The sequence below is a fragment of the Butyrivibrio hungatei NK4A153 genome, from assembly GCF_000424465.1.
Lineage (GTDB): Bacteria > Bacillota > Clostridia > Lachnospirales > Lachnospiraceae > Butyrivibrio > Butyrivibrio hungatei_A.
Window position 1 is genome coordinate 115,344 of the sequence record NZ_AUJY01000002.1, and the last position, 115,343, is coordinate 230,686.

Consider the following 115,343-nt stretch of genomic DNA (forward strand, 5'->3'; position numbering starts at 1 on the left):
GGGGTAAACAGGCAGGCGTCGATATTAAGCGGAATGACTGCAATTCTTCGCGATATCTCAAAGAAGGAGAATATTGAGGATGTTTCCGACAAGGATACGGTGATTGTTCATGATGCAGCAAGACCTTTTCTTGATGTGAAACTTTTAAATGACTGCTATGGAGCAATTTCAGGTCATGACGGTGTTATGCCTGTTATTTCCATGAAGGATACTGTCTATCTTAGTGAGAACGGTAAGACGGTATCAAAGCTTCTTGACAGGCATAAAGTATATGCAGGCCAGGCGCCTGAGCTTTTTAAATATAAAAAATACTATGAGGCAAATGTGATTCTTTTGCCCGATAAGATCTTTTCCATAAATGGTGCGACGGAACCGGCGATCATTGCGGGAATGGATATTGCGATGATTAACGGAAACGAAGCAAATTTCAAAGTGACAACAGCGTCAGATCTTGACAGGTTTAAGCAGCTTAAGGAGGAAAAGCAGTAATGTCGAAGGCATGGGTACTGCATGACATAGGAGATATAAGGTATGAGGAGGTGGAGATATCTTCTCCCGGCGATAACGAAGTTCTTGTTAAAGTCATGGCCGTTGGAATATGTGGATCGGACGTGCCGCGTGTCTATGAGACCGGGGCGCACAAGATGCCGCTTATTCCGGGGCATGAGTTTTCGGGAGTTGTCGTAAAGACAGGTGCGAATGTTTCTCCTGAGCTTAAAGGAATGCGGACTGCCGTTTCGCCTAAGATTCCATGCAGGAAATGCGAGATGTGCGTGAAGGGAGAGACGGATCTGTGCCTTAACTATGACTATACCGGTTCAAGACGCGACGGTGCCTTTGCGGAATATGTGTGTGTTCCTGTGGATAACCTTATAGAGCTTGTGGATAACATCTCTTTTGAAGAGGGAGCTATGATAGAACCGCTCGCCGTTGCTGCCAATGCGGTGAGAACGGGCTGCGCCGGAATTGATCCTTCAGATTGCGAAGTTAAGATCGCGGTTTGCGGAATGGGAACAATAGGGCTCATGGTTGTTATGCTTTTGATGGATATGGGATTTTCGAATCTCTATGTTATCGGAAACAAGGACAGTCACAGGGAGAAGGCGCTTGATCTTGGAATCGCTTCGGAGCATTACTGCGATGTCAGAACTTCAGACCCTGTCGCATGGCTTAAAGAGAAGACAAGCGGAGTTTCTGTTTATTTTGAGTGCGTCGGAAGTAACGAAAGTATCAGATACGGACTTGAAGCGGGAGCGCCGAAATCCAGACAGGTTCTGGTCGGTAACCCAAGGGGTGATATGTCTTTTTCCAGAAATACTTATTGGGAAATCTTGAGAAAGCAGATGCGTCTTATGGGAATATGGAATTCTTCATATAGAAAAGATGCGGCTGAATGTGGTGTGGATGTAGCACAGATTGACGATTGGCATTATGTGCTTAGCAGATTGGAAGCAGGCGGAATCAAGCCTTCTAAGCTTATTACGCACAGACTTTCGTTGGAAGAGCTTGATAAAGGGCTTGACATTATGCGCAATAAGACGGAAGATTATTGCAAGATTATGATCTATCCAAGTGGATTATAAATGAAAAAATTTGGAAGGAGCGAACGAATGTCCTGGAAAACAGTTAATATTCAATTGATGAATGGATGCATTTTTGCTGTTTACGGGGATAGTGCGCTCTTTTTTAGGTGAATTTGCAAAGTTTGAAAGGCTTTAACTGCAAAATTAGAACGTGTTATCTCCGTATTCTTTTTACTTACCAAAAAAGATGAGGAGATTTTTTTAATTAATAGGAAATTTCGCCTTGACGGCGAAATCTTGAATTAAAAGGCCCGGCAAGACCGGGCCACGCAAAGTAGAGGTAAGTTGGTATAATTACCAATCTACCTCATCAAAAAATTCATCATCTTCATGCATAAAGTAATCCATGTCGAGAAGGTCTTCATCATCCATCTCGCGGATTTCGTTCGCCGACATGCCTTCCGGCGGATTTTGGATGTATTTCTCTCTAAGCTTTGCAATTAGTTCTTTATCGACCATAACTGTTCCTCCTTGCATGATTTTATCATGTGCAGAAACATGGGGAAACACTGTTTGGTTTTGAAGATGGAGCTCTGCTTTTGGGACGGCATTTTCCCTTTGCCTCTTTGTATAAGTCTTCAAGAGAAATATGTTTATGATTAAAGTACAAATCAAGGAATTTCATGGTACTACTGCACTTTGAACATTTGATTGGATCATAGCCAAATGCTGAAAGAATACTTGAGCGCCATTGTAAGAAAGATTTGAAGAATGGCTGTTTGGTGGGGGGAATAAGACGGTAGAGCTTTTTATCTGATTCTCGATGTCGACCATACACGCCGTAGTAGCGTATCATCTTAAAGTCTTTTTCAGGTATGTGCTGGATAAGGCGTTTGATGAAGTCTATTGCAGGAAGTGTTTCGGTGACAAGGACTTCGTCCTCATGCCTGTTGTAGTGGAAAGTAATAGTATCATGCGCTTTATCATAGGAATCAATTCTTGATAGGCCGATTGCAGGGCGCCCAAGGTATCGACCTATATATTTAGCCACTTTGTTCTTGTCAGCGAGAGTGGGTTTTGCATATATATAGAATCCATCTTTTTGATTTTTGTATGAGAGAGCTTTTTCTTTTTTGAACAATGCTTTTTTCGCGGAGTCAGTAATAAGAGCTTCCATAAGATTAAGAAGAGCGGTTTGAAAAGCATGGCGCATGTATTGAAAACTGAAGTAATTGACTTTACGCCAAAATCCGGTGTCACCTACACCACCTTCAGATATAAGGCAGTGGATATGAGGATTCCATTCCAATGGACGTCCAAATGTGTGAAGAACCAGAATGTAACCGGGAGTGAAGTTCTGACTTTTGTTGGTTTTGTAGAACATCCGACGAATAACGCTGCTGGCGGCGTCAAAAAGACAGTTGAGAAGATTACGGTCTTCGAGAAAGTAATGGCGTAATTCTTTTGATATAGTAAAAACGCAGTGTCGGTGCTGGCAGTTTATGAGTTTGAAAGACATGGCCAGAGCACGTTTTTGCGAATACATGGAACCACAGGTAGGACAGAATCTTGAATGACAACGAAAGGGAATGAACTTGAGATTACCACAATCGTGGCAGCCATACATGGCGCCACCATAGGCAGGATCGCCACAATTGAGCATCTTATCGATGTTTTCCATTTCCGTTTTGCGGGGATGGAGAGTATATTGAATTTCTTCATAATGATCTCGGAACAGATCTTGCAGTATGTTTCGTTTCATAAAAATCATTATGAATGAATTGAGGCAAAAAACAACCCCAACCCCTCATGAGTGAGGGGCAGGGGAGTTGAAGTGCCATAGGCACTTTTTTATGAATAAATTTAGTATAAAGACAGCAAAAAGACAGATAGGGAAATTGTATTTATTAGACAGTGTGGGAAGTCTCATGATTGCCGGAGCGTCGTGGGTTGCGCTTCTTGCGGCGAGAGGATTTACGACTGCGGAAATCGGCTTGTTCGAGAGTATATTTCATGTTGCAAGTATGATCTTCGAAGTTCCGTCGGGGGCTGTGGCAGATGTGTTCGGAAGGAAGAAGACGATGATCGCGAGCAGCGTAGTGTCTGTACTGGCGGCTCTCATGATGATCTTTTCAAATTCATTTTTATTTATTGCTGTTGCGATGGTTGTGAGTGCGCTCAGTTATAATCTTGCGTCGGGAACCAGAGAAGCACTTGCTTATGACTCGCTGAAAGAGGCGGGGATTGAGGGCGAGTACGATAAGTTTGCATCTAACGATCTTGTCATATATCAGGTCACAAGCTCGCTTGCAAAGATTCTTGCGGGAGCGGCGCTGGCGCTTGGATATAGAAAAGCGTACGCGGTGGATGTTATTGTGGGATTGATCGCGATCGGAATTGCGGCGTCTCTGCGGGAGGTTCGAACTGAACTTAGTGAAGAGAAGAGCGTTAAGAAACGCTTTGCGGAAGTTGCAAGAGAGAGCTTTCTTTTTCTTAAGAATAATTCGAGAGTCAGGCTTATTATTATCTTTAATGCGGCTATAGGAGCGGTTTCGATACTTGTTCTTTTCTTCCTGCAGGCAAGACTTCCCGAGATGGGAATTTCAAATGTGTTTCTTGGTCCGGCACTTTTTGCCATGGGCCTTGGCGCCGCTGTGGGAGCGAAGACTGTCGAGTACATAAAGCCTTCGCGATACAGATATATTGGAGTTATAAGCTTGTTGTGTGTTTGTTTTGCATTCGCAATGGCATTTTCCGGAAACATTATTTTAGCCGTTATTGGTGGATTTGTCGGTGCTTTCGGAGACAATTATATTGAAGTGCGAACCGACGTCATGATCAACAATATGATTCCCTCCGAACAGCGCGCAACACTCATGTCCGTGAACTCCTTCATGTTCTCTGTGGTCATGATAATCCTGTCGCCGATATTCGGAGCGTTGTTTATGCTGTAAGTGAAATGCTTCAATGCATTACAGATTCAATTTCAGCAAAGCGGTTCTCTTGGCTCGGTGTCGTGTATATTTGAATAGACGATACCGCTGTGCACGGTGGGCTCAACGCCTCCGTCTTTGAAGAGGTCGCTTATATTTACAAATTCATAACCCTGCGCAAGAAGCTCAGGGATAACAATGTCGAGGGCTTTGACGGTTTCAACGTTTCCTGTGTAATCATGCATAAGGATGATCGAGCCGTCACAGGCCTGAGACAATATCTTTTCAGCACGCTCTTTGGCAAGAATGCTGTCTTCCCAGTCTTCGCCGTGAATTCCGCATATAAACGGAAGATCTATGCAGTCGTACATGGTCCGGCTCACATCTATGAACGGAGGTCTGAAAAAACGCGGCTTATATCCGGCAATTCTCTCAATTTCCTTGTCGGTATATTCAAGCTCTGAGCGTACTTCGTCTGCCGTAAATGTCTGCATGTGAGAATGCGTCTTTGAGTGATTGCAGATCTCGCAACCGTGCGCGATGCACTCTCTGACAATCTTTTCCGATTCATCGGTTATGTTGTCCGCAATCAGGAAAAAAGATGCGACAACATTATACTTCTTGAGCTTTTCAAGAACCTGTGGCGTTGTGACGGTGCTCGGGCCGTCATCAAAAGTTAATGCTATTTTTTTACCCATAATTTCTAATCCCCATTTGTAATCGTTGTAAATTTGTAAAAGTAACTAATATCTAATATACCACACTAAAAAAAAGATCTTTAAATAATTAGTGTGAGCTAGATTCTATGCATGTAGGCAGCATGTGTGGGGCATAATGAGAAAAATAATGTAAAGCGCGCTTGACATTAATGCGTTCGAGTGATATTTTGAAAATGTAAAGTGAACTTTACGTAGGTACCATTTTTTTTCAAGAATTATTCTGTGAAAGGAGGATTCTTTTGAAAAATCGAATAGAAGAAATCAGAAACGAAAAGAATCTTCGTCAGGAAGAACTAGCCAAAGCAATGGGGGTCTCCCGCCAGACTATCAGTTCTCTTGAGAACGGAAGATATAACCCTTCGATAATGTTGGCGCATAAGCTTGCCAAGTTCTTTGAGATGACGATTGAAGAAATATTTATTTTTGAGGAGGATGAATGATATGTATATGAATAAATTTAAATTTGCATTGAGTATTTTCTGGATAGTTCTTGGAGGTGTTCTTATAATCCTCTCTGCTTTAGATATAATTGACGGCACGATGTATGCATGTATGGGCGGAGCCCTTATCGCAGTAGGTGCGCTCTTGGTTTTCAGATGGACAAAGTACGAAAAAGACGCTGCATACCGCGAAAAAATCGATGTAGAAATTGGGGACGAGCGCAATAAATACATAAGCATGCTCAGCTGGTCTTATACCGGATACGCCGCAATCATTATTGCAGCAGTCGGATCAATCATCGCATTCATACTTAAACAAGATGAGCTCAACCGCTATCTATCCTGTACATTTGCTTTCATGATGATAATCAGATATATCACATATTTCATTGCAACAAAGAAAAACTGATTTTGTCGGAAGACGTGCAAATAGACAAAAAAATGAGTAGAATAGTATTAGCAGAAACCACAGCCTGTGTTACGGCAAAAACACGGGATTATCAGTTTGGTAACTAATAGCAGCAGTATCTTAAACAGGGTAGGAGACGGATTATTATGATTACGAACGATAAGGGACTGGTAGGATTTAAACACAAGATCATGGAAGAAGTCTGCAGACTTGCGTGGAACGATGAACTCGACGAGGAGCACAAAGAGCAGCTTGTTTATAAGCTTGCACCGGGGCCAAAGCCTGTATACAGGTGCTGCGTGTACAAAGAGCGTGAGATTGTGCGCCAGAGAATACGTCTTGCTTGCGGTCTTAGCACAACATACAATGAGGGATCAAAAAATATCGTGCAGGTAATTGACCCGGCATGTGACGAGTGTCCTATTCATGCTTTTTCCGTAACTGATAATTGCCGTTTTTGTATGGGAAAAGCCTGTCTTAACTCATGTAAATTTGATGCGATACATCCCGGAGATGTCAGGATGCACATCGATTCCGCTAAGTGTAAAGAGTGCGGAATGTGCGCAGGTGCCTGCCCGTACGGGGCTATCGTTCATCTCGAGCGCCCATGCCACAAGGCTTGCCCTGTCGGCGCTATCACTTATGATGAGAATGGCTATTGCAAGATTGACGAGAGCAAGTGCATTCAGTGCGGTCATTGTATCCACAGCTGTCCGTTCGGAGCAATCGGCTCCAAGACATTCCTTGTTCAGATAATAGAAGCAATTAAGTCGGGAAAAGAAGTCATAGCAATGTGTGCACCCGCTACCGAAGGGCAGTTTGGCGAAGACATCTCTATGGCTGCCGTTAAAAATGCGCTGATAAAACTTGGCTTTGCAGATATGGTTGAGGTTGGCCTCGGAGGCGATATGACAGCCGCTTATGAGTCAAAAGAGTGGGCCGAAGCCTATGCAGAGGGCAAAAAAATGACGACTTCATGCTGTCCTGCGTTTATCAACATGCTGAAAAAACACTTCCCTGAGCAGTTTGAAAACAACATGTCATCAACCGTTTCGCCTATGTGTGCGATTTCAAGGTATCTCAAGGCAACACGTCCGGGATGCGTCACAGTATTTGTCGGACCTTGCATTGCCAAGAAGTCTGAGGCAATTGATGAGAGCGTTCCGGATAATGCAGATTATGTAGTAACCTACGGAGAGCTGCGCGCTCTTATGAGGTCAAAAGATATAGATTTCGAGCCTGTAACAGATGAATATCAGGAATCTTCCATCTGGGGCAAACGTTTTGCGACAAGCGGAGGCGTTGCCAATGCGGTTATTGAGTGCATGAAAGAGAGAGGCGAAGACGTAAGTAATATCAAGCTTCACCGCGTTGCCGGTGGCAATGAGTGTAAAAAAGCTCTCTTACTTCTTAAAGCGGGACGACTTCCCGAGGACTTCATCGAAGGAATGGTATGTCCCGGAGGCTGTGTAGGTGGCCCGTCAAAACACAAGACGGAAGTCGAGATTACAAAGGCAAGAGAATCGCTTCTTTCAAAAGCTGATGACAGAAAAGTATTAGATAATCTCAAGAAATATCCTATGGATAAATTTTCGATGCATAGAGACGGCAAAAAAATAGACCTTCCGGATTAACGGAAGGCCTGTTTATTCAGCAGGTTTATTCAGCGGTGGCTTGTGAGTCTGTGTCATTTTTTATGACAAGTTTGTCAATATTGAGTGCGCTTGACGAAAATACAGTCTTAACGATCCACACAAGAAGCACGAATACAAGCAAAGGAATCACGCATGCCGTTACGATCATTACTGCGAGTGATTCAAGCATGTTCTTTAAGAAATTTGAAACCTTGTCGATCGTGTCGGTGGTTATCGTACTGAGTTCGCTAAGGAGCCCTGAATCGGATTCGCCTTCAAGATTGAGGTCGCTGTATTCTTCAATCGTGGACTCAACCTTTGCTGACTGAGTCTGATAAACTTTGTCGGAAAGCCAGATGCTTGAAGGAACAAGAAGGAATATGACGATTCCAACGATTCCGATTCTTGCGGCCATGTCCGACAAGCTCTTTTTCTTAAGTAATATAGCTCCGCTTAAAAGCAGGCACGCAGCCGGAATAAGCACGGAAAATGAAACATAACCGGTCAGCGTTATCATGAACTTCTCAAGGTACAGAGCACTAAGTATCAAGAGAAAATATGAAGCGAGATCTGCGAGCTGCTCTGAAATGGGTGTACACAGATCGCCCGGAAGGAGTGACAAAGTTGCGGATGCCGCAGCGGCTCCTCCTGAGAGCTTCATGACTGTCGCAATCTTTGCGTCGGTCTGCTCGATTGAATGCTTGTGATTTGCGGGATTAGCCGCTGTAGGAGCAATCTTTGTAAGCGATATAACTGCGATGAGAAGCAGTATTACTATTGTTGTTATCTTTTTTAAATTCATCCGTTTCATCCCCTTTATTTTATTTCAATCTGGTACTTTGATGCCTCGGGTAAGCTGTTTACAAAGTTTTCTATGATGGTCTTTGCCTGTGCATCGGACTTTTCGAGAATCCCGTTTGCCAGCGCTTTTTCTTTTGCGGCAGCTTCGAATTTGGCGAGCGAAGTGTTGTAATCCTCAAGCTTTAAAGGGTTCCACAAAGAGTCTTTTTCCGAATAGATCTTAAAGGTATCTTTGTCGATGTTTACGGAAAAAATCTCAGAGTCGGGAATGTCGATCGTGATAGTCTTGGCGTCGTCATCCTTGCTGATTGCTATCTTCTCGAAGTCGACTCCTGCTGTGACAGCACCGTCATAACTGTATAAAAACTCGGACGAAGAAGTGATGAACTTCATTATTGTTTTTTCTTTGGTATATTTTTCAACCTGAGTGAAGTAATATTCCTGCGTTATGAGAGTTCCCATGTTCGCAATTCCTTCGCGGATCGTCTCGGTATTCACCGTTACGATGACCTTGGCGGGGCTCTTTTTTACAGTGCTTTCCGTTGCGGCTATATCAGCGAGACTTGGCTCGGAGTTAGCGTTTTTCTTGTAATCGGTCAAAAGAACCAGCATAGCGATCACGGCAACCAGGATAACAGCTATGTATAGGTAGTTTTTATTTTTTTTGAAAAAATCCATACGTAAACCTCCGTTATATTGCATCTTCAGCCGATGCGCAGAAAAGTCATGCAAGAAAAAGCATGCGGGCATCTGTTCGCAAAGAGCGGCCAAAAAGAAAATATGCAATTCAATTTTATCATTTAGTGACCAAAAGATACAGTGACAGCAAAATTGTCAGTATTGGGTATAAGGTAATGTGCTTGTGGCTCATCAAAGTTTGAGTTAAAATGATGCGGTTGGAAATTTGAGGTTACCCGGTAAGTGATTGGTAGCTTTGCAAAAATATATGAATATGATAGGAAAAAAGGGAAGTTAAGTAAAATGAGTGCTTTTATAGTAATGCAGCAAATGGGGATGATAGTCATTCTTGTTTCTGTCGGAATTTATCTTTATAAGAAAGGTGTCGTAGACAATACGGTTTCAAAGCAGCTGTCGGTGATTGTCATGGATATATGCAATCCCGCGCTAATACTGGCGTCGATTCTTACGGGAAATGTCGATATAAGTCATCAGGTTCTTTTGGAAGCGGTTATCCTCGGCGTTTTATTTTATGCATTTCTTATGATATTCGGAGCTCTTTTTCCCGCGATACTCGGAGTTGTTAGGGAAAAAAGAAGATTTTACAATCTCATGGTTGTTTATACAAATGTAGGGTTCATCGGAATTCCCGTTGCTAAGGCAATACTTCCGGACAAAGCCATCATCTACGTTATCGTATGCAATATCATGTACAGCCTTCTCTTTTACACCCATGGAATCTCTGTCCTCAGCAATGGAAAAGAGAAGATGAGCTTGAAAAAAGCTATGAGCCCGGGAACTATAATGGCGCTCCTTAGCCTTGTTGTGTGCTGGTTTAAGATTACACCGCCGCCGATCGTGACAAACAGCGTAAGTTATATCGGCAATGCGACGGTCTTTTTGTCTATGACGCTTCTTGGTGTTTCCATAGCAAGATCCGGAGTCAAAAGCGGGTTCAAGGATCTCAGAATCTGGGGATATATTGCTATCAGGATGGTACTTCTCCCTGTGGCTATGTTCTACATATTGAGAGCAATCGGATGTGACGATGTGGCAGTACTTGGATTTTGTCTGATGGCAACAATGCCTGTCGGAAATCTTCCTCTTATTCAGTCTGAAAAGATCGGGGAGGATACGCGGATACTCTCAGGAGCCATCACGGTTACAACAATTGTTTCGATGGTGACGATAACAGTTCTTATGATTCTTTTCACAGGCGCATTGGATATCAGTGCATCATATTGAAATTATCAGGGCGGTTAACATAAAAATGAATAATTTCAAAAATATGATAAGCTGCTAAGGCAGTAAAAATTTAGAAAAAGTTAATGACTTTACGATAAAACATGGAATATTTTTACGTTCAAAAATGTTATGATTATTGTATATTCAGTTACAACATGATACATGCTCTTTCTTTGTAATAAGGAGGCCCGTAGATGAAAAAGATCAACGACTTGAAGATCTATATCAAAATGAGCCTTGTAATAGGTCTTGTGATCATGATTGGACTCGGAAGTATATATGGCATAATAAATTCACGAACCAGATCTATTATGAGAAAACAGACTGAGATAAGGTTATCGGAGATTACCGAAAGCCGCTCGGTTGTTATCGAGAAATATTTCTCGGATCTGCAGAATTATGTCGTGAATTTTGCAAAACTTCCGGCTGTAGTTTCGTATATGCAAAATACAAGTGATAAAACTGCAGCGAACAATGTTCAGGAAACTCTTTTGAGCTACACATCCACAAGATCGGATATTGAGAGTATGTATCTTGCTGATGATGCTACGCTTGTCTACGCACATACTGATCCTTCATTTATAGGTCAGGTCGCAAATGCAGAGATGGCGGGCTTTACGGCAAATATCGAAAGCGCAGGAGGAGCGATGTGCGCAGGAATCGTTCTTTCTCCGGCGAGTAACAGTAATGTTGCGATAGTATTTGCAAATGTACATGATGCATCAGGTAAGCCCATAGGATTCGTCGGAGGTGCTACCTACGTTGATGAGCTTCAGAACACGATCACGGGAATGAGCACGCAGGGACTTGACGGAGCTCAGATGTATCTTATCGGAAGCAGTGATATTACTGCGGCAACATATATTTTTGCTCCCGATCCGGCAATGCTTGGAGCACCTGTTGAAGATGAAGCACAGGTTCAGGCTCTTCAGCAGATGGCGGATGTTCCGACAAGCTTTTTTACATATCGTGATAAGACATTGGGACGCTCTATACTGTCATATCGCAATATTCCGAGCGTGGCTGCTACATTCATTGTTACTGATTCGGAAAAAGACTTTTTGAAGGATATCAATTCCCTCAGTAATTTCATTCTTTTCCTTGTAATACTTGTATTCTGCGTTTCGCTTGTAGGAGTTGTTCTGATCTCAAAGGCTATATCAAAGGATATTGAGGGTGTAACGGAGGTAATCACAGATCTCGGAACACTTGATATTACCAAGACTCAGGCACTTGAAAAATACAAAGGAAGAAATGACGAAGTAGGACTTATCGCGGATGCCACCAAGAAACTTTCGAGCGCGGTTGAAAGGACGATCAAATCGCTTCGCCGGCATTCCGGAGATCTTCAGAACGGTTCGGGAAAGCTTCGTGAGAATTCTGAATCAACGCTTGAATCCATCGGACAGGTGGATATCGCGGTTCACGATATTGCCCAGAGTGCGACAGAGCAGTCTGATGAAACAAAGAATGCAACCGATTCTGTAAAAGAAATCGGAGTTATGGTTGAAGAGACCAAAGAAAAGACAATGCAGCTTAAAGAAGCTTCGCAGTCCATGCAGGATTCTTCCAAGAAAGCGGGAGAGATTCTCAAAGAGCTTGGTGAAGTCAATGAAAAGACAAAGACTGCGGTTGATGCGATGTATGAGCAGACTGCACAGACAAGTCATTCAGCAGACCAGATCTCGAAAGCTTCCGAACTTATTGCATCTATCGCTACCCAGACCAATCTTTTGTCCCTTAATGCTTCTATAGAGGCTGCAAGAGCAGGAGATGCCGGAAGAGGATTTGCGGTTGTTGCAGGCGAGATTGGATCCCTTGCTTCACAGACTGCCGATACGACCAAGGAGATTAATGACATTATCCAGCAGCTGATCGATAATTCAAAGAGATCGATAGAAGCTATGGATGAAGTTAAGAAGATAATAGATATGCAGAACGAGTATGTTCAGCAGACGAAAGAAATCTTTGGTTCCGTTGAGGGCGAGATTGCCAATAACCTTGACAGTATCGATGAGATTTCTTCGACGGTACAGAGGCTTGATGATGTCCGCAGCAGCGTTGTAAATGTAGTAGAATCTCTTTCAACCATTGCTGAGACAAATGCGGCAACGACGCAGGAAACAAGCGCATCGACATCTGTTGTAAGCAATATGATGGAAGAAGTATCGACTATCGCTACGCAGATTTCGGATATTGCTGCCGGAGTTAAGAAGGATATAGATGTATTCAAGATTTCCGAATGACATTATGAAAAAGATAATATAGAATAGTAATGAGCGGTGACCAAAGAGGTTGTTACCGCTCATTATTATATGGTAGGAGATTCCTACCATACTTTGAAATTACGGTCACTTATCTACGTGCTAACCAAAATTAAAAGCCATGTGTCCAATCCATAGGGTAGTAGTTTGGCAGGGACACAGATAAGATTTGTGAAAAGAAATGGTTTATCTGTGATTTTATGGCATGATATGTGTTGAAACACAGATAATGTTTCATGGGTGGCAAAATTTATCTGTGAGATAATGGCGATTTACAAGCAAAAAGGCGAAATTTCACAGATAACTGAAGCATAAATTACTTTTTTATCTGTGGTCGTAAGTTTGATGTGTGACTAAAATGCGAATTTCCCATGTATTTAGTCACTTATTTCATAGGAAGAGGAGGATCACATAATGAAAGTATTACTTATAAACGGTAGCAGAAGAAGCAAAGGATGCACATTTACGGCATTATCGGAGATTGAAAAAGAGCTCAATAAAAGAGACATTGAGACAGAAATCTATAATGCAGGATATAAAGTTTTTAAGGGAGAAGTAGATCTTGCTGTTCAGGAAGCAACAGAGATAATCAAGGGCGTTGACGGAATCGTCATCGGTTCACCTGTTTATTATGCAAGTCCTACAGGCGAGATTCTTATGTTCCTCGACAGATTGTTCTGGTCAGCGGAAGATTATCTCAGATTTAAGCCCGCAGCAACAATCGCATCTGCAAGAAGAGCGGGAACTACCGCAACACTCGATGTTCTCAACAAATATCCTCTTTATGCGCAGATGCCTCTTGTTGCATCAAGATACTGGAACATGGTTCACGGCGGAAAGCCCGAAGATGTTCTTCGCGATTCAGAAGGTCTTCAGATCATGCGTACCCTCGGAAAAAATATGGCGTGGGTACTTAAGAGTATCGAAGCAGGCAAAAATGCAGGCGTTGAGCAGCCTATTGCCGAAGATAAGGTGTTTACGAACTTTATCAGATAAGAGGTTGCGGTGCTTAGAGCAAGCAGCGTGCATGCTGTAGTTTGATGGTGGTCTTTTGCTCGGATAGGTCATAACATAAAAATTCAGCGCGTGCAAAAATAAGTGAGAAGATGACAACAAGTTTAGACTGAGGAAAAGATAATGAAGAACAATGAAAAAACAAATGTAATGAGAGTTTTGGATGGCAAGAAGATTGCCTACGAGAGCCATTCTTATGAGCCCGACCAGTCGCTTACAGGCGCTGAGATTGCGGGAATACTTGGTGAAGATCCTTCAAGAGTTTTTAAGACTCTTGTAACAAGAGGAAAGACCGAGCAGTATTATGTCTTCGTAGTTCCCGTCGAAGCAGAACTTGACCTCAAGAAAGCCGCAAAGGCAGCAGGCGAAAAGTCAGTCGAGATGATCAAGCAGAAAGAGCTCCTTCCGCTCACAGGATACATCCACGGCGGATGTTCGCCCATCGGCATGAAGAAAGCCTTCCCGACTTTTATACACCAAACCGCGCAGGACGGTGAAAAGATATTTGTAAGCGCAGGGAAGGTTGGATGCCAGATTGAACTTGCACCTGACGATCTTATGTCTGTGGTCCGTTGTACACTTGCGGATATTACGGCTTAGCCTGAAGTAAAAGAAGGGTGATGTGTTGAAAAAAGTTTTATAAGTCACGGAGGAGATTTAGAAATGAAGTTTGGACCGATAATTAGGAAAGACAAATTGGGGCGTGAGGTTGTTCTTAGAAATGCGGAGGCATCCGATGGCGAGGCGCTGATTGAATATATGAAGGTGACAACGGCGGAGACACCGTTTCTTATAAGAGAGCCTGAGGAAGTAACACTTACACCGGAGCAGGAAGAGAGCTTCTTGCAGTCCAAGATAGAAGATGATAAAGAGCTTATGCTCGTTGCAACAATTGACGGCAAGCATATCGGAAACTGTTCACTTATGAGGATGGGAAATTATAAGAGATACAGCCACAGATGTGATATTGCGATTGCGCTTTATAAGGAGTATTGCGGAGCGGGCATAGGAAAGATCATGCTTGAGACAATTCTTGATGTGGCAAAAAAGTGTGGTTATGAGCAGGCGGAACTTGAAGTTATCGCAACCAATGAGGGCGCAATAGCTCTTTATGAGAAACTTGGATTCAAGGAATACGGCCGTTTCCCTGACAATATGAAATATTCCGATGGGACTTATGCCGATGCACTTTGGATGATGAAAAAATTAAATGATTAAACAATTGTGATGAAATGGAAAGAACGCAGTTTTTTGAAGCGGCTATTGCAGTTTTTTTGTGTGCGCTTAATCCGGATTATCATGCATTTCAAGTGTGTTGCATCACGCTACAAGCCTGTTTGTAATAGTGGGTCTGATTGTATGAGTCTATTTTGCGTACGCAGTTAGGCTCTTTTTTTATTTGATAGGAATTCCTATCAAATAAAAAAACGCTCCGATAAGGATGCGACCGATGCGCAGAAGTATTATGCAAGCTAAAGCTTGCGCGCATCGGCGCGCAAAGAGTTGCAAAGCAACTCTTTGTTATTGGATTTAATATAAAAAAAGTATCTGGAATGCTAAAGTCGATAGCATAGTCTGCCGATATATACAGAAAGCAGTAAGTTTAATATTTTTGCTATGGATAGCATCTTTTTCAACGTTCAAAGGAATGGCTGAAGAAGATGCTTTTTATTTTGCCAGAAGGGGGTGATACTGAGACGAAGTTATGCGTAACTGTTGACCGTGCACTTATCCACTCGGTCCTTTCAGGAGAGTGGAGCGACTGTGAATGACTGAAGAGTCGCAGAAAGGAACATATATGTCAAATATGATTACTACCGGAAGTTATTGTTTTAGACAGAGCACATTTGTACAGAGTTCTTATCGTAGCGCAGATCAAAGTCTCGGAGAAGCGGATTTTTTGAGTGCTCTATCCGAGAGTGGCGAACAGAAATCAGATGATGCAACTTGTACTAAAAAGCAGAACGTTTCTGTTCAGAGAGAGTTTACCCGCATTATTTCAGCAAGTGAATTGAAGACAAATTTTATTGATATGAGGCCTGTAATTCCGCAAGAATCCGTTGATGAATGTAAGCCGGCGGAAGTAAGTGATAACGCCGACAAACCAAGAGAACACGTAACTCCGCTACGTGGTATAGGCTCTATTCCTGTGGGAAACAATACAAGCCATATGGTGATGGCTTCCGAAGTGACAAGGGAAGGCTGCGGCAATCCGATTGTGAGAGTGCATATGGGCGGGCGTGACATCGACGTAAATATCTCGGAAGTCGATCCAAAGAATGCCACCATTATCGAGATGTTCGCATATTGCCAGTACGCAGATGCACATGGCACAGGAACCGGTAGTACCTTTGGAAGTTTCAACGCACTTAAGGGAGTCACGGATCCTCTGGGTGGAAAAGAGTATTCCTCGATGGAGGAGGCCATAAATAAAAAGAGCAATTGGGAAAGCACTATCTCCTCTTCAAGTACAACTCTCACCAAAAAGATGACCGGCGAAGTACTCGATGCCTCCGTCCTTATAAAGATGCTCAAGGAGACAGCTCTTTTACTCGCGACCAAAGGAAAAAATAAAGGGCTGTCAGACCTTACCGATGAGCAGTGGAATAAACTCCTTGGCGACACTGACAGGGCAATAGAAGCTTAAGGGTAAGGACATAGAGAAAATGTGCATTGTACATTTTATGAGAGAACTTTACAGAGAAAGAGTGTATTGAATATTTTATGAGAGAGGTTCACAGAGAGTACAGGTGCATAAGGCTGTATCTCATGTTATTTAGAAGGTTTTGTTATATTTAAGAGTAAAAGTAAGGACTTTTCGTTATGTTTTTGTTTCATCTGTTTGTGGCTATTTATGGAGCGAAAAACGAAAAGTCTTTATTTTTTTGCCTTGAATATCAACGGAGACACCACACTAGAGTTGAATACACCCAATATGTCGCTTTATTACCTGTCAAAATTGGCATTTGTTACGCTGCGTCAAGGAATTGAGGCAAGGAATTGAGGAATTAAGCTGAAATACATGACTCAAAATGAGGGAATAATGATTCTGCTGGCATGGAATCTGATGATCGATTTGTATACATAGAAATAAGTGAAAGTGGGAATGGCTCTACGGGTATAGAATCCGGAAAATGATTTGCTACACGTAGAAAAGAGCAGATGCGTGATAGGATTTACGGACATAGAATCTGAAAATTGATATATACACGTAGAAGTAAGCGAATTTCGGACCGATTATACGGGCATAGAATCCCTGAAATCGACTCATACACGTAGAAATGAGCAAATGTGAGAATGACTTTACGGGTATAAACAATGTAATTGAATCTGAGTAACGTAGGAGAGCTGCCTATTTCAAGAGAGTCTGCGGAAATATAAGCCACTATAATTGATGAAGGAAGATAGCTTGTTATACTGCGATCAAGGAGTTCTTCGTGTGGAGCAAATACAATTTATGACGGTACTTTTTTTGGAAAGAATATCCCTGGAGAGGGCGTTTTTGCAGGGGGTGAGGGATGGCAATATAGGAGTTCAGGATGTTGCGAATCAGTGATGAAGTAGCGATCATAAGAAGTGTCAAATAATTTGAAGAATAGTTATACAAAATACAATTTTTGTAGTATTATTATGAAAAATAAGAAATAAAGAAAGAACGCTTTGCGTATAGGTGATGAAATGCGAATGAGATAATTTGGCTTTAGTGAACACAGTTTTTTGGAAAGTTGCTTTACGGCAGTTCTTTTTGTGCACGCTTTATCCGGATTATCATGCATTTCAAGTGTGTTGCATCACGCTACAAGTCTATTTGTAATAGTGGGTCTGATTGTATGAGTCTATTTTGCGTACGCAGTTAGGCTCTTTTTTTATTTGATAGGAATTCCTATCAAATAAAAAAACGCTCCGCTAAGGATGCGACCGATGCGCAGCTCGCGGAATGCCTTTTCGATTGAGGCAGAGATTAAAAAATATTAGGGAAAAGAGAAATGAACTTTATGATAATTCATCCGATTTCTCCCGTATATGACAAGAACTCAGAAATTCTTATACTTGGGAGCTTTCCGTCTGTGAAATCAAGAGAAGAGGGCTTTTTCTACGGCCATAAACAGAATCGTTTTTGGAAGGTAGTTGCGGCTGTCTTTGGAGAAGGGACGCCTGAAACGATAGAAGAGAAAAGAGAGTTTCTACTTCGCAATCATATAGCGGTATGGGACGTGATACATTCATGTGAGATTGAGGGCTCTTCAGACTCGAGCATTAGGAATGTGACGGTGAATGACCTTAATGAGATATTGAAAGTAGCGGACATAAGAGATATTTACGTCAACGGAAAGACGGCGCAAAAGTATTACAAGAAATATACGGAGAAACTTGTTGGAAGAGAGGCAATCTGCCTTCCGTCGACCAGTCCTGCAAATGCAGCATGGAATCAGGAGAGGCTTGTTGCTGAATGGAGAAAAATAAGAAAAACAACGGGGAGATAAACGTGAGAAAATACCTATACATATTAAAGACACAGATAATAAAGAGTATGACCTATGAGTTTAGTGTATATGGAAATATTATCATGCAGACGATCATCATGATAACATCGGCATATTTCTGGAAAGCGTTGTATAAAGACCGCGGAAGTGTCGGCGGAGTCGATGCCGAAAGCATGCTGACATATATAATCGTATCGTCGATGCTGTCGGTTTTGCTGATCACGAATGTGGAAAAAAGAATTGAGATGAGCGTGATGAAAGGAACGGTTGCAACGGATATGATGAGACCCGTCAATATTTTCGGAATGTACTTTGCGGAAGACCTGGGAGGAGTCTTTGCACTTGTGTTTCAGAATATGCTTCCGATTCTGATCATTGGGACACTTCTGATAAAAGTTCCTGTGATGGCGGATGTAAGCGCACTTCCGCTTTTTGTGATCGCGGTTTTGGAATCGTTTATGATCAACTGGCTCATCGCTGCTTTGTTTGGGATGATAGCATTTAAAACGGGTAGCATCGATGCGCTTATTCAGGTGAAAAAACATCTCGTAAGGTTGCTGTCGGGAAGCATTATACCGATATGGTTCTTTCCTGCGGGAGTATCAAAGGTGGTTTCTTCGCTTCCCTTTGTGTATATCTACCAGCTTCCGCTTAGTATCTACATTGGAAAAGGTGAAAGAGCAGAGTATATCGCAGGCATGCAGATTCAGTTTTTGTGGCTTGTAGCGCTTGCGGCTTTTTTCTTTTTCATCCGGAAAAAAGTGACGCGAAAAGTCATGGTACAAGGCGGTTAAATGAGGAAGATCACGTTCGCATCGGTATTTGTACGTGGGAAATGCTTTATTTTAGAAGACAACATGGAGGAGGCAGTATGAAAAAAGCTTTTGACGAACTGGGGCACTATATCGACGTTACTTGGCATGTTATCAAGATGGCAATGATGACGATAATTGAATATCCCTCAAACATAGCGGGATGGCTGATATCTAACCCGCTTCAGTTCATTATGGGATTTGCGATCATTAAATTTGTAGTTGAATCTTTTGGAGAGATAAACGGCTGGAACTATGGACAACTTGCTTTTCTGTACGGAATCTCCGTCATATCCCATGCACTTTCGATGATCTTTTTTGTACAAGGCTGGTTCATGGGCTATTACGTTATCTACGGCGATTTTGACAGATATCTTACAAGACCGCTTGGGGTATTGTATCAGTTCTTTTTTACAAATATAAATGTGTTTGGCGTTACGGACCTGATTCCGGGAATTCTTGTATTTATCTATGGTTGTGCGAAATGTGAGATTAAGATCACGTTACTCTTTTGCATACAGGTTATCGTCATGCTGATAGGCGCAACGCTGATCAGAGGCGGATTGTACATCTTTCTCGGAAGCACATCTTTTTATACAAGAAGTGTGGTTGATTTTGGGCAGTACACACAGGAAATCATGGATAAGACGACCATGTATCCGATATCGATGTATCCGGAAAGCATGCAGTTTATCCTGACATATCTTATCCCGATCGGATGGGTGTCCTTTTATCCGGTGTCGTCGCTGCTTGGGATTTCAAGCGGAATTTGCGACGGACTGATCGTTCCTTTTGTTACATTACTTATTGGGCTTGTGATGATGCTGATTTCAGGAGCTTTTTTCACAAGGGGACTAAAAAAATACGAAAGTGCAGGTAACTGATCATGATAAAAGTTGAAAATTTGAGTAAGGATTATTTACTAAAGAAAAAAGAACCGGGACTTTCCGGAGCGTTGAAAGGACTTATAAAAACTGAGTACAAGACCATACATGCGGTTGACAATCTTTCTTTTAACATAGGAGAGGGAGAGATTGTCGGTTTCATCGGCCCCAACGGCGCGGGCAAGAGTACTACGATCAAGATGATGTCAGGTATTCTTACACCGACGAAGGGAAGCGTTTATATCGGCGGCGAAGATATTACCAAGCACAGAAAAGAAGTTGTGAAAAACATCGGTGTTGTTTTCGGGCAGAGATCGCAGCTTAATTGGGATCTTCGCCTCGGGGAGAGTTTTGAGCTTCTTAAGCATATTTATCGGATCGACCAAGCAGATTACGATAAGACGCTGGATGTTATGGATTCTATTCTTGGGATAAAAGAGCTTGTGGATAAGCCTGTGCGCCAGATGTCCCTCGGACAGCGCGTGAAGGGCGACCTAGTTGCGGCAATGCTCCACTCTCCGAAAGTTCTTTTCCTTGATGAGCCGACAATAGGGCTTGACGTATCTTCCAAGTTTGCGCTTCGCACATTTATAAAAGAAATCAATAAGATCAAAAAGACAACAATTATACTTACAACGCACGATCTGGGCGACATTCAGGAACTTTGCGAGCGACTGATAATCATTAACCACGGCGTTATGATGGAGGACGGGAACCTTTCGCAGATCATCGACAGAATCGCGCCGTACAAGACACTTGTTGTTGAGTATTATGATGAAGAAGCGCCGTCGCATGAGCGCTGCGAGCTTGTTGAGCATACCGACAATATCGCCAAGTACAAATTTATGAAAAAGGAAACGACGGCAGCAGAGATCATCGCTGACCTCTCAAAACAGAAGAATATCAAGGATGTTTCCATAGAGGAAGCGGGGATTGATGATATTATTAAGATTGCGTATGGAACGTAATGAAAATTGTTTTGCCCCAAAATGCATAAAACTATAGAGCAATGAGTGACCGATTTTACGGGTATAGAATCCGGAAATTGATATATACACGTAGAAGTAAGCGAATTCCGGACCAATTATACGGGCATAGAATCCGGAAATTGATATATTGCACGTAGAAGTAAGCAAATTCCGGACCAATTATACGGGCATAGAATCCGGAAATTGATATATTGCACGTAGAAGTAAGCAAATTCCGGACCAATTATACGGGCATAGAATCCGGAAATTGATATATTGCACGTAGAAGTAAGCAAATTCCGGACCGATTATACGGGCATAGAATCCGAAAATTGATATATACACGTAGAAGTAAGCGAAATCCGAACCGATTATACGGGCATAGAATCCGAAAATTGATATATACACGTAGAAGTAAGTGAAATCCGAACCGATTATACGGGCATAAATTTTGTAATCGAATCTGAGTAACTTGCATCGACTCAATCCTCCGCCTTATACTTGAATTATTTCACTTCGTAATTGTTCAAAAGTCATCTTGCCAAGACACTAGATTGTGAAATAAATATTTTACCAAAATCTAAAATATTATGGTATAACTTAAATATAATAATGATATAGGTGATAAAAGTTATTATGCAATTCTTAATCGTTTAATGTTTTTAGAGGAGGTAAAAGGAGGTTGCTTAGATTAACTGAAGTAGAAAACGGCAGGATCAGAGGTGTTGCGGGAGATGATCCGCGTGTAACGGTATTTAAGGGAGTACCTTATGCGGCACCGCCTGTCGGAATTAATAGATGGAAGGCACCAAAGCCTTGCAATGACTGGGATGGAATATATGAGGCGAACCAGTTTGCACCAATTCCTTATCAGGACACACCGGGGTTAGGTACTGATATTTATTGCAGAGAATGGCATGTCGATCCTGAAATACCGATGAGTGAAGACTGCCTTTATCTTAATATTTGGACCCCTGCGAAAAGCAAGGATGAAAAGCTTCCCGTACTTGTGTGGTACTACGGAGGCTCTTTCCAGTGGGGGTATACGGCAGAGATGGAGCTTGACGGAGAGGCACTGGCAAAAAGGGGTATTGTCGTTGTCTCTGTAGCATACAGACTTGGCTGTTTTGGAAATCTTGCGCATAAGGAACTTACTGAGGAATCACCCGATGCGCCCGGTAATTTCAGTCTTCTCGATCAGAAGGCGGGACTTCACTGGGTATATAGAAATATTGCGGCATTTGGCGGAGATCCGGATAATATCAAGATCGCCGGCCAGTCTGCAGGCGGAGCGTCGGTAATGAATCAGCTTGTTTGCGAAGACAACAGCAAGATAATAAAAGGCGCCGTTATATTTAGCGGAATTATAAAGCTTGATAAACCCGAGGATAAGCTCTTTACACCAAAGCCGCTTTCAGAGGCGGAAGAACTTGGCGCAAAGTTTATGGAGACGCTTGGCGTGGATGGAATTGAGGGAGCAAGAAGACTTAATTCAAAAACTATTCTTGAGGGTTATAATAAATATCTTTTGAATAATCCAATGATGGTTCCGATAATGGATGGAGTGTTCTGCAAGCAGAATACCACAGATGCCTTTGTAGAAGGAAAGTATCCCGATGTACCGGTTCTTACGGGAAATACAACGGATGAATTTATAGAAGACAATATAAACATGGTCGAGAAATCTGTAAAAGAGGTTTTGGCCGGAGCTAAGAAAAATAACCCCGACAGAGATTTCTATTACTACAGATTCTGTCCCGATATTCCGGGAGACGGTGCAGGAGATGAGGCATATCCGGGATGTTTTCACTCTGTTGATCTGTGGTTTTTCTTTGAGACTCTGGGAAAGAGCCACAGAGCTTATGAGGGAAGACATTACGATCTTGCGGCGCAGATGTGCGATTATTTTGCTAACTTTGTTAAGACAGGCAATCCTAACGGAACAGGTAAGGGTGGAAAAGAGCTCCCGACCTGGGGAACATACACTTCCGAAAATCCAAACGAGATGGAATTCACATCCCGCGGAGCAGTTCCTAAGAAGGAAGGCGGCATAAGGCAGAACACAAGGCGGCAGGGAATCAATCCCTATCTTCCGAACTGGGAGTACATTCCCGATGGCGAGCCCTATGTGTTCGGAGACAGAGTATATGTATACGGATCGCATGATATATACGGCGGCGAGACATTCTGCCTCGGCGATTACGTTTGCTGGTCAGCACCTGTAGATGACCTTGGAAACTGGAAGTATGAGGGCGTAATTTTCAAAAAGACACAGGATCCTCTCAATCCCGACGGACACATGTGCCTCTATGCGCCTGATGTTACGGTTGGTCCCGACGGTAGATATTATCTTTACTATGTGCTTGATAAGGTGAGCGTTGTTTCTGTTGCGGTAAGTGACAGACCTGCAGGCCCTTACGAGTTCTACGGGTATGTTCACTATGAAGACGGAGTTAAGCTCGGTGACAAAGAGGGCGATGAGCCTCAGTTCGATCCCGGAGTCATGACGGAAGGCGATGAAGTCTACATGTACACGGGCTTTTGCGGGCAGGGCGATAAGTCAAGGAGCGGAGCGATGTTTACAGTCCTTGATAAGGATATGCTTACGGTCAAAAAAGCTCCGAAGATAATCGCACCCGGCTCTGAATACAGCAAGGGAACATCCTTTGAAGGACATGCATTCTTTGAGGCTTCATCTATAAGAAAGCGCGGAGATATTTATTACTTTGTATATTCATCCGAAGTTATGCACGAGCTTTGCTATGCTACATCAAAGAGCCCCGAAGGACCTTTTGAGTACGGCGGAGTTATCGTAAGTAACTGCGATATGCACATTGATACATACAAGAAAGCGGATGAGCCGACAGCTTACGGCGCCAACAACCACGGAAGTATAATCGAGATTGGCGACGACTGGTACATCTTCTATCACAGACATACCAACGGAACGTGGTTTAGCAGACAGGGATGCGCGGAAAAAATCTCTTTTGCCCACGACGGAAGTATTCCTCAGGCTGAGATTACATCATGCGGTCTGAACGGCGGACCTCTTTCCGACAAGGGAGAATATCCCGCATACATTGCCTGCAACATCTTTACAAAAGAGCACAAGATGTATGTTGAGCCGGGCGCTCCCAGAGTTGTTCAGGTCGGTGGCGACGAATCATACGGAGAAAGTTATATCAAAGATATTGTTGACGGAACGACAATCGGTTTCAAGTACTTTGACTTCGAAAAGCTTACGGGACTTAGAATTAAGACAAGAGCTTACTTCAACGGAGACTTTGAGATCCTCACAGATCTAGACGGTGAGCCTCTTGGTAAGATTCATGCTATAGGCTCCAATATCTGGACTGCCGATGAATGCAGATTCGGTGCGGTTTCCGGAACGCATGCATTGTATCTTAGATATACAGGTACAGGAAACAGTAGTCTCTTGTCGATAGAGTTCTTGCATGATTGATATAGGAATAGTTTTATATTTACGGTGTAGCATAATTATGTTACACCGTATTTGTATAAAGGAGGTGTTGTTATGAGTGCTGAATTATACGATCAATTTGCAGCGAATAATCGTATTGATCAGGCAATAACCGAAGCAGAGGCTGAGTTTGAATTAACAGGTGAGGCGATAGACGCAAAGACAGCTTTTGATGAATTGGAGAAGAAGTATTTGGGATAAGTATCAAGTCAATGTGTATAAAAGGATATATAGAGATATTGATGGAATCTATTTGGCAGTTACAACTGCCAAAATGGAAATTCATCTATGGAGGAGTAAGCAATATGACAGAATTATTTTCTAAACCCGCTGCAGGAGGAATAATAGAAAGAATTATTGACGGAGAAGTATTTATCCTTCTGCAAGAGAGATATAAAGGTAATGATCGTGAAAATGGATTGGTAGAAATTCCCGCAGGTAAAATCAGAGAATTTGAGAATATTTATGATTGCCTGAGAAGGGAAATATCTGAAGAGACCGGTCTTGAGGTCACATATATTCAAGGAGAAGAAGAGTCAGTAATAGTTGAAAATAATGGTTATAAAGTCTTAAACTATACACCTTTTTCATGTTCCCAGAATGTTGAAGGGGACTACCCGATAATGGTTCAAGTCTTCATTTGCAGAGCCAGCGGAAAAGAGGTAGAAGAAACTAATGAATCGAGAAATCTTAGGTGGGTTTCACTGAATGATCTGAGGGATATGTTGAGAGATGAAGAGTCTTTCTATCCTATGCATGTTTCAACTCTAAAGAAGTATATCAAATCAAAAGATATGGAATAAAGAACATTGTCAGTGCTTTTCGAAGCTCGTTTTTTATGTTTACTAACCTTTTCATAGACAGCCCGGCCACAAGGTAACTGTTTAGAAATGCGCTGCTTTCGGACGAGCAAGATAATTTTCAAATTTTATCAAAAACGGGAATGCCGACTTCTCTGAGCAACGTCGAAAGGAGGCATTCCCGTTTTTGGTAAAATTATGAAAATTACTGCGCAGACGTACGCAACGCATTTCTAAACAGTTACCTTGTGGCCGCGCGTACGGAAAGGCAACACACTAATTGCACAGATCGCTCAGTTTCTTGCCGAAAAAGAAGTTGCGTTCAAGTTCGTAGAATTCTGTCCACATGGATATGGTGTTACACTTGCAGGCACGTGTGCATTCGGGAGCTCCTGTTTCGAGACAGGCTACGGGCGCAATCGTGCCTTCCATAAGTTCTATTATTTCTCCGACACTGTATTCTTCGGGACTTCTTAAGAGTTTGTAGCCGCCGTGCTTTCCGCTGGCGCCTTCGATAAGACCGCCTTTTACAAGTTCTTTTGCAATAATCTCAAGATACTTCTTGGAGATGTCCTGCCTTGTGGCGATATCCTTGAGAGGGATGTATTCATTTTCTGTGTGCTGCGCAAGATCGATCATAACGCGCAGGGCATAGCGTCCTTTGGTAGTAAACATGTGAACCTCCTATTTATACTGACATTGTACCCCATATTAATGAGATATAACAAAAACTTATTAGTGGCATGCTGATTTAGTTATCATAAAACCTATTGACGTAATAGGTAAATAGGAATAACATTAACACAACATAACACACACGATAAATAAATGCAAATGAAGGAGATAGATTATGAGTAATTACAGATTTGAAACATTACAGTTACACGTTGGACAGGAACAGCCTGATCCCGCTACAGACGCAAGAGCGGTTCCGATTTATCAGACTACATCATATGTATTTAGAAACAGCCAGCACGCTGCTGACAGATTTGGACTTGCTGATGCAGGTAACATCTACGGAAGACTTACAAATTCCACACAGGATGTATTTGAAAAAAGAATCGCAGCTTTGGAAGGCGGAAGCGCAGCACTTGCAGTTGCATCCGGCGCAGCAGCAATAACATATACAATCCAGGCACTTGCAGCTAACGGAGGACACATCGTAGCACAGAAGACAATCTATGGTGGAAGTTACAACCTCCTTGCACATACACTTCCTCAGTACGGAGTAAGAACAACATTTGTTGACGCACATAACCTTGCAGAGATCGAGGGTGCGATCGAGGAAGATACAAGAGCAATCTACCTTGAGACACTTGGAAATCCCAACAGTGATATTCCTGATATCGACGCAGTTGCAGAGATAGCACACAAGCACGGACTTCCTCTTGTTATCGACAATACATTCGGAACACCTTACCTTATCAGACCTATCGAGCACGGTGCTGACATTGTTGTACATTCAGCAACAAAGTTCATCGGTGGTCACGGAACAACTCTTGGCGGTGTGATCGTTGAGTCAGGTAAGTTCGATTGGAAAAAGAGCGGCAAGTATCCTAACATCGCAGCTCCCAATCCCAGCTACCACGGCGTATCATTCTATGATGCCGTAGGACCTGCTGCATTCGTTACATTTATAAGAGCTATCCTTCTCAGAGATACAGGAGCAACAATTTCTCCGTTCAACGCATTCCTGCTTCTTCAGGGACTTGAGACACTTTCACTTCGTCTCGAGAGACATGCGGAGAACACCAAAAAGGTAGTTGAGTTCCTTTCAAAGCATCCTCAGGTTGAGAAGGTTAACCATCCTTCACTTGCAGATCATCCCAATCACGCTCTCTATGAGAAGTACTTCCCCAATGGCGGAGCTTCAATCTTCACATTTGAGATCAAGGGCGGAAAAGAGGCTGCTTGGAAGTTTATCGATAACCTTGAGATTTTCTCACTTCTTGCAAACGTTGCCGATGTAAAGAGCCTTGTTATCCATCCCGCAACAACAACTCATTCTCAGCTTAACGATGATGAGCTCAAGGATCAGGGAATCTCACAGAGCACAATCAGACTCTCAATAGGTACAGAGCATATCGATGATATCATCGAGGACCTTGAGAAAGGATTTGCTGCTGCAAAGTAATATAGAACACGCGCGAAATTTGCGGCACGAAGTGCCTTCCTATGCAAATTTCTGTGCATACGAAGCTTCTTCATAACAAACTTAATAAATATATAGTGCCCATTCGCACAGATAAAACAAGTGATAACAAGAGCTCATTTGCCCAAGTTATCACTTATTTTTGTGTCATGTTTTTTATTTCTTTTTCACAAGTTTCTTTATTATCTCGATATAGCTCTGAGTCAGCGGCGATACCCCCACAGAATTTTTGAGGATATATCCGACTTCCATGTAATCATCAACTTTAAGCGGGCGCGCGACTATATTTGCTCCGTTCAGATTTTCATTGATCACACCGCTACAGATTGTGTAGCCGTTTAGCCCTATCAGCAGGTTAAAAAGAGTCGCTCTGTCGCAGACAACAAGATCTTTGTCGGAGTCCTGAGTACTGAGTATCTCTTCTGAGAAGTAAAAAGAGTTGTGCGTTCCCTGCTCGTAAGATAGCCTTGGGTAAGGTTTTAAATCATCAAGCGTAAGACTTTTTTTCTTGGCAAGAGGAGAGTTCTTTCCGATGAACACATGAGGCTTTGCCTTGAATAACGGAGTAAAAGACAAGTCATTATCGCGAAGCTCCTTTTTTATGACCGTCTCGTTAAATTTATTCATATACAACACGCCAATCTCGCTTCTAAGGCGCGCGACGTCCTCGATGATGTCGTAGGTCTGGGTTTCCCTCATGTGAAACTCATACTTTTCACCGCCGTGTTTTTTTAACAGCTCGACAAATGCTTCAACGACAAAAGAGTAGTGCTGGGAAGAGATGTAGAACTTTGTCTTTCCGACAGGCTTTCCCGTGTATCGTTCTTCGATAAGATTTGCCTGTTCAAGGAGCTGGCGTGCATAGCCAAGAAACTCGGTTCCTTCGGTGGTTATACTGATTCCCCTCTTTGTTCTGTTGAAGATTGTTATTTTATATTCTTTTTCAATTTCCTGAATAGCGCTGGTAAGACTTGGCTGGGCGATAAAGAGCTTTTTGGCAGCTTCTGTGATGTTGCCTGTTTCAGCCACGGTTACCACGTAATTTAATTGTTTTAGTGTCATGAAGTAAGTATATCATCTATTATAGGTTAAATCTATGATATAAGGTATAAAAAACATATTTTACCTATGGATAAAAACTGGTTATACTTCTATTTACCACAGTGAAACAGGCGCAGTGTGCCGAAGAACAAGAGATAAAGAACAATGCTTATTGGCGTTGCATAAATACACATTTATAAGAGAGGAAAGCGTATGAGAACAGCGGTTATCGGATACCCAAGAGTGGGAAAAGACAGAGAACTTAAATTTGCATCTGAGAAATACTTTAAGAATGAAATAGACGAAAAAGAGCTCAAAACTACAGCACTAAAATTAAGAAAAGAGAACTTGGAGCTTCAGAAAGCAAGCGGAATAGATTTTATTTCTGTAAACGATTTTTCTTTTTATGACAATATGCTTGATGTTGCTGTGCTTTTCAATATCATACCGGACAGATACAGAGAGCTCGGACTTTCTGATATAGATACTTTTTTTGCCATGGCCAGGGGCTATCAGGGAGAAAAGGGAAACGTCAAAGCATTTGCAATGAAGAAGTGGTTTAACACAAACTATCACTACCTTGTTCCTGAGATTGACGACAACACGCAGATCAAGCTCGTCGGAACAAAGCCTTTTGACGAGTTCAAGGAGGCATCTGAGTATGCAGATAATCTTAAGGTCAGCATTATCGGACCTTTTACATTTTTGAAGCTTGCAAGATTTACAGGAAAAAAGAACATTTCAGATTTTGAGCAGGTTCTTGCAAAAGAGTATGTGACATATCTTTCAAAGCTTGGAGAGATCGGCGCAAAGTGGGCTGAGTTTGACGAGCCTTATCTTGTGAGAGATCTTTCGCTTGATGACATTAAGCTTTTCGAGAGACTGTATCGTAGTATTCTTGCCGGAAAGGGAAACACCAAGGTTCTTCTTCAGACATACTTCGGAGATGTGCGAGATATTTACAACTTACTTACACAGCTTGATTTTGATGCGGTTGGTCTGGATTTCATTGAGGGGAAAGAATCTCTTGAGCTTGTCAAAAAGAACGGCTTCCCTGCAGATAAGCTCCTTTTTGCGGGAGTGGTTAACGGCAAAAATATCTGGAAGAATAATTACGGTAAGTCTCTTGAAATAATAAGAAAGCTTCAAGGTGTTACAGGTGCGGACAACATTGTTGTAAATACATCCTGTTCGCTTCTTCATGTGCCGTACACACTTGAGAGTGAGCACAAGATTTCCGATGAGTACAAGAAGCATTTCGCGTTCGCAAAAGAGAAATTGTCAGAGCTTAAGGATATAGCGGAGCTTGCGGATGAGAAGGATGTAAAGAAGGTATCAGCCTCTGTAAAGTTTGCGGCAAACGCAGAGCTTTTTAAGAACAGAGTTGATAGCGTAGATGAGGCGGTAAGAGAGAGAGTTTCAAATATAAAAGAGAGCGACTACGAGAGAAGTCCTGAGTTTAATGAGAGAGAAAAGATTCAAAAAGATAAATTGGGACTCCCTCTTTTCCCCACAACTACAATAGGTTCGTTCCCTCAGACTACGGATGTAAGAAGGAACAGACAGGACTACAGAAAAGGAAATATCAGCAAAGAACAGTATGTTGCCTTTAACAAAGAGAAGATTAAAAAGTGCATAGAGTTTCAGGAGGAGATAGGGCTCGACGTACTTGTTCACGGTGAATACGAAAGAAATGACATGGTCGAGTATTTTGGAGAACACCTCTCGGGATATGTGTTCACTGAGAAGGCGTGGGTTCAGTCCTACGGTACAAGATGCGTTAAGCCTCCGATCATCTGGGGCGACGTATCAAGAAAGAGCCCTATTACCGTAGAATGGTCAAAATACGCAAAGAGCTGCTCAAATAAGCCTATGAAGGGAATGCTCACAGGACCTGTTACTATCCTTAACTGGTCTTTCCCGAGAGAAGACATTTCCATTAAGGAGAGCATTTTGCAGCTTGCGCTTGCGATAAGAGATGAGGTTCTTGACCTTGAAAAGGCGGGAATTGAGATCATCCAGATCGATGAGGCGGCGCTCAGGGAAAAGCTCCCTCTTAGAAAGTCAGACTGGTACAGCGAGTATCTTGATTTTGCGATTCCCGCATTCAGACTTGTGCACAGCGGGGTAAAGCCGGAAACACAGATTCACACTCATATGTGCTACAGCGAGTTTACGGATATCATTCCTGTGATCGATGCTATGGATGCGGACGTTATTACTTTTGAGGCTTCAAGATCCGATCTTCAGATTCTTGATTCGTTAAAGGCAAATAACTTCAAGACGGAAGTAGGTCCCGGTGTCTATGACATTCACAGTCCCCGTGTTCCTTCCGTTCAGGAGATTGTGGATGCACTTGGTAAGATGCGTGGCAGGATCGATGACAGCAAGCTCTGGGTAAATCCCGACTGCGGACTTAAGACAAGGGGAATTCCCGAGACCAAAGAGAGCCTTATAAATCTTGTTAAGGCAGCAAAGACAGTGAGAGGATAAGTAAGAAGTTGAAAGTATCGGATTTATATAAAGAAGGCAGAAAAACTCTTTCATTTGAGATTTTTCCTCCGAAAAAAGATAAGGTGCTTGAGGCGATAGATGAGACACTTGATGTTCTCTGTGAACTTAAACCGGATTTTATAAGCGTGACTTTCGGAGCGGGCGGAAGCGTAGGTTCAAACAATACGATTGAGATTGCAAAGAAGATAAAGCATAAATATGGCGTTGAACCTGTGGTTCATTTAACGAGTCTTCACTATGACAAGAATGAGATTGATGAGTTTGCGGCGGCTCTTAAGAATGAAGGGATTGAAAACATCCTTGCACTTAGAGGCGACAGAAATGCGAATATTCCAGAGAAAGATGATTTTCATTATGCTTCGGATGTAATTTCATATATGAAGGATAAGTATGATTTTTGTGTACTCGGCGCATGCTATCCCGAAATGCATCCGGAGACTGCAACTGAAGAGGATGAGCTTAAGAATCTCAAGACTAAGGTGGACAGCGGAGCGGAGGTGCTTCTTTCGCAGCTCTTTTTCGACAATGACAAGTTCATGAACTTCAGGGAAAAGAGTAAGGCTAAGGGCATAGAGGTTCCGATGATCCCGGGAGTTATGCCTGTTATCAACGCCGCACAGATAAAGAGAATGCTCACGATGTGCAACGCTACTTTCCCCGAGAGATTTAAGAAGATCACGGAAAGGTACGAGAACAACAAGGAAGCTCTTTTTGATGCGGGAATGTCATATGCGCTCAGTCAGATCATAGACCTTCTTGTGAGTGACATCGACGGAATACATCTGTATACGATGAACAATCCCGTAGTGGCAAGGAGAATCTGCGAAGGTATTAAGAATATAGTATGATGCAGGCGCCAATAAACAATTAGTGAATTAAAAAAATAGTTCGGATAGCAGATATAGAGTCGCTGTCCGAACTTTTGTTTATTGGATTGCGAAAAATCTAAGTTGTATTATAATATGATTGCATTCGGGTAAAAATATGGCCGATGTAATCAGGTTTTTTATAACAGAAATGAGGGATGAAAAGTGGACAGTTTAGAAATTTTGCGTAATCTTGCGATCATAGTTATTGCGGCTAAGTTTTGCGGACTTGGAGCAAGGAAACTCAAGGCGCCTCAGGTGGCGGGAGAGATTATTGCGGGCCTTATCATAGGACCTACAATACTTAATATCGTATCTGAGAGTGATTTCTTTTCACAGATGGCGGAAATCGGCGTTATTCTTCTTATGTTCAGTGCCGGACTTGAGACTAATATCGATAATCTCAAAAAGTCAGGTATAAAAGCTACAATACTTGCGTGCGCGGGAGTTGGAATTCCGCTTGCTTTCGGAACTGTTCTTTATATGTGCTTCTACGGATTTGCGGCTCCGGGAAGTGTCGAGTTTATGAGAGCTCTTTTCATCGGAACAATTCTTACGGCAACTTCTGTAAGTATAACCGTTCAGGCACTCAGAGAGCTTGGAAAGATCTCAACTGAGGTAGGAACTACAATAATGAGTGCTGCGATAATAGATGACGTTATCGGTATCGTTGTGCTTACAGCCGTTATCGGTATGAAAGATCCAAGTGCAAATATCGGAATGGTGTGCGTTAAGACTGTTCTTTTCTTTGCGTTCTCTTTGGTTGTGGGAATTATTATCTTTAAGATAATGCAGAAGCTTGATACAAAGTGGCGTCATACAAGACGTATTCCCATTATGGGACTTGCGCTCGCTCTTGTATTTTCCTATATTGCGGATAAGTATTTTGGAGTTGCGGACATCACAGGTGCATTTGTTGCGGGAATTATCTTAAGCTCGCTTGATGATTCCGAGTATATCGACAGAAAAATGGATATAAACTCATATATGATATTCGGACCTGTTTTCTTTGCAAGTGTAGGACTTCAGACTAATTTAAGATCCGTTGATACAACGGTTATTGTATTTTCTCTTGCATTTGTTATAGTCGGCCTTCTCGGTAAGATAGTGGGTTGCGGACTTATGGCCAAAGTCCTTGGATATAACGGCTCCGACAGTCTTAAGATCGGTGTCGGAATGATGACAAGAGGAGAGGTTGCGCTTATCGTTGCGCAAAGAGGACTTAAGGCGGGGATCATCGACAGCAGGTATTTTACTGCGGTAATCCTGCTTATCGTTATCAGTTCTATATTGACGCCTGTTATTTTGAAAGCAATCTATGCTCATGATGACAAGAAGGCAGCAGCGTAAAAAAGTTTTCAGATATTTTTTGATATATATAATATATCGCTGATGATTGAATTAAATAATATGTGTAATTGAATAAACAGTATAGTGAATTCAGAAAGATTGAACTTACTGTGAACAATGTTTGAACTTGTGCACGTCCCTCTTTTAAGGACGTGCACTTTAGTTTATAATAACTTTATAGCAAATTTATTTTTACAAAATAGTAGTAATATTTTTTTTATTTTTTTTCTTGGGAAGTATAGGATTATGGCACATAATGTAAAGAGGATATGTCTGAATTGCGGAAGGACATTTGTGGCACGTAACGGTAATTGGGCTTTTTGCTCGGTCGGTTGTAAGAGACTATATAACAATCACATTAGTTTCAGATGCAAAGAATGTAGGAATGCTTCATGCAAAGTACGAAACAATTCACTTGTAAATTCGCCGCCGGACTGCGAATATTTGAACAATCCGGAAAGGCTTGATACTGTAAGATCGGCACCCTGGTAAAACGGGGTGCTTTTTTGTTCTTTTCTGTATCTTATGATATACTTTCGCCTATATTATTAGTTCGGAGGAAAGACAAATGGCATGTTCTTACAACGTGATATTTGATATGGACGGAGTTATATTTGATTCCGAGAGAGCCTGCCTTTCATGCTGGTATGAGCTTGGGGAAAGATTCGGGCTCGGAGATGTGGAGCCTGTCTTTAAGAGGTGCATAGGTACCAATAACGCACAGACACACGATATTGTTGAGAATGCATATGCGGACAAGTTAGGAGCGGGCATAGCGGATAAGCTGCTTGCGGAGAGCTCAAAACTGTTCCATGAGAAATTCGACGGTGGAAGGCTTCCCGTTAAGAATGGAGTAAAAGAGATACTGGAATATCTTAAAGATAAAGGCGTTAAGGTAGGTGTTGCTTCATCCACAAGGAAAGCGCTTGTCATAAGCGAACTTACAGATGCGGGATTCATAGGCTATTTCGATATGGTTGTCGGAGGAGATGCCGTAAAGATAAGTAAACCTAATCCTGAGATATATACAATCGCATGCAGAGAACTCGGAGTGAATCCAAGTGAGACCTTTGCGATAGAAGATTCCTATAACGGGATAAGAGCAGCAGAGGCAGCAGGAATGCGCCCCATAATGGTACCGGATATAATTGGCCCCGATGATGAGATGCGTGATCTTTCGGAAGTGGTATGTGATGACCTTAGCGCGGTTGTCCGTTTTTTTGAAAAGTTATAATGTAAGAGGAGTTTGAATTATGAAGAAAAAATTATTATTAATCACAATGGCAATTTCAATTGTAATGACAGCATGTGGCTCTGAAAATTTAGAAACTACAGACAATGCTGATTCAAATAGTATAGAAATCACTGATGATGATGGTTCTGATGCTGACATGGAATTATCGGAGGATGCTGTTGCAGATGGCTCCGAGGATATTACGGGTGATGGTGATGATGAAAATGCAAACGAAAGCACTATAGGTGATCTTTCGAGTGAGATTAAGGCAAAAGTAGAAGGTATTCAAGCTTCAGGTTGTACGCTTCAGGAGGAGTTAGAACAAGTTGAGTCACTTGAAGCTGCATATACAGATATTGCGGCTGAAACGCAGATGGAGATGAACATGGTGGCTTCTTATGGTACTGAGGTTTGGGATGCTGAGCTTAATGGTCTTTGGAAGAGAATGAGCAATGAACTTGATGCCACAACAAAAGAAAAGGTACTGAAAGAACAACGTGAATGGAATGAGATAAAAGAAAAGGCAGCTAAGGGAATGACTACAATGTATGAAGGCGGATCGATTCAGCCGATGATTTACGCACAAGAACTTGCAAATATTAACAAAAACAGATGCTACGTGTTAGCATCCATTTATGCAAAGAAATTAGGTCAGAGCGTTAAGATCCCTGCTCGTAAAGAATATGGGGCTTATATAGACAATCAGGGTACAGGTGATGCTTACAGTGAGCTTTATATTTACGAAGGACAGGAGTCCGGTTCAGCATTTGCCGATATTGGAATTTACAAACTTACAACTTTTCACGGTGATGTTACTAAAACTTCGGATGGTTATGATTTTGAAGATCAAGAAGGTCGCGTGAAAGGTAAGATTACATATAGCAATGAGGGAGCATGTTTCGAAGTGACAGAAAGTGCAGACGGTCCTGCAAATGTTGGGGATAAATATGAATTCCCTTGGGCATTTTAAAATGATGAGTTGGAAGAGGAAGAATCTGCTGAATGAGATGCAGCAAAATAAATACTAAGAAAAGAGTTTGTTGTAATGAGTAAAAAGAATTTAATGGTAATATTCCCGGGAATGGGTTACAACTCATCAAGGCCTATTCTCTACTATACGAGGAAACTGGCGCAAAAGTACGGTTATGAGATACGCGAAGTAAGTTTTGAACTTCCCGAGAAAGCATCTGCTGTAAAGGGAAATCCGGAAAAGATGCTTGAGGCGTTTAACATCGCTCTTTCACAGGCAAAAGAGCAGCTTAAGGATATTGAATATTCTGCATATGACAGAATTATTTTTGCGGGAAAGAGTATCGGAACAGCGATAGCGGCCGAGTATGACAGGCAGGAGAATGTGAATGCCGAGCATATTGTCTTTACACCGGTGGCACAGACCTTTAAATATCTTAGAAAAGAATGCGGAGTTGTTGTTCACGGAACGAGCGATCCGTGGTGCGATACGCCATTTGCAGATGAGAAGTGCAAAGAACTTGGTATTGATTGCATAAAAATTGCCAACGCCAATCATTCACTTGAAACTGATTCAGTGCAGACTGACATTGGCAATTTAGCATGTATAATGAAAAACGTGGAGGATTTCATAAACACTTAATTAGATAGATTTTTTCAAAATAGGTTTTTTCATAATTGATTTAATAACTTTTGGGCATTTTCACTGCCGTGCTTTGCGGCGTAGGATGCCCATTTTTTTGCTTTTTCCGGATTGGGTTCTCCGAAATCTCCTTTAAAATAACCTTCTGCAATTGCTTCTGCTGCTTCTATACTTCCGCGGCCGGCTTTATCTATAAGATCCAAAAGTTTCTGTTTTTTATCCATATAAAAATTGTCCTTTCATTAGCATTGATGCGTTATATATTAGCAACTTCCGTATCGGTAAGCAAGTGCTTCGGATTTTCATGGTGCGGCCTTTGAGTGGTTATTGGTATTTTTGTAGCGTATCATCTCTACAGTCTGGCTATCGGTCTCAAAATCAAATATCAGATCGAATGAAGGAAAATGATATTCAAAAGAATAGGAAGGGTCGTTTGAGTCCGTGGCGTCCGGAAATCCGTATGCATCAAGCACATCTTGCTCTGAATTTCCAAGACCGACATTTTTGGATGTCTTTATATCGGGGTTGTAGATGTAGAGAAGTACTGAAGCCTCCTTTCCGTCGATAATTGCTGTATCGAACTGTATTTTTGCGGTAGAAAAGACGTAATTTTTATATTCATCATCTATACAAGAAAGTTTTGGGTCGTAATCACCTAGTTCTGCAAGAACTGCCTCTGCATCATTTAAAACTGATAAGTCTTTTCCATTGTATTTAACCAAAGAATCGGGATTCTTTGATGAAGTATTTTTTTCGGATGAAATCTGTAGTACATTGTCTGTTTTTGCATCATCATCTTCTGCCTTTGCATCTGAGCTATCTATATTAACATTTGTTTTTGAGACCTCGTTGCTTTGGGGATCAGCGTCATTGGATTCTTTTCCGCTGCATCCTATAAGTATGAGTATCAGCACAGATGTAATAGCGGCGATACTTTTTCTGTTCATATCGTGTCTCCTAAAATAAGCATCGAGTGTATTATTGGTTCTAATACACTTATACTACTAGGATAGTCTTGGGTCAATAGAATGTTACGGAAAAGTTAAAAAAGTCCTAGAAGGAAAGAAAAATGCTAAAAGTTATCGTTTATATGATATACTTTACGAGAGTAAAGGAGGCATTATTTATGAGCATAAGAATAGGAATTTTAGGATATGGAAATCTCGGAAAAGGAGTTGAACTTGCAGTTAAGGCAGCTCCCGATATGGAACTCGTGGCAGTGTTCACAAGAAGAGATCCCAAGACACTTCAGATTAAAACACAGGGCGTTCCTGTTGTTTCTACAAATGATATAGAGAGCTGGAAAGATAAAGTTGACGTTATGATCCTTTGCGGAGGAAGTGCAACAGATCTTCCCGTGCAGACTCCTCAGTATGCAAAGATGTTCAACGTTGTTGATAGTTTTGATACACATGCAAGAATTCCCGAGCATTTTGCAAACGTTGATGCTGCCGCAAAAGAGTCAGGAAAAGTTGCCGTTATTTCATGCGGATGGGATCCCGGAATGTTCTCTCTTGCAAGAGTTTATTCAAATGCGATCCTTCCCGAAGGAAATGATTACACATTCTGGGGCAAGGGTGTTTCTCAGGGACATTCGGATGCTATCCGTCGCGTAAAAGGCGTTAAGAATGCAAAACAGTATACAATCCCTGTTGAGAGCGCACTTGAGGCAGTAAGAAGCGGTCAGAATCCTAAGCTTACAACACGTCAGAAGCATACAAGAGAATGCTTTGTTGTACTTGAAGAGGGGGCTGACGCAGCAGCTGTAGAAAAAGAGATCAAGGAAATGCCCAACTACTTTGCTGATTATGACACAACAGTTCACTTCATCAGTGAAGAGGAACTTTTAAAGAATCACAGCGGAATGGCTCACGGCGGATTCGTATTCAGAAGCGGCAAGACAGGTGCAGACAAAGAGCACAACCATGTTATTGAGTACAGCTTAAAGCTTGATTCAAACCCTGAATTTACAACCAGCGTTCTTACAGCGGTTGCACGTGCTGCTTTCCGTATGTACAATGAAGGACAGAAGGGATGCAAGACTATGCTTGATATTGCTCCTTCTTATTTATCAGATAAGAGCGGTGAGGAGCTTAGAGCACACTTACTGTAAGACAGATTGTTTACTTTGCACAGAAAGACATAAGGTATGGTAGGAATTAAGGACATAGCTAGAGAAGCCGGAGTATCCATAGCAACTGTCTCAAATGTTCTGCATGGTAAGCGGAACATGAGTGATAAGACAAGGGAGAAGATTCTTGCAATTGCCAAGGAACTGGGCTACGAACTGCCAAAAATCCGAATAAAGGAAAAAAGTAGCGAAAACAAAACTATAGTAGTTAATTTCAGTGACTTCGATACCAATTTTTATCTGAATATACTCCATGGTATAAGCGATTATGCATATTCCAAGGATTATGACATTATGGTGTGCACAAGCAGAAATGCCGAAAAATATATGTCCGATGCGTACTCCGCGGGATGCATCAACATCGATTACAGATGTGAGGATTCCATGCTGATAAAGGCAGCGGAGAACAACTATCCGATAATAGTTCTTGATAGGGAGATAAATCATTCGGGAATAAAGAGCGTGATAGTAAATAACTATGATGCAGAAAAAGAGATGGTTGAGACACTTATCAAGTCGGGATATGAGCGCTTTGCTTATTTATCCGGTATGGATACGGATGATAACAAGGAGAGATACCGTGCATTTCGTGATGCTCTTTCGGCCTACGGGATAACTTTTCACAGAAGAGATTATTACGAGGGAAACTGGAGGGAAAAGAGCGGAACGCAGGCGGCAAGATTGTTGATGCTTTCGGAGCACATGCCACAGGTTCTTGTGTGTGCAAACGATATGATGGCTATTGGCGCTATGAGAAAGTTTAAGGAAGCGGGACTGCGCGTTCCTGAAGACATAGCGGTCTGTGGCTTTGACGATGCTTTTGTTTCCAAGTACATGGGACTTACTACCGTAGAGGTTCCGAATTACGAGAGAGGTTTCCTTGCAGCCCAGTCTCTTGTTGAGCTTATTGAAGGGACGGGAAGCTACGAATCTCTCAAGATCGGTGCGAGGATAAAGTGGAGGAATTCCGCTTTAGTTAAAACAAGTTAAATCAATAATGTTTTACTAAAAAAGAGGTGGATTTTACTAAAATCGCCTCTTTTTATATTGATTTTACATAATAATACAAGGTTCAAACTGACAATACCTCTAAAAAACAGATGGGGTATTGTCTTTTTTTAGTAAAAAATAGGATTATGTAGTTAAGAAGATAACCTTTTTACCTTATTTAAGGGGAGTTATGGGAAAGGAGTAGTAATTAACTATGAGGAATAACAGATTGTTTGCAGCACTTTTGGCAACGGCTATGCTTGCAGGTTCCGTACTTACCGGTTGTGGAGCATCGTCTTCACAGGCAGCAGGTGGAGATTCTGCCGGCGGTGCAGGAACAAAAAGTGCCGGCGCAGGGGGTAAATTTACAATTTTCCAGTCAAAGACTGAGATTATGGATCAGCTTAATCAGCTTGCCAAAGATTACAAGGATGAAACCGGTGTTGAGATCGAGGTATGGGAGACAAGTGGTGACAACTACTACAAGGATCTTAAAACAGGTATTTCTACAGAGTCAGGCCCTGTACTGTTTTCACTTGCACCCGGTTCTGAGTCTGTTGAGATGAAAGATTATCTCGAAGATGTAAGCGACCTCTCTTTTATGAGCAAGATAAGCGATAATCTCAAAGATTCTGTAGACGGAAAAGTTGTGGGGGTTCCTTATACGATCGAGGGATTTGGACTTGTATATGACGGCAATCTTGTAGATACATCAAAGATAGGTTCAACCGACGCACTTATTGATTTTCTTAAAGAAGCAAAGGGTAAGGGAATAAACGGACTTGGACTTTCACAGGAAGATTATTTCCTTATAGCACATATATTGAATACACCGTTTGCGGTTCAGGACGATCCTGATGCATACCTTCAGCAGGTATTAAACGGCGAAGTAAAAATGAAAGACAACGATGCATTCAAAGAGTTTGCAAAACTTATGGAAGCAATCCGTGAGAATTGCACAAACCCTGTAGATGTTACATACGACAACAACTGCGGTGATTTCGCAACAGGTAAGGCTGCAATGATTCACCAGGGTAACTGGGCATACGGAATGTTCAAAGATTACGATGTGGATTTTGACATGGGTATCGCTCCCGTGCCGATCAAGGGCAATAAGAAAGTAGCAGTTTCTGTTCCCGCAGCGTGGTACATCAATGTTGATGCTTCGGATGAAGAGAAGACTATGGCAAAAGATTTTCTTGAGTGGCTTTACACAAGCGATAAAGGAACAGATTATCTTATGAATCAGTTTGGGTTCGTTCCTGTTGTAGACGGAATGACTTCAGACAAACTCGATCCTCTTTCAAAGTCAATCTCAGAGGCATCAAAGGACAGCATTCCGTGGGTGATGAGCAACTGGCCTGCAGGAATCATTACAACAAGTCTTTCACCTATCACACAGGAATTCTTTACAAATCCTTCAATGACGGGTGAGGAACTTATCGACAAGCTTAACGAAGCATTTGTAAATGCAAAATAAGGTTTTTAACGGTATGAGGGTGCTGTAACAGCATATGTTGCAGCACCTATTATGGAGATAAAGGTATGAAGATTAAAAAAAGATGGTACGCATTGTTTACGGCGCCGCTTATGTTCACATTCTTTGTGGTTGTGATCATTCCGTTTTTTATAGGAATCGGATATTCATTTGTGGAATGGGACGGATTTGCCAAACACGCCGCAAACTTTGTAGGGATGAGTAACTATAAAGCGGTATTCGGAGACAGACAGTTTATAAACGCAGCAGCAAGGACAACGATTTTTACAGTCATAAGTGTAATAACCGTAAATGTCCTGGGATTGTTTTTTGCCCTTCTCGTAACTACGGGGCTCAAGGTAAAGAACTTTGCCAGAACCATGCTTTTTTTACCATATCTTATCGGTGGACTTATCTTGGGATATATCTGGAAGAGCGTGTTCAGTGAGTTCTTCCTTAGCGTGGGTTTTGGTAACTGGCTTACGGATTCAACAAAATCAATAATCGCGATGATCGTTGTAACAACATGGCAGCTTGCAGGTTACGTGATGATCGTGTACATAACGGGAATCATGGCAATTCCGGATGATGTTATGGAGGCTGCGGCAATTGACGGAGCGAACTATTTTCAGACTCTGTTCTCAATCAAGTTCCCGCTTCTTATGCCGTCATTTACGATATGCCTGTTCCTTGCCCTTTCAAACTGTTTCAAGATCTACGATGTCAACGTATCTCTTACGGGCGAAGGAGCAAATTTCCAGTCTGAGATGTTCTCGCTTAATATCTACAACGAGATTTTCAGTCTCAGTAATTTCGGATACGGTCAGGCTAAGGCAATTATCTTTTTCCTGATCATTGCGATAGTTACCTTTGTTCAGGTATCGATAACAAAGAAAAGGGAGGTGGCAATGTAAATGGCTAAAAGTGTAAAAAAGATTATTCCGAACGTACTTGTTGCACTTATGTGTTTACTGTACCTGTTCCCGATTTATCTGATACTTACGAATTCATTTAAGAGCAGAGCCGAGATGTACAAAAACATGGTGGCGCTTCCGGGGAAGTTCTCGTTTAAGTACTATACTTCCGCAATCGGAAAGATGAATTTCACAATATCTTTGTTTAATTCGATCGTCATTACGATTGTTTCGATAACTATCATTGTTGTTTTGTCTGCGATGACTGCATGGATGTTTGTGAGAAGTGCAAACAAGCTGAGTATAGCACTTTTCTCAATTCTTGTGGCAACTATGCTGATTCCCTTCCAGACTATAATGATGCCTCTTATGCAGGAGATGAACAAGATTAGTAAGGTTACAGGCCTTCAGATGACAGACTCCGTCGGCGGACTGATATTTATGTATATCGGTTTTGGCGCAGGAATGGGCGTATTTCTTTATCACGGTTTTATATCGTCGATTCCCGTATCTTTGGAAGAGGCGGCAATTATTGACGGATGCAGCGTTTGGACATTGTTCTGGAGGATTGTTTTCCCGATTCTCAAACCTACTACGATGACACTTATTATTCTTGATGTTATCTGGATATGGAATGATTATCTTTTGCCTTCGCTTACTCTTAAGTCTACGGCAAACAGAACAATACCGATCTCAACTGCAAAGTTTTTCGGGCAGTATACGATCAGCTGGAATGAAGCTATGGCGGCTCTTGTTATAACAATTATTCCTGTTGCGATTTTCTATCTTGCGGCACAGAAATATATTGTAAAAGGCGTGGCAGCAGGAGCTGTAAAGGGATAAAAAGCAGGGAAAAGTATATGAAGCGTATCATTACAAGACAGGAAAATTTTGAGGAAAAAGAAGTCAATCTTCATGAGGCTCTTTTTTCCAATGCAAACGGATATATAGGCGTGAGGGGTAATGTCGAAGAAGGTGTTCCTTGTGGCTGGAATACCATGCGCGGAACGTACATAAACGGTGTGTACGAGATTATCCCGATGAAACAGGCAGAGAGTCTGTGCAACCTTATAGAGAAGAAACAGACGATGCTAAATGTTGCAGACACTCAGACAATATGCCTTATAGCGGACGGTGACAGGTTCGACTTAACTACAGGAAAAGTACGTACGAACGAGAGAATCCTTGATATGGAGCAGGGCGTCACGAGGCGCCATGTAATCTGGATTTCCCCTGACGGAAAAGAAATAGAACTTTCGGTTACAAGGATGACATCATTTCTGATTCCTTCTCTTTTCACAATTGAGTACAACGTGAAGGCGTTAAATTTTGACGGGGAAATAGAGATAGAGTCATATCATATTGCGGATGTAAGGAACTACTCAAACCCTGACGATCCGAGGCTTGCCGATGACAGCGGAGCACTTCTTAATGTTGAGGTTGTGAAGTGGCGCGAGGATATGAGCGTTGCGGTAAGCACGACAGATGTCAGCGGAATAACAGTGGCGTCAGCAGTTTCGCACAGGTTAAGGCTTCCCGGCAAAGCGGAGATTAGTTACGGCAAAGAAGAGGGAAGGACTCTTTACCATGTTAAGGCTGAAGTTAAGCAGGGAGAGGAACTTTCGCTTATAAAATATTCAACGTTCTCGGATTCTGTCCGCGAAGACGATCCTGAGGAGTTTGCAAGGGAAACTCTTAAGGAAGCAATGAGAGGAAATCTTGCGGATATTTATGAGAGGCAAAAAGAGTATGTCACAGAGTTCTTTGACAATTCTGAAATGGAAATTGACGGAGATGAAGAGCTTGGACAGGCCGTAAATTTCAATATGTATGAGCTTTTTCAGTCGGCGACGCGTGACAAACATTGCAGTATAGCGGCGAAGGGGCTTTCGGGTGAAGGCTACGAAGGTCATTATTTCTGGGATACAGAGATGTATGTAGCACCTTTTTTCATACTGACCAATCCTGAACTTGCCAAAAATATATTGCAGTATAGGTACGGAATTCTTGATAAAGCAAGGGAAAATGCGGCTCTTTTGGGACATAAGAAGGGAGCTCTTTATCCCTGGAGAACGATCACGGGAGAAGAGTGCTCGGGATATTTTCCGTCAGGAACCGCTGCGTATCACATTAACGGTGCGATAGCTTATACGATCGTGCAGTATTATCTCACGACTGGAGACCTTGATTTCATGCTTGATCAGGGCGAAGAGATGCTTCTTGAGACGGCAAGGCTCTGGCTTGATGTCGGAAATTATGACAGACAGGGGCGCTTTGTGATCAATGAAGTGACGGGGCCCGATGAATATACGTGTATGACTGACAACAATTATTACACCAATTGTTGCGCGGCTTACAACATGAGTATGGCGGTTTCTTTTGCCGAGAAGCACGCGTCAAGTAAGAGGTTAAAAGAGCTTCTTAATAAACTCGGTGTGACAACCAAGGAGCTTAAGGAGATAAAGGCAGCAGCGGAAAAGATGTACTTTCCTTATGATGAGGAACTTGGCATTAATCCTCAGGATGATTCATTTTTGCAAAAGCCTGTGTGGGATCTTAAGAACACGCCTAAAGAGGAATTTCCGTTACTTCTTCACTATCATCCTCTTCATTTGTACAGATATCAGGTCTGCAAGCAGGCTGACACCGTACTTTCTTACTTTCTGTTTGAGGATAGGCAGCCTAAGGAGGTTATGAAAAAGAGCTTTGAATATTATGAGAAGATCACGACTCATGATTCTTCTCTTTCAACTTGTGTGTTCAGTATTGTTGCGTCAAGACTTGGCATGCACAAAAAAGCTGTGGATTATTTCGGAGACTCGATAAAACTCGATCTGTTGAATACGCACAACAACTCCGGAGACGGCGTTCATACGGCAAATATGGGCGGAAGCTACATGGCGATAGTAAACGGCTTTGCGGGGCTACGGATAAACGCGGAAGGGATTTCGGTCGATCCGTTCTTGCCGACGGGCTGGAAGAAGTACAGCTTCAAGATTAAGTACAGAAAGAGCCTTTTGAAATTTACCGTCACCAAGAGCGGAGCAGTCTGCGAAGTATTAAGGGGAGAAAAGATCGAGGTAAAAGGCGTAAAAGAAATGAGGTATGAAAAATGAAAGCAGTAATCTTTGACCTTGACGGAGTAATCTGTTTTACCGATAAGCTCCACTACAAGGCGTGGAAAACCGTTGCCGATGAGCAGGGGATATATTTTGATGAGAAGATAAATGACAGATTACGCGGAGTCAGCAGAATGGCTTCGCTTGATATTATCTTGGAGAAGGCAGGCAGAACGTATTCTGCTATTGAAAAAGAAAAAATTGCAGAAGAGAAGAATAATATCTATGTGTCACTTCTTGATACCATGAGTGAAAAAGATCTTGATGTCTCGGTCAAGAATGCGCTTGATACATTAAGGTCGAGAGGGACGCTTCTTGCAATAGGTTCAAGCAGTAAGAATACCAAGAAAATACTTGAGAAGCTTGGGCTTAAAGACTATTTTGACGCTGTTTCCGACGGAACAAATATAACAAAATCAAAGCCCGATCCGGAAGTCTTTTTAAAGGCGGCAGAGATGCTCGGAGTAGAACCTTCGGATGCGATAGTTGTGGAAGACGCTCTTTCGGGCATAGATGCGGCACTTGCGGGAGGTTTTAAATGTATCGGAATAGGTGAGGCATCAACTCATCCACAGGTGACTTATCCGATTAAGGATATGACCGAACTTCCTGATGTAGTGCTGTGTGATACGGCCTGTTTATCGGGTTGAAGTGAAATATAGATTAATCTAATGTAGAAGAATTGTAATGTTTTTTTATGGTGACTAATATTGAGAAGATTCAGCCGGTTGCTGAATCTTTTTATATGTATTGCATTAGATGCGATATATTTTGTATATGTATTGAATACCCTAAAGGTTAATGATAAAGTAATTAATGCGACAAAAATATTAAAAATGCATTATCATACTGCTCATGGGGGTATAAAAACATGAAGAAAAGATTATTATCTACAGGTGCGATGGCCATCACTGCTTTAGTGACAGTTCCGTTAGTTTATTGTTTCGGTTCTTATTTCGTAGATAAAACCGACAAAAACACTGATGACCTTGAAGTGGTATCAGAGTATTCGGATTCTGTTAAAATGGAGTCATCATATTGTGGAGGATTTGATTGGTGGAATTTCCAGCCACCGGTAAAGCCGGAATGTACACCGAAGCCTGAGTGCACACCTAAACCGGAATGTACACCGAAGCCTGAGTGCACACCTAAGCCGGAATGTACACCAAAGCCTGAGTGTACGCCTAAGCCGGAATGTACACCGAAGCCTGAGTGCACACCAAAGCCTGAGTGCACACCCACACCAGTTTGTACGCCCACACCTACACCGGAGCCTACACCCGCACCGGTATGCGAGCCTACACCTGCACCTACACCAGCTCCTGCGCCGGTTTGTGAACCTACACCAGCGCCTGCACCGGAGCCAACACCTGAACCTGAACATCATGAAGACAATGATAATCATGATAATGATTCAGATTCTACACCGGAGCCTACACCCGCACCGGTTGTAACACCACAGCCACAGCCTCAGCCTGTCAATGACACACCCGAGGTTAAGGGCGCTTCAAAGCCTAATGTGAAGGGTGCATATAAGCCTAATATGAAAGGTGCATATAAACCAAACGTATCTACATCAAAGTAATACAAAGTATTTTTTAGCATTTTAATATTTAATGAACCCTGTCCGATTTTCGGGCAGGGTTTTTCGATTCTTATGAATCATGTTGAGACAATGTACCGGGCTGGTTAGTTTTACTTACGCAAGTGCATTCTTGATGTCGGCGATAAGATCTTCTTTATCTTCAAGACCGCAAGACATACGTACGAGACCTGCAGGGATTCCTGCTGCTTCAAGCTGCTCGTCTGTGAGCTGTCTGTGTGTTGAGGTTGCGGGATTGAGGCAACAAGTGCGTGCATCGGCAACGTGAGTCTCGATAGCTGCAAGTTTAAGTTTTTTCATGAAGCTCTCAGCAGCGGCTCTTCCGCCTTTGAGCTCGAATGATACGACACCGCATCCGCCGTTTGGAAGATATTTCTTTGCGAGTTCGTAGTACTTGTCAGTTTCAAGTCCGGGATAGCTTACTTTTTCTACCTGAGGCTGCTCCTGAAGGAATTTTGCAACAGCAAGTCCGTTCTCTACGTGCTTAGGCATACGAACGTGAAGTGATTCAAGTCCGAGGTTAAGAATGAATGCATTCTGAGGTGACTGGATGCAACCAAAGTCACGCATGAGTTGTGCTGTACACTTTGTTATGAAAGCACCTTCCTGTCCGAATTTCTCAGCATATACAATTCCGTGATATGAATCATCGGGCTGTGTAAGTCCGGGGAATTTGTCGGCATGAGCCATCCAGTCGAACTTACCTGAATCAACGATAGCACCACCAACGGCTGCTCCGTGTCCATCCATATATTTTGTTGTTGAATGAGTTACGATATCTGCACCCCACTCAATGGGTCTGCAATTAACAGGAGTCGGGAATGTATTGTCTACAACAAGAGGAACACCGTGTCTGTGTGCTGCGTTTGCAAATTTCTCAATATCAAGAACGGTAAGAGCGGGGTTAGCGATTGTTTCGCCAAATACGGCTCTTGTGTTGTCCTTAAATGCTGCATCAAGTTCTTCATCGCTTGCATCGGGAGATACGAAAGTAACTTCGATTCCCATTTTAGCCATAGTCACGGCGATGAGATTAAATGTTCCGCCGTAGATGGAAGATGAGGCAACAATGTGACTTCCACATTCACATATATTAAATAACGCAAAGAAGTTAGCGGCCTGGCCTGAAGATGTGAGCATTGCGGCACATCCGCCTTCAAGAGCTGCGATTTTTGCCGCAACATGGTCATTTGTGGGGTTCTGGAGTCTTGTATAGAAGTAGCCCGAAGCTTCAAGGTCAAAGAGCTTACCCATGTCCTCACTTGTATCATATTTAAAGGTTGTAGACTGAATAATAGGTATCTGACGGGGCTCTCCGTTGCCCGGGGTATAGCCTGCCTGTACGCATCTGGTTCCGATCTTTTGCTGGTCCATAATATCCTCCTGAAAATGTTCAAAATAAAATCACCATATATATTACCACAATAAAGTCGTGTTTGCGATTAAACCACATGAAACCAGTTTGTAAATTATGTGAAAATATCTTTAAAATTGAAGCAACCATGCGATTATGGTACCATATTATTGTACGAAGCCAGTGTACATGCGGTTTTTTAAGTGTGCTGTCTTGTTGGGATTTAGAATTTTTATTGATTTATCATTAAAAATCAACAAGACAGCACACAAGGGGACAAATTCACGATTTCAGATTTGACAGGGATACGAATATGATTAAAAGAGTTTTACCATTAGTAATAGTACTTTCATTATGCCTGACCGGATGCGGCAGGATCAGCCTTGTTTCAGAAAGAAAAGCACCTGAAAAGCCGAAAAGACTTATTGTTTTGGTAAAAGAGCGTGACAATTCAAAAGCTTCTGAGGCTGAGTCAACAATCGTTGCAGAGTACGACGATTCTGAAGATTCTGAAGAATAATAATAAGGACATTTCATTCTTTTTTCAAAGTCTGTACAGACGATTAGAGAAGAATGAAATGTCCTTACTTTTTATATTATTTCATTTTATTTTTTGTACATAGGAATAGTCTTAAGCTTGTGAAGGTTTATGTTGTGGAGACGGTCAATCTTTTCTCTGACTGCGTCGTCTTCGCAAACTCCCGTAATTATGTATTTATCAAGAGTATCATAAGTAAATCCAAGCTTGTCTTCATCAGAGAGTCCGCATAATCCGTCCGAAGGAGTCTTGTGAATGAGTTCCTTTGGAAGTCCCAATGCATCTCCGATCATGCGCATTTCTGATACAAGAAAATCTGAGCAGGGGCTGAAATCACCTGCGGCATCACCGTACTTTGTTGAATATCCGACGTAGTCCTCAGACTTATTGCATGTATTTGCAACGCGGCCACCGTTTGGAAGTGACTGTGCGATAGCATACAGTGTTGTCATACGGATTCTCGGAGGTGTGTTGATGTTTGCATCATTTGACAGGGTTATTCCGGCTTCTTCGAGAGCTTTTTTCTCTCCGTCGACAGCGGGAGCGATGTTTACCGTGTATGTCTTGATATCGAGAAGCTCGGCGATTTTACGGGAATCGGCGATATCTTTCTGTTCACCGTTTGGCATCATAACGCCTACAACTCTGTCTTTGCCGAGGGCTTTAACAAGGAGTGCGGCAACGATTGTAGAGTCTTTACCGCCTGAGAGGCCGATAACGGCACTTGCGGTCTTTCCGTTTTTGTCAAACCATTCGCATATCCATTTTGTGATCTTTTCAATCTGTTCGTTCGGATCTATCTTAACTAAGTTTTCCATAATTCATACCTTCTCGTGAGTCATTCTCCAGTCGATACATCTCTGAAGATAATCAACATAATCGGGGTTCTTGCACATTCCTTTACCTTCAACGTCAGAGATCTTTGCAACATCCTGTCCGTTACATGCGGTTGTCTTCATAACGATGTTGAGCGCGGGAACCTTTGTGTCGTTTGCGATGTATGTTCCGATGCCGAAAGCAACTTTTGCTTTTCCTTTGAAGTGAGCGTTGATGTCGTTTGCACGCTTGAAATCAAGGCTGTCACTGAACAGGAGAGTCTTTGTTGCAGGATCGATTCCGAGACTCTTGTAGTGATTTATCATCTTTTCACCCCATTCGATCGGGTCTCCGCTGTCGTGACGAACACCTGAGAAAAGAGTTGAATAAGTTAGCTGGAAGTCGCGAAGGAAGCAGTCTGTTGTGATCGCATCGGTAAGAGCTGTTCCGTTGAGGATTCCGTATTCTTTTACCCAGTAGTCGAGAGCATACCAGTTGGAGTATGCGGGATTGTGTTTGTGATTGCCCTGGCCTACGCACATGATCCACTCGTGAGCCATTGTTCCTACGGGATTTACGTCGAGTTTTTTTGCTAAAAAGACATTTGAAGAACCGACAAATATTGAATTGCCGAGTTTGGAATCTTTAAGCTTTTTAACAGCAAGCTCCTGTGCTTCGGCTGAAAGTCTTCTTCTTAATCCGAATTCGCTGAAAGCGCCGATATTGTATGTGTTATCCGAAAGAAGCTTAATCTTTTCATCAAGTTTCTCTTCGAAAGAAGCCATGAGCTCCTTGTAATCATAAGCCATTCTGAAATAAACTTCGTTTACGATGGCAAGAGTTGGAATCTCGTACATGGATGTGTTAAGCCATGTGCCGTTTGTTTCGATGGTAAGTCCGCATTCTGCATCGGTGCCTATTGTGAAGTCTTCATATCTGGGGTGCCAGAGACGAAGGAAGTCTACGTAAGATTTTTTTATCCATGTGACTTTGGAAAGGTAATTGAGTTCGTCTTCCTTGAATGTGAGATTACAGTAAGCAAGAATCTGATTCTTGACCTCATCCACCATCTCCTTGGTGAATTTTACATCCTTGTTCCTACACTTGAATGTCCATGTTGTAGTGTAGTCAGGGAAGTTGTGATAAATTGCCTGGCCCATTGAAAACTTGTAAAGGTCTGTTTCCAGAAGGCTTTGAATAATATTTTCCATAATTGGCTCCTTTTTTGTATTCTAATACATTATTTGAGTTTTCCCGCTGATCTTAGGTATTCGAGAAAAACGCTGTTTATTTCGCTTTCATGTACGTTTGGATTGTTTCTTATCTCTGTTCCGGAGGTCTTTATCACCTGCCTGTCAACAAGAGTAAAAGTGTGATTGGGATATATTTCTCCCAATTTGTCGACGTATGAAGGCTCGCCCGTATACCAGGTAAAGTGTGCGCTGTCAGGACTTATGCCTGCATTGGTAAAAAGTTCGTCGCCCCAGAGCACCCAGTTTTCATGGGTAAAAGTTCCGTCGAGACCGAGTTTTTTGTCATCAATCTTAATTACAATGACGCGGTCTTTCTCATTTTCATACATCTTTTCAACAAGGCGTATTCTTGTCTCGAAGTCGATAAAGTCGCGGCCTCTGTCAGTCTGATAACCGCAGACGGCGAGAATGATCTTGTCATTTTCATCAAGAGCTCTTTTTATCAGGGACTCGTGCCCTTTGTGCATCGGTATGAAACATCCGAACACAATTCCAATATTTATCATTTCATTTCCTCTTGGTATTTCGTTTTGGGTATTATATCACTTTTTTGTCAGGATTCAAAAGAAAGGTAAAAAGTATGTTAATATGTACATAGTTTATTTGATTTAGACTGGCTGAAGGAGAATATGCATGAGTTCGAAAGACAGAGTGCTGGATTTTTTGGAAAAAAATAAAGAGGATTTTATCTCGGGAGAATTCATGGCGGAGAGCCTCGGACTGTCCAGAACCGCTGTGTGGAAGGCAATAAAGGAGCTTAGAAATCAGGGATACGTGATTGAGGCGTCCAGCAAAAAAGGATATATTCTGGGAACATCGAACGATATAATCTCTGAGTCGGGGATTATTGCTGAGCTTTCGGCATATTCTGAAAAAGTTCCTATAGGGAAAAAAGAAAAGATTTATAGCACGATCGTTTCATCACACGGCATGATACATATACATGAAACGCTTGATTCAACCAACAGAACCGCAAAGGAGCTGGCGATAGCGGGAGCGCCTGGCGGAACGGTGGTCATTGCCAAGAGTCAGACCTTGGGAAAAGGAAGGAGAGAGCACGAGTTCTTTTCTCCCGAGGGCGGAATTTATATGAGTATCATTCTGACTCCCGAAATGCTTCCAAGTCTTGAACCCGACGTTATTACAGCGCTTGCGGGTGTTTCTGTTTGCAAAGCGGTGCAGGATTTATGCGGGATTATGGCGAAGATAAAGCCTGTGAACGATCTATTCGTCGATGGTAAAAAAATCTGCGGAATCCTTACAGAGTCGGGAGCCGAGTTTGATACGGGAACGGTGCAGTGGATCGTTATCGGGATCGGTATAAACTTTGATTCCGATATGAGTCAATTTCCAAAAGACTTGCAAAGCATAGCGGGAGCGCTTTTTGAGCCCGGAAAATCTACGGTGACAAAGAACGGGCTCATCGCGAGGATTATTTATAATCTGTTTGCGCTTGCGAACGCGAATACGGATGAAATCAAGATGGAGTTTAACAACAGACTGATTGAAAATCATATGACTTTTTAGAAGCGTTTTGTTCAAAAAAGTCATGATGCAAGGATTTTAGATGTATACAATCAAAAAAAATCTATGTTTTATTCTGCGATTTCATATCCGAGCGCGCGGATGTTCTCAAGGTCTTTTTCCAAAGAGACACCCTTTACGGTCAGCATGTCCCCTGAGATTGTGGCATTGGAGCCTGATCTGAAAAATGATATTCCCGCATCTTCAATTATGTCTCTTCCTGCCGCAAAGCGGATCTCGGAGTGTGGAAGGATGAATTTGAAGACGGCTATGATTCTTCTTAGTTCATCTTCGGACAGATAAGGATAGGATTCCAGCGGAGTTCCTTTGATGGGCTTTAACATGTTGATAGGCACGGATTCGGGATTTACTTCTCTTAAAGCAAGTGCCATGTCAATCCTGTCTTCCCAGCTTTCTCCGACGCCGAAGATTCCTCCGCTGCAAAGTTCAAGTCCTGCTTCATGGACAAGTTTCATTACTTTTATTTTTTCATCGGTAGTATGCGTAGTACATAACTTTCCAAAGTATGAGGGGCTTGTTTCAATATTGTTATGCACGCGTTTAACGCCGGCTTTCTTTAATTCTTCCAAATCTTCTTTTGATAAAAGCCCCAGAGATACGCAGGGGATAAGGTTTGTCTCCGATACTATTCCTCTTACGTTTTCACATATTTGCGCAAGTTCTTCACGGCTTACTTTTCTTCCCGATGAAACCTGGCAGTAGTGTGTTATTCCGGTTTTGTTACGCTTCTTTGCGTCAGCGACAACGTAATCTGTATTCCTGACTTTATATTCGGGGATATCTGCATTTGAACAGCTCGACTGAGCGCAGAATTTACAGTTCTCTGGACAACGTCCGCCTTTTACACTCATGATGGCGCACATATCAAAATTGTTTCCGTTATTCTTTTTTCTTATCTCATCTGCGGCAGAAGCGAGTTCTTCGAGGTTTGCGTCTACAAGAAAAAGAGCTTCTTCTTTTGTAATACTTTTATCGTTTAATACTTTCTCTTTTAATTCATTTACAGTCATAGTTTATCTCTCCCGTTAGTGTTGCGAATAATTGCAAATGTCATGAAAGCATTATGCCATTGTGGTTATGCTTACCAATTGAATTTTAGTATAAGCGATAAAAAGATATTGTCAACCAATTAATTTAAAGAGGTTGACAATGAGAATACAGGAATATATACTTCCTAAGGTACGTGTTTATAAATGTATTTTTTGAAAAAGATAAATCATAGGAAAAAACAATATCAGACAGAATGAAAGAAGGACAAATCATGAACGAGCAGAGTAATAAGACCAAAAGACTTGTAGTAAGTGCGCTTTTTGCAGCACTTTTATGTATAGGCGCATATATCAGTGTTCCGCTTCCGATTCCCGGAGCACCGCATATAACTATGATAAACTTTGTGCTTTTGCTTATCGCTTTGTTATTTAGCGTCGGAGAGTCATTTTTGATCGTTACGGTATGGATGCTTCTTGGAGTTGTAGGCATTCCGGTATTCATAGGAGGAAAGGGTGGCATAGGCTATCTCATTCAGCCATGGGGAGCTTATACATGGGCGTTTATTGTTGTAGCGGTACTTATTCCACTTATCCGCGGAAAAGCCTACAATCGAATCAGATATACCGTAAGCGCGGTCATTGGCGTTGTGGTCATAGATATTATCGGAATGATCTATCTTATGGCAATGTCGCATTATGATTTGCTGACAGGCTTCACAATGGGATTTGCACCATTTATAGTTCTCGACCTTGTCAAAGCAGTCGTGGCAGCCCAGATAATACCCGCATTTAAGAAGGTTCTTAAATAAGCGGAGTTGTTGCGCCGGCAGCTTTGGAGCAGATCTTTTCACTAAACGGCATGAAATGCTCCTACTTATAATAAGTTTTTTATTTATGAAAAGATAATATTTTTAATCTTCCTTGTGAGCGGGCCTGTACCGTAATCGTAGCGTTGGACCATCATGAGGAAGGTAGTGTTGGTCTCGGGATCGTTTGAGAAGTGTGCACCAAGCCATCCGTCCCATCCGTATTCCCCTTTGTTGGCAATGAGAGAAGCCTGCCTCGGATCATCCAAAACGCGCATGAGATTTCCGTAGGTGTAGCCCTCGAGTCCCTGCCATTTCTGAAGGTCGAGTTGCTGAGTCCCGTTTAGTTTTCCGGAAGTCAGATACTTTACACTGTTAGGGGTAAGGAGCTGCTTGCCTTCATATGTTCCGCCGTTTAGGAGCATCTGTCCGAAATGTGCGTAATCATCTATTGTTGAGAAAAGACCTGCTCCGCCTGATTCAAACGGATTGGGATCACCGTTGTTTCTAATGGCAAGATGGTCACCGGAGTACTTGCAAAGCTTTCCTTTTGTGAATCTGTATGCTTTTACAAGGCGGTCCTTCTTGCTATCGGGAACATAGAAATCAGTGTCTTTCATATCAAGTGGCTCAAGGATTCTTGATCTTACAAAGTCTCCAAAGCTCATTCCCGAAGCTTTCTCTATAACGGCACCGAGAACGTCCGCACTTGTGCCATATTGGAAATGACTTCCGGGTATGAAATTAAGAGGGATCTTTCCAAGTTCTTCCGCAAATTCCATTGTAGTCATCATCTTATCCGATCCGAGTTTTTTCTCCATCTTGTTCATGAGACGGCCGACTTCAACTTCGGAAGCGGTATTGAGTCCTGGATATACGAGCCCTGAAGTCATGTTAAGGAGCTCGCGTATTCTCATTTTATTTTCTTCCGGTACTTTATGAACCTTGTCTTTGGAAAGATAAGTCTGCTTGTTATAGCTTTCAATGTAGTTGCCGACGGGCTCGCCAAGGTCAAGGATTCCGTCTTCTATGAGCATCATGGCGGCAGTCGCTGTTATCGGCTTTGACTGTGAATATAATCTGAAGATATTGTCGCGACCGATCGGAATATTGTTTTTTATATCGGCATAGCCGCTTTTTGCAAAAAAGATTTCTTTTCCATCCTTTATCTCAAGTGCGATAACGCCTGCTACTTCCTGATTCTCAACGGCTCTGTCCATGCACTCTTGAATAAGTTTCTGCTTGTCTCTCATAAATATCTTTCCTTTCATAAGTAATGACTTTTAAATATTGTAATATGAAATGCTTATGTCTGCCTATAAGATGTCAATATTATACAAAATAAAGTTTGAATAGCATAATGGAATTATCAAAGGAGTACAAAAAACTATGAAAAACATACTTGCGTTTGGTGATTCGAATACATGGGGGCTTATCCCCGGAACAAAGGAAAGATATCCCGATGAGATTAGATGGACGGGACTTGTTCAGAACAAACTTAATGATACAAAAATAATAGAAGAGGGACTTTGCGGAAGAACAACCGTATTTGAAGATGAGATAAGACCTTTCAGAAAAGGTGTCGATACACTTCCCCTTATTCTTGAGAGTGCTTCTCCTTTAGACGGAGTAATAATCATGCTCGGAACAAATGACTGCAAAACATACTACCATGCCAACCCACATGTGATAGGAAAAGGCCTCGAGCGTTGCATAGAGGAGATTGAAAAATATGTATCGCCTGAGAAAGTTTTGGTCGTATCGCCCATTCACCTCGGCGACGATGTGTGGCAGCCCACAAAGGATCCGGAGTTTGACACGGATTCTGTGAACCGCAGTAAAGAACTCGCAAAAACTTACAAGAAGATTGCGGAAAAAAGAGGAAACACTTTCCTTGCGGCTTCTTCATATGCTTCACCCAGTAAGCGCGACGATGAGCACCTTGATGAAAAAGGTCATGAGGCGCTTGCTACCGCTATATCAAGTAAGATCAAAGCTATGCAGATCTAAGGAAATACCGAATAAAATAAATGCAAAATGGTGCCAAGTTCAGATAACTGATATATAATTTACCTATCATACATGATGTAGGTACAAAAAAGAATTTGTATATCATCATAGAAATTATTATCGGAGAATATTATGGAACAATTGGTATCAAATTTGCTGATTTACGGCGATCAGCCTCAAAACTCAATATTAATGCAGCTTGCGTCTGTTTTTAAGGATTTTCACTCAAATGATTATGATAAGACAGACCTGACGACAAGAATATATAAACAGATAAAAAGAATTCTTGAGTTGGGAACAGATTATGCTTTTGATAAAAACTTATGGCATAACTATCTGACATATCTTCTGATCATGCAGGAAAATCCTTTTTCTTTGACATGTGAAAAAGTCGGAAGCAAGGACGGAAGCGTAAATCATTTTGCAAAGAGTGATTTTGGCGTTTTCAAAAAACTTTTTGAATATGATTTCTCAGAAATAGAAGATGCGCTTGAGATAGATTGTTTTTCATACATAACGGATTATAAGGCAATTGAGAAGCCTGAGCTTATGTACAATCACAACGTAAGCGAAAAGGTGAGAAGCCTTTCTGAAAAGCTTGAAAATGCTAAGGATGAAAATGCTTTTTTTGATACCGTAACGAATTTTTACAAGGAAATCGGTGTTGGCGCATTCGGTCTTAATAAGGCGTTCAGATTAAATGAGGGAAACGACGGAAAGATTCTTTTCTCATCAATAAACAACATGGACAGTGTTGTGCTTGACGACCTTGTGGGATATGAAATCCAGAAGAAGAAACTTGTTGAAAATACCAAGGCATTTGTTGAGGGAAAGAAAGCGAACAACGTACTTCTTTTTGGTGACAGCGGTACGGGGAAATCGACAAGTATAAAAGCTATAGTAAATGAGTTTTACAGCGACGGACTTAGAATGATCGAGATATATAAGTATCAGTTCAGGCTGTTATCCGGACTTATTTCGCAGATCAAGAACAGAAACTATAAGTTTATTATTTATATGGACGATCTTTCTTTTGAAGAAGATGAATCCGATTATAAGTTCCTCAAAGCGGTTATCGAAGGTGGCGTTGAGACAAGACCCGATAATATCCTTATTTATGCGACGTCAAACAGAAGGCATCTCATCCGCGAGACTTGGAGAGACAGGCATGATGTTGAACAGAATGCTGATATTCATCACTCGGATACAATGGAAGAGAAGCTTTCGCTTGCAAACAGATTTGGTGTGACGATCGGCTATTATAAGCCTTCAAGACAGGAATATTACGATATTGTCAAAAAATTGGCAATCAGGAATAAAATAGATATGAAGGAAGAAGAATTGTTTAGAGAGGCAGACAGATGGGAAATGAACCACGGCGGCATCTCCGGTCGTGTTGCGCAGCAGTTTATTAACCATTTGCTTGGCATGTGATAACAAGAGACTTACGGAACCCATTTAAGATTGGGACAGCCTATTGCACAGCCGCTTAAATAGTTGTTTCTTACTTCACATGCTGCGTTTCTGCAATCACTGCATTTGAAAGTGTAGTGATAGGAGTATCTCTTTTTACAGAATTTACAGCAAAAGGGCATGTTACTGTTGCGGGCATTAAATGTACGACCGCAGCCTATGCAGATTTTTGTGGTATTATGTGACATGGTAAACCCTCCTTTAGGTATTAATATTATCTTTTTAACGCAGGATTTATTCAATTAAAATGCTATAAAATGATAATTAAAATATGATGTATGGTGAATGTTATGCATGAAATGAGTTACGTTACGAAAATAGTGGCGATGGCGATGGACTCGGCAAAAGACAGCAAGATAAAGAGTATTCATGTTCTTGTCGGTAAGACGAGCGGAGTGTTGCCATATTACTTAAATAAGTATTTTACAAAAGTCGTGGAAGGCACACCGCTTGACGGAGCTGAGCTGATATGCGAAGAGGTTCCTGTTAAAGCGCTGTGCGAGGAGTGCGGAAAAGAGTATTTTCCCGATAAGAGCAACAGATATTTATGCCCTAATTGCGGCGGGAAAAAGGCAAAGATAATAGAGGGCAAGGACATAGTGATAGAGAGTATAACAGTTGAAGATTAAGAAAAGAGAGGTCTTATGGGCCTCTTTTTTGGGATGGAGAAAGAATGACCAAAGTCGATCTTATAACAGGATTTCTCGGATCGGGAAAGACCACTTTTTTAAAAAAATATGCAAAAAAGCTCATGGAAAAAGGTGAAAAAATATGCATCATCGAAAATGATTTCGGAGCCATAAATGTAGATATGGTTCTTTTGCAGGAGCTGCTCGGTGAAAACTGTAATATTGAGATGATAGTCGGCGGAGACGGAGAGGTGGCGCATCAGCGAAGGCTAAAGACAAAGCTTATAGCGATGGGAATGCTTGGATATGACAGGGTAATAATCGAGCCGTCAGGCGTTTTTGATCCGGATGAGTTATTTGACATATTGTATGAGTCGCCGATAGATATGTGGTATGAGATGGGAAGCGTCATATGTATATACGATGCGGAGCACGTGGCGGATCTGTCACAGGAGTCCCGTTATATGCTGATGTCTGAGATTGCGTCGGCAGGAGTGGTTGTCGTAAGTAAGTTGGACGAAGAAAATGAGAAAAAAAGAGATGAGATTCTTTCGCATATCGAGTCAGTCATGGATGAATTTGAGTGCTCGAGAGTAATAAGACCTGAAGATATAATCGCGAAAAACTGGGATGAATTTTCAGATGCGGATTATAACAAGATGATCGGTTCGGGATATAAAAAAGCTGATTATCCCAAGCGAATGCACGTAGGAGATTCCGGATATCAAACGCTGTTTTATTTTGATTTTACAATAGATGAAGAACTGTTGCATGAAACGGTAACTAAGATATTTGAGGATGAGAAATGCGGGAATGTGCACAGGATAAAGGGATTTATCCAAGTAGGCGATACCGAAAAGATTGAACTTAATGTTACAAGGAAAAGGTATGATACAAAGCGCGTAAACACAGACAGGGCGGTACTTATAATAATCGGAGAAAATCTTGACCGCGCGGAATTGGTAAAATATGTAGGGGAGCCATTGGTATAGGTGCAAAGTGTACTGTTTTATAGTATAATTTACGAAAGGAAGTAAAAGAATATACTTAATTAAGGAGAATGCAGATGCCGGACAATCAGAATGACGGAAAAATTGGATACTCATCATCTTCTAATTTTGCGCCGAGTGATATTTTGTATATGCTAAAAGATCTGCCGGATGCATATTGTATTTTTAAAGTTATGACAGATCCTTTCGGAACAGTGAAGGATATGCTTTTTTTGTTCGCAAATGAGAAGTATTCTCAGCTTGTCGGAAAGCCTTCGGCTGAGCTTGTTGGCAATACATATTTAAAGACTGTTATGAACAGAGATGAGGACTGGATCAAATATAGTTATCAGGCTGCGATATTAAGACAGTCTTCGACAATAAGGACTTATAACACACAACATGACAAGTGGCTTGAATACTGCGCTGTTCCTGTTTATCAGAAGGGCTTTTGTGCATTTATAATCCATGACATAACAATTGCAAAAAAGAGTGAGGATAATCGCGAGCTTGCTTCCAATACCAGTAAGCTTGTTATTGATTGCGCTACAGCCTTGTCATCCGCAGAGTTTGGCAAAGGAATACGTAAAGTACTGAAGCTACTCGGACAGGCGATAAAAGCTGACCGTGTAGGAATCGTTGAGGTAAAAGACAAAAAGGTTGTAGATGTAAGAGAGTGGCTTAATGATGCACATGCTTCTAATCTTCCGAGTCGAAAAGATTTTGAGCGGATGAACATAGTTGATATGTGGGACAGACAGCTTAAGGGAAAGAACACTATAGTTATAAATGACACTTCTATTATCCAGCAGTATGAAGAAGAGGTTTATAACGGACTTCTTGCGGGAAGTGTTTCGAGATATATAGTGACAACGCTTCATGATAACGATGAGATCATCGGATACCTTGTTGCCGATAATTATGAAAATTCGTTGCCGATAAATGTCGCAGAAGTAATGGAGTCGGTAGCAATCTTTATTTCCTACGATATGAGAAACAGAGCTCTGACAAAAGAGATGATGTATCTTGGAAGCCACGATGCGCTGACGGGGCTTGGAAACAGAAACTCTCTGAATCAGGCGCTGCTTGTTTTGTCAGGAATGTCTTCTGTAGTAGGCGTGTGCTACATAGATATAAACGGACTTAAAGCAATCAATGCAACTGAAGGACATGATGCCGGAGATGAAAAGATAAGAGAGACATCGTCAATCGTTGCTTCGGTATTTAAGAGGAAGTATTGTTACAGGATAGGCGGAGATGAGTTTATAGCCATCATCCCCGAGATAACCGAAGAGAAGTTTACAGAGCTTGTGAAAAAACTTCGCACAAAACTGGAAAAAGTATCTGCTGCGACAGGCTATATATGGCTTGAAGATTCAAGGGAAATCAATAAAGCTGTTAAAAAAGCAGATGAGCGTATGTATGAAGATAAGGCTGCTTATTACAAAGATAAAGAACACGAACGCAGAGGAAAGCACGAACTAAATAAAGATGAGTAAAAAATAACCCCATAAAAGTCAGGATATCTGATTTCTATGGGGTGTTTTATGTTCGTTTATATTTTACAAAGAAACCGCTTTATGCAAGAGAAGCTGTAATGATAGACATTGAGTAAACTTCGATTGCATTACAGCCACGAGAAAGGTCGTTGATCGGAGCGTTAAGACCAAGAAGAATAGGTCCGTATGCTTCGAAGTTGCCCATACGCTGAGCAATCTTGTATCCAAGGTTTCCTGCGTTGATGTCAGGGAATATGAATGTGTTTGCATATCCTGCAACAGGTGAACCGGGAGCCTTCTGCTTTGCAACATTGGGAGCTACCGCAGCGTCAAACTGAAGCTCTCCGTCAATCGGAACATCAGGATATTTTGCCTGAGCTTTCTTTGTTGCGTTCTGCATCTTTGTAACTGTCTCATCTTTTGCAGAGCCCTTTGTAGAGAATGAAAGGAAAGCAACTTTGGGATTAACACCAAATCTCTGAGCGCAGTTTACAGTCTCACCGCAGATCTCAACAAGCTCGTCTTCGTTGGGGTTGATGTTGATACCGCAATCTGCCATTGCTATCACTTCGTTCTCCCCTGTAGCTGAAGGACGAACAAGAATAAAGCATGATGAAACAATAGTGTTTTCAGGTTTTGTCTTAATGATCTGGAGTGCAGGTCTTACTGTATCTGCTGTTGAGTATGTTGCACCACCGAGAAGACAGTCACCAAGTCCCATCTTTACAAGCATTGTTCCAAAATAGTTTGTCTGCTTGAGAATCGGTATAGCTTTCTCGGGAGTCATTCCCTTGCTCTTACGAAGTTCGCAGAAAGTCTCTACCATTTCATCAAATCTATCATAGTTCTCGGGATCGATTATCTGAGCGCCTCTGATGTTATATCCGGCATCTTCGGCAGAACGATTGATCTCGTCAACATTTCCAAGCAATATAGGTTTCAAAAAGTTTCCGGCAAGAAGACGTGAAGCAGCCTCCAAGATTCTGGGATCTGATCCTTCGGGAAAAACGATGGTCTTAGGGTTTGCCTTAAGCTTCTGTATCATATCACCAAATCCGTACATTTATTATCCTCCTTTTATATATCAGGTATTTCTTTAATATGTAAGCGCATACATATTCTAGACCTATTGTCGGGAAAATAATTTGATTTCGCTCAAGTTTTACATTAGTATAAAAAGAAAAACAGGAGAAATTTTAAAAATATGAATCCAATGAGTTTAATGCAATTACAACAGCGCTTTCAGATATTCCAACAGGAACATCCCAAGATCATCGCTTTTTTCAAAGCAATCGGAAATGATTCAATGAAAGAAGGAACAATTATTGCCGTGAAAGTGACTACACCTGACGGAAAAGAGATTGAGTCAAACATTAAGATAACCGCCAATGATATAACAACTTTTCAGCAGATAATGGATATCGCCAAAAACAGGTAATCAAAATCTTTTTTTGTAACAGCTTTCATATTTCTCAAAACCAAGCTTTGCAAGATATTTCATGTGATGCTTATCGGGACCGCTATAGGTAAGGGTTTTTATTCCGTCAGCGGGAAGCTTTGAATACAAGAACTTACCTATAGAGAAGTCTCTGAATTGAGGAATAGAATAGTCTAAAAGAATGTCTACATTGTCATCGGCTTGTCTTTTTCCAAGAAATACTCCGGCAGGAGTTCCTTCGTGTAGAATCGCATATCCGACATTTGCCGATTCAAAGTCGGTATTTATGCCCGGAAAACACTTGGAAATATCTTCCTTGTAGTGATCAAGGAAATGCTTTATTACAGAATCATCCTTTGATATTTTTATACAAGTGTATTCAACAGATGTATTATTCAGCTTTACAAGATAATATATGTTTATCAAAACAAGGCATATATTCATTATCGCAGTGGGATAAGAGTGAATGATAAACGCATATAATGTGAAGATCGCACTACCTATCGAATTTACGATTCTTAATTTTGCCACAGAGGCCATAAGGAAAGAAACAAGAACCAATGTCGATCCTAAATATCCGATTGCTTCAATAAATGTATTATTCATAATAACGCTCCAATTATATAAAAAAAGTATTTGATATACGTATGATAACAAAAGATTATACGATATTCAAATTATGTTCTGCGTAGGTTGACCGCTTATTTTGGCAATGTTAGAATTAAGCGAAAATTTGAAGGAATAATATCTTAAGAGAAAAGAGCGGCCCTTATGTTGCAGTTAAAAAAAATATTAAACAGCAGTATTTCTGTACTTTTTCGAATTCTTATTATAGTAGCATTGTTTTTTATCCTGATATCAACGTTTATCCCTTACAATGAATATTTTAAAAGAAATCTTGTTTTGGGGAACGCCATTTTGATGCTATTTGGAATCATATTGTTTTCTTTATTGTATTGGTGCTTTGAGCGTTTTGATTTTCAAAGATTCAAAATTAAAAGCGGCGTCATTCTTATAGTTCTTTTTGTTGTTCAGGTGATAATCGCTCTATGTTCGATGTATGGAACCGGATGGGATGCGGGAACGCTTACCGAAGATGCATATAATCTGGCGGTTGGAAATTCTTTTGAGCCGGGATATTACTCGCATTACACCAATAACATGCTTTCACTGGTTATATATGCCAAACTGTTTTCATTAGCTACGCATATCGGATTATCTTCTTATATATCCGCTTACGGATTTTGTGTGGTATTTAATTGCATTGTTTATTACTGTGTGGGACTGCTTCTTGCCGATAGTATATACAAGCTGACGGGCGATAAGAAAATGCGGTCGTTGGGATTCTTGGTATGTTATGTATTCGTATGTATCTCACCTTGGAATTTTGTATTATATACGGACTCATTGGGGATTATCTTCCCGGTGTTTGTGTTGTGGATATACCTATCTATTAATGAGAACTCTGTAAAAAAAACAATCATAAAGTGGATAGTGCTGCTTCTTGTCTCGATAATCGGTTTTCATATCAAAGCGGAATCGCTGATAATGCTGATTGCAATTGTTATAGCACATTCCGTTTATGTGCTTGTTGAAAATAAGGGAGTGGAAATTGTTAAAAAGCTTGTTCCGATAATACTTATATTGGTACTTCTGGTGCCTGCATTTAAACTGGGAAGTTATTCCGTGATCAAGACTTTTGAAAGTGAAACGGGAATGGAACATGATCGGGAAAAGAGCTTTTCAATGTTTCACTGGCTGATGATCGGTATGAATGTTGATTCTGACGGTACGTTTAACGGCGAGGATGATAACTTTTCACATTATATTTCCGATAGAGAAGAGCGTGTGTCACAAAATAAAAAGGTTATAAAGAAACGTTTGAAAGAAATGGGTCCCGGCGGATTTTGTGAATTGATGATCCATAAACTTATTTTAAATTACAATGACGGTTCTTTCGGAAACGGCCTTGACGGAGAAGGATTTATTACCGATAAGTTTTCGGAGGATACACCGGCGAATTCAGGAATCAGATTTTTTTACAGACCGGATCATAAAGGCTTTCCGGTTTATCTGAATCTTACGCAGCTTATGTGGCTTGGAATTCTTTTCTTTAGTCTGTTTATAAAAAATGAATGGAATTATCGTTTTATTATGCTGAGTATTATAGGCTTATCTGCCTTTGTTATGTTGTTTGAGGCGCAGCCGAGGTATCTGATTGTTTTTGCTCCGATATATGTCATTACCGGAATTCTTGGTATGAGTAATTTTTTTGATATTGCAAAGAAGATGGAGTATCTTACTAAATTAAAAAGTATCGTGAATAAAAGAAAATAAAAAAAACTCGGACATTTTATGGTAAATGTCCGAGCTTTTTCGTATGGTGTGAAATTATGCTTTGGCTAATATCAGTTTTTCTAAGTATGCGATCCTTGCACATACTGTAAAGATGTCTGCAGCCTGCTCAAGTTCTTCAAGAGGCGGAAGTGAAGGAGCAAATCTTATTACGGAATCCATAGGATCCATGTGATAAGGGAAAGGTGCTCCTGCAGGAGTTAAGATGACACCTGCTTCTTTTGCAAGCTCAACGATACGTGAAGCAGTACCCTTTGGAGCTTCATAAGTGATAAAATAACCACCCTTTGGAGAAGTCCATGTTCCGCAACCTGTATCACCGAGATCTCGTTCCATAGTCTTGATGACCATCTCGAATTTAGGTCTTAAGATCTTGGCATGCTTTTTCATGTGCTCATCTACGGATTCAACATCCATGAAGTATCTTGCATGACGAAGCATGTTGATCTTATCGAATCCAATAGTCTGAACAGTGAGAGTTTTCTTAAGTTCCTGTCTGTTTGCGTTGTTGCAGGCAATGGCAGCGATTCCGCCACCTGCAAATGTGATTTTTGAAGTTGAAGCGAATTCAAAGGCAAGGCTTGGATTATCTGCTTCTTCACATTCATGAAGGATATTTAAGATCTTGCATTTTTCTTTATATAAGTGATGTACTGCGTAAGCGTTGTCCCAGAAGATTCTGAAATCTTTTGCTGCAGGCTTAAGGTTAGCCATGCGACGAACAACTTCATCCGAATAAACAATTCCCTGAGGGTTTGAATATTTCGGAACGCACCAGATTCCCTTGATCGAGTCATCCTTTGATACGAGATCTTCGATCATATCCATATCAGGACCGTCTTCGTTCATGGGGATGTTTATCATCTCAAATCCGAAATGCTGTGTTATGGCAAAGTGTCTGTCATATCCCGGTACAGGGCAGAGCCACTTAACTTTATCAAGCTTGCACCAAGGTGTGCAGCCGCCAAAACCAAACATATATCCGCGCGCAACGGTATCAAACATTATATTTAAGGAAGAGTTACCGCAAACGATAACCTGCTCGGGCTGACAGTCCATTATTTCGGCCATCAGATGCTGAGCCTCAACGATACCTTCCAAACAACCATAGTTTCTTGTTTCAACACCATTCATGCATCTCATTAAAGACTTACCGTCTAAGATATCAAAAATAGGCATAGAAAGATTGAGCTGCTCAACAGAAGGCTTTCCGCGGCTCATATCGAGCTTGAGGCCTTTGGCTTGCCACTTTTTGTACTCGTTTGAAAGAACTTCTTTCTCTTTAATTAATTCATCTTGTGACAGTTCACTGTATTTTTTCATAAATCAATCCCCTGCAAATTGTATACAAGTATTTTGGTATGTATCTAACATATTATTGCAGTATCGTCCTGACAAGTCAAGTATAAATAAGGCATATCGTAAAAGTGCGCAAATGGCGGTGCCCCGAACGGTTGTCTTTTGATATAATAAGGATACTCCTTCGTGACATAGTGCCGGTGACTGCAGGATCATGACGGACAAGTCTCGAAGGAGCCAAAGATAACAGAAAAGAAAAATCATTTCAATTAAAGACGCTTATTCCTAAAATAGCGAATAAGATTTTTTAGCTAGAAAGAAATAAAAAAACACATTGGAATTTGTAGCCGAAACTGAAAGATGTTTAGTGTAGAATATATTCTTTCTTAAAATATATAATCGAAAACCGGATTGTCGATTCCTGCAAATCGCAATAGCTATTTTCGCTTTTTCGTGTGTTATTTATGTGAAAAAGTTGTGTTCATTATGTGAATATAATTAAAGGTGAAACTTAATTTAAGTTTTCGAAAAAACGAAAATAATAAAATATCACATTTATTTTTGGAAGGATAATTACAAATGGATCATTTTTATTTTGTACGACATGGGGAAACCATCTGGAACGTTGAAAACAAGATTTGTGGAGCAACTGACATCGCACTGACCGAAAGAGGGCATGAACAGGCAATCGAGGTTGGACGCATGATCAAGGAAAAGAATATCAAGGCGGATGAGATACTTACTTCCCCATTGATGCGAGCATACGATACGGCAAAACATATCTCGGAAGTCACCGGTATTCCGGTAAGAGTTGAGCAGAGGCTTATAGAACAGAATTTTGGAATATACGAATCGACGGCCAGAGACGGACTTGAGTTTCATGAAGCTAAAAAGCACATGGCAAGCCGTTTCAAAACCGGTGAATCAATGATGCAACTGGCTCAGAGAATATATAACCTTCTTGATGATATTAAGAAAGACGATAAAGAGTATATACTTGTTGCACATAACGGAATCGTAAGGATCGTAGAATCTTATTTCAGGGAAATGGATAACGAAGAATTCTCAAGATTTGGGATAAATAATTGCGAGATCAGAAGATATGAATATTGATATTACGATTAATTAAGCAAAAACAATCCCCTGCAAATCAACACTGATAAGCAGGGGAATTGAAATTATTATTTCTTCTTACCGTTAACAGCATCCTTAAGAGCCTTACCAGCCTTGAACTTAGGAACAGTAGCTGCAGGAATCTTAATAGCTGCGCCAGTCTGAGGATTCTTACCTGTTCTGGCAGCTCTCTTAGCTGTCTCGAAAGTACCAAATCCAACAAGCTGAACTTTGCCCTTTTTCTTGAGTTCCTTAGAAACTGCCTCTGTGAAAGCCTTTACAGCCTTCTCAGAATCCTTCTTAGAAAGACCGGTCTCTTTTGCAATAGCATCAACGAGTTCTGTCTTATTCATGATAATACCTCCCTCAAAATGAGTATTTTAACTACTAATCAAGATTTTACAATGTTTTTATGCGCCTTACAAGAGTTTTGAATCGAAAAAACGCCAAAAATTATAGTGTTTTTTAGTGCATAATTCTGAAAAGACGCATGATTAAATGGTTTAAAATGAGGGTGAGGCCTTAATGTCAGAGTAATTAACGAAATAAAATAATGATGTGTCTAAAAGTTGCATTATTTAGGTAAGATTACTCGACGCAGATGAACAAATACTTAAAATACGTGTGGTCTGCTTCTTTATTATATATATTTATAAGACTCACGGAAAAAAGATCGGAGCAGGCGGTCAGCTTGTTCCTTTTTATGAATGTAACCATTTTCTTATATGTCTTGTCTATTCCGGAAGTGTTGTGATCGTGATAACAACTTATCACTCTTCTGCTCGGAAGAGGGAACGAATCAACATTATCCGCAGGCAAAAAAGACAAAGTTATTATATTGTTATATACGTAATCCCCTTTTAAAAGATCTTTATAATCGATAGTTACTCCCGAAGGAAATGCGGCAAAAGAAGAGTCTGAACTGGCTTTTGCCAAATGGGCGGAGATATCCTTGGCAACATCGGCGGCGTGATAGGAAGAAGATTTATCTTTTACTTTTGTCGATGAAAAACTCATATCAGGAATAGTGTCAAGGAACGGAACACCGGGTTTGCAACCGTCATATTTTTCCAAGATCCAAAGTCCAAGGTGAAGAGAACTTATCTTTTTATTGATAAGAAATAACTCACGTTGCATATCCAGTATTTTTGAATTTACCAATTTTGAGATACTTTCTTTACTGGAATTGTGAATGGTAGTGCTTATTTCTTTTATCGAACAACCGGCTTTTCGCATTGTATTTATAAAAAAGAATGAACTGATCTGTGATGCCGAATAGTAGTGATAGCCATTGTTTGGATCAACTCGCGGAGTCAAAATATTTTGTTCGTAATAATATCTGAGGGTATCTCTTGTGGTACCACATAGTTTTGCAAACGAGCTTACGCTCAGTGAATACTCTAAGTCTTCTTCTTTGAAGTCACTAAATCTTGTCACAGAAACCTCCTTAAAAATGATAAAAAAATATCAAAAAGACACTTGACCTGGGGGTAACACCCAAGTTTATTGTAACAGAGAATTAAGTTTTCACAATCCTATTTTCAGAAAATAGGAAAAATAATTAGGAAAAGGGAGAAAAAAAACATGAAAGATGTAAAAGCAACAATTGTACGTATAATCGCAGAGTACCTTGATAAGGAGGAGTCAGAGATCAAGACAACTGATACTTTTACAGAAATCGGACTTGATTCACTCGACATCATGGAACTTGTAATGCAGATGCAGGAAGAACTTGATTGCAAGATCGAACTTTCTCAGGAAATCACAACAATTGACAAGCTTGCGGAGCTTATTGAAAAGCAGTGATCCGCTTGGAGGACTAAGAAGATGGAAAAAAATCCTGTTTGCGAAATGCTTGGGATTGAATACCCAGTAATACAAGGTGGAATGGCTTGGATTGCCGATGCAAAGCTTGCCGCAGCAGTTTCGAATGCCGGTGGGCTTGGACTTATCGCTGCGATGAACTCAAACGGCGAACAGTTAAGGGCTCAGATAAAAGAGGCCAAAAAGCTTACAGATAAGCCCTTTGGAGTAAATCTGATGCTGATGAGCCCATTTATTGAAGAGGCTGTGGATGTTGTATGTGAAGAAGGTATTTCAGTTGTTACCACAGGAGCAGGAAATCCTTCGAAATACATGGAAAAGCTTAAAGGCGCAAATATAAAGGTCATCTGTGTTGTTGCCAGTGTTGCACTTGCCGTAATGGTTGAACGTATGGGCGCAAGCGCTGTTATCGCGGAAGGATGCGAATCAGGCGGACACGTCGGAGAGACAACGACCATGGCACTTGTACCTCAGGTTGTAGATGCGGTAAACATCCCTGTTATCGCTGCAGGCGGAATTGCCGACGGAAGAGGAATGGCTGCAGCATATATGCTTGGAGCAAAGGCTGTACAGATGGGAACAAGATTCCTTACAGCAAAAGAGTGTGGTGTGCATGAAAACTATAAGGAGAAAGTCCTTAGTGCAAAAGACAGAGACACGATAGTAACAGGAAAGTCTCTCGGTCATCCCGTAAGAGCTTTGAAGAACAGAATGACAAGAGATTTTCAGGCAAAAGAGCTTGATCCCAATACTACAAGTGAAGAGCTTGAAGCAATGGGCGCAGGCGCACTTAGAAAAGCAGCTATAGACGGAGACGTAAAGTACGGTTCATGTATGTGCGGACAGATTGCCGGACTCGTTAAGAGCGAAGGAACCTGTGAGGAGATCATCAAGAGCATATACAATGAGGCGATGGCACTTATGGGTGCCTGAAAAGTGGTAGAAAAGTGGAGAAGATATGAATAAAATCGCATTTTTATTTGCCGGTCAGGGGAGTCAGTACGCCGGAATGGGAAAAGACCTATATGAGAATGTAACTGAAGTGAAGGAGTTTTTTGACACTGCCGAAACTGTAAGGCCCGGAACGCTCGATCAGATGTTTTCGGGAACGGAAGAGGAGCTGAAAAGAACAGAGAACACGCAGCCGTGTCTTTTTCTGGCTGATATTGCAAGTGCGATAGCATTGGTAAACAGTGGGGTTGAACCTGATGCGATCGCCGGCTTTTCACTTGGAGAAGTCGTTGCTATGGGAATGTCCGGAACGCTCGCCAAAGATGATGCGTTCAGACTGGTATGTAAAAGAGGAAAGCTTATGCAGGCAGCTGCAGATGCGCAGAAAGGCAGCATGATAGCTGTTATGCGAATGGATAAGAGTGAGCTTGAATCATTATGCGATGAATTCGGAGTATATCCTGTCAATTATAACTGCCCGGGACAGATTGTTGTTTCCGGGGAGGAAGACAGGATTGAGAAGTTAAAAGAAGCTCTTTCCGAAAAAGGAGTGAGATTCGTGGCACTCGCGGTGGGCGGTCCTTTCCATACACCGTATATGAAGGAAGCGTCTTTGGGACTACAGGAAGAGATAGGAAACGAAAATCTGTATTCCATAAACGATCCCAAGACTCCGGTATATGCGAATATGACTGCAAAGCCGTATCCCGATGATAAAGAAGGCATAATCGATACGATTTCGAATCAGATATCAAACAGTGTTAAGTGGGAAGAGACACTTAACAATATGGCGGCAGCAGGAATTGACACATTCATAGAGTGTGGCCCCGGAAAAACTCTTTCCGGATTTGTAAAAAGAACTGTTCCCGGAGCAAACATTTATAACGTGAGCGATATTGATTCATTGAATAAAGTTGTGGAGGAGCTGAAAAAATAATGTTAAAGGGAAAAGTTGCTGTAATCACAGGCGGAACAAGAGGAATAGGCAACGCAATTGCGAAGAAATACGCAGAGAACGGTGCGAACCTTGCGATAATCGCAACAAAAGATAATGAGAAGGCGCAGGCCGCTATCGAAGAACTTAAGAAGAACGGTACAGATGTAAAGTTATATCTGTGTGATATAAAGAACGCCGATCAGGTAACTTCTGTATCAGAGGAAATCCTGGCAGACTTCGGCGGAGTGGACATAGTAGTAAATAATGCCGGAATAACAAGAGACAACTTGCTTCCGGGACTGAGTATTGCGGATATAGACGATGTTATTGACATTAACTTAAAAGGAACAATGTATGTAACACGCTCTTTTATCCGTAATTTTATAAAGAGAAAAGGTGGAAACATCATAAATATCAGTTCTGTTGTAGGGCTGATGGGAAATAAAGGCCAGGCAAACTATGCTGCATCAAAAGCAGGAATAGTAGGTTTTACAAAGACTGTAGCTAAAGAATATGGCAGAAAGAATATAAGATGCAATGCCATCGCGCCCGGATATATAGCTACCGAGATGACAGCTCAGCTATCCGAAGCTCAGACGGAGGAGCTTAAGAAGCAGCTTCCGCTTGCAAGACTCGGAAAGCCGGAAGATATCGCTGAACTTGCACTTTTCCTTGCAAGTGACAGATCTTCTTATATCACAGGTGAAGTTATTAAAGTAGATGGAGGAATGTATGTGTAGAGTAGTTGTTACAGGAATGGGAGTAATCTCCCCTGTTGGAAATGATATTGATACTTTTTGGGAGAGCTTAAAGGCTGGAAAATGTGGCGTTGACAAGATAAAGAGATTTGATGCTTCAGGACTTAAGGTTAGTCTCGATGCAGAAGTAAAAGAGTTTGAGCCAAAGAAATATTATGACACCGTTCAGGAAATCCGTAAGTCGGATCTTTTCATGCAGTATGCAATGGCAGCTGCAAGACAGGCCGTTGAGCAGAGCGGAATTCTTGAGAGTGAACTTGATAAAGAGCGCTTCGGAGTATATATAGGATCCGGAATCGGCGGAATAAATACAACAATCCGTGAGACAAGAAAGCTTGATGAAAAGGGACCTGAGATGGTTTCACCTTTCTTCGTTCCCATGATGATCAGCAATATGGCAGCAGGTGCCGTATCGATCAAGTTTGGTGCCAAAGGTCCTACACTTCCTATTGTTACAGCATGTGCAACTTCAACACATACAATAGGTGAAGCTTACAGAGTTATCAAGCATGGCTATGCAGATGCTATCATCGCAGGCGGAAGTGAAGCTTCCATCAATGAACTTGCCATGGCAGGATTCATCAACTGTCAGGCGCTCAATCTTTCAGAAGATCCTTCAGAGGGAAGTATTCCTTTTGATAAGAGAAGAGGCGGCTTCGTGATGGGTGAGGGCGCAGGAATCCTTATCCTTGAAGAATATGAACATGCAAAGAAGCGCGGAGCAAAGATCTACGCTGAGGTTGTAGGATACGGAAACACATCTGACGCTTATCACATCACAGCTCCCGATCCGGAAGGAGACGGCGCAGTAAGAGCAATCCAGGCTGCTGTAAATGAAGCAAAAGTAAGCGACAGCGACGAGATTTATTTCAATGCACACGGAACAGGAACACATCTTAACGATGCGATGGAAACAAAGGCAATAAAGAAAGTCTTTGGTAAGAAAGCATATGACATCCACATCAGTTCAACAAAGTCTATGACAGGACACATGATGGGGGCAACAGGTGCGGTTGAAGCGATTGCTTCCGTTCTTGCACTTAATGACGGAATCATACCTCCGACAATCAATTACAAAGAAAAAGATGAAGAGTGCGATCTTAACTATACGGTAAACAAAGCTGAGAAAGTAGCTGTTGACTATGCTATCAGCACATCACTCGGATTTGGTGGCCACAATGCATGTATAGCTTTTAAGAAAGTTAATTAAGAAAGGGCAATTATGAGTTCATTAAAAGAGTACGGTGATCTTTTTTTAAGATTGAATTTAACAGAGCTTTCTGTCGAAGAAGGAGACTTTAAGATTCAAATGAAAAGAGAGAACTCCTGTAAGACCGAGAGCGTAAAGGTAGTAGAAGCTACGCCGGTACAAAAGGAGAGTGCTCCGGACGTTCAAAGCGCGCAGGGAGCGGAAGAAAACATTTCCGGAACTGCGGTAAACGCACCGCTTCTTGGAATCTTCTATGCATCTGTCGGTGAAAAGAAAGCTCTCAAGGAAGGCGACAAAGTATCCGAAGGAGACGTACTTTGCACCATCGAGGCAATGAAAATGATGAATGAAGTAAAAGCTCCCGTGAGCGGGGTTGTCAAGAAAGTCTGTGTTACAGACGGCGCGCTTGTTGAGTATAAACAGACACTTTTTGTTATTGAGTAAGAGGAATTTATGAATAGAGAAGAATTGAAAAAGATACTTCCGCACAGAGAGCCGATGCTTCTTGTTGATGAGGCGTATCTTAATGAGGACGGAACGGCAACAGGTTATTACAACGTGCGCGGCGATGAGTATTTTTTACAGGGACATTTCCCCGGTAATCCCATCGTGCCCGGAGTAATACAGTGCGAGATAATGGCACAGTCAGCCTGCGTTCTTTTTGCGGATAAGATGGCGAATGGCGGAGTTATTCCTGTTTATACGGGACTTGATAAAGTTCGTTTCAGAAACATGGTTAAGCCCGGAGACAGGATCAGAGTCGACACTAAGGTCATAAGGTCTTTTCACCCCATGTATGTACTTCATGGGGAACTGACTGTAGATGGGAAAAAATGTATGAGCGGAGATTTTTCTTTTGCCATTACGGAAGTTGGAGAAAGAGAGGAAGCGTGACATGTTTTCTAAGATTCTTATAGCAAACCGTGGTGAAGTTGCCGTACGTGTTATCAGAGCATGCAAGGAAATGGGAATAGAGACCGTTGCGGTTTATTCCGATGCAGATAAGGACGCACTTCATGTAGAGATGGCTGATGAGAGCTACTGCATCGGCGGACCTTTAGTAAACGACAGCTATTTGAATATTAACGTCATAATTACGTTGGCTCAGGCTGTCGGAGCTGAAGCAATCCACCCCGGATACGGTATGCTTTCCGAGAATCCTGAGTTTGCAAGGAAGTGTGAAGAAAACGACATTGCGCTTATAGGCCCGGGCTCCGAAGTCATGGAGAAGATGGGACAAAAAGAGATTGCGAGACAGATTGCTGTCAGTACCGGAGTTCCCGTCACACCCGGAAGCGACATCTTAGAGAGCAACAAGGCTGCGATCAGATGGGCAAAAGAGATAGGATATCCGGTAATACTCAAGGCGAGAGCCGGCGGTGGCGGAAAGGGAATCCGTGTTGTAAGAGAGGAAAGCGAATTAATACCGGCTTTTGAGCAGGTAAAAAAGGAAGCAAAGAGCTCTTTTGCAGATGATGCCATCTTTATGGAGAAGTATCTCGAGAACGTAAAGCATGTTGAGGTTCAGATTCTTGCGGACCAGAGAGGAAAAGTAATTGTCCTTGGCGACAGAGACTGCTCCGTTCAGCGCAAAAACCAGAAACTTATAGAGGAGTGCCCTGCTCCTGTTTTATCTGATGAAACACGTAAAAAGATGTACAAAGCTGCTTCAGATCTTGCCAAAACGGTTGGCTATGTAACCGTTGGAACCGTGGAGTTTCTTGTTAAAGGGGATTCCTTCTATTTTATGGAAATGAATACCCGTCTTCAGGTTGAGCACTCCGTGACTGAGATGGTATGCGGCATAGACATAGTTGAGTGGCAGATAAGGACTGCGGCAGGAATAGATATTCCTTTTAATCAGGAAGATATCGCGCACAATAAGCATGCAATTGAATGTAGGATCTGTGCGGAAAATTCAGTAGACTTTAGGCCGTCTACCGGAAAGGTTGAGCTTTTGCATATACCCGGAGGAGTAGACGTGAGATTTGATTCGGCGCTCTATCAGAGCTATGAGGTGACTCCGTTCTATGATTCCATGCTTGGTAAACTCATAGTTTGTGCGGATACAAGGGACGGTGCGATCCGTAAGATGAAAAGTGCACTCTCAGAGTTTGTGCTTGTCGGTGTTGATAACAACAGAGAGATGCATATGAAGTTCATGGACAACAACAAATTTGTGATCGGCAATTACGACACGGGGATATGTCAGAAGGTTTTGTAAACTATGGAATTAAAAAGTCTTTTTTTAAAAGCAAATAATGAGCTTGAATATGGCGATGTTAAGCCGAAAAGCAGAAAAGTAACCTGTAAGAGATGCCAGAAAGAGACAGCCGTAGCCAAGATTAGAAAAAACAATTTCGTATGTCCGAACTGCGGACACTACTTTCCCGTAAGAGCAAGGCGCAGAATACTGATGCTCGCGGATAAAAGAAGTTTTGTGGAATTATTCGGAGATCTTGAGTCAAAGAATATTCTTGATTTCCCCGAGTATGACAGTAAGTTGCAGGCAGCCAGGGAAAAGAGCCGTGAAAATGAAGGCGTTATCTGCGGTGTTGCAACGATTGGCGGCTACAGAACATGCATTTTTGCAATGGATGCAAACTTCATGATGGGGTCAATGGGAGCGGTTGTCGGAGAGCGCATTACAAGTCTTTTTGAATATGCTACCGAAAAGAGCCTTCCCGTTATCGGAGTTACAGTCTCCGGCGGAGCAAGAATGCAGGAAGGAATGCTTTCTCTTATGCAGATGTCTAAGGTTTCCGCGGCGGTTAAAAGACATAACAATGCGGGAAATCTGTATATAAATCTTTTGACCAATCCTACGACGGGAGGCGTGGATGCGAGCTTTGCGATGCTTGCGGACATAACGCTTGCAGAGCCCGGAGCAAGGATAGGATTTGCGGGCCCCCGTGTTATTGAGAAGACTCTTAACAGAGCGCTTCCCAAGGGCTTCCAGAAAGCAGAAAGAGTTCTGGAATGCGGATTTATAGATGACATTGTAACAAGAGATAAGCAAAGGGATTACCTTGAAAAGATACTTAAGATTCACAACTGCTAAAGAAGAATACAAGAGGGCAGATATGAGAGATTATGATATCGTGCTCGGTGCACGAAGTGACAACCGGTATACGGCGGTTGATTATATGAACGCCGTTATCGGTGATTTTATTGAATTTCACGGTGACAGATACTTTGGTGATGACGGAGCCGTTATCGCAGGTATAGGAATGATAAAAGACATGCCTGTGACAGTTATCGGAATTGAAAAAGGTAAGAATACCGAAGACAGGATAGCTCATAACTTTGGAAGCGCTCATCCCGAAGGCTACAGAAAAGCCTTGAGACTCATGAAGCAGGCGGAAAAGTTTCACAGACCGATAGTGTGCTTTATAGATACTGCCGGTGCTTTTTGTGGCGTAGATGCGGAAGAACGCGGCCAGGGAAGAGCAATTGCCGAGAATCTGTATGAAATGTCTGACCTGCGTACACCAATCTTATCGGTAGTTATCGGAGAAGGTGGAAGCGGAGGCGCACTTGCTCTTTCACATGCGGACAGAATATGGATGCTGGAGGATGCGTATTTTAGCGTGGTATCACCTGAGAGTTGCGCGAATATCTTATGGAAAAGTACGGAAAAAGCAGATGTGGTCGCGGATGCGCTTTATCTTACGGCCGAGAAGCTGTACAAACTGGGACTTATAGATAAGATTTGTAGCAATGATTCTTTTGAGAACTTAGAAAACGATATATATTCGGAGCTTAAGAAATTGTTGGCTACGGATATTGATACACTTACCGATGAAAGATATGAAAAATTCAGAAGAGTCGGATATTAGAGGCAAAGATGATTAACATATATCAAAAATACTATAAGGAAAAATGCGATAAAGACGGAAATATAGTAAGTATTGAAACAAGTTTTGATGACAATTTCAATTTCGCTTATGATGTGATAGACAAATTTGCCGAAGAATGTCCGGATAAACTTGCTATGGTGCACAGAAGCATGGATGGCAGGGATACGAGATTTACTTTCGGTGATCTTAAAAGACTTACCAATAAAGCTGCAAATGCTCTTAAATCGCTTGGAATAAAGCGAGGGGATCCTGTAATGCTCCTTCTAAAAAGAAGATATGAGTTCTGGATCAGCATTCTTGCGATTCATAAGCTTGGAGCAATAGCTATACCTACGTCACATATGGTATCTTCCGAGGATATTAAAGAGAGAATTAATATCTCTGGAGCAAAGGCCGTGATCTGTGTTAATTCAGAGCAGATCTGTGATAAAGTGGAACGCGCCGTTTCAGGGCATGATGTCATTCAGATCGTAGTCGGAGACAGATATAAGGATACAATCTCTTTTGCGGGAATCATGGAAGAAGCTTCTGAGGAACTTGACAGAATAAGTACCGATGTAAATGACAATATGCTTTACTATTTTACGTCAGGTACAAGCGGTGCGCCAAAGGCGGTAATACATGACTTTTCATATCCGATAGCACATATCTACACGGCTAAATGCTGGCACGGTGTGGAATATGACGGACTGCACCTTACGGTTGCCGATTCAGGGTGGGCTAAGTCTGCATGGGGCAAGCTGTATGGCCAGTGGTTTATAGGAACAGCCATAATGGTCTATGACTATGAGCAGTTCTATGCCGCAGATCTGCTGAAGCTTATCGCTGAGGAAAAGATATGCACGTTCTGTGCTCCGCCTACTATTTATAAGTATCTTATTCTGGAAGATATTTCCAGGTACGATCTTAGCAATTTAAAAAATGCGACAACTGCCGGCGAGCCGATGCCTGAAGAAGTAGCGGAAAAGTTTTTTGACATGACGGGAATCCGCATTCGCGAAGGGTTCGGCCAGACTGAAACCGCGCTACAGATATGCACACCTGTAGGCAAAGAGCAGATAAAGGGCTCCATCGGTGTATCGTCTCCTTTATATAAGGTGACTTTGGTCGATGAGGATAATAAACCTGTTGCTGCAGGTGAAGAGGGCGAGATAGTCATAATTCCCGAAGGGGACAAAAGACCTATAGGCATTTTTAAGGGATACCTCGGTGAGGAGGCATTATATAAGGAAGTTTGGCACGGTGGCGTTTATCATACAAAGGATAAAGCTATCATGGATGAAAGCGGACATTTCTTTTTCCTGGGAAGAAATGACGATGTCATTAAATCAAGCGGCTACCGTATAGGACCTTCCGAAGTAGAGGACGTTATAATGTGCCACCCTGCGGTATTTGAGTGCGCTGTTACGGGATTTCCTTCAAAGAACAGAGGCGCCGTTGTAAAAGCGAGCATTATCCTCAAAGATGGCGTTGAAGATACAGGCAAGCTCGGAACTGAGATTCAGGAATTCGTAAAAAAGCGTGTTGCGATATACAAGTATCCCAGGATAATCAAATTCGTAGACGAATTACCGAGAACAAGTAGCGGAAAGATTAGTAGAGCCCGTATAAGACAGGCGGATTTAGCCAGACTCAACAAAAAATAAGCTGAAAAATCGTGCTATATTTATCAATATTTTATTTGAAATATATACGTTTTTGTAGACATAATATATATATGATATAGGTGTCAAAAGTCAAATCGTGCCAATTCGTTGATGTTTCAAATAAGGAGACCACGTTATGAAGAAGGTATTGATAGCAGATGATACAGCATTATTCAGAGAGATGATAAAGAATGCGCTTAGCTCCGAAGAATATCATATTGTAGGCGAAGCCGTTACCGGGGACGAAGCAGTCGATATGTATAAAGAAAAGAATCCCGATCTTATGGTTCTTGACATAAACATGCCTAAGATGAACGGGATAGATGCATTGGTCGCTGTGAGGGAATACGATCCAAAAGCACGTGTTATCATGTGTTCCGACCAGAAATATGAAGGAATGATAGTCCTGGCAATAAAAAAGGGAGCAAAAGACTTTATCGTTAAGCCGTTTAATACTTCGGATGTTTTGAGAGCGGTGAACAAAGCTTTTGAAGAGGGCGAAGGTTAATAAATTTACGATAAGCGAGGCTATATAATGCTTGTAGCCTCGCTTTTCTTATTATATGATAGCGAAATGTTTTTTCAGTGAATACGAGGAGTGAAGGAGTTCTTTTACACTGGACAATAATAAAGTGCAATGTTAGAATACATGCATAATCAAGCAGAAGAGGAGCAATTATATGTTAAAGCAAATATCTATCTATGCAGAAAATAAAAAAGGATGCTTACAGAATGTTACAGGTATTCTTTGCAGAAACGGAATCAATATTCTTGGATCGGTAACCAATGATTCTGCAGAATATGGAATAATAAGAATGGTTGTTTCAGATCCCGAAAAGAGCATCGAAGTACTCAGCAGCGCAGGCTACATTTGCAAGACAACTCCTGTTCTTGCCGTTGAGTGTCAGGATGAAGTCGGATCTTTGGACAAGATTTTGAAGACATTGTTTGACAGCAATATAAATGTAAATTACACATATCTTTCTTTCAACCGTGAATCAGGTCTTCCCATCATGGTAATTCATACAGATGATACGGCACAGGTTGAAAACATCCTTATTAATAGAGGCTATAATTGCATCTGATATAAGATATAAATTATAATGGTATTGTAAGTAAATATGGTAATAAGATTTAGGTTGTTTTGTTGTTTGCCGATGGGCTCATAGGAGGGTACGCATGCAAGGATACAAAAAACTTGAATACACCGGAAATACTGACGTAATTCTTCGTTATACAAAGGGGCATTTCATAACCCCTAATTCCCATGTTAATTACTATATTGATCTGTGTGATACCAAAGCAAGAATGAAAGAGGCTCGTGCGGCCGGTGAATCGCTTGCTGAGATGTACATGTCTTCCGATGTTATCGATACGATCCTGTGTCTTGACGGAATGGAAGTGGTTGGCTCATACATGGCCAATAAGCTTACCGAGGCAGGAATATTATCCATGAATTCTCATAAATCCATGTACATTACGGCACCCGAATATAATGTCAACGGTCAGATGATGTTTCGTGAGAATAATCAGCACATGATAAATGAAAAGAAGGTGCTTATCCTTATCGATTCAGCAACGACCGGAAAGACGTTAAAGAGTGCGCTTGAGTCTATTAGATTTTATAAAGGGGAAATTGTTGGAATATCCGCGATCTTCTCTTTAGCTACTCAGATTGAAAACATTCCGATCCGTGCGTTGTTCACGGTGCGCGATCTTCCGGATTATTCAACTGCTTCGCAGGATTCATGCCCGTTGTGCAAAAACGGAGTTCCCGTCGATGCCATCTGCAACGGATTTGGATATTCAACGCTGTAATAAAACTGGCTGTAGCACTATGTGTTGCAGCCTTTTATAACGCTCGGAATCAAAGTCATATGTTCGGAAAGTTCTAGGTTTAATTTCATCGTATGGCTATAAGGCGGATTTTCGCAGTATTTGCGTATGTTGCTATATTCAAGAGCAATAAAAAGACTAAGCTTTTCATTCTGTTTTCGCTCCAACTGTTTGAGCCCATTCTTGGGCGAGTTTTGGAGCGAAGAATGAAAAACTTAGTTTTTTTTGCCTTGAATATCAACATATGCAACAACAAGAAAATCCGCCTTATAGCCATACGATGAAGCCTAAAGCTGTAAAACTTTCCGAACATATGACTTTGATTTCGGGCTGGCTATGATAACTCTATATAACACAAAAGGGGCTGAAACAGCCCCTTATATTATGCGTTATTCTCTTTTTCTTCTTCGAGTTTTTTAATAAGCTTATCTATTTCTTCTTGTGATAACATAGTAGAACTATTACTTACTTCTGCCATTCCAATCCCTCTTTTCTCAAATTTAAAACAAAAAAACCAATCGATATATTTATATCACACGATTAATCATAAAGAAATCGAATTAATAAAACTTTCAATTTTTCCACAAATGAACTAATTAGTTAATGGGATTTGTGATTTCTTTTTGGACAATTTGCTGATTGGAATGAAATAATATTTCTGAGAATAACTTGAAAAAGAGCAAAGGATAAATATCATTAATAAAGCAGACCTATCAGATCCATCCCATAACTTCTGATAGGTCATTTTTTTATTCCTATTTATATCATAGTATTAGCTTATTCTTCAATATACACAACCGGTTTAACGAGGCCTCACGGCTTTTCTTTCATGGTACAGAAGGCTTCTTTGATTTTGTGAAGCCGTGAAATTTGTAGTTGAGAAGTATGCCAGGGGGATACGACCGTTCTGAATCATTTTGACCATTTCTGCAATACGCCATATTATTGTTTATAGATGTTTAACGAGCTAGAGATTGGAGTACTGATGAATAAGAGAAGAATTTTGGCGCTGATGATTGTTTTGCTCATGGCTTCTGCAACCGGGTGTGGAAAGGATGAGGTAAATATCGAGTCCGGTGAGGAAAGCACAAGTTCAGAAGCCTCGGTGGAAGTTGTATCCGGTGCTTCTGTCGATTCGGCAGAAGAGGACAGTGCAAGCGTTTTGGATAGTTCAGAAGATTATTGGTCCAAGCTTTACAGTGAGGCAAAAGAATGCCCTAATGCCGCTAATTTTGAAGGAAAATGGTATGGCGGAGAGCACTCGTCTTATAGCGGGGAGATTACAATAACAGATCAGAGCGAAAAAGGATTTCACTTTTCGGGTTTCTTTTATTATTACCTTCACACAGGGGAGATAGAAGGAGACGCGCTTTTTGTAAAAGATAATGTTGCGGTCTACAAGTATACCGAAGCGGAAGATGAATATCTGAGCTTTGAAATGGACGGTGATACCGTGCATGTCAAGCAGGTAGGATTACTCGGTTTGGGGATGAACGTGTGGGCCGGCAGAGATTATACACGAGATAAGAAAGCATTTATAAATGATGACATACTGAATAAAGCTTATACAGAGTCGCAATTATCTGAGATCAAAAAGCTTATTGGAGACGACGAGTTGTATGAGGATTACTTTAAGTTTGGAACGGAAATCGGGGCGGTCGGTTATAAGGATACCGAGACTAAATCCGGTGAGAAATGCAGATTTGTAGATTGCCTTGTTCCGACCTATGGTACGGAGTATACTGCTGTGCTTATGGATAACGGAAAGATATATTTGAAGCTTAAGGTCTATGGCACTTGCGACAAGCTATATACAAACGATTCCGCATATACCGGAGAAGATGTACCTGAAACGGTTAGTGAGTGATGGCTCGTATCTTTGACCTTTTTCCATTTGCATCATATTATTAATTTATAGATGTTTTAAAGATGTAAAAACGTTTAATGAGGGCGTATATGAGAATCTTGATTGCTGAGGATGAGGTTGCAACGGCGAAAGCGCTTAAACTCCTGATGGAGAAAGCGATGTACTCCGTGGATATTGTGCATAACGGAGATGCTGCATGGGATTACATACAAGATGGTTCGTATGAAGTGATCGTGCTTGATATTATGATGCCGGGAAAAAGCGGGCTTGAAGTTCTGTCGCTCATAAGGCAGAACGGAATCAGGACGCCTGTCCTGCTCCTTACATCAAAGGCTGAGATTGAAGACAGAGTGGCAGGGCTTGAAGCGGGAGCCGATGATTACCTGCCTAAACCATTTGCTACGAGTGAACTGATTGCAAGGGTTAAGGCGCTGGGGCGCCGCAGTGAGAACTACAACGATTCTGTTCAGAGTATAGGAAACATAATTCTTGACAGTAATAAGTACGAAATAAGTGTAGGCAAAAAGAGTATCAAGCTTACAAACAAGGAGTTTCAACTTATTGAACTTTTTATTCTTCATCCGGGACAGGTCTTTTCAACGGAGCATTTGATGGAAAAGATATGGGGCTATGATACGGAATCTGACGTAGATGTGGTATGGACTACCATAGGATATGTTCGAAAGAAGTTAAGGCAGATCAAGGCAAATGTGGAAATAAAGACAATGCGTGGCATCGGATATGCACTGGAGGTGACCTCATGCTGAAAAGAATGCGTTACCGCGTGATAATTGCAGCAATGGCTGCTTTTTTTGCAGTAATACTTATGGTTGCCTTTCTTGTTAATCTGATCAATTACACTGTTGTTACAAAAAGGCTTGATGAAACAATTTTGGCCATTCATGAATTTGAGGCCGGAAAGCCGCCGGTACCGGATTCCGGAATGAATAACGGGCAACCGGTGCCTGACGGAAATCCACCAAGCCCTGATGGGAATCCACCGGGACCGCCGCCGGATGGCCCTTTTAGAGGTTCACCCGATGCGGAAGCCGGTTATATGACGCGTTTTTTTATTGCGCGACTTGACGGTAACGGCAATGTCATGTCCACATCGCTTGATTTTGTCGCTTCAGTCGATGCTTCGGGAGCAAAGCAGCTTGCAGAACAAGTCTATTTGGATAAAAAAGAACGTGGATATAAAAATGAATTCAGATTTGGAAAAGTAAAGTATAGAGATTCTACAGTAATCGTTTTTCTTAATTCCACGCGAGAGCTGCAATTTATGCATACTTTAATGACACTGACGATTGCGGTTTCCGGTGTAAGTCTCTTACTTGTATTTATATTGGTAGTTCTTTTCTCAAACAGGGCGATACGCCCTATTGCAAACAATATCAGAAGGCAGAAGCAGTTTATTACGGATGCAAGCCATGAACTGAAAACTCCGCTTACGTCCATAAGTACAAGTCTGGATGTCCTTAGCATGGAACATGAAGGAGATGAGTGGATAGATAATATAAGGAAGCAGACGGGGAGAATGAGTAAGCTTGTGAGCGAACTTGTACAGCTCTCCAGGCTTGATGAAGATATTCCGCTTCCCGACAAGGAACATCTGTCCTTAAGTTCGGCCGCATGGGAGATAGCTGAGGTGTTTGAAGTTCAGGCCAAGGCAAGTGAAAAGAATTTTTCTGTGGATATTCAGGATGATGTGAATATTTACGGAGATAAGTCGGCGATTCATCAGATGCTGTCGGTGCTTTTAGATAACGCGATAAGGTATTCCGATGCAAACGGAGATATTAGGTTAAGTGTTTACAAAAAGAAAAACAGAGCGGTGATCGAGGTTTTTAACACCTGTGAACTTAGTACGATACCGGATACTGAAAAACTGTTTGACCGTTTTTACAGACCCGACTCGTCAAGAAGTACTGAGACGGGAGGTACAGGTGTCGGACTTGCGATTGCTAAGGCGGCGGCAGAAGTTCATGGCGGCACAATAAGTGCAGAGTGTCCGAGCGGCAAAACAATGACAATAAAAGTTATAATCTGATCTACTTGAAAAAGAGAAGTCGAAAAGGACTTCTCTTTTTTTATTGTTTTTCAGGTTCATTTCAGGTTGGGAATTTATTATGGCTTCAATACGATAAGGAAGGGAGAAAAAGGATAGTGGAAAAGCATTACAGACATGAGCTCAAGTACAGTATTTCTTATTCTGAGTACATAGCGATGCGAAACCGTCTCAGAAATATAATGATCTCCGATCCGCATACGGATTCAACAGGCCTTTATCAGATAAGGAGCATTTATTTTGATAACAGCGATGACAAAGCGCTGCGGGAGAAGATAGACGGCATACAGAAACGTGAGAAATTTCGTATCAGGTATTACAATGATGATTTTTCTTTTATAACACTTGAAAAGAAAATGAAGATTAATGACCTGTGCCTTAAATATGACGCGAGGATTGCTGAGAGCGAGTGCAGAAAGATACTTGAAGGTGACCTTGAATTTATGAAAGACAGCCCACATGAGCTGGTAAAAGAACTATATGCAAAGATGCGATATCAAAGGCTCGTTCCGAGGGTTCTGGTGTCATATGTACGTGAACCGTATATATACAAGGCAGGAAATGTCAGGGTTACATTTGATTCGAAGATAAGAACATCTCTATATAATCGAGAATTTCTTATAAAGGATGTCAAAGACATAAGTGCGGCGGATAACCCGGAGGATATGATACTGGAAGTAAAATACGATGCGTTCTTGCCGTCGGTGATACAAGACCTGATACAGGTTAATAACATGACCAGACAGGCATTTTCAAAATACGGCGTATGCCGGAGATTCGGATAAAAAATTGAGATACAATAATCTGTTCATTTGAAGGAGGAAGAAATAATGTCATTTAACGATATTTTTAAATCAAACTTTTTGGAGAGCGTAACACAGTTTTCCGTTGTAGATACATTGATGGGAATGGCCTTTGCACTGGCGATTGGATTGTTTATCTTTTTAATCTATAAAAAGACATTTAGCGGAGTTATGTATTCCACGGGCTTTGCAATGACTCTTGTAGGACTTGCGCTTGTGACCAACCTTGTGATCATGGCGGTTACATCAAATGTTGTTCTTTCACTCGGCATGGTCGGAGCACTTTCAATCGTGCGTTTCCGTACAGCGATAAAAGAGCCTATGGAGATAGTATTTTTGTTCTGGGCGCTTGCGGCAGGTATCGTAGTCGGAGCGGGAATGATCCCTCTTGCAGTGATCGGATCCGCGATAATCGGGATAATCCTTGTTTTGTTTGCAAATAAGAAAGTTTCAAACGTGCCATATATTCTTATTGTTGATTGTTACGATGAGAGAGCAGAGGAGACGGCATGCGGCATTATAAAAAAAGAAGTTGAAAAGTATATCGTTAAATCCAAGACTGTTACTGATGATGGAATCGAGTTTACGGTGGAGATACGTACCAAAAATGCGGCAACAGGTTTTGTTAATCATATAAATGATGTTGATGGTGTTTCAAGTGCTACACTTGTTGCATTTAACGGCGAGTACATGAGCTAAGGTTTAATAGGAGGATCTTGATATGGTTACAAACAAGCATATTAATAAGATTGTGGTAATCATCATGGCCATGGCTGTAATGATATGTGTGCTTGCCGGAATAGTCATGGGACGAAGTGATAAATATACTGCAAATGCAAACATTTTAATGGAATACCCAAGCAAGCTTTTTGATACAAATGAAGTTATAAGCGTAAACATCAAGATGGACGAAGAAGAATGGAATGAGATGTTGGAAAATGCAATGTCCGAGGAATATTACTCCTGTGATGTCGAGATATGCGGAACGACATTTAAGAATGTTGCTATACGTCCAAAAGGAAATACATCTCTTTCATCGGTAGCAAGGGATCCTGATACCGATAGATACAGTTTTAAGCTGGAATTTGGTCATTTTATGGAAGGGCAGACATGCTTTGGACTTGATAAGCTTATTCTCAATAATAACTACGCTGACGCCACCAATATGAAAGAGGCGATCGTATATGACATGTTCAACTTTATCGGAGCGGCATCACCGCTGTACAATTACGCATCGATATCACTAAACGGTGAGTACAAGGGCGTATATCTTGCATTGGAAGCAGTTGAAGAGAGCTTTTTGCTAAGAAACTACGGAACACGTAACGGAGAGCTATATAAGCCCGAAAGTATGGGAATGGGCGGCGGAAGCGATAATAAACCCAAATCTGAACAGGGAGCAAAATCGCAGCAAGGTTCGGGAGGCGGAAAGCCACCGTTTGGTGTAGACGGCAAGCCGGATCATGGCGATTTTAATCCGCAGGATAAGCCTGACATGGAGGGTGATACCCCCGGAGCACCTCCACAAATGCCTGACATGGAAGGCTTTGATCCTGCTAATATGCCATCCTCTCCGGAAGGGATGGAAGGTGATGATTCCGACAATCATCCAACACCACCTGACGGTATGGAAGGTGGCGGTCCTATGATGGGCAATGGCGGCGCTAATCTGAATTACATTGATGACAATCTTGACAGTTATTCAACAATATGGGACGGCGAGATAACAGATACGGCAGACAACGATCACAGAAGAGTGGTTAAGGCACTTAAGAATATAAGCGAAGGAAATGACATAGAGAAATATCTTGATGTAGACAATATCCTTAAATATATGGCTGTGCACACTTTTGTGGTAAATATGGACAGTCTGTCAGGAAATATGGCGCATAACTATTATCTTTATGAGCTTGACGGAAAGCTTAATCTTTTCCCGTGGGATTATAATCTATCATTTGGCGGTATGTCATCCATGGGAAGATACGGAGAAGACAGCGATAAAGGAACTGAGATGGTAAATGATGCGATAGATACTCCATTTTCGGGAACCGACTTTTTTGATACATTATTGGAAAATGAGGAATATCTTGAAAAGTATCACGAGTATCTGAGAAAACTAACAGAAGAATATGTTGACGGAGGAAGATTCGAAGAAACCTATAACAGGATAGGAAGCCAAATAGATGCACTTGTTAAAGAAGATCCGACAGCGTTTTACAGCTATGATGAGTATAAGACGGCATGTGAAACATTGTATAAAGCGGTGAAGCTAAGAGCTGAAAGTATCAATGGACAGCTTGACGGAACGATACCGTCTACCGATGAAGAGCAGAAGCAAGATTCAGCTGCACTTATCGACGGTTCTGAAATTGATGTCAGCGCTATGGGAACTCATAGCGGGGGGAAAAAAGAAGGCAATTCGGAATTTCAGGATAACAATTCCGTGAAGCATTCAAAGAAAAAAAGTGGATAATAAAAAGGGAAACGTTTCAAAACGGCGTTTCCCTTTTTACAGTATTGAGCCTTTTTTTAATAATAATCGTCTCTGTTAAGATGATATCCGATGATGGCACCGATGACACCACCTATGATATGTGACAGGTTTGATATATCGTCCTGAAGAAACAATCCGTCATGAATCTGTTGCCCGAGGAAAACGACAGTAACCAGTATAAATGTCAGCGGAATGTCTCCTTGTCTGAAATTTGTAAATGACGTAAGGAGGATAAAGGCAAATACAACTCCGCTGGCGCCGCACAAAGCTACATTTTCAAATAGGATGTAGTTTACTATTCCTGTAAAGAGTGCGGTTATTACAATTATCTGAAGTATTGGCTTAGATCCGTATTTTTCCTCAAGCAAGGGACCGAGCAATAATAGATAGGAGGCGTTACTGATGTAATGTTCCCAACCGCTGTGTCCAAGTACGTGTGTAAAAAATCTGATGTAAGTAAGCGGATCGGTAAGTGGTGACCTGTAGGTCATAAACAGGAGCTGGTCAGAAAAGCCGTTTGTAAAGGCGCTCAGCTCCAATACGCCAAAACTTAGCAACATAAATCCCAAAACTACCGGGGAATTAAATGTAATTCTTAATCTTCGCATAGAAACCTCACTTTTTTTCTAATGCCTCTATAATAGCACATTTCCTTAATAACTTTGACCTTTTTAATTTCGCATTTTATTATTGATATATACGTTTTTGGGGGAAGAGCATTCTACAGGTGCATCTTCCGGAGAGGAGCATAAATGGCAGAACTTAAGTGCCCGCATTGCGGACAGGCTTTTACGGTTGACGATACGGAACTTGGTTCCATTATGAAGCAGATAAGAGATAAAGAATTTGAAAAAGATCTTTCGAGCCGAGTTTCCGAGCTTGAAAGACACTATAGAGAAAAGCATGAGCTTGAGCTTGCGGCAAAAGAGAACGAGATCATCTTAAAGAGCAAAGCTCAGTATGAGAAGGAAAAAGAGGATCATCAAAAGGAACTTGATGACCTTAGAGCGCAGCTTAATAAGGCTCTTGAAGAGAAGAGTCTTCTTTCCATGGAAGTAAAAGGCGCTGAGGACAAGACAAAACTTGCCGTTCTTGAAGCCGTAAGAAAAGTGGAAACAGAGAAGAACGAGCTTGCCAATGCTCTTAACGATGAGAAACATGAACTTGAAAATGCCCTCAATCAGGAAAAAGAAAAGGGCAAGATCCTTCTTGAGCAGAAAGAGAAAGAAGTTGAGTTCTATAAAGATTTAAAGACCAAGATGTCAACAAAGATGGTCGGCGAGACGCTCGAGCAGCACTGCGAGATACAGTTTAACCAGCTTCGTGCGACTGCTTTCAGAAATGCATATTTTGAAAAAGATAATGATGCAAGAAGCGGAAGTAAGGGCGATTATATCTACAGAGAGTGTGATGAGAACGGCGTTGAGATAATCTCTATAATGTTTGAGATGAAGAACGAGATGGATGAGACCGCGACTAAGCATAAGAACGAGGACTTTTTTAAGGAACTTGATAAAGACCGCAAGGAGAAAAACTGTGAATATGCCGTGCTTGTCTCACTTCTTGAGAGCGACAGTGAACTCTACAATGCAGGAATTGTCGATGTTTCCTATAAGTTTGACAAGATGTATGTTGTGAGGCCGCAGTGCTTTATTCCCATCATCACGCTTCTTAGAAATGCTGCATTTACAGCGCTTGAATACAAGCAGGAACTGCAGCTTGTACGCAATCAGGATATTGATATCTCAAACTTTGAAGACAGTCTGATGAAGTTCAAGAATGATTTTTCAAGGAATTATGAGATAGCGCACAATCACTTTGACAAGGCTATCGATGAGATAGACAAGACTATTCAGCACCTTGAGAAGGTGAAAAAAGAACTGCTCGGTTCCGACAATCAGCTCAGGATTGCAAACAGCAAGGTTGATGATGTCAGCGTAAAGAAGCTTACGCGAGGCAATCCGACCATGAAGGCGAAGTTCGAAGAAGCAAAAGGTGTGCTATAATGTTTTTTGCTGCACTTATTGCAGGAAATAATTTATATCGGAGCTAATTTAAATGTCTACTCAAAACAGAAGAGAATACTTTACCACAACACCTATACCGAAGCTTATTATGACATTATCTTTTCCAACCATAATAAGCATGCTGGTTACGGGAATTTATAACACGGCTGATACGTTCTTTGTATCGAGAGTTTCAAGTAATCCGGAAGTAAATACCGCAGCTACCGCGTCTGTAGGACTTGTTTTTACCGTTATGGCGATTATTCAGGCAGCAGGATTCTTTTGCGGACACGGATCGGGAAACTATCTGTCAAGAATGCTTGGCGCCGAGAAGTATGAAGAAGCAGATGAGATGGCATCTACAGGTTTTGCACTGTCGATCATTCTCGGAATTGCTTTTGCTCTTATCGGAAATATTTTTCTGACCGATATTGCCGGTGCGCTTGGTGCAAAGAGTGCGCAGACTTTGACATTTACAAAGCAGTATATGAGGATCATATTGCTTGGCGCTCCGTTTATGATGGCGCAGTTTGTTATAAACAATCAGCTCAGATTCCAGGGAAGCGCATATTACGCAATGATCGGTCTTATGAGCGGTGCTGCGATGAATATGATACTCGATCCGCTTCTTATCATGGTATTTCACATGGAAGTTACGGGAGCTGCGATCGCAACGGTTATGGGACAGATTACAAGCTTTTTTGTCCTTCTAATCGGAACGACCAAGGGTGAAAATATAAAGCTTAATATTAAGAAGGTCAGACTTAACGGGCATTACCTCTTTGAGATAGCAAACGGAGGCGGACCTTCACTTGCAAGACAGGGACTTGCGGCTATAGCAACTCTCGTTCTTAACAGAACTGCGGGAAGCATAGGTGCTGATGCGGCAATTGCCGGAATGTCTGTTGCAACAAGAATCCTCATGCTTATGGTTTCGGCACTTATAGGATTTGGCCAGGGATATCAGCCCGTATGCTCGTTTAACTACGGCGCAGGACTTACGGCAAGGGTAAAAGAGGGATTCTTTTTCTGCCTTAAATATGCATCAATCTTCCTTTTGGGACTCGGAGCGGTATGTTTCTATTTTGCACCGAATCTGATAGCTCTTTTCTCCAAGGACGCAGCTGCCGTGGAGGTTGGTGTAAAGGCGCTCAGATTCCAGTGCGCGACGCTGTTCTTATCAGGCCCTATTGTAATGAGTAATATGATGCTTCAGTCTATAGGAAAGGGAGTTAAGGCTTCAATTACGGCATCTGCGAGAAACGGTATCTGTTTCCTTCCAATGATACTGCTTCTTCCAAGGTTCTTTGGAATCACAGGAGTAGAGATTGCGCAGCCATGTGCCGATGTACTTTCTACGCTTATTGCGGTTCCGTTTGCATATTCGGAACTTAGAAAGTTTAAGTGATATAATATAAGGGTATATAAAGGCAAAAATTCAAAACGCCTATATCATAACAATTTCATAGAAGGAGGTATTTTCATGGGTAAACTGTTACTTACAGGTGTTGATGGAAATCTTGGCGCTGAGGCAGCGAGAGTGCTGCTGACATTGGAAGATAAGAGTAATCTTATATTCTGCGGCTACAGTGAAGATTCACTTAAGGGATTTGCAGCTCAGGGAGTTGAGACACATGTGACGGACTTTAACTATCCGGACGGGCTTGCGGAAGCATTTAAGGGTGCCGATGTTCTTGCTCTTATCTCTATGCCTTTTGTCGGTGAGAAGAGGCAGAGCGCTCATAAAAATGCTGTCGATGCGGCGAAAAAAGCGGGTGTAAAAAAGATTATCTACACATCCCTTGTAAATGCCGGTGATGAGACCAATCCTTCGATTGAAAAGCTTGATCATATCTACACTGAGAACTACATTAAGGGCGAAGGCCTTGATTATATCTTCCTTCGTAATTCCCAGTACGCAGAGGCTATGATCACCAATTACTTTACATATGTGCATGCGAATGCACCTCTTACAAACAGCCAGGGCGACGGACTTATGGCATACATTTCAAGAAAAGACTGTGCTAAAGCCGTTGCATACGCACTTCATCGTGCATCCGAATATGACCACGCAACTCTTAACATCAACGGAAAAGAGCTTATGACTATTACCAAGTTTGTCGAGATCGGTAACAAAGAGACCGGCAACAATATAAGCTACAAGGCGGTTACCGATGAAGAGAATTACAAGATTTTTGATGCTATGGGAGTTCCGAGAACTACAGACGGTCTTTTCAAAAAAGGAAGCGAAGCGCCGTTCTCAAGTGACGGTATGGTAACTTTCGCACAGGCGATAAGAGAAGGCAAGATGGCCGTTCATACCGATGACTTCAAGAAACTTACAGGGGACGATCCCATCACCGTAGATTTCATGTTCGCTCACAGTGATGACTTCCAGATCGGTGAGAGACATTCGAAAGATAAGAAATAATTGAAAAAAGAGAGTACTTCTTGATTATGCGATATATTCAAGAAGTACTCTTTGTTTTTGGGAAACTTAGTTTTCTACTGTCTGATAAACATCTTTCATTTTACTGTCTCTGATGAGGTAAAGTCCAAGCAATACCGATACGATCAGAATCAGAATTGACTTAAGGATGATTCCGTTACCAAGCCATTCTCCGATGAGCACATCCATATCTTCTCTGTTAGCGTAGATCATAGGGTATACCATTAAACTGATGTCGAAGAGGTAGTGCAATACTATATTTCCCCATAGATTTCCTGTTCTTAAATAAAGTGCCGCTAAATAGAAACCGATTCCTACAGCATAAATGATCTGAGCGTATATAGGTGTCGGATTTGTTGCGCCGTCAAGGTTTGAAATATGAATTGCGCCGAAGACAAGTGATGACAATGACATTGCAGCCAGGCATGATGCTTTGCTGTTACCAAATGCTTTTTTAAAGAATGAGAGCAACAATCCTCTGGTAAGTAATTCTTCACGAATACCGGCGCCTAAAAAGACTGAGATTAAAAACAGTACAACAGATTTTGTGTCCATGGCCGGTGTGCCGTAGTCTTTGATTGCCTTATACATATTTGTTATCAAATAGAAAGCAGTAACGGCTGACATGACGCTGCCAATTATAAAAGTATCTTTAAAGCTTTTAAATGAAAAATAAAAAACCTTTTTTTCTCCGAAACCAATTATAACTGCTGCAAGAATAGCAATGATCAATAGTAGATAAATTGCGTCCACAAACGGCAGATTGGAAAGATTTGCATATTGAACGATCATCGCCGGAAGAGTCAGCATCAATGCAAAAGCCAGTACAATACCACCTAAATACTTTATCAATCTTAAACTTGTTTTCATATTATTATTTCTCCGTTAGTATTTTCTTTTTTAAAAATCTAATGAATGCTTCGATTATCAAATAGCTCAGAACACCGCATAGAGCACCTGAAAGAATTCCACCCAGAATATCCGTCGGCCAGTGAACAAAAAGATACATACGGCTGAAAGCACCGAGAGAAGCAAAGACAAGAGCCGGAATTCCCAATTTCTTATTACTTAAGAATACTGTTGTCGCTAATGTAAAGAACCCGGTTGTATGTCCTGACGGAAAAGAATAACTGTTTGGGCTGTCAACTAATAATTTCACGCCCGGTTCCAGCCAGCATGGCCTGCATCTTGTGATAAGATGCTTTAATTCATGGTTTATGAGTATTTGTGAAAGTAAATAAGCAAGAATCAGTTGAATTCCGATTCGTCTTGTTTTTGGATAGACAATCGATATAAGTATCAAAATCATAATTATGTTGCCTGAATTAGTGAAAAATAGCATAATTGAATCTAATATCGGATTATGAATGCTTTGCAAAAAGTGTAGGAACTTAAGTTCCCAATCAAAATAAAAAATTGTACCCAGATCTTGTGGCATATTAGGTCTCCTCTCTATATACTATGACTATCATACTATTATAAACGTACTATGTTAGTCGTAGTTTTGGTTCAGATAACAATATACTATGACAGTCGGAGTATGTCAACAGCTATTTTAATCAGTCGCATCCATAGCGGAGCGTTTTTATATCATAGGAAAGCAATTTGATATAAAAAAAGCAAAGGAGCATGGTTGCAGCCTTTGCTTTCTTTGAGAAAATGGAAATTACAAATTATCTTCTTTTTTTCTTTTTAAATAATCCTGCGAAAGGATTAGTGATCTTATAGCCTATCTTAGCGCTGAGAACACCTGTGATCATTCCGCCGATGACATCTGTCGGCCAGTGAACGAACAGGTATAAGCGGCTGAAAGCTACCAGTGCAGCTATTACAAGAGCCGGAGCTCCGAGTTTCTTATTCTTTAAGTGAACTGCCGTTGCCATTGCAAAAAAAGCATTTGTATGACCGGACGGAAAAGAATAGTCATGTGGAACAGGTATGAGCAGTGGTACGCTTTGATCTAACCAACAAGGTCTGCATCTCATAACAGATGGCTTTATTGCTACATTTACTATCAGTACAGATATAACTACGGCAATTGCCATTGGAATGCCATATTTTCTGGTCTTTGGAATAATGATAAGAGCAAGTAAAAATAATGCGATAAGTATGGCTTTATCACCCAAACCGGTGAAAAAAAGCATTTTTTTGTCCAATTCAGGTGTGTGGATAGTTTGTAAATGGTGCAGGAATTCCAATTCCCAATCCATATAAAAAATTTTGCCTAAATTTTCCGGCATAGTCTGTCTTCCTTTCTAAATGCCATTACAGACATTGTATATAAAACATCTTACTTTAATCGTTAAGTGGGTCAACGGTTATCGGATATTTATAGCATGGTATTTGTTAATAAAAATGTAATAACAGATGTGATGTGTTATCCTCCCATATTTGTGAAAAAGAAATTGAGCAATATGATAAAGAAACAGTATAGTTTTTTCCTTGTCAGTACAAATAACGTGCGCCTATCATTAAGTTAATATATTCTTGTTTTTCCGTCATTTTAAGGGACTATCGAATGTTTGGAAAAGAAAATTATTAAGATGATGAGAGGTATAATTAGGCACTATGGGCATGGCAGAAAAGAGCAAGGAAATTATTCACGACACAAGGATTGAAGGGAAGGAGATTCAGACAGACAGTGGAAATAAGATAACGTTTAACGGCAATTATTTCTGGACAAAGACAAGCGGATTTATTGAACAGCTAAATGTTTACTTTTTTGTGGACATCGATGGACAGAATCAGGTGATAGAGTGGAATAACGGAGATGCCGGAAAAGGCTGGTTTTTGCGTCGCTGGAAGGAAAGAGGAGATGAGACTTTTTCAGCACGTGACGCCTATGTTTACAAGATGATCTTTTCCAAAATGCCGGAGAGAGAAGGGCAGATATCAAAGCCTGAATGGTTATTTTTGGACAGCGAGTCTGAAGAGAGCAGAACCTTCATTGATATGTTGGAAAATTTGAAATAAATTTAAGATAGTTAAAGCCGGAAATCGTGATGATTTCCGGCTTTAATTGGTTTTGGGAACAGATATTTCATAGATATGTTCGCGAAAAGGTATATGTTCTGTATCGCTCTGACTTGGAGTAAGGTATTTAGCCAATGCTTTTGCTTTAAGATTGATTTCATCATAACAAGCGGTGCAAAATCTCGCGGGTAATCCGGCATCTGATCCGATTTTTACGATATCTTTTTTGGATATATCTCGTCCTTTTCCGTTTACAGATGTCGTATGCTCACCCCAATAAGTATCGCTGTATATAAGGTCATATGCTGGGGCTAAATTCCAGCCTTGTAAATCTGTATGTATAAATGAAAAGTTTTTTGTGTGGTCATCTCTATTATGTGTGGCAACATTAAAGCACATAATTCTATATAGTTGTTCTTTATCAAGTTCAGCATCTTTTGTAAGTGCTCTTGCTAATTTGAAATAGGTTTCATAATCGCAAGATGGAGCACGGAAATCCGCTTCCAAGAGGGCTGCAAATGTTATGATGAATACTTTTTCGTTATCTTTTCTATCAAATCTTTCTGTTTTAAAATATCCATCACATACCGAGGAAGGAATAAGATCCGTTTCAGTCATAGATATTCCGCAATCTTTTGCACATAGAGAGTAATCATATTCACATTTGCCGCTTGTGTCGGGATCGTTTTTTGAAGGAAATTTCACTATCCATTCCCTGTTGTCTTCGGAAAGAAGTATTTTTGGGCGGGTTCCTCCGCTTGATCCCCCCATTTTATACAGAATATCTAATTGGTCGGAATTTTTGGACGATAGAATATTTGCACATTCCTTTGCTATTGTATCGAAGTCTAAACCTGCATTCTTGTAATCAAAATCGGCCTCTTTTGACGGCATATATTCAAGGGCGCCCATACCACTTTTTCCGACATATGCAAGTCTTTCCAACGTGGTTATTTCGCCTCTTTTTATGCCAATTGATTCCAGGTACCTATCTAAAAGTAAGTGCCCCCAACTATCGGGGAGACTGTCAGCAAAGACACCGAACAGTCCACCAAAACGATCCAGTGATCTTTCATTGGGTACAAAGACATCATTTCGAAGCGGAAGCGAAAAAGGACTGATGGAAAAGCCATTTTTTTGCCATTCGCTGTCATACTGGAATGCAATTCTTTTATCGGGAGTTTCGGCAAGAGTGCCAACATGTTGACTATGATAATAAACATCCAGAGTCTTATTTACTTGCATTTATTACCTCCTCAATGCTGGTGTAAACAGGTTCGGAAAATAAATTGTTTATTTCTTGTATCAGTCCAAGCTCCATAGTCAGTTTTATAAAAGATTCAAGCGAAATCTGTCCGGTTTTCTCAAACTTGCGCAAAGTGGCATAACTTACATTGCTTCTTCCGGCAAGTTGTTTTTGTGTAATCTTTTTCCTTTTTCTAACGCTTTTGATCTTATTTGCCAATCTAAGGGCAACATCAGACGGCGTATCCCATAAATAATTTGTATAATCCATAATGGTATCCTCGTTTTATATGACCACACTTTTTTGCTATTATTATAGCATTTTATAGCGAAAATCTCAATAAATTGACATTATAGTAGCAATAATAAATCACACACTCATCATACGCCTCATCATACGCATATAATGGCAGAGAAGTAGAATGGAACTGCAGTGAAGATTCTATTGTAGAAACTATGAATGAATCTAAGTCTAAGCCCGGAGTGGGTACGTTTATTGTGGCATGCGTCGGCATACTTTCAACGCTCACAGGCTGCGGTATATATACAATAAAGAAAGTAAGGGAATAAGATTAAAGCCGGAAATCGCGATGATTTCCGGCTTTATAAGCATTACTTATTATTCGTTTACAATATCCTTCAGAGCTTTACCTGCTTTGAATTTAGGTGCTGTAGAAGCAGGGATATCAATCTTTTCACCTGTCTGGGGGTTCTGTCCAACTCTTGCAGCTCTTTCTGTTGTCTCAAATGTTCCAAATCCAACGATCTGAACTTTACCTTTGTTTGCAAGCTCATTTGAAACTACTTCGATAAAAGCTTTAACTGCCTTTTCTGATGCTACTTTTGTAAGATCGGCCTCCGTAGAGATTGCCTCAATAAGTTCTTCTCTGTTCATACTTTTGAACCTCCTTAATGCTTTTTCCATCACTAAAATCACTTAAGAAACGTCGTGACTAAGGAATAATAATACAATTGGCGGGCGTTGTCAATTTTTTTATAACGAGAAACGGCATAAATACTGGGGTTTAAACCATTAAGCCAAGATATGTTAATGAAAAAATAAACATGTATACAAATAGACAAAATGCTCACATCAGTATCCATGCGCATCTTGGCTGTTTTTCAATTAGATTATGTATTGTAATAAGCAAAGTTTATATTCCGCTATAAGTATTCCTTAATTTTCACCTAAGTACCCTTATGCTATGATTCAATCATCAAAACAAACACGAACCAAAATAAAAATGAAATATAAAGGAGAAATGAATCATGGCAGACATCAAAGAAAGCGCATTGGAACTTATCGGAGGAACACCTCTTCTTAAACTTAACGGATATAGCAAGAAGGTTGGAGCAACAAATGCAAATATCCTTGCAAAGCTTGAGTACTTGAATCCCGCAGGATCTGTAAAAGACAGAGTAGCACTTAGCATGATCGAAGATGCTGAGAAGAGCGGAAAGATCAAGCCCGGAGCAACAATCATCGAGCCTACAAGCGGAAATACAGGTATCGGACTTGCAGCAGTAGCAGCAGCTAAGGGATATAAAGCAATCCTTACACTTCCCGACACGATGAGTGTTGAGAGAAGAAATCTTCTTAAGGCATACGGCGCTGAGATCGTTCTTACAGAAGGCGCAAAGGGTATGAAGGGAGCGATTGCCAAGGCAGAAGAACTTGAAAAAGAGATTGAAGGTTCAGTAATTCTCGGACAGTTCGTTAACCCTGCAAACCCTGCAATCCACAAAGCAACAACAGGTCCTGAGATCTGGGATCAGACAGACGGAAAGGTTGACATCTTCATCGCAGGTATCGGTACAGGCGGAACAATTACAGGTGTAGGCGAGTATCTCAAAGAGCAGAATCCTAACGTTAAGGTTATTGCAGTTGAGCCCGCTACAAGCCCCGTTCTTTCAAAGGGTGAAGCAGGACCTCACAAGATTCAGGGAATCGGTGCAGGTTTCGTTCCTGAGACACTTAATACAAAAGTTTATGATGAAGTTATCGCAATTGAGAACGATGATGCATTTGCAGAAGGCAAGAACTTCGCAGTATCAGAGGGTATCCTTGTAGGTATCTCATCAGGTGCAGCTCTTAAGGCAGCTACAATCGTTGCGGCAAGAGAAGAGAACAAGGGAAAGAACATTGTTGTACTTCTTCCCGATTCAGGTGACAGATACCTTTCAACACCTCTTTTTGCGAACTGAATGATATAGGCGTCATAAGTCAATAATGCGTACATGCTTGCATGTTAAGCATTCATTGACTTCGTATATCATTCACATTATAAAAACAACTACACTAGCAGACCGCCGGTGGTCATTTCCACAAAGCGATCAACATACAATTATATTATTGAACTGACTAATATGAGACCGCTTGTCATCATACATGATGAGCGGTCTCAATTTAAAAAGAGGTAATTATCGTGAGTAAATACGATTTTGATAAAGTGACAGACAGGCATGGAACAAGCAGCCTTAAATATGATTTTGGAATGGAAAGAAGGAGGCGCGACGATCTGCTTCCGCTCTGGGTTGCGGACATGGACTTCAGGCTCCCTGAAGAGATACTTGATGACATAAGATCAAGAGTGGATCACGGCATTTTCGGATATACAGATCCCAAGGAAGACTATCAACAAGCTGTCGCAAACTGGTATGGCCAAAGGCATGGCTTTGAAATAGAAAAAGACTGGAATACTGTTGTACCCGGAATAGTTTATGCAATCGCGGTTGCTGTAAGAGCTTTTACTAAGCCCGGCGAGAGCGTCATTATTCAGGAGCCTGTTTATTATCCGTTCAGGGAGACAATAGAACTTAACAAAAGAAAAGTCGTAAACAATCAGCTCGTATATAAAGACGGGCATTACGAGATAGATTTTGAAGATTTTGAGAAAAAAATTGAAGAAGAAAATGTAAAACTGTTTCTTCTCTGCAGCCCTCATAATCCTGCGGGACGTGTGTGGACAAAAGAGGAACTTATAAAGCTTGGAGATATCTGCGTAAAGCATAACGTTACGATATTTGCGGATGAGATACACTCAGATTTTGTGTTCAAGGGATATAAGCACACTTCGTTCATTACACTCGGAGAAAAATATACGGAGAATCTTATTCTCGGAACTTCACCGAGCAAGACCTTTAATATTGCGGGACTTCAGATTGCAAACATAATCATTCCGAATGAATCTGTAAGACACAGATTTAAGACAGAGAACGACGCAGGAGGCTATAGCCAGTGCAATGCAATTGGCCTTACGGCTACCAAAGCCTGCTACGAAAAAGGCGGTCAATGGGTTGATGAGCTACTCACATATCTTGAAGGAAATCTTGATTACATCAGGTCTTTTATAAAAGAAAAACTTCCCAAGATAAAACTTATAGAACCGGAAGGAACATATCTTATCTGGCTTGATTTTGCGGACGCTTTTGATAATTATCGGGAACTTAGGAAGTTTATAGAAGATGAGGCTAAGCTCTGGCTTGACGGCGGAGTTATCTTCGGAAGAGAAACGGCTCTTTTTGAAAGAATCAATATAGCTAGCCCCCGAAGCATCATTGAACAGGCAATGGAGCAATTATACGCTGCATACATAAAAAGATTTGGCAATTAAGGAGGAGTGAATTTGAGTACGGAGATTGACTGTAGACAACAAGAAAAGTACAGCGTGGATACAAAGTGCCAGCTGAATGATCAGAGCCTTAAGGATGTATGGGGAGCTGTCAGTTATCCGATTTATCAGACGGCTACATTTGCGCATAAGGGACTTGGTGAGAGCACGGGATTTGATTATACGAGAATGCAGAATCCCACAAGGCAGCAGCTTGAAGCTGTTGTAGCTCTTTTGGAAAACGGAAAAGATGCGATAGCTTTTGCAAGCGGAATGGCTGCGGTTGCGGCTGTGATGGAGCTCTTTTCACCGGGAGATCATTTCATAATCGATTCGGATCTCTACGGAGGAAGCGTAAGACTATTTAATGAGATCAGCAAAAAGAACGGTCTGACATACACGACGGCTGATTTAAGCAGCGAAGATGTGATCCCTCTTATAAAAGAGAACACGAAGGCTGTGTATCTTGAGACACCGACCAATCCTATGATGAATGTCACGGATATAGAGGAGCTGGCGAAAAAAGTCCATGAGAGAGGACTCATCCTCATTGTGGATAATACTTTTTTGTCACCTTATTATCAGAACCCGCTCGACCTGGGCGCGGACATAGTGCTTCATTCGGGAACAAAGTTCCTCGGAGGGCACCACGATACCATAGGCGGTTTCGCAATCGTCAAGGATGATGAGATCGATGAGAGGCTTCGTTTCATTTACAAGACGACAGGCGCGGGACTAAGCCCTTTTGACAGCTGGCTTATCCTAAGAGGAATCAGGACGTTGTCGGTAAGACTTAACAAGGCTCAGGAGAATGCTTTTGCAATCGCGGAGTATCTTAAGAAAAACAAGCATGTAACGAAAGTAATCTATCCGGGGCTTAAAGAGCATCCGGGGTATGAGATCATGAAGAAGCAGGCAAGAGGCTTTGGCGCGATGCTTACTTTTGAAGTTGATTCTGCCGAGTTTGCAAAAGAGATCCTTGCAAATGTAGATCTTATCTATTTTGCGGAGAGTCTTGGCGGAACGGAGACACTTATAACGTATCCCATCACGCAGACACATGCGGATGTTCCCGCAGACGTACTTGAAAAAAACGGCATCAACAATCGAATTCTCAGGCTTTCTGTAGGAATAGAAGGAACGGAAGATCTTATAAGTGAATTTGAAAGAGTATTTGAAGTGTCAGAAAAGAATACTCAAAAATAGAGGGTTAAGAATTTTTTATACCCTGCTATAAATTTTTAGTGTTTTACAACGACGCTATGCTAAAGCATAATGCTAGTAACACAGATGTGTAAGGCAAAAAACACAGAAACACGGCGAGGAGATAAACTTATGGCAAAGGTAGAAGTACCCCTGACAAAAGAAGTTGATGCTGCTGTTTTGGAAGGGATAATTGATAGCATCAAAAGTTTACAATATGGCACGGTCACGATCACGGTTCATGATGGCAAAGTAACTCAGATTGAGACCAGTCGTAAACAGAGATTCAGTTAAGAGAAACTACTGCAGTTTTGTCGAGGTCGGTTTGAATGTCTTTTGGCGAACGAGGTGATAGCGGAAGTTTCGCGTTTTATATTTTTGTAGGAGAAAAAGAGAATGGCTAGAACGTATGAAGAACTTGAGAAAAACCATCCGTGCTTTGGTGGTTGCAAGTTCAACGCAGGCAGGATTCATCTTCCGGTAAGCCCCGGATGCAACATTGCGTGCAGATTCTGTGACAGAACGATAAACGACGTTGAACAGCGCCCCGGAGTAACGTCTAAGATAATAACCCCGGATGAAGCGAATACATTTATTGATAAAGCACTTGGTTTTGTTCCAAATATCAAGGTCGCGGGAATAGCAGGACCCGGAGATACTTTGGCAACGGACTACGCGTTTGAGACTTTCAAAAAGATCGGCGAGAGTCATCCTGAGCTTCTTAAGTGCATGAGCACTAACGGACTTCTTCTTTACGAGAGGGCCGATGAGCTTATAAACATTGGAATAGACACTCTTACAGTTACTGTTAATGCGGTAGATCCTGAGATTGAAGCAAAACTCAATGAGTATGTTATCTGGCACGGCGAGAAGATATACGGAGAAGAGGGAGCTAAGATCCTTATCGAAAACCAGCTTAAGGGAATCAAGAAGGTTGCCGATGCAGGTGTTACGGTCAAGATAAATACGGTTCTCGTACCCGGTATAAACGATGAGCATATAGCTACCATCGCGAAGACGGTAAGAGAATTGGGAGCGATAATCTACAACATAATTCCGCTCATACCGCAGCATCAGCTTAAAGATATACCAAAGCCCACTTGCGAGCAGATAGAAAAGGCAAGGAGCGATGCGGAACAGTATATCAAGGTATTCAGACACTGCGCACACTGCAGAGCCGACGCAGTAGGAGTACCGGGTGTTTCGGAGTACAGTAAGCTCGTATATCAGAGCAGATTAAATGTAAGGAATACTTTTTCACATGGATAAAGCAGTTTACAGAGTCGCGCTCGCATCTACGGACAACAGGTTTGTGGATCAGCACTTTGGAAGAGCTGAGAGCTTCCTTATAGTGGATGTGGATGATAACGGCGAATACGAAGAGATTGAACAGCGATTTGTTGACCCTGTGTGTAACGGAGGGCATCATGACGCTGCTAAATTAAAAAGAGGAGTAGACGGAGTTTCCGATTGCAACTTTGTTCTGGCAGCCAGAATAGGCGATGGAGCAAGAGGAGAGCTTGAAGAACGCGGTATAGCGGCATTTGAGATGCCGGGGCCTGTTTCGGAGGCGATAAGGAAACTTGACGGATATCTGAAACTACTTCAGGAAATGAATAGTGCAAATGGACAGTAATGAAGCTGACCGGACAACCGGAGGTTTTGTGAATTTGATCGTTTGGATCATTTTTCGCATGCCTTTTTTATTTGCGCTTTTTTGCGCAAGCGAAATTTTAAAAAATAAATCAATAGTTAAGAGGAGAAAGAAAAAATGGCAGAACTTAGGCAGATTGCAATTTACGGAAAGGGAGGAATCGGAAAGTCAACAACAACCCAGAACCTTACGGCAGGACTTGTTGAACACGGCAAGAAAGTAATGGTTGTTGGTTGCGATCCCAAGGCGGATTCAACAAGACTTCTTCTTGGCGGACTTGCTCAGAAGACGGTTCTTGACACTATCAGAGAAGAAGGTGAGGACATCTCACTTGATCGTATCATGAAGGAAGGCTTTGGCGGTACAAAGTGCGTTGAGTCAGGCGGACCTGAGCCCGGTGTAGGATGTGCGGGAAGAGGTATCATCACTTCGATCAACATGCTCGAGAATCTCGGGGCATATACAGAGGATCTTGACTATGTATTCTATGACGTACTCGGCGACGTTGTCTGCGGTGGTTTCGCGATGCCCATCCGTGAAGGTAAGGCAAAAGAAATCTATATCGTAGCAAGTGGTGAGATGATGGCTCTTTATGCCGCAAACAACATCTCAAAGGGTATTCAGAGATATGCAAGAACAGGTGGAGTAAGACTTGGCGGTATCATCTGTAACTCAAGAAACGTTGACAGAGAGCTTGACCTCTTAAGAGCATTTTCAAAAGAGCTCGGAACTAAGCTTCTTTACTTCGTCCCCAGAGATAACGTAGTTCAGCACGCTGAGATCAACAAGAAGACGGTTATCGAGTACAAGCCCGATTCAAACCAGGCTCAGGAGTACAGAAACCTGGCACAGGCAGTTATTGAGAATAAAGATTTCGTAATTCCCACACCCATGACTCAGGAAAGACTTGAGGAAATCCTCATGGAGTACGGAATGATGGAACTTTCAGACGATTACAAGATCTGATTGTATTAAGAAGATGCATGACTAAGGAGGAAAACGTATGTCAAACGTATATAAATCAATTACAGAATTGGTAGGAAAAACACCGCTTCTTGAGCTTTCGGGATTTGAGAAGCATCACGATCTCAAGGCAACCGTTATCGGAAAACTTGAGTATTTTAACCCTAATCAGAGCGTAAAGGACAGAATTGCCCTTTCAATGATAGAAGATGCTGAGAAGAGCGGAAAACTTAAGCCCGGCGACACTGTTGTTGAGACAACAAGCGGAAATACAGGTATCGGACTTGCAGCAATAGCGGCTGCAAAGGGATATCCTTTCAGAGTTTATATTCAGGATCAGGTTAGTAAGGAGAGATTCCAGGTAATCCAGGCATTTGGAGGAAAGACAATTAAACTTGGAGATGAACCTGTTATCGCAAAAGTTCTTGATGAGACAGGCGGCGACTTCGTTGCTGCGATCAAGGCGCTTAAGGAAGATGTTCTTGATAAGGAAGAGAATGTCGTATTCCTCGATCAGTGTTCGAATCCCGCAAACCCTGCGGTACACAAGAGAACAACAGGCCCCGAGATCTGGGAGGATACAGACGGTGAGGTAGATATTCTTGTTGCCTGCGTAGGAACAGGCGGAACAATCTCAGGAACAGGTGCTTATCTCAAGGAAAAGAATCCTAACGTAAAGGTAGTCGGTGTTCAGCCGGGACCTAATTCACTTCCTGACAAGGATAAGAATCAGCCTGAAGAAGAGATCACTGGAGTACATCCTTTTGAAGGTGTTGCTGAAAATCTCATTCCTTCAACACTCGACAGAAAGATTTATGACGAATATATCGAAGTTGAGGCTCTTGAAGCATTTGAGGCAGCAAGAGAGGTTGCGGCAAACGACGGTATCCTTATCGGTACATCATCGGGAGCGGCTCTTTATGCAGCAAAGAAGCTTGCGCAGAGACCTGAGAATGCAGGAAAGAAGATAGTTGCTATATTCCCTGATACAGGACTCAGATATCTTTCAACCAATCTTTTTGCAACACAAGAATAAGAAAAAAGTAGGAGATAAAAGATAATATGGCAACAAATTTAAATAACTCCAATGTAGCTACAAGAGAGAACCGAATTGGATCTATCACCGGCTACATCGGTTCTCTCAAAGATCTTGCAAGCCAGAGTGAGTGCGGTACTTTGAAAGGCTGTTCAAGATGTTTTTCACAGTCAAGTTCATGCCTTTCAAGCTGTGCACTCGGTCAGCTCTCTGCTATAAGAGATATTGCTATTATTCACCACGGCCCTGCGGGATGTTCCGTTGCGGCAGCAGGCACATATTACCTTGATAAGGTTATGGCCAAAAAACGTGGTGTAACGAATAACACTGTTTATGTCGGAACCGATATGAACGAGAATGATACGATATTTGGCTCTACATCTACGCTTCGAAACATCATCGTTGAAGTAAACAAAAGATATAGCCCAAAGGCAATTTTTGTTTCAAGTTCCTGTGCAACGGGTATCATCGGTGAAGATATCGACAGCATCGTCGATGAGTTAAAAGAAGAGATTGATGTGCCTATCGTTGCGGTTCACTGCGAAGGATTCAAGTCAAGAATCTGGGCAACAGGTTTTGATATCGCAGATCACGCGGTACTTCAGTCAATCGTTCAGCCTCCGAGAGAAGGCGTAAAGAGCAACAAGATCAACTTCAAGAATTTCTATGAGAGTGCAAGACCTGAGATCATCGAGATGTTCAAGAACTTTGATCTCGAGCCTACATTCCTTTACTGTAACTCAACTGTTGAAGAGCTTTCACATATTTCGGAAGCTGTTGCCACAACATGTATCTGCGGAACACTCGGAAACTACTTAGGAAACGTTCTTGAAGAAAAGTATGGCGTTCCTTACGTAAGAAGTATCAACCAGTGTGGCATCGTCGGTTTTGAGGCATGGCTTCGCGAGATTGGTAAGGTTACGGGAAGAAGCGACAAGATTGAGAAGTATATTGAAGAGCAGCGTGCAATCTACCTTCCGAAGATTGAAGAAGTTAAAAAAGAGCTCAAAGGACTCAGAGCAGTACTCGGCATGGGACCCGGTTATACTTTCGAAGTATCCCGTGTTCTTAATGAACTTGGAATTGAGGTTGTATGGGCACTTGCATGGCACTATGACAAGAAGTATGAGAACGGAGACGTTCCGCCTTCAATGAAATATCTTTTGGATAACAATATTGATTTCGAGGCCAGTGTTGCCGATCAGCAGAATTTCGAGGTTATGAATATCCTCAACAAATATCAGCCCGATCTGTATCTTTCAAGACATCCGGGTTCAACCGTATGGGCTATCAAGAACGGAACACCTTCAGTGTATGTTGCCGATGAGTATATGATTTTCGGTTACAAGCACACATTGGAATTTGCATATTCCATACTCGATAGCATCAGGAACAGAAGCTTTGAAAAAAACCTCGCAAAGAGAACAAAGCTTCCTTACACGGATTGGTGGTACAAGCAGAACGTAGGAGCTTTCCTTGTGCAGGAAAAGGACAAAAAATGATTCACGGAGGCTGATATAAATGGCAAAGTTACTTGATAAACAAAGATATAAGTGTGCACTTGGCGCGATGCAGACAGTGCAGGCAATAGAGAGAGCCATTCCGATCCTTCATTCGGGTCCGGGATGTGCGCAGAAGCTTTCCGACGGAAACGGAAGCAGCGGATATTTTTCACCAAATATTTTTCCCTGTACCAGTATCAATGAAAAGGACGTTGTATTCGGCGGTGTAAAAAAGCTTCATTCAACAATCGAGAATTCGCTCAAGGTCATCGACGCTGACCTCTATGTGGTTCTTACAGGTTGTATTCCTGAAATCGTAGGTGATGATTCGGGTGAAGTCGTATCTGAATTTGCAGATGCGGAGAAGCCTGTAATCTACGCTCCTACAGCGGGATTTAAGGGAAACAACTATAGAGGTCATGAGCAGATAATTGATGCGATCATAGATCAGTATGTAAAAAAGACTGACAAGAAGGAGAAGGGGCTTGTAAATATCTGGGCCGACGTTCCTTATCAGGATCTTTACTGGCTCGGAAATTTAAGAGAGCTTGAGAAGCTGTTAAAAGAGATCGGGCTTACACCCAACACTATCTTCGGATATCAAAGAGGAATCAAGAATATAGACAAGATTGCTTCGGCTGAGTTTAACCTTCTTATTTCTCCTTGGGTTTCAGTTAAGAACGTAAAGAAGATGGAGAAAAAGCTCGGTATTCCTTATCTTCACTACAGTACACTTCCTATAGGAGCTTTCGAGACAAGTAAGTTCTTAAGGGAAGTCGGAAAGTTCGCGGGAGTGGATGAAAAGAAGGTCGAGGACGTAATAACAGAGCATGAAAATTATTACTACTACCTTATCGAGAGATTTGCGGATCTTTTCCTTGAGAACCGTGTAATCAACAAGCAGTTCTCTGTTGTGGCGGATGCTCAGTACGCTCTCGGAATTACCAAGTTCCTTACAAACGATCTCGGACTTGTTCCCGCAAAGCAGTTCATTACCGATGATACGCCAAAGGAATATAGGGAGGCGATTACCGAAGAATTCAAGAAGCTCAACTACGGACTTGAAGCTGAAGTTGTATTTGAGACAGACAGCTACAAGGTTCATGAGCAGATAAAGAGTCATGACTATCATGGATATCCGCTGGTTCTCGGTGGTTACTATGACAAAGAAGTGACGGAAGACTTAAAGGGTAACTTCCTCAATATCTCATGGCCCGTTAAGGACAAGATTGTTCTTAATGATGCAATTGTTGGATACGAGGGCGGTATCAGACTTATTGAGGATATCTACACGGTAGCTTCACAGAGATTCAACTAAAGAAATATTGATCCGGTCAGTGTTTCTCCAATAAATAATCACAGCGACAACACAGCTTTTGATCTAACTAATCTGCCTAAAGTTCGTGTTTATAAATAATAAGAGGAAAAAAGCGATGTCATATTTGATTGCTGTCGCAACATCAGATGCCAAGGTCGTTGACCTTGGCTTTGGTGCTGCTAAGGGGTTCCATATCTACGAGGTGGAAGGAACCGAATATAAAGAAAAAGAATACAGAGAGTTTGCGGAAGAAGAGATAAGTTCCGATGTGCAAAGCGGTTGTGGCGGACAGACTTCCGGATGCGGTGACACGAACAATTGTGGAAGTCCGAGTGGAGGTTGCGGCGATGGCTCACAAGACGGCTGCGGCGGAACCGGTGGTCACGGCGGCTGCGGCGCCGGTTCACAGAGTGGCTGCGGCGGAAGCGACGGAGCTCTCAGAAAAGTCAATCTCATCGCAGATTGCCGAAGCCTTGTCTGCAAGAAAATCGGTTTTCAGGCTCAGAAGCAACTTGAAAAGAAAGCTATCGCAGGTTTTGATGTAGAGTGCAGTGTCGATGAAGCTCTCACCAAGATCGCAACTTATTTTGATAAGATCGATAATCACGTGAGCCTTAGAAGAGGATGATTGACGGATAAGTGAGTTTAGGAGTCGCTTTCCGAAAGTGAAGATTACTTCTTTCCCATTCGATTTGCGATATCGTGAACATATTCAGAAAATTCCTCGGATCTTGATTCAAGAAGTCCGTGTGTGGCATTTTTCATAACGTACATTTTCTTATCGGGAGCATTTACCTTTTCAAAATACTCACATGCCATATCGTAATTAGTCTGGTAATCCATGTCGCCGTTTATATTGTAATACGGCACTTTGTAGTCATATTTTCCGCTAAGCGAGCACTCATAAAGACCATGTGCAAAAAAAGGTATATATGGATCCATCGAGATTGCAATATTTTTTACATAGCCGATATAGTCTTTTACCATGTAATTTGGATTAAAAAGAATCGTCGCAACTATATTGTAATCTCGACCATCTTTCATCATCCCATAACCGTACCTGTCCATTATTTTACTTCTGGCGGCCATGGCTTCAAGGCTATCAGCGTTATCAGGCGACCATTTTTCAAGAAGTGCCTCTCCTTGCGCATCACCATTCGTCCACTCTTTTGCTGCCGCATAGAGTCTTAATTCATTCTCATAAATGTCTATACATTGTCCTGTTCCGATAAAAGCGTCGTAGTACTGCGGATATTCCAATGACAGATTTGCGCCGAACATAGATCCCCATGAATGCCCAAGCAAAGTTATTTTTTCTTTTCCCATATAGGATAAAAGAAACTCAGTCATTGCCTTGCCATCAGCCATCATAATATCCTTGGTTATCTTATCCGAAATGTTTTTCTTATCAAAGCTCTTTCCGACATTCCTCTGATCCCACGTAACGACAGTATATACGTCACTCCACTTTCGGGTAAAAGAATAATCTACGGGACTTGTCGCAGATCCCGGCCCTCCGTGCAGATACAAAAGAACGGGATTGTTTATGTCTTGTCCATAAATGTTTATCCATTGCCTGCTTCCGTTTATATCAACGTAAAAAGATTCATTTATCCCGCCTTTCGGTGTTCTCTTATTTATTCCCATTCCGACAGATCTGATAACAGCTAAGATTATTATCATTGTTGCCAGAACTATCAAAATTTTTTTTGCTGTTTTTAGCGTTGCTTTCATGCTTTGTTCTCCCAATAATCGATTATTTTAAAAATGCTTTTTATCTGCATTGGTTATATTTTATTGGGAATCCAAAAGAATTATAATATATCATTTGCACAATCCGGACACTATATTTTTTCCGTATTGGAAAATTCATATAATAAAGAACCTATGGGACAGCAGTGCTTGGGAATAAGCAAAGTTTATACTCCACTATAAGTGTTTCTTAATTTTCACTTATATTTGCGTGTGATATTATTCAATATAATAAAATTACCTATTGACCTAGTGGGTGAAAAGACATTATAGTGGAGGATAGTTATTATGAAAAAACAATTATTACTGACAATACTGATTGGAGCAGTGCTGACGCTGGCAGGATGCGGAAGTTCCAATGGCGCAAGTGCCAAAGCAGCAGGCAGTGCCAATGCCGGAGAAACCGTGAAGATAGCATATCTTCCCATAACACATTCACTCGCTGTATTGGAGGAGGCTGAGGAGCTTGCAAATAATGAAAAAGTGAATGTTGAGCTTGTTAAGTACGGTTCCTGGCCGGAACTGCTGGATGCTCTTAATTCGGGAAATGTAGACGGAGCATCGGTTCTTATAGAGCTTGCAATGAAGTCAAAAGCTGAGGGCGTAGGAATAAAAGCTGTTGCACTGGGACATAAGGACGGAAATGTTCTCATCGTTTCAAATGATGTTAAAGACGGCGCCGATCTTAAAGGAAAGACAATAGCTATTCCTCATCGTCAGTCATCGCATAACATCCTGGTAAATGATGCACTTGCAAAGAATGGACTTACGATCGATGACATAAATGTCGTGGAACTCGCACCTACAGAGATGCCTTCGGCACTTGTCACAGGAACAATAGACGGTTATTGCGTTGCGGAGCCTTTCGGTGCGGTAGGTGTTTCTACGGGAAAAGGAAAAGTTCTGTATACCTCCGAAGAATTGTGGGAGGATTCGGTTTGCTGCGCACTTGTTTTGACAGATGATTTTATAGACAAGCATGCGGACACAGCCAAGGCATTTGTCGAGGGATACAAAACAGCGGGAAATAATCTTGATGCTGAAACAGCCCAAACTGTTGCAGAAAAGTACCTGAAGCAGAAAGATGATGTACTTGAAACATCTTTGAAATGGATTTCTTATGATGATCTGGATATCACAGAGGAGCAATATAACAAGCTGACCGAGAAGGTTAAAGAATACGGGCTTTCAGACAATCCACCCGCATATGCTGATTTTGTAAAGACTGATTTTTAATATAATTACTTATTACTTTCTATATTTGATGACAGTAATAAATTAAGGGGACATGATGAAAAAAATACTCTCTCTTAAATACGTTATCGTATCAATACTTATCTTACTTGGAATCTGGCAGTTGGCATTTATGATAAGCGACTATAGCCCGGCGTTGTTTCCGTCTCCTTTAATGGCAATCGAAGCTCTTTTTGAGATGATTGCAGACGGCACGCTATTTGCATCAATAGGCGCAAGTATGTACAGATTTGTAATTGGATACGGATTATCGGTTCTGATAGCAGTCTTTCTGGGGCTTATCCTCGGAAGTCTTCCAAAGGTGTTTAAATATGTGAATCCTTCACTGCAGCTGCTAAGACCGATATCACCGACAGCGTGGATGCCTTTTGTGGTGCTCCTGTTTGGAATTGGGGATCTTCCTGCCATTGTCATAATTTTTATAGCAGCTTTTTTCCCCGTACTGCTGTCTACAGTATCAGCGGTAAGTAAGATTGATGATATGTATTTCAGAGTTGCAGATAATTTTGGAATCAGACAGCCTCAGCTTATGTGGAAAGTTATCCTTCCTGCGGCGTTCCCTCAGATCGCCAATGCCGTTCATCTTGCTCTCGGAAGCGCATGGATATTCCTTGTTGCGGGTGAGATGGTAGGAGCACAGTCGGGACTTGGCTTCCAGATTATTGATGCGAGAAACAATATCAGAGCGGATATTCTTTTGGCAACAATACTTGTGATCGGACTTATAGGACTATTGCTTGATTTCCTTATCGGATTGTTGGAAAAAAGAATTCTTAAGGCCTGGGGAGGAGAGCAGTAATGTCATATATTCATATAGAAAATGCAGGAAAAACCTTCATACAAAATGGCACGCAGTTCACAGCTTTGTCGGATGTAAATCTCGATATTGAAAAAGGTGAGTTTATCTGCCTCCTGGGACCTTCGGGATGCGGAAAAAGTACTCTTTTAAATGCTATTGCAGGCTTTGATCCGGTAAATCTAGGAAGCGTTAAGATTGACGGAAACGAGGTAAAGGCGCCAAGCACAAAGAATGTAACTATCTTCCAGAACTATGGTCTTCTTCCGTGGCGCACTGTTATCAAGAACGTAGAGCTTGGCCTCGAATCAAAAGGTATTGAGAAAGATAAGAGAAAAGAGATTGCAAAAGAGTATCTTAAACTGGTTAAGCTTGAGAATTTTGCAGATAGTTTTCCAAGGCAGCTCTCCGGTGGAATGAAACAGAGAGTTGCGATAGCCAGGGCACTTGCGGTGGAGCCCGATATCATCTTTATGGATGAGCCTTTCGGAGCACTTGATGCGATTACCAGAATGAAGCTTCAGGATGATATTTTGGATATCTGCAAAAAGCAAAAGAAAACAATAATCTTTGTAACTCATGACATAGAAGAAGCTGTTTATCTGGCGGACAGGATTGTTGTAATGACACCCAACCCCGGCAAAGTAAAAGGTGTTATAACAGTTCCGATTCACCATTTCAGAGATAGGACAAGCGGAGACTTTTTGCTTATAAGAGACAAGATCTTCGATCTGCTTCAGATGAAGATAGAGGAAGATATTGAATATACGATTTAAGGTAGGGGAAAAATGAGTCACACACATTCACATGAACATCATCACCATCATGGCAAAAACGGATTAGAGAATATTCATTCACACAGAAATCTGATCGGTTTTGATGAGCACGGTATTCCGACAGTTACACTTAAGGCAAGCGACCACGGCGGAGAGAGCAGTCCCGAGGACTTTACTAAAGATTATATGAACGCTGTTGCGGAATACAGAAAGACATTTCCGTCAAAGCAGGACGTAATCGATAATACACCCGATCCGGCCGTAAGAGAGATGATCCTTAGAATGGAGCAGATTGGAATAGATACGGCTTTTGACAGGTTTGATGCTCAGAAGCCTCAGTGTGCGTTCGGACTTAGCGGAACATGTTGTAAGATCTGCAACATGGGACCTTGTCATATTACAGCGAAGGCGCAGAGAGGTGTCTGCGGTGCGGATGCGGATCTGATAGTTGCAAGAAATCTTTTGCGTTCGGCAGCTTCAGGTGCGGCTCAGCACGGTATGCATGCTCGTGAGGTAATGCTTACACTCAAGAAAGTGGCTGAGGGCGAACTTGATATCCCTATCCTTGGCGAGCAAAAGATAAGGAGCACGGCGGAAGCTTTTGGAATAAAGCAAAAGAACAGACAGCTTAAGAATGTTGCAAAAGATCTTGCGGATGCTTTGCTTGAAGATATGTCCAGAAGTGTCCCCGATGATTATAAGACAATCAAAGCCTGTGCGCTTCCCGAGAGGCAAAAGGTATGGGAAGAGTTAGATATTCTTCCTATCAGTGCATATCACGAGGTCTTTGAAGCATACCATAAGTCGGGATGCGCAACGGACGGCGACTGGAAGAGCATCATGCAGCAGTTCCTTCGCTGCGGTCTTGCATTTACTTTTTCCGGCGTTGTCGGAGCGGGAATTGCGACCGACGCACTGTTTGGTGTCGGCGACAGAGTTACGTCCAAGGTCAATATCGGTGCGCTTGAGAAAGGCTATGTGAATGTTGCGGTACACGGACATCTGCCAACACTTGTAAGCCAGATTGTTGCGGCAGGAAAAAGAGAAGATTTGATAGAACTTGCCAAATCCAAAGGCGCAAAGGGTATTCGTTTCTACGGTATCTGCTGTTCGGGACTTTCTGCGATGTACAGAGACAGCGGTGTTATTCCGCTTTCAAATGCGGTATCCGCGGAACTTGTACTTGCTACCGGAGCGCTTGATCTGTGGGTTGCGGATGTTCAGGATGTATTTCCTTCAATCATGGATGTTGCAAAGTGCTTTAAGACTGTTGTGGTTACAACGAGCGATTCTGCGCGCCTTCCCGGTGCCGAGAGATATGAATACGATCATCATCACAGCAATATAGGTCAGACCAAAGAACTTGCAGAGAAGATAGTAAGACGTGCGATCGAGAGTTTTGAGATCAGAAAGGGAATGCCTGTCTACATTCCTCCGTATGAGGTTGAGGCAGAAGTCGGATTTTCTGTCGAGTATGTTCACAAGAGATTCGGAAGCATGAAGCCTCTTGCTGAAGCAATTAAATCGGGACAGATTCTCGGTGTTGTAAATATGGTCGGATGTAATAATCCTAAGGTCCTTTATGAGAAGTGCATTATTGATGTGGCCGATGAACTTCTTAAGAACAACGTTCTTATTATCACCAACGGATGCGCATCGTTCCCTCTTATGAAACTAGGATATTGTGCGGTTTCGGGAAAAGAAAAGGCAGGAGAATCCTTAAGAGAATTCCTTGAACCCGACCTTCCGCCCGTATGGCATGTCGGAGAGTGTATCGATAATACACGTTCTACAGGTATATTTGCGGGAATTGCAGGTGTGCTTGGAAAGAACCTCTATGAGCTTCCGTTTGCATTCTCATCTCCCGAGTGGGGCAATGAAAAGGGAATCGACGCAGCGTTAGGTTTCAGACTTAACGGTATAAGTTCTTACCACTGTGTTGAAGCTCCTATCTTTGGTTCAAAGAATGTAATCGAGTTCCTTAAACACGGCACAAAAGAACTTCTCGGTTCAACAATGAATGTAAACACAGATCCCGTCGCACTTGCAAAACAGATTGTGCAGGATATGAAAGATAAGAGAGCCGCCCTTGGTTGGGATAAATAAAGAAGTAACATTCCGATAATAACTTTTAGTTATAGCCTCCCTAAAGTTTAGCGTAATTGTGCTAATAGGGAGGCTATTGTATATTAAGTTCAACAAAAGCGAATACATAAAGCAAACTCATTTGTTTACTGACCGGACAACCGGAGGTTAGTGGTTCGTCACCATTAGGCGGACCAGTAATCTCCGGTTTTCTCATGTGAACTTTTGATTTCAGGTTAGCTAGAGGAGACGATTATGAAAAAAAGAACAATTAAAAATATTCTGTTATCGGGAGTGCTTGTTGGCGCAATGATGTTATCTGCAGTAGGATGCGGAAAGGCATCACAGGGAGCTGATACTGAAGTAAAGGCAGCAGAAGATAATATAGAAGGCGAAGCACAGAGCGAAGGAAGCGGGCAGGTGCAGAAGATAGTTATAGGATCGGGAACCAATTACAATCCTTACTGCTATATAGATGAAAACGGAGATGCTGTTGGTTATGAGTATGACGTACTAAAGGAAATCGACGAGCTACTTCCTCAGTATGAATTTGAGTATCAGTCAATGGCATTCGATCAGCTGGTTCTTTCACTTGAATCAGGAAAGATTGATCTTGCAGCACATCAGTATGAGTACACACCTGAGAGGGAAGAGAAATATCTTTTCTCAGGAGAGTCTTACACATCATATATCACTTACCTTGCAGTTCTTATAGATGATAACGCTAAAAGCCTTGAAGACCTTACAGGTGAGAAGATCAGAACCGGTGGTTCAACAAGTGCCACAACTCAGATCCTTACAAAGTGGAACGAGGAGCATCCGGGGCAGGAAGTTGTTCTTGTAACCTCAGAGGGTAGCTCAGATGAAGAAGCAGCTGCTGCACTTAAGTCAGGAGCAGCAAGAGCATCCGTACTTAAGAAGAGCGATGTTATCAAGATGAATACTAACTTCAGCGATGACGGAAAAGAATGGCTTAAGTCTGTAGGCGAACCCATCAACAATTCAAAGACTTATTATCTGTATCGCAAGGATGAGACAGAACTTAGAGATGCGGTAGACGGAGCTCTTAAGACACTTAAGGTAAACGGAAAGCTTTCTGAGCTTGCAATTAAGTGGGTTGGATACGACGTTACAGAAGAGGAATAAATAGATATGGAAAATTATTTTAGTATTGAAAGATTTATACATGTCTTTCCTAAAGTGATTTCAAGTTTACCTGTTAATCTTCACATTGTTTTTTGGTCAATGCTTCTTGGCACTTTACTGGCCGTATTTGTAGCAGTGCTTAGATTACATAGAGTACCTGTGGTAAGCGGTTTACTGGGATTGTATATATCCTTTATGAGGGGTACGCCGCTCCTGGTGCAGATGATGATCGCGTTTTACGGAATCCCAATAGTACTCGGCACAGTATTTTTAAATCTTTTCGGGATCAATCTAAACAGACTTGAACCCGTGATATTTGTAGAAATAGCGATTATTCTGAATGAGGGGGCTTTCCTTGGAGAGATATTTAGAGGAGCCATAACATCTGTACCTGCGGTTCAGTCGGAAGCAGGATATTCTATAGGAATGACGGGGGCACAAACCTTTGTAAGGATTGTGCTCCCGCAAGCTTTTAAGGTGGCAATTCCGCATTATGGCGTTGACCTCATAGGAGTTTTTCAGAATACATCACTTGTATTTATGCTTGGAGTCGTAGATCTTTTGGGAAGAGCTAAGACAATTGGTGCGGCGTCCGGCCACACTATTGAAGGGTATGTTGCGGCAGCACTTATATATATTGCGTTTAGCTTACTGTTAAAAGGAACTTTTCTTCTCATAGAAAAGAAACTGAGCGGTGGAGAGGTTAAACTTGTTTAAGGAGTTGGGATATGAGTTTTAGTGTATCAAGTTTTTGGGAGTCTCTTGTGTCAGCACTAGCCTATGCTCCGGTAACCATCAAACTTACTGCGATCACCTTTGTTGTAAGTCTGGTTCTTGGAACAATCATAGCGACGATAAGGTATTACAAGATACCTGTTCTTTCACAGATCTTTGCGGTGTTTGTGACTGCATATCTGGGACTACCCACTATGGTGGCAATTCTTTTGTATAACATCATATTTATGACATGCTATGCAGATGTGGCAAATGTACTTCACATTACAGTGCCCATCAGCGAAGTTGATCCGATCATAATAGGTTATTTTGTACTTATCCTTGGGACAAGCTGTTCTGTAAGTGAGAGCGTAAGAGGTGCTTTCAGAGGAATAGACAAGGTGCAAT

General features: G+C 41.6%; 117 protein-coding genes (2 of these 117 cut by a window edge). 88 read left to right on the forward strand and 29 right to left on the reverse strand.

Annotation, left to right across the window (positions count from 1 at the left end; all coding sequences use genetic code 11):
• Together G628_RS0103360 and G628_RS0103365 are read left to right on the forward strand one after the other, a co-directional pair.
• On the forward strand, positions 1–489 hold the 3' portion of the coding sequence (locus G628_RS0103360) for a 2-C-methyl-D-erythritol 4-phosphate cytidylyltransferase (RefSeq protein ID WP_027208447.1). Its footprint begins 240 nt before the window's first position; only the last 489 of its 729 coding nucleotides appear in the window; its start codon lies off the left edge, out of view; its stop codon occupies positions 487–489.
• Positions 489–1,583 (forward strand): galactitol-1-phosphate 5-dehydrogenase, encoded by a 1,095-nt coding sequence (locus tag G628_RS0103365; RefSeq protein WP_026667124.1) that lies wholly within the window; start codon positions 489–491, stop codon positions 1,581–1,583. The genes G628_RS0103360 and G628_RS0103365 overlap by 1 nt, the downstream gene beginning before the upstream one ends.
• Positions 1,584–1,877: 294 nt before the next feature.
• Here the strand turns inward: G628_RS0103365 and G628_RS18840 are convergent, their stop codons facing one another.
• Both G628_RS18840 and G628_RS16285 read right to left on the reverse strand, forming a co-directional pair.
• Complete coding sequence (locus tag G628_RS18840) at positions 1,878–2,042, reverse strand: hypothetical protein (RefSeq protein ID WP_176756632.1); 165 nt, start codon at positions 2,040–2,042, stop codon at positions 1,878–1,880.
• 25 nt (positions 2,043–2,067) lie between these two features.
• The gene (locus G628_RS16285; RefSeq protein WP_051594271.1) at positions 2,068–3,285 is read right to left on the reverse strand and encodes an IS91 family transposase; all 1,218 of its coding nucleotides are present in this window, start codon (positions 3,283–3,285) and stop codon (positions 2,068–2,070) included.
• Positions 3,286–3,376: 91 nt separating this feature from the next.
• Here G628_RS16285 and G628_RS0103380 point away from each other — a divergent pair, with 91 nt between their 5' ends.
• Entirely contained in the window at positions 3,377–4,477 is a 1,101-nt protein-coding gene (locus G628_RS0103380; RefSeq protein WP_026655999.1) for an MFS transporter, read from the forward strand.
• A gap of 32 nt (positions 4,478–4,509) precedes the next feature.
• On the opposite strand, the gene G628_RS0103385 is transcribed toward G628_RS0103380, so the two are convergent.
• The gene (locus G628_RS0103385; RefSeq protein WP_034500599.1) at positions 4,510–5,154 is read right to left on the reverse strand and encodes a polysaccharide deacetylase family protein; all 645 of its coding nucleotides are present in this window, start codon (positions 5,152–5,154) and stop codon (positions 4,510–4,512) included.
• Positions 5,155–5,414: 260 nt separating this feature from the next.
• Here G628_RS0103385 and G628_RS0103390 point away from each other — a divergent pair, with 260 nt between their 5' ends.
• The 3 genes from G628_RS0103390 (at position 5,415) to G628_RS0103400 (ending at position 7,658) form a co-directional block, all read left to right on the forward strand.
• Positions 5,415–5,615 carry a helix-turn-helix transcriptional regulator gene (locus tag G628_RS0103390; RefSeq protein WP_027208449.1) on the forward strand — a complete coding sequence of 67 codons (201 nt, stop codon included), beginning with the start codon at positions 5,415–5,417 and terminating at the stop codon, positions 5,613–5,615.
• Between the two features lies 1 nt (position 5,616).
• Entirely contained in the window at positions 5,617–6,024 is a 408-nt protein-coding gene (locus G628_RS0103395) for a hypothetical protein (RefSeq protein WP_027208450.1), read from the forward strand.
• 146 nt (positions 6,025–6,170) lie between these two features.
• Entirely contained in the window at positions 6,171–7,658 is a 1,488-nt protein-coding gene (locus G628_RS0103400; RefSeq protein WP_027208451.1) for a 4Fe-4S dicluster domain-containing protein, read from the forward strand.
• Positions 7,659–7,683: 25 nt separating this feature from the next.
• Here G628_RS0103400 and G628_RS16290 read toward each other — a convergent pair whose 3' ends face one another.
• Both G628_RS16290 and G628_RS0103410 read right to left on the reverse strand, forming a co-directional pair.
• Complete coding sequence (locus G628_RS16290) at positions 7,684–8,460, reverse strand: hypothetical protein (RefSeq protein WP_051199005.1); 777 nt, start codon at positions 8,458–8,460, stop codon at positions 7,684–7,686.
• A 14-nt stretch (positions 8,461–8,474) separates the two neighbouring features.
• Positions 8,475–9,137, reverse strand: coding sequence for a DUF4230 domain-containing protein (locus G628_RS0103410; RefSeq protein ID WP_026655996.1), 663 nt, complete (start codon positions 9,135–9,137; stop codon positions 8,475–8,477).
• 303 nt (positions 9,138–9,440) lie between these two features.
• Here G628_RS0103410 and G628_RS0103415 point away from each other — a divergent pair, with 303 nt between their 5' ends.
• From G628_RS0103415 to G628_RS0103485, 13 genes are all read left to right on the forward strand, one after another.
• Positions 9,441–10,382, forward strand: coding sequence for an AEC family transporter (locus G628_RS0103415; RefSeq protein WP_026655995.1), 942 nt, complete (start codon positions 9,441–9,443; stop codon positions 10,380–10,382).
• 194 nt (positions 10,383–10,576) lie between these two features.
• Positions 10,577–12,628, forward strand: a complete 2,052-nt coding sequence (locus tag G628_RS17935; protein WP_027208452.1) for a methyl-accepting chemotaxis protein — start codon at positions 10,577–10,579, stop codon at positions 12,626–12,628.
• A 432-nt stretch (positions 12,629–13,060) separates the two neighbouring features.
• Positions 13,061–13,642, forward strand: coding sequence for a flavodoxin family protein (locus G628_RS0103425; RefSeq protein ID WP_027208453.1), 582 nt, complete (start codon positions 13,061–13,063; stop codon positions 13,640–13,642).
• A gap of 141 nt (positions 13,643–13,783) precedes the next feature.
• Positions 13,784–14,260: a Cys-tRNA(Pro) deacylase gene (ybaK, locus tag G628_RS0103430; RefSeq protein WP_196803699.1), complete on the forward strand. Its 477-nt coding sequence runs from the start codon at positions 13,784–13,786 to the stop codon at positions 14,258–14,260.
• A 63-nt stretch (positions 14,261–14,323) separates the two neighbouring features.
• Positions 14,324–14,878, forward strand: coding sequence for a GNAT family N-acetyltransferase (locus G628_RS0103435; protein ID WP_027208455.1), 555 nt, complete (start codon positions 14,324–14,326; stop codon positions 14,876–14,878).
• A gap of 550 nt (positions 14,879–15,428) precedes the next feature.
• Positions 15,429–16,307, forward strand: coding sequence for a hypothetical protein (locus G628_RS0103440; RefSeq protein WP_027208456.1), 879 nt, complete (start codon positions 15,429–15,431; stop codon positions 16,305–16,307).
• 1,348 nt (positions 16,308–17,655) lie between these two features.
• A complete protein-coding gene (locus G628_RS0103450) occupies positions 17,656–18,144 on the forward strand; it encodes a DNA-deoxyinosine glycosylase (RefSeq protein WP_027208457.1) in 489 nt (162 codons plus the stop codon).
• A complete protein-coding gene (locus G628_RS0103455) occupies positions 18,111–18,938 on the forward strand; it encodes an ABC transporter permease (protein WP_081670541.1) in 828 nt (275 codons plus the stop codon). Before G628_RS0103450 ends, G628_RS0103455 begins: the two co-directional genes overlap by 34 nt.
• A 77-nt stretch (positions 18,939–19,015) precedes the next feature.
• On the forward strand, positions 19,016–19,840 hold the full coding sequence (locus tag G628_RS0103465) for an ABC transporter permease (RefSeq protein WP_026667136.1): 825 nt from the start codon (positions 19,016–19,018) through the stop codon (positions 19,838–19,840).
• 2 nt (positions 19,841–19,842) lie between these two features.
• The gene (locus tag G628_RS0103470) at positions 19,843–20,808 is read left to right on the forward strand and encodes an ABC transporter ATP-binding protein (RefSeq protein WP_242827160.1); all 966 of its coding nucleotides are present in this window, start codon (positions 19,843–19,845) and stop codon (positions 20,806–20,808) included.
• 682 nt (positions 20,809–21,490) lie between these two features.
• Complete coding sequence (locus G628_RS19285; RefSeq protein WP_330365412.1) at positions 21,491–24,271, forward strand: carboxylesterase family protein; 2,781 nt, start codon at positions 21,491–21,493, stop codon at positions 24,269–24,271.
• Positions 24,272–24,343: 72 nt separating this feature from the next.
• Positions 24,344–24,490, forward strand: coding sequence for a hypothetical protein (locus G628_RS19100; RefSeq protein ID WP_185750438.1), 147 nt, complete (start codon positions 24,344–24,346; stop codon positions 24,488–24,490).
• A 104-nt stretch (positions 24,491–24,594) separates the two neighbouring features.
• Positions 24,595–25,092, forward strand: a complete 498-nt coding sequence (locus tag G628_RS0103485; RefSeq protein WP_027208461.1) for an NUDIX hydrolase — start codon at positions 24,595–24,597, stop codon at positions 25,090–25,092.
• A gap of 273 nt (positions 25,093–25,365) precedes the next feature.
• On the opposite strand, the gene G628_RS0103490 is transcribed toward G628_RS0103485, so the two are convergent.
• Complete coding sequence (locus G628_RS0103490) at positions 25,366–25,764, reverse strand: RrF2 family transcriptional regulator (protein WP_026655988.1); 399 nt, start codon at positions 25,762–25,764, stop codon at positions 25,366–25,368.
• A 175-nt stretch (positions 25,765–25,939) separates the two neighbouring features.
• On the opposite strand from G628_RS0103490, the gene G628_RS0103495 reads away from it, so the two are divergent.
• Positions 25,940–27,223, forward strand: coding sequence for an O-acetylhomoserine aminocarboxypropyltransferase/cysteine synthase family protein (locus G628_RS0103495; protein ID WP_027208462.1), 1,284 nt, complete (start codon positions 25,940–25,942; stop codon positions 27,221–27,223).
• A 174-nt stretch (positions 27,224–27,397) separates the two neighbouring features.
• Here the strand turns inward: G628_RS0103495 and G628_RS0103500 are convergent, their stop codons facing one another.
• Positions 27,398–28,303 carry a LysR family transcriptional regulator gene (locus tag G628_RS0103500; RefSeq protein WP_027208463.1) on the reverse strand — a complete coding sequence of 302 codons (906 nt, stop codon included), beginning with the start codon at positions 28,301–28,303 and terminating at the stop codon, positions 27,398–27,400.
• Positions 28,304–28,495: 192 nt separating this feature from the next.
• On the opposite strand from G628_RS0103500, the gene metE reads away from it, so the two are divergent.
• The 7 genes from metE (at position 28,496) to G628_RS0103530 (ending at position 35,858) form a co-directional block, all read left to right on the forward strand.
• Positions 28,496–30,775, forward strand: coding sequence for a 5-methyltetrahydropteroyltriglutamate--homocysteine S-methyltransferase (metE, locus tag G628_RS0103505; RefSeq protein WP_027208464.1), 2,280 nt, complete (start codon positions 28,496–28,498; stop codon positions 30,773–30,775).
• Between the two features lie 8 nt (positions 30,776–30,783).
• Entirely contained in the window at positions 30,784–31,644 is an 861-nt protein-coding gene (gene metF / locus G628_RS0103510) for a methylenetetrahydrofolate reductase [NAD(P)H] (protein ID WP_027208465.1), read from the forward strand.
• A 183-nt stretch (positions 31,645–31,827) separates the two neighbouring features.
• Complete coding sequence (locus tag G628_RS0103515; protein ID WP_026667143.1) at positions 31,828–33,012, forward strand: cation:proton antiporter; 1,185 nt, start codon at positions 31,828–31,830, stop codon at positions 33,010–33,012.
• Between the two features lie 246 nt (positions 33,013–33,258).
• On the forward strand, positions 33,259–33,504 hold the full coding sequence (locus G628_RS18395) for a hypothetical protein (RefSeq protein WP_074461911.1): 246 nt from the start codon (positions 33,259–33,261) through the stop codon (positions 33,502–33,504).
• Between the two features lie 76 nt (positions 33,505–33,580).
• Entirely contained in the window at positions 33,581–34,246 is a 666-nt protein-coding gene (locus tag G628_RS0103520; RefSeq protein ID WP_027208466.1) for an HAD family hydrolase, read from the forward strand.
• Positions 34,247–34,265: 19 nt separating this feature from the next.
• A complete protein-coding gene (locus tag G628_RS0103525; RefSeq protein WP_027208467.1) occupies positions 34,266–35,216 on the forward strand; it encodes a lysozyme inhibitor LprI family protein in 951 nt (316 codons plus the stop codon).
• A 75-nt stretch (positions 35,217–35,291) separates the two neighbouring features.
• A complete protein-coding gene (locus tag G628_RS0103530) occupies positions 35,292–35,858 on the forward strand; it encodes an alpha/beta hydrolase (RefSeq protein ID WP_026655982.1) in 567 nt (188 codons plus the stop codon).
• Positions 35,859–35,887: 29 nt separating this feature from the next.
• Here G628_RS0103530 and G628_RS0103535 read toward each other — a convergent pair whose 3' ends face one another.
• Both G628_RS0103535 and G628_RS0103540 read right to left on the reverse strand, forming a co-directional pair.
• Positions 35,888–36,082 (reverse strand): SEL1-like repeat protein, encoded by a 195-nt coding sequence (locus G628_RS0103535; RefSeq protein ID WP_026655981.1) that lies wholly within the window; start codon positions 36,080–36,082, stop codon positions 35,888–35,890.
• A 78-nt stretch (positions 36,083–36,160) separates the two neighbouring features.
• Positions 36,161–36,805 (reverse strand): hypothetical protein, encoded by a 645-nt coding sequence (locus G628_RS0103540; protein WP_026667145.1) that lies wholly within the window; start codon positions 36,803–36,805, stop codon positions 36,161–36,163.
• Between the two features lie 179 nt (positions 36,806–36,984).
• Between G628_RS0103540 and G628_RS0103545 the strand changes: the two genes are divergently transcribed.
• From G628_RS0103545 to G628_RS0103580, 8 genes are all read left to right on the forward strand, one after another.
• On the forward strand, positions 36,985–37,971 hold the full coding sequence (locus tag G628_RS0103545; protein ID WP_026655979.1) for a diaminopimelate dehydrogenase: 987 nt from the start codon (positions 36,985–36,987) through the stop codon (positions 37,969–37,971).
• 36 nt (positions 37,972–38,007) lie between these two features.
• Positions 38,008–38,979 (forward strand): LacI family DNA-binding transcriptional regulator, encoded by a 972-nt coding sequence (locus G628_RS0103550; protein ID WP_027208468.1) that lies wholly within the window; start codon positions 38,008–38,010, stop codon positions 38,977–38,979.
• A gap of 214 nt (positions 38,980–39,193) precedes the next feature.
• Positions 39,194–40,459, forward strand: a complete 1,266-nt coding sequence (locus tag G628_RS0103555) for a sugar ABC transporter substrate-binding protein (RefSeq protein WP_026655977.1) — start codon at positions 39,194–39,196, stop codon at positions 40,457–40,459.
• 65 nt (positions 40,460–40,524) lie between these two features.
• Positions 40,525–41,370 carry a carbohydrate ABC transporter permease gene (locus G628_RS0103560; RefSeq protein ID WP_026655976.1) on the forward strand — a complete coding sequence of 282 codons (846 nt, stop codon included), beginning with the start codon at positions 40,525–40,527 and terminating at the stop codon, positions 41,368–41,370.
• On the forward strand, positions 41,371–42,213 hold the full coding sequence (locus G628_RS0103565) for a carbohydrate ABC transporter permease (protein ID WP_027208469.1): 843 nt from the start codon (positions 41,371–41,373) through the stop codon (positions 42,211–42,213). It begins immediately after the preceding gene.
• A 17-nt stretch (positions 42,214–42,230) separates the two neighbouring features.
• A complete protein-coding gene (locus tag G628_RS0103570; protein WP_034500601.1) occupies positions 42,231–44,486 on the forward strand; it encodes a glycoside hydrolase family 65 protein in 2,256 nt (751 codons plus the stop codon).
• Positions 44,483–45,139 carry a beta-phosphoglucomutase gene (gene pgmB, locus G628_RS0103575; protein WP_027208471.1) on the forward strand — a complete coding sequence of 219 codons (657 nt, stop codon included), beginning with the start codon at positions 44,483–44,485 and terminating at the stop codon, positions 45,137–45,139. The genes G628_RS0103570 and pgmB overlap by 4 nt, the downstream gene beginning before the upstream one ends.
• Positions 45,140–45,360: 221 nt before the next feature.
• Positions 45,361–46,074: a hypothetical protein gene (locus G628_RS0103580; RefSeq protein WP_026655972.1), complete on the forward strand. Its 714-nt coding sequence runs from the start codon at positions 45,361–45,363 to the stop codon at positions 46,072–46,074.
• Between the two features lie 114 nt (positions 46,075–46,188).
• On the opposite strand, the gene G628_RS0103585 is transcribed toward G628_RS0103580, so the two are convergent.
• On the reverse strand, positions 46,189–47,466 hold the full coding sequence (locus G628_RS0103585) for an O-acetylhomoserine aminocarboxypropyltransferase/cysteine synthase family protein (RefSeq protein WP_026655971.1): 1,278 nt from the start codon (positions 47,464–47,466) through the stop codon (positions 46,189–46,191).
• 293 nt (positions 47,467–47,759) lie between these two features.
• Here G628_RS0103585 and G628_RS0103590 point away from each other — a divergent pair, with 293 nt between their 5' ends.
• Positions 47,760–47,966: a hypothetical protein gene (locus G628_RS0103590; protein WP_026655970.1), complete on the forward strand. Its 207-nt coding sequence runs from the start codon at positions 47,760–47,762 to the stop codon at positions 47,964–47,966.
• 86 nt (positions 47,967–48,052) lie between these two features.
• Here G628_RS0103590 and nadE read toward each other — a convergent pair whose 3' ends face one another.
• The 3 genes from nadE to G628_RS0103605 are packed head-to-tail and all read right to left on the reverse strand — an operon-like array spanning position 48,053 to position 50,559.
• The gene (gene nadE, locus G628_RS0103595) at positions 48,053–48,802 is read right to left on the reverse strand and encodes an NAD(+) synthase (RefSeq protein ID WP_034500602.1); all 750 of its coding nucleotides are present in this window, start codon (positions 48,800–48,802) and stop codon (positions 48,053–48,055) included.
• 3 nt (positions 48,803–48,805) lie between these two features.
• Positions 48,806–50,011: a nicotinate phosphoribosyltransferase gene (gene pncB / locus G628_RS0103600; protein WP_034500605.1), complete on the reverse strand. Its 1,206-nt coding sequence runs from the start codon at positions 50,009–50,011 to the stop codon at positions 48,806–48,808.
• A 29-nt stretch (positions 50,012–50,040) separates the two neighbouring features.
• Entirely contained in the window at positions 50,041–50,559 is a 519-nt protein-coding gene (locus tag G628_RS0103605) for an adenylyltransferase/cytidyltransferase family protein (RefSeq protein WP_026655967.1), read from the reverse strand.
• A 127-nt stretch (positions 50,560–50,686) separates the two neighbouring features.
• Between G628_RS0103605 and G628_RS16305 the strand changes: the two genes are divergently transcribed.
• Positions 50,687–51,580: a biotin--[acetyl-CoA-carboxylase] ligase gene (locus G628_RS16305; RefSeq protein ID WP_034500606.1), complete on the forward strand. Its 894-nt coding sequence runs from the start codon at positions 50,687–50,689 to the stop codon at positions 51,578–51,580.
• A gap of 68 nt (positions 51,581–51,648) precedes the next feature.
• On the opposite strand, the gene bioB is transcribed toward G628_RS16305, so the two are convergent.
• Positions 51,649–52,608: a biotin synthase BioB gene (gene bioB, locus G628_RS0103615; RefSeq protein WP_027208474.1), complete on the reverse strand. Its 960-nt coding sequence runs from the start codon at positions 52,606–52,608 to the stop codon at positions 51,649–51,651.
• A gap of 233 nt (positions 52,609–52,841) precedes the next feature.
• Here bioB and G628_RS0103620 point away from each other — a divergent pair, with 233 nt between their 5' ends.
• Positions 52,842–53,396, forward strand: a complete 555-nt coding sequence (locus tag G628_RS0103620; protein WP_242827161.1) for a biotin transporter BioY — start codon at positions 52,842–52,844, stop codon at positions 53,394–53,396.
• Positions 53,397–53,479: 83 nt separating this feature from the next.
• Here the strand turns inward: G628_RS0103620 and G628_RS0103625 are convergent, their stop codons facing one another.
• Positions 53,480–54,646: a serine hydrolase domain-containing protein gene (locus tag G628_RS0103625; protein WP_027208475.1), complete on the reverse strand. Its 1,167-nt coding sequence runs from the start codon at positions 54,644–54,646 to the stop codon at positions 53,480–53,482.
• 136 nt (positions 54,647–54,782) lie between these two features.
• Between G628_RS0103625 and G628_RS0103630 the strand changes: the two genes are divergently transcribed.
• Positions 54,783–55,403: a GDSL-type esterase/lipase family protein gene (locus tag G628_RS0103630; protein ID WP_026655963.1), complete on the forward strand. Its 621-nt coding sequence runs from the start codon at positions 54,783–54,785 to the stop codon at positions 55,401–55,403.
• 132 nt (positions 55,404–55,535) lie between these two features.
• On the forward strand, positions 55,536–56,837 hold the full coding sequence (locus tag G628_RS0103635; protein WP_027208476.1) for an ATP-binding protein: 1,302 nt from the start codon (positions 55,536–55,538) through the stop codon (positions 56,835–56,837).
• Positions 56,838–56,848: 11 nt separating this feature from the next.
• Here the strand turns inward: G628_RS0103635 and G628_RS0103640 are convergent, their stop codons facing one another.
• Positions 56,849–57,064: a hypothetical protein gene (locus G628_RS0103640; RefSeq protein WP_026667152.1), complete on the reverse strand. Its 216-nt coding sequence runs from the start codon at positions 57,062–57,064 to the stop codon at positions 56,849–56,851.
• A gap of 90 nt (positions 57,065–57,154) precedes the next feature.
• Between G628_RS0103640 and G628_RS0103645 the strand changes: the two genes are divergently transcribed.
• The 3 genes from G628_RS0103645 (at position 57,155) to G628_RS16310 (ending at position 59,993) form a co-directional block, all read left to right on the forward strand.
• Positions 57,155–57,505, forward strand: coding sequence for a hydrogenase maturation nickel metallochaperone HypA (locus G628_RS0103645; protein ID WP_242827162.1), 351 nt, complete (start codon positions 57,155–57,157; stop codon positions 57,503–57,505).
• A gap of 44 nt (positions 57,506–57,549) precedes the next feature.
• Positions 57,550–58,497 carry a GTP-binding protein gene (locus tag G628_RS0103650; protein WP_027208477.1) on the forward strand — a complete coding sequence of 316 codons (948 nt, stop codon included), beginning with the start codon at positions 57,550–57,552 and terminating at the stop codon, positions 58,495–58,497.
• Positions 58,498–58,571: 74 nt separating this feature from the next.
• Complete coding sequence (locus G628_RS16310; RefSeq protein ID WP_026655958.1) at positions 58,572–59,993, forward strand: diguanylate cyclase domain-containing protein; 1,422 nt, start codon at positions 58,572–58,574, stop codon at positions 59,991–59,993.
• A gap of 79 nt (positions 59,994–60,072) precedes the next feature.
• On the opposite strand, the gene pta is transcribed toward G628_RS16310, so the two are convergent.
• Positions 60,073–61,056, reverse strand: coding sequence for a phosphate acetyltransferase (gene pta / locus G628_RS0103660; protein WP_026655957.1), 984 nt, complete (start codon positions 61,054–61,056; stop codon positions 60,073–60,075).
• Positions 61,057–61,215: 159 nt separating this feature from the next.
• On the opposite strand from pta, the gene G628_RS16315 reads away from it, so the two are divergent.
• Positions 61,216–61,431, forward strand: coding sequence for a hypothetical protein (locus G628_RS16315; RefSeq protein WP_051199006.1), 216 nt, complete (start codon positions 61,216–61,218; stop codon positions 61,429–61,431).
• Here G628_RS16315 and G628_RS0103670 read toward each other — a convergent pair whose 3' ends face one another.
• Entirely contained in the window at positions 61,432–62,088 is a 657-nt protein-coding gene (locus tag G628_RS0103670; RefSeq protein WP_278246536.1) for a YgjV family protein, read from the reverse strand.
• Between the two features lie 264 nt (positions 62,089–62,352).
• Here G628_RS0103670 and G628_RS0103675 point away from each other — a divergent pair, with 264 nt between their 5' ends.
• Positions 62,353–63,768 carry a hypothetical protein gene (locus G628_RS0103675; RefSeq protein WP_155833761.1) on the forward strand — a complete coding sequence of 472 codons (1,416 nt, stop codon included), beginning with the start codon at positions 62,353–62,355 and terminating at the stop codon, positions 63,766–63,768.
• A 54-nt stretch (positions 63,769–63,822) separates the two neighbouring features.
• On the opposite strand, the gene G628_RS0103680 is transcribed toward G628_RS0103675, so the two are convergent.
• Positions 63,823–65,109, reverse strand: a complete 1,287-nt coding sequence (locus tag G628_RS0103680) for a hypothetical protein (RefSeq protein ID WP_026655954.1) — start codon at positions 65,107–65,109, stop codon at positions 63,823–63,825.
• A 555-nt stretch (positions 65,110–65,664) separates the two neighbouring features.
• Here G628_RS0103680 and G628_RS0103685 point away from each other — a divergent pair.
• Complete coding sequence (locus G628_RS0103685) at positions 65,665–66,198, forward strand: histidine phosphatase family protein (RefSeq protein WP_026655953.1); 534 nt, start codon at positions 65,665–65,667, stop codon at positions 66,196–66,198.
• A 68-nt stretch (positions 66,199–66,266) separates the two neighbouring features.
• On the opposite strand, the gene G628_RS0103690 is transcribed toward G628_RS0103685, so the two are convergent.
• A complete protein-coding gene (locus G628_RS0103690) occupies positions 66,267–66,551 on the reverse strand; it encodes an HU family DNA-binding protein (protein WP_013282588.1) in 285 nt (94 codons plus the stop codon).
• 235 nt (positions 66,552–66,786) lie between these two features.
• Positions 66,787–67,635 carry a MerR family transcriptional regulator gene (locus tag G628_RS0103695; RefSeq protein WP_027208480.1) on the reverse strand — a complete coding sequence of 283 codons (849 nt, stop codon included), beginning with the start codon at positions 67,633–67,635 and terminating at the stop codon, positions 66,787–66,789.
• A 147-nt stretch (positions 67,636–67,782) separates the two neighbouring features.
• Here G628_RS0103695 and G628_RS0103700 point away from each other — a divergent pair, with 147 nt between their 5' ends.
• The 20 genes from G628_RS0103700 to G628_RS16320 all read left to right on the forward strand — a co-directional run bounded on the left by G628_RS0103700 (position 67,783) and on the right by G628_RS16320 (position 86,431).
• Positions 67,783–68,004, forward strand: a complete 222-nt coding sequence (locus G628_RS0103700) for an acyl carrier protein (protein ID WP_026513845.1) — start codon at positions 67,783–67,785, stop codon at positions 68,002–68,004.
• Positions 68,005–68,025: 21 nt separating this feature from the next.
• On the forward strand, positions 68,026–68,955 hold the full coding sequence (fabK, locus tag G628_RS0103705) for an enoyl-[acyl-carrier-protein] reductase FabK (RefSeq protein ID WP_027208481.1): 930 nt from the start codon (positions 68,026–68,028) through the stop codon (positions 68,953–68,955).
• Positions 68,956–68,980: 25 nt separating this feature from the next.
• Positions 68,981–69,910, forward strand: coding sequence for an ACP S-malonyltransferase (gene fabD, locus G628_RS0103710; RefSeq protein WP_026655950.1), 930 nt, complete (start codon positions 68,981–68,983; stop codon positions 69,908–69,910).
• Positions 69,910–70,650: a 3-oxoacyl-[acyl-carrier-protein] reductase gene (gene fabG, locus G628_RS0103715; protein ID WP_026667157.1), complete on the forward strand. Its 741-nt coding sequence runs from the start codon at positions 69,910–69,912 to the stop codon at positions 70,648–70,650. The genes fabD and fabG overlap by 1 nt, the downstream gene beginning before the upstream one ends.
• A complete protein-coding gene (gene fabF, locus G628_RS0103720) occupies positions 70,643–71,878 on the forward strand; it encodes a beta-ketoacyl-ACP synthase II (protein ID WP_027208482.1) in 1,236 nt (411 codons plus the stop codon). The genes fabG and fabF overlap by 8 nt, the downstream gene beginning before the upstream one ends.
• A gap of 12 nt (positions 71,879–71,890) precedes the next feature.
• Positions 71,891–72,322 carry an acetyl-CoA carboxylase biotin carboxyl carrier protein gene (locus tag G628_RS19225; RefSeq protein WP_027208483.1) on the forward strand — a complete coding sequence of 144 codons (432 nt, stop codon included), beginning with the start codon at positions 71,891–71,893 and terminating at the stop codon, positions 72,320–72,322.
• 9 nt (positions 72,323–72,331) lie between these two features.
• The gene (gene fabZ, locus G628_RS0103730) at positions 72,332–72,772 is read left to right on the forward strand and encodes a 3-hydroxyacyl-ACP dehydratase FabZ (protein ID WP_026655946.1); all 441 of its coding nucleotides are present in this window, start codon (positions 72,332–72,334) and stop codon (positions 72,770–72,772) included.
• A 1-nt stretch (position 72,773) separates the two neighbouring features.
• Positions 72,774–74,102, forward strand: coding sequence for an acetyl-CoA carboxylase biotin carboxylase subunit (locus G628_RS0103735; protein WP_027208484.1), 1,329 nt, complete (start codon positions 72,774–72,776; stop codon positions 74,100–74,102).
• A gap of 3 nt (positions 74,103–74,105) precedes the next feature.
• Entirely contained in the window at positions 74,106–74,939 is an 834-nt protein-coding gene (locus tag G628_RS0103740) for an acetyl-CoA carboxylase carboxyltransferase subunit beta (protein WP_026655944.1), read from the forward strand.
• Between the two features lie 22 nt (positions 74,940–74,961).
• Positions 74,962–75,717 carry a carboxyltransferase subunit alpha gene (accA, locus tag G628_RS0103745; protein WP_026655943.1) on the forward strand — a complete coding sequence of 252 codons (756 nt, stop codon included), beginning with the start codon at positions 74,962–74,964 and terminating at the stop codon, positions 75,715–75,717.
• Between the two features lie 8 nt (positions 75,718–75,725).
• Entirely contained in the window at positions 75,726–77,384 is a 1,659-nt protein-coding gene (locus G628_RS0103750) for an AMP-binding protein (RefSeq protein WP_027208485.1), read from the forward strand.
• Between the two features lie 136 nt (positions 77,385–77,520).
• A complete protein-coding gene (locus G628_RS0103755; protein WP_026655941.1) occupies positions 77,521–77,892 on the forward strand; it encodes a response regulator in 372 nt (123 codons plus the stop codon).
• A 172-nt stretch (positions 77,893–78,064) separates the two neighbouring features.
• Positions 78,065–78,469, forward strand: a complete 405-nt coding sequence (locus G628_RS0103760; RefSeq protein ID WP_027208486.1) for an amino acid-binding protein — start codon at positions 78,065–78,067, stop codon at positions 78,467–78,469.
• A 94-nt stretch (positions 78,470–78,563) separates the two neighbouring features.
• On the forward strand, positions 78,564–79,202 hold the full coding sequence (locus G628_RS0103765; protein ID WP_027208487.1) for an orotate phosphoribosyltransferase: 639 nt from the start codon (positions 78,564–78,566) through the stop codon (positions 79,200–79,202).
• Between the two features lie 1,003 nt (positions 79,203–80,205).
• Complete coding sequence (locus G628_RS0103775; RefSeq protein ID WP_027208488.1) at positions 80,206–81,087, forward strand: hypothetical protein; 882 nt, start codon at positions 80,206–80,208, stop codon at positions 81,085–81,087.
• 89 nt (positions 81,088–81,176) lie between these two features.
• On the forward strand, positions 81,177–81,854 hold the full coding sequence (locus tag G628_RS0103780) for a response regulator transcription factor (RefSeq protein WP_027208489.1): 678 nt from the start codon (positions 81,177–81,179) through the stop codon (positions 81,852–81,854).
• On the forward strand, positions 81,848–83,137 hold the full coding sequence (locus G628_RS0103785; protein WP_027208490.1) for a sensor histidine kinase: 1,290 nt from the start codon (positions 81,848–81,850) through the stop codon (positions 83,135–83,137). Before G628_RS0103780 ends, G628_RS0103785 begins: the two co-directional genes overlap by 7 nt.
• 116 nt (positions 83,138–83,253) lie before the next feature.
• Complete coding sequence (locus G628_RS0103790) at positions 83,254–83,940, forward strand: polyphosphate polymerase domain-containing protein (RefSeq protein ID WP_330365415.1); 687 nt, start codon at positions 83,254–83,256, stop codon at positions 83,938–83,940.
• Positions 83,941–83,985: 45 nt separating this feature from the next.
• Positions 83,986–84,657, forward strand: a complete 672-nt coding sequence (locus G628_RS0103795) for a DUF4956 domain-containing protein (protein ID WP_027208492.1) — start codon at positions 83,986–83,988, stop codon at positions 84,655–84,657.
• 22 nt (positions 84,658–84,679) lie between these two features.
• Positions 84,680–86,431, forward strand: coding sequence for a CotH kinase family protein (locus G628_RS16320; protein ID WP_051199007.1), 1,752 nt, complete (start codon positions 84,680–84,682; stop codon positions 86,429–86,431).
• A gap of 56 nt (positions 86,432–86,487) precedes the next feature.
• Here G628_RS16320 and G628_RS0103805 read toward each other — a convergent pair whose 3' ends face one another.
• The gene (locus tag G628_RS0103805; protein WP_026655934.1) at positions 86,488–87,060 is read right to left on the reverse strand and encodes a rhomboid family intramembrane serine protease; all 573 of its coding nucleotides are present in this window, start codon (positions 87,058–87,060) and stop codon (positions 86,488–86,490) included.
• Positions 87,061–87,204: 144 nt separating this feature from the next.
• On the opposite strand from G628_RS0103805, the gene G628_RS0103810 reads away from it, so the two are divergent.
• The 3 genes from G628_RS0103810 to G628_RS0103820 all read left to right on the forward strand — a co-directional run bounded on the left by G628_RS0103810 (position 87,205) and on the right by G628_RS0103820 (position 90,889).
• Positions 87,205–88,458: a DUF2130 domain-containing protein gene (locus G628_RS0103810; RefSeq protein ID WP_027208493.1), complete on the forward strand. Its 1,254-nt coding sequence runs from the start codon at positions 87,205–87,207 to the stop codon at positions 88,456–88,458.
• 52 nt (positions 88,459–88,510) lie between these two features.
• Positions 88,511–89,866: an MATE family efflux transporter gene (locus G628_RS0103815; protein WP_027208494.1), complete on the forward strand. Its 1,356-nt coding sequence runs from the start codon at positions 88,511–88,513 to the stop codon at positions 89,864–89,866.
• Between the two features lie 75 nt (positions 89,867–89,941).
• Positions 89,942–90,889, forward strand: a complete 948-nt coding sequence (locus G628_RS0103820) for an NmrA family NAD(P)-binding protein (RefSeq protein WP_026655931.1) — start codon at positions 89,942–89,944, stop codon at positions 90,887–90,889.
• A gap of 66 nt (positions 90,890–90,955) precedes the next feature.
• Here the strand turns inward: G628_RS0103820 and G628_RS17940 are convergent, their stop codons facing one another.
• The 3 genes from G628_RS17940 to G628_RS0103835 form a co-directional block, all read right to left on the reverse strand.
• A complete protein-coding gene (locus G628_RS17940; protein ID WP_026667423.1) occupies positions 90,956–91,777 on the reverse strand; it encodes a CPBP family intramembrane glutamic endopeptidase in 822 nt (273 codons plus the stop codon).
• A 4-nt stretch (positions 91,778–91,781) separates the two neighbouring features.
• A complete protein-coding gene (locus G628_RS0103830) occupies positions 91,782–92,345 on the reverse strand; it encodes a phosphatase PAP2 family protein (protein WP_051199008.1) in 564 nt (187 codons plus the stop codon).
• A gap of 235 nt (positions 92,346–92,580) precedes the next feature.
• Positions 92,581–93,033: a phosphatase PAP2 family protein gene (locus tag G628_RS0103835; RefSeq protein WP_242827163.1), complete on the reverse strand. Its 453-nt coding sequence runs from the start codon at positions 93,031–93,033 to the stop codon at positions 92,581–92,583.
• A gap of 442 nt (positions 93,034–93,475) precedes the next feature.
• Here G628_RS0103835 and G628_RS0103840 point away from each other — a divergent pair, with 442 nt between their 5' ends.
• Entirely contained in the window at positions 93,476–93,880 is a 405-nt protein-coding gene (locus tag G628_RS0103840) for a hypothetical protein (RefSeq protein WP_026667426.1), read from the forward strand.
• 42 nt (positions 93,881–93,922) lie between these two features.
• On the opposite strand, the gene G628_RS16330 is transcribed toward G628_RS0103840, so the two are convergent.
• The 3 genes from G628_RS16330 to G628_RS0103855 form a co-directional block, all read right to left on the reverse strand.
• Positions 93,923–95,125 (reverse strand): type II toxin-antitoxin system HipA family toxin, encoded by a 1,203-nt coding sequence (locus G628_RS16330; protein ID WP_051199009.1) that lies wholly within the window; start codon positions 95,123–95,125, stop codon positions 93,923–93,925.
• The gene (locus G628_RS0103850) at positions 95,112–95,396 is read right to left on the reverse strand and encodes a helix-turn-helix domain-containing protein (RefSeq protein ID WP_026655919.1); all 285 of its coding nucleotides are present in this window, start codon (positions 95,394–95,396) and stop codon (positions 95,112–95,114) included. Before G628_RS0103850 ends, G628_RS16330 begins: the two co-directional genes overlap by 14 nt.
• Before the next feature lie 348 nt (positions 95,397–95,744).
• Positions 95,745–96,020 carry an HU family DNA-binding protein gene (locus tag G628_RS0103855; RefSeq protein ID WP_026655918.1) on the reverse strand — a complete coding sequence of 92 codons (276 nt, stop codon included), beginning with the start codon at positions 96,018–96,020 and terminating at the stop codon, positions 95,745–95,747.
• Positions 96,021–96,394: 374 nt separating this feature from the next.
• Between G628_RS0103855 and cysK the strand changes: the two genes are divergently transcribed.
• The 11 genes from cysK (at position 96,395) to G628_RS16335 (ending at position 107,040) form a co-directional block, all read left to right on the forward strand.
• Entirely contained in the window at positions 96,395–97,330 is a 936-nt protein-coding gene (gene cysK, locus G628_RS0103860) for a cysteine synthase A (protein WP_026655917.1), read from the forward strand.
• A gap of 221 nt (positions 97,331–97,551) precedes the next feature.
• Positions 97,552–98,739 carry a MalY/PatB family protein gene (locus tag G628_RS0103865; protein WP_027208495.1) on the forward strand — a complete coding sequence of 396 codons (1,188 nt, stop codon included), beginning with the start codon at positions 97,552–97,554 and terminating at the stop codon, positions 98,737–98,739.
• Positions 98,740–98,751: 12 nt separating this feature from the next.
• On the forward strand, positions 98,752–99,942 hold the full coding sequence (locus G628_RS0103870; protein WP_330365416.1) for a PLP-dependent aspartate aminotransferase family protein: 1,191 nt from the start codon (positions 98,752–98,754) through the stop codon (positions 99,940–99,942).
• Between the two features lie 129 nt (positions 99,943–100,071).
• Positions 100,072–100,233 (forward strand): YezD family protein, encoded by a 162-nt coding sequence (locus tag G628_RS18400; protein WP_081670546.1) that lies wholly within the window; start codon positions 100,072–100,074, stop codon positions 100,231–100,233.
• Positions 100,234–100,335: 102 nt separating this feature from the next.
• Complete coding sequence (locus G628_RS0103880) at positions 100,336–101,208, forward strand: radical SAM protein (RefSeq protein ID WP_027208497.1); 873 nt, start codon at positions 100,336–100,338, stop codon at positions 101,206–101,208.
• Positions 101,201–101,575 carry a NifB/NifX family molybdenum-iron cluster-binding protein gene (locus tag G628_RS0103885; RefSeq protein ID WP_034500609.1) on the forward strand — a complete coding sequence of 125 codons (375 nt, stop codon included), beginning with the start codon at positions 101,201–101,203 and terminating at the stop codon, positions 101,573–101,575. Before G628_RS0103880 ends, G628_RS0103885 begins: the two co-directional genes overlap by 8 nt.
• Before the next feature lie 135 nt (positions 101,576–101,710).
• Positions 101,711–102,559 (forward strand): nitrogenase iron protein, encoded by an 849-nt coding sequence (gene nifH / locus G628_RS0103890; protein WP_026655912.1) that lies wholly within the window; start codon positions 101,711–101,713, stop codon positions 102,557–102,559.
• A gap of 37 nt (positions 102,560–102,596) precedes the next feature.
• Complete coding sequence (locus tag G628_RS0103895) at positions 102,597–103,592, forward strand: PLP-dependent cysteine synthase family protein (RefSeq protein ID WP_027208499.1); 996 nt, start codon at positions 102,597–102,599, stop codon at positions 103,590–103,592.
• A 26-nt stretch (positions 103,593–103,618) separates the two neighbouring features.
• Positions 103,619–105,094, forward strand: coding sequence for a nitrogenase component 1 (locus G628_RS0103900; RefSeq protein WP_027208500.1), 1,476 nt, complete (start codon positions 103,619–103,621; stop codon positions 105,092–105,094).
• Between the two features lie 19 nt (positions 105,095–105,113).
• On the forward strand, positions 105,114–106,412 hold the full coding sequence (locus tag G628_RS0103905; protein ID WP_027208501.1) for a nitrogenase component 1: 1,299 nt from the start codon (positions 105,114–105,116) through the stop codon (positions 106,410–106,412).
• Positions 106,413–106,527: 115 nt separating this feature from the next.
• Positions 106,528–107,040 carry a hypothetical protein gene (locus G628_RS16335; protein ID WP_034500611.1) on the forward strand — a complete coding sequence of 171 codons (513 nt, stop codon included), beginning with the start codon at positions 106,528–106,530 and terminating at the stop codon, positions 107,038–107,040.
• A gap of 44 nt (positions 107,041–107,084) precedes the next feature.
• Here the strand turns inward: G628_RS16335 and G628_RS0103915 are convergent, their stop codons facing one another.
• Positions 107,085–108,146: an alpha/beta hydrolase gene (locus tag G628_RS0103915; RefSeq protein WP_027208502.1), complete on the reverse strand. Its 1,062-nt coding sequence runs from the start codon at positions 108,144–108,146 to the stop codon at positions 107,085–107,087.
• Positions 108,147–108,452: 306 nt separating this feature from the next.
• On the opposite strand from G628_RS0103915, the gene G628_RS0103920 reads away from it, so the two are divergent.
• The 7 genes from G628_RS0103920 to G628_RS0103950 all read left to right on the forward strand — a co-directional run.
• Positions 108,453–109,400 carry an ABC transporter substrate-binding protein gene (locus G628_RS0103920; RefSeq protein ID WP_027208503.1) on the forward strand — a complete coding sequence of 316 codons (948 nt, stop codon included), beginning with the start codon at positions 108,453–108,455 and terminating at the stop codon, positions 109,398–109,400.
• Positions 109,401–109,455: 55 nt separating this feature from the next.
• Positions 109,456–110,217, forward strand: a complete 762-nt coding sequence (locus tag G628_RS0103925) for an ABC transporter permease (RefSeq protein WP_027208504.1) — start codon at positions 109,456–109,458, stop codon at positions 110,215–110,217.
• Positions 110,217–110,990, forward strand: a complete 774-nt coding sequence (locus G628_RS0103930) for an ABC transporter ATP-binding protein (RefSeq protein ID WP_027208505.1) — start codon at positions 110,217–110,219, stop codon at positions 110,988–110,990. Before G628_RS0103925 ends, G628_RS0103930 begins: the two co-directional genes overlap by 1 nt.
• Before the next feature lie 12 nt (positions 110,991–111,002).
• Positions 111,003–113,096, forward strand: coding sequence for an anaerobic carbon-monoxide dehydrogenase catalytic subunit (cooS, locus tag G628_RS0103935; RefSeq protein ID WP_027208506.1), 2,094 nt, complete (start codon positions 111,003–111,005; stop codon positions 113,094–113,096).
• Positions 113,097–113,330: 234 nt separating this feature from the next.
• Positions 113,331–114,221 carry a transporter substrate-binding domain-containing protein gene (locus G628_RS0103940; RefSeq protein WP_027208507.1) on the forward strand — a complete coding sequence of 297 codons (891 nt, stop codon included), beginning with the start codon at positions 113,331–113,333 and terminating at the stop codon, positions 114,219–114,221.
• A gap of 6 nt (positions 114,222–114,227) precedes the next feature.
• Positions 114,228–114,938: an amino acid ABC transporter permease gene (locus G628_RS0103945; RefSeq protein WP_027208508.1), complete on the forward strand. Its 711-nt coding sequence runs from the start codon at positions 114,228–114,230 to the stop codon at positions 114,936–114,938.
• An 11-nt stretch (positions 114,939–114,949) separates the two neighbouring features.
• Positions 114,950–115,343: the 5' portion of an ABC transporter permease subunit gene (locus G628_RS0103950; RefSeq protein WP_027208509.1), read on the forward strand. 320 nt of this gene lie beyond the right edge of the window; only the first 394 of its 714 coding nucleotides appear in the window; its start codon is at positions 114,950–114,952; its stop codon lies beyond the right edge, outside the window.

What these genes read in the sequence shown, in the direction of transcription:
- G628_RS0103365 (WP_026667124.1), top strand. Translation starts at nt 489, where the DNA reads ATGTCGAAGGCATGGGTACTGCATGACATAGGAGATATAAGGTATGAG.
- G628_RS18840 (WP_176756632.1), bottom strand. Translation starts at nt 2,042, where the DNA reads ATGGTCGATAAAGAACTAATTGCAAAGCTTAGAGAGAAATACATCCAA.
- G628_RS16285 (WP_051594271.1), bottom strand. Translation starts at nt 3,285, where the DNA reads ATGAAACGAAACATACTGCAAGATCTGTTCCGAGATCATTATGAAGAA.
- G628_RS0103380 (WP_026655999.1), top strand. Translation starts at nt 3,377, where the DNA reads ATGAATAAATTTAGTATAAAGACAGCAAAAAGACAGATAGGGAAATTG.
- G628_RS0103385 (WP_034500599.1), bottom strand. Translation starts at nt 5,154, where the DNA reads ATGGGTAAAAAAATAGCATTAACTTTTGATGACGGCCCGAGCACCGTC.
- G628_RS0103395 (WP_027208450.1), top strand. Translation starts at nt 5,617, where the DNA reads ATGTATATGAATAAATTTAAATTTGCATTGAGTATTTTCTGGATAGTT.
- G628_RS0103400 (WP_027208451.1), top strand. Translation starts at nt 6,171, where the DNA reads ATGATTACGAACGATAAGGGACTGGTAGGATTTAAACACAAGATCATG.
- G628_RS16290 (WP_051199005.1), bottom strand. Translation starts at nt 8,460, where the DNA reads ATGAATTTAAAAAAGATAACAACAATAGTAATACTGCTTCTCATCGCA.
- G628_RS0103410 (WP_026655996.1), bottom strand. Translation starts at nt 9,137, where the DNA reads ATGGATTTTTTCAAAAAAAATAAAAACTACCTATACATAGCTGTTATC.
- G628_RS0103415 (WP_026655995.1), top strand. Translation starts at nt 9,441, where the DNA reads ATGAGTGCTTTTATAGTAATGCAGCAAATGGGGATGATAGTCATTCTT.
- G628_RS17935 (WP_027208452.1), top strand. Translation starts at nt 10,577, where the DNA reads ATGAAAAAGATCAACGACTTGAAGATCTATATCAAAATGAGCCTTGTA.
- G628_RS0103425 (WP_027208453.1), top strand. Translation starts at nt 13,061, where the DNA reads ATGAAAGTATTACTTATAAACGGTAGCAGAAGAAGCAAAGGATGCACA.
- ybaK (WP_196803699.1), top strand. Translation starts at nt 13,784, where the DNA reads ATGAAGAACAATGAAAAAACAAATGTAATGAGAGTTTTGGATGGCAAG.
- G628_RS0103435 (WP_027208455.1), top strand. Translation starts at nt 14,324, where the DNA reads ATGAAGTTTGGACCGATAATTAGGAAAGACAAATTGGGGCGTGAGGTT.
- G628_RS0103440 (WP_027208456.1), top strand. Translation starts at nt 15,429, where the DNA reads ATGACTGAAGAGTCGCAGAAAGGAACATATATGTCAAATATGATTACT.
- G628_RS0103450 (WP_027208457.1), top strand. Translation starts at nt 17,656, where the DNA reads ATGATAATTCATCCGATTTCTCCCGTATATGACAAGAACTCAGAAATT.
- G628_RS0103455 (WP_081670541.1), top strand. Translation starts at nt 18,111, where the DNA reads ATGGAGAAAAATAAGAAAAACAACGGGGAGATAAACGTGAGAAAATAC.
- G628_RS0103465 (WP_026667136.1), top strand. Translation starts at nt 19,016, where the DNA reads ATGAAAAAAGCTTTTGACGAACTGGGGCACTATATCGACGTTACTTGG.
- G628_RS0103470 (WP_242827160.1), top strand. Translation starts at nt 19,843, where the DNA reads ATGATAAAAGTTGAAAATTTGAGTAAGGATTATTTACTAAAGAAAAAA.
- G628_RS19100 (WP_185750438.1), top strand. Translation starts at nt 24,344, where the DNA reads ATGAGTGCTGAATTATACGATCAATTTGCAGCGAATAATCGTATTGAT.
- G628_RS0103485 (WP_027208461.1), top strand. Translation starts at nt 24,595, where the DNA reads ATGACAGAATTATTTTCTAAACCCGCTGCAGGAGGAATAATAGAAAGA.
- G628_RS0103490 (WP_026655988.1), bottom strand. Translation starts at nt 25,764, where the DNA reads ATGTTTACTACCAAAGGACGCTATGCCCTGCGCGTTATGATCGATCTT.
- G628_RS0103495 (WP_027208462.1), top strand. Translation starts at nt 25,940, where the DNA reads ATGAGTAATTACAGATTTGAAACATTACAGTTACACGTTGGACAGGAA.
- G628_RS0103500 (WP_027208463.1), bottom strand. Translation starts at nt 28,303, where the DNA reads ATGACACTAAAACAATTAAATTACGTGGTAACCGTGGCTGAAACAGGC.
- metE (WP_027208464.1), top strand. Translation starts at nt 28,496, where the DNA reads ATGAGAACAGCGGTTATCGGATACCCAAGAGTGGGAAAAGACAGAGAA.
- G628_RS18395 (WP_074461911.1), top strand. Translation starts at nt 33,259, where the DNA reads ATGGCACATAATGTAAAGAGGATATGTCTGAATTGCGGAAGGACATTT.
- G628_RS0103520 (WP_027208466.1), top strand. Translation starts at nt 33,581, where the DNA reads ATGGCATGTTCTTACAACGTGATATTTGATATGGACGGAGTTATATTT.
- G628_RS0103525 (WP_027208467.1), top strand. Translation starts at nt 34,266, where the DNA reads ATGAAGAAAAAATTATTATTAATCACAATGGCAATTTCAATTGTAATG.
- G628_RS0103530 (WP_026655982.1), top strand. Translation starts at nt 35,292, where the DNA reads ATGAGTAAAAAGAATTTAATGGTAATATTCCCGGGAATGGGTTACAAC.
- G628_RS0103535 (WP_026655981.1), bottom strand. Translation starts at nt 36,082, where the DNA reads ATGGATAAAAAACAGAAACTTTTGGATCTTATAGATAAAGCCGGCCGC.
- G628_RS0103540 (WP_026667145.1), bottom strand. Translation starts at nt 36,805, where the DNA reads ATGAACAGAAAAAGTATCGCCGCTATTACATCTGTGCTGATACTCATA.
- G628_RS0103545 (WP_026655979.1), top strand. Translation starts at nt 36,985, where the DNA reads ATGAGCATAAGAATAGGAATTTTAGGATATGGAAATCTCGGAAAAGGA.
- G628_RS0103550 (WP_027208468.1), top strand. Translation starts at nt 38,008, where the DNA reads ATGGTAGGAATTAAGGACATAGCTAGAGAAGCCGGAGTATCCATAGCA.
- G628_RS0103555 (WP_026655977.1), top strand. Translation starts at nt 39,194, where the DNA reads ATGAGGAATAACAGATTGTTTGCAGCACTTTTGGCAACGGCTATGCTT.
- G628_RS0103560 (WP_026655976.1), top strand. Translation starts at nt 40,525, where the DNA reads ATGAAGATTAAAAAAAGATGGTACGCATTGTTTACGGCGCCGCTTATG.
- G628_RS0103565 (WP_027208469.1), top strand. Translation starts at nt 41,371, where the DNA reads ATGGCTAAAAGTGTAAAAAAGATTATTCCGAACGTACTTGTTGCACTT.
- G628_RS0103570 (WP_034500601.1), top strand. Translation starts at nt 42,231, where the DNA reads ATGAAGCGTATCATTACAAGACAGGAAAATTTTGAGGAAAAAGAAGTC.
- pgmB (WP_027208471.1), top strand. Translation starts at nt 44,483, where the DNA reads ATGAAAGCAGTAATCTTTGACCTTGACGGAGTAATCTGTTTTACCGAT.
- G628_RS0103580 (WP_026655972.1), top strand. Translation starts at nt 45,361, where the DNA reads ATGAAGAAAAGATTATTATCTACAGGTGCGATGGCCATCACTGCTTTA.
- G628_RS0103585 (WP_026655971.1), bottom strand. Translation starts at nt 47,466, where the DNA reads ATGGACCAGCAAAAGATCGGAACCAGATGCGTACAGGCAGGCTATACC.
- G628_RS0103590 (WP_026655970.1), top strand. Translation starts at nt 47,760, where the DNA reads ATGATTAAAAGAGTTTTACCATTAGTAATAGTACTTTCATTATGCCTG.
- nadE (WP_034500602.1), bottom strand. Translation starts at nt 48,802, where the DNA reads ATGGAAAACTTAGTTAAGATAGATCCGAACGAACAGATTGAAAAGATC.
- pncB (WP_034500605.1), bottom strand. Translation starts at nt 50,011, where the DNA reads ATGGAAAATATTATTCAAAGCCTTCTGGAAACAGACCTTTACAAGTTT.
- G628_RS0103605 (WP_026655967.1), bottom strand. Translation starts at nt 50,559, where the DNA reads ATGATAAATATTGGAATTGTGTTCGGATGTTTCATACCGATGCACAAA.
- G628_RS16305 (WP_034500606.1), top strand. Translation starts at nt 50,687, where the DNA reads ATGAGTTCGAAAGACAGAGTGCTGGATTTTTTGGAAAAAAATAAAGAG.
- bioB (WP_027208474.1), bottom strand. Translation starts at nt 52,608, where the DNA reads ATGACTGTAAATGAATTAAAAGAGAAAGTATTAAACGATAAAAGTATT.
- G628_RS0103620 (WP_242827161.1), top strand. Translation starts at nt 52,842, where the DNA reads ATGAAAGAAGGACAAATCATGAACGAGCAGAGTAATAAGACCAAAAGA.
- G628_RS0103625 (WP_027208475.1), bottom strand. Translation starts at nt 54,646, where the DNA reads ATGAGAGACAAGCAGAAACTTATTCAAGAGTGCATGGACAGAGCCGTT.
- G628_RS0103630 (WP_026655963.1), top strand. Translation starts at nt 54,783, where the DNA reads ATGAAAAACATACTTGCGTTTGGTGATTCGAATACATGGGGGCTTATC.
- G628_RS0103635 (WP_027208476.1), top strand. Translation starts at nt 55,536, where the DNA reads ATGGAACAATTGGTATCAAATTTGCTGATTTACGGCGATCAGCCTCAA.
- G628_RS0103640 (WP_026667152.1), bottom strand. Translation starts at nt 57,064, where the DNA reads ATGTCACATAATACCACAAAAATCTGCATAGGCTGCGGTCGTACATTT.
- G628_RS0103645 (WP_242827162.1), top strand. Translation starts at nt 57,155, where the DNA reads ATGGTGAATGTTATGCATGAAATGAGTTACGTTACGAAAATAGTGGCG.
- G628_RS0103650 (WP_027208477.1), top strand. Translation starts at nt 57,550, where the DNA reads ATGACCAAAGTCGATCTTATAACAGGATTTCTCGGATCGGGAAAGACC.
- G628_RS16310 (WP_026655958.1), top strand. Translation starts at nt 58,572, where the DNA reads ATGCCGGACAATCAGAATGACGGAAAAATTGGATACTCATCATCTTCT.
- pta (WP_026655957.1), bottom strand. Translation starts at nt 61,056, where the DNA reads ATGTACGGATTTGGTGATATGATACAGAAGCTTAAGGCAAACCCTAAG.
- G628_RS16315 (WP_051199006.1), top strand. Translation starts at nt 61,216, where the DNA reads ATGCAATTACAACAGCGCTTTCAGATATTCCAACAGGAACATCCCAAG.
- G628_RS0103675 (WP_155833761.1), top strand. Translation starts at nt 62,353, where the DNA reads ATGCTATTTGGAATCATATTGTTTTCTTTATTGTATTGGTGCTTTGAG.
- G628_RS0103680 (WP_026655954.1), bottom strand. Translation starts at nt 65,109, where the DNA reads ATGAAAAAATACAGTGAACTGTCACAAGATGAATTAATTAAAGAGAAA.
- G628_RS0103685 (WP_026655953.1), top strand. Translation starts at nt 65,665, where the DNA reads ATGGATCATTTTTATTTTGTACGACATGGGGAAACCATCTGGAACGTT.
- G628_RS0103690 (WP_013282588.1), bottom strand. Translation starts at nt 66,551, where the DNA reads ATGAATAAGACAGAACTCGTTGATGCTATTGCAAAAGAGACCGGTCTT.
- G628_RS0103700 (WP_026513845.1), top strand. Translation starts at nt 67,783, where the DNA reads ATGAAAGATGTAAAAGCAACAATTGTACGTATAATCGCAGAGTACCTT.
- fabK (WP_027208481.1), top strand. Translation starts at nt 68,026, where the DNA reads ATGGAAAAAAATCCTGTTTGCGAAATGCTTGGGATTGAATACCCAGTA.
- fabD (WP_026655950.1), top strand. Translation starts at nt 68,981, where the DNA reads ATGAATAAAATCGCATTTTTATTTGCCGGTCAGGGGAGTCAGTACGCC.
- fabG (WP_026667157.1), top strand. Translation starts at nt 69,910, where the DNA reads ATGTTAAAGGGAAAAGTTGCTGTAATCACAGGCGGAACAAGAGGAATA.
- fabF (WP_027208482.1), top strand. Translation starts at nt 70,643, where the DNA reads ATGTGTAGAGTAGTTGTTACAGGAATGGGAGTAATCTCCCCTGTTGGA.
- G628_RS19225 (WP_027208483.1), top strand. Translation starts at nt 71,891, where the DNA reads ATGAGTTCATTAAAAGAGTACGGTGATCTTTTTTTAAGATTGAATTTA.
- fabZ (WP_026655946.1), top strand. Translation starts at nt 72,332, where the DNA reads ATGAATAGAGAAGAATTGAAAAAGATACTTCCGCACAGAGAGCCGATG.
- G628_RS0103735 (WP_027208484.1), top strand. Translation starts at nt 72,774, where the DNA reads ATGTTTTCTAAGATTCTTATAGCAAACCGTGGTGAAGTTGCCGTACGT.
- G628_RS0103740 (WP_026655944.1), top strand. Translation starts at nt 74,106, where the DNA reads ATGGAATTAAAAAGTCTTTTTTTAAAAGCAAATAATGAGCTTGAATAT.
- accA (WP_026655943.1), top strand. Translation starts at nt 74,962, where the DNA reads ATGAGAGATTATGATATCGTGCTCGGTGCACGAAGTGACAACCGGTAT.
- G628_RS0103750 (WP_027208485.1), top strand. Translation starts at nt 75,726, where the DNA reads ATGATTAACATATATCAAAAATACTATAAGGAAAAATGCGATAAAGAC.
- G628_RS0103755 (WP_026655941.1), top strand. Translation starts at nt 77,521, where the DNA reads ATGAAGAAGGTATTGATAGCAGATGATACAGCATTATTCAGAGAGATG.
- G628_RS0103760 (WP_027208486.1), top strand. Translation starts at nt 78,065, where the DNA reads ATGTTAAAGCAAATATCTATCTATGCAGAAAATAAAAAAGGATGCTTA.
- G628_RS0103765 (WP_027208487.1), top strand. Translation starts at nt 78,564, where the DNA reads ATGCAAGGATACAAAAAACTTGAATACACCGGAAATACTGACGTAATT.
- G628_RS0103775 (WP_027208488.1), top strand. Translation starts at nt 80,206, where the DNA reads ATGAATAAGAGAAGAATTTTGGCGCTGATGATTGTTTTGCTCATGGCT.
- G628_RS0103780 (WP_027208489.1), top strand. Translation starts at nt 81,177, where the DNA reads ATGAGAATCTTGATTGCTGAGGATGAGGTTGCAACGGCGAAAGCGCTT.
- G628_RS0103785 (WP_027208490.1), top strand. Translation starts at nt 81,848, where the DNA reads ATGCTGAAAAGAATGCGTTACCGCGTGATAATTGCAGCAATGGCTGCT.
- G628_RS0103795 (WP_027208492.1), top strand. Translation starts at nt 83,986, where the DNA reads ATGTCATTTAACGATATTTTTAAATCAAACTTTTTGGAGAGCGTAACA.
- G628_RS16320 (WP_051199007.1), top strand. Translation starts at nt 84,680, where the DNA reads ATGGTTACAAACAAGCATATTAATAAGATTGTGGTAATCATCATGGCC.
- G628_RS0103805 (WP_026655934.1), bottom strand. Translation starts at nt 87,060, where the DNA reads ATGCGAAGATTAAGAATTACATTTAATTCCCCGGTAGTTTTGGGATTT.
- G628_RS0103810 (WP_027208493.1), top strand. Translation starts at nt 87,205, where the DNA reads ATGGCAGAACTTAAGTGCCCGCATTGCGGACAGGCTTTTACGGTTGAC.
- G628_RS0103815 (WP_027208494.1), top strand. Translation starts at nt 88,511, where the DNA reads ATGTCTACTCAAAACAGAAGAGAATACTTTACCACAACACCTATACCG.
- G628_RS0103820 (WP_026655931.1), top strand. Translation starts at nt 89,942, where the DNA reads ATGGGTAAACTGTTACTTACAGGTGTTGATGGAAATCTTGGCGCTGAG.
- G628_RS17940 (WP_026667423.1), bottom strand. Translation starts at nt 91,777, where the DNA reads ATGAAAACAAGTTTAAGATTGATAAAGTATTTAGGTGGTATTGTACTG.
- G628_RS0103830 (WP_051199008.1), bottom strand. Translation starts at nt 92,345, where the DNA reads ATGCCACAAGATCTGGGTACAATTTTTTATTTTGATTGGGAACTTAAG.
- G628_RS0103840 (WP_026667426.1), top strand. Translation starts at nt 93,476, where the DNA reads ATGGGCATGGCAGAAAAGAGCAAGGAAATTATTCACGACACAAGGATT.
- G628_RS16330 (WP_051199009.1), bottom strand. Translation starts at nt 95,125, where the DNA reads ATGCAAGTAAATAAGACTCTGGATGTTTATTATCATAGTCAACATGTT.
- G628_RS0103850 (WP_026655919.1), bottom strand. Translation starts at nt 95,396, where the DNA reads ATGGATTATACAAATTATTTATGGGATACGCCGTCTGATGTTGCCCTT.
- G628_RS0103855 (WP_026655918.1), bottom strand. Translation starts at nt 96,020, where the DNA reads ATGAACAGAGAAGAACTTATTGAGGCAATCTCTACGGAGGCCGATCTT.
- cysK (WP_026655917.1), top strand. Translation starts at nt 96,395, where the DNA reads ATGGCAGACATCAAAGAAAGCGCATTGGAACTTATCGGAGGAACACCT.
- G628_RS18400 (WP_081670546.1), top strand. Translation starts at nt 100,072, where the DNA reads ATGGCAAAGGTAGAAGTACCCCTGACAAAAGAAGTTGATGCTGCTGTT.
- G628_RS0103880 (WP_027208497.1), top strand. Translation starts at nt 100,336, where the DNA reads ATGGCTAGAACGTATGAAGAACTTGAGAAAAACCATCCGTGCTTTGGT.
- G628_RS0103885 (WP_034500609.1), top strand. Translation starts at nt 101,201, where the DNA reads ATGGATAAAGCAGTTTACAGAGTCGCGCTCGCATCTACGGACAACAGG.
- nifH (WP_026655912.1), top strand. Translation starts at nt 101,711, where the DNA reads ATGGCAGAACTTAGGCAGATTGCAATTTACGGAAAGGGAGGAATCGGA.
- G628_RS0103895 (WP_027208499.1), top strand. Translation starts at nt 102,597, where the DNA reads ATGTCAAACGTATATAAATCAATTACAGAATTGGTAGGAAAAACACCG.
- G628_RS0103900 (WP_027208500.1), top strand. Translation starts at nt 103,619, where the DNA reads ATGGCAACAAATTTAAATAACTCCAATGTAGCTACAAGAGAGAACCGA.
- G628_RS0103905 (WP_027208501.1), top strand. Translation starts at nt 105,114, where the DNA reads ATGGCAAAGTTACTTGATAAACAAAGATATAAGTGTGCACTTGGCGCG.
- G628_RS16335 (WP_034500611.1), top strand. Translation starts at nt 106,528, where the DNA reads ATGTCATATTTGATTGCTGTCGCAACATCAGATGCCAAGGTCGTTGAC.
- G628_RS0103915 (WP_027208502.1), bottom strand. Translation starts at nt 108,146, where the DNA reads ATGAAAGCAACGCTAAAAACAGCAAAAAAAATTTTGATAGTTCTGGCA.
- G628_RS0103920 (WP_027208503.1), top strand. Translation starts at nt 108,453, where the DNA reads ATGAAAAAACAATTATTACTGACAATACTGATTGGAGCAGTGCTGACG.
- G628_RS0103925 (WP_027208504.1), top strand. Translation starts at nt 109,456, where the DNA reads ATGAAAAAAATACTCTCTCTTAAATACGTTATCGTATCAATACTTATC.
- G628_RS0103930 (WP_027208505.1), top strand. Translation starts at nt 110,217, where the DNA reads ATGTCATATATTCATATAGAAAATGCAGGAAAAACCTTCATACAAAAT.
- cooS (WP_027208506.1), top strand. Translation starts at nt 111,003, where the DNA reads ATGAGTCACACACATTCACATGAACATCATCACCATCATGGCAAAAAC.
- G628_RS0103940 (WP_027208507.1), top strand. Translation starts at nt 113,331, where the DNA reads ATGAAAAAAAGAACAATTAAAAATATTCTGTTATCGGGAGTGCTTGTT.
- G628_RS0103945 (WP_027208508.1), top strand. Translation starts at nt 114,228, where the DNA reads ATGGAAAATTATTTTAGTATTGAAAGATTTATACATGTCTTTCCTAAA.